The following is a 113,353-nucleotide window of genomic DNA, read 5'->3' as shown; positions in this document are numbered from 1 at the left end:
TGTCGTTTGTTCATGAGACAAATAATTTATATGCTTGCAAATATAGATAGCACGCAAATCAACTTAGCTCAAAAAATGTATTTGACAAGAAAAGATAAGTCTTTATATTGGCCCTGGATAGAGTGGTAAGATGATAATTAGAGACATGAAAGGCACCGTCACTGAAGCATTTATCTGCTTATCATGTAAATATGTATGCGTAAATGGAGCATAAACTATGTCCAGTATACTAATGTCTATGATATCTTTACATTTTCACCTTTCATGGTGTCGCTGCACTCATATCCAGTTGATATCTCATGGTATATTCAATCCATTCCCTTTGATGATTCCTGTCAAACCTCCTGATTAAATTAGTTAACAGCGATGGAATACATAACGTTAAGTACTTTACGCCTGCAAATGTCAGGCTCACGCCCTAATGCTTAATTTATAATACGCATTACCTTACTACAGGAAATAGATAGCATGTTATCCAAAAAATTTGGCTTATCGATGATAGTGTTGGGAATAATGTCGTCTTCAGCGTTTGCTGATAGCATCGTTGAAGGGAGAACGCTCAATGTCGCAGTATCACCAGCCTCTCCCCCTATGTTATTTAAAAGTGCTGATGGCAAATTGCAGGGGATAGATCTGGAGCTTTTTTCGTCTTACTGTCAGTCACGGCATTGTAAGCTAAACATCACCGAATATGCCTGGGATGGAATGCTTGGCGCAGTGGCGAGTGGTCAGGCAGATGTCGCATTTTCGGGAATTTCAATTACAGATAAACGTAAGAAAGTTATTGATTTCTCTGAACCTTATTACATCAACTCTTTTTATCTGGTCAGTATGGCCAATCATAAAATAACGCTCAATAACCTCAATGAATTAAATAAATATTCTATTGGATACCCTCGAGGAATGGCTTACTCCGACCTTATCAAAAACGATCTGGAGCCCAAAGGATACTACTCGTTAAGTAAAGTAAAATTGTATCCAACCTATAATGAGACGATGGCTGATCTAAAAAATGGCAATCTTGATCTGGCTTTTATAGAAGAGCCGGTTTATTTTACCTTCAAAAATAAGAAAAAGATGCCGATAGAAAGCCGTTATGTTTTCAAGAATGTTGATCAGCTTGGCATTGCCTTTAAGAAAGGCTCTCCCGTGCGCGATGATTTCAACTTATGGCTTAAAGAGCAAGGGCCACAAAAAATATCTGGCATTGTCGATAGCTGGATGAAATAGTAAGCTATGTCATCAGGTAATATGCTGGCTATCTTTTATTTCCTATTGGAAGGGATTGGTAATACGCTGCTTGTAACATTTACCTGTTTTCTCTCAGCGTTTTTGTTTGGGCTTACAGTCGCCGTATTACGGCGACTATCCCCCCTTCCACTACAGAAGATACTCGACGTACTGGTCTTTATTCTTCGGGGAATTCCAATACTTATTGCTGTTTTTCTTGTTTATTTTGGATTGCCATCGATTGGCATATATGTTTCACCTCTGGTGGCCATGAACCTCAGCGTCGGCTTAATCAGTGGGAGCTATCTTGCCGAGGTGTTCAGAGGGGCGCTTAAATTAGTTGAGCCATACGAAATTACGGTAGCGAAAGTAGCAGGAATGCGTCAATTACAGGTTATAATAAATATTGAACTGCCACAGATGTTGCGATTTTCTGTGCCCGGTATTATCAATGAGTTTTCTTCTGTATTAAAAGCGACGCCCTTTGCTTATACTGTAGGTATCGCTGAAATAACGAAGCAGGCAATGTCACTGACAGCCATCACGCTGAACGGGTTACAGATCTATACTCTTGCCGGGGTATTATATTTCATTATTTATAAAGTTTTTACTCTTCTGGCCGGAGTGTTTGAGAAAAAATATCGCATCAGTTGAACCATAAAAATAGAGGTGATACTCATGGCTTTACTGAAACTAAAAGAGATAAGTAAGGAATATTCAGGAAAAAAGGTTCTTGATACGGTTAGTCTGAAAATTCAATCGGGAGACATGAAAGTAGTCATGGGGCCATCAGGTTGTGGAAAAACGACGCTTTTACGCTGTCTGCTTCGATTAGAAGAACCTGATTATGGCAATATTTATTTTCACGGGAAAAATATTTACGACAAAGAATTTACTATTCTTGAGTTCAGAAAAAAAGTTGGTTGTGTCTTCCAGAATTACGCTTTGTATCGCCATCTTAACGTCATGGATAATATTACCCTTGCCCTATGTAAAGTGTTTGGCATGCCGGGACAACTAGCCCGGGAGAAAGCCTTACATGAGCTACAAAAACTTGATATGGCCTCGCATAGCGCGAAATACCCTTCGCAATTATCGGGCGGCCAGCAACAGCGCGTCGCCCTGGCCCGTACAATGGTCACCGACCCAGAACTCATTATTTTTGATGAGCCGACGTCTGCGCTTGATCCGCTCATGACTCGTGAAGTCGGAATGTTGATCAAGCAACTTCACGACAATGGCGTCACTATATTATGCGTCACTCATGATATTCGCCTCGCCAGATTACTAAGCGATAACGTAACGTTTCTTAATCATGGCAAGATTCGTGCAGAAGGCGCTTTTACCGATCTTGCCTTACGAGAAACGGATCCAGATATCCACTGTTTTTTTAGCGAGGCACAACGATGATCGCTGGCTGGTCTCTCTTCTTTAATGACCTGACTGAACAACTGCCACTTGTTGTGGACGGTATTAAAGAAACCTGTAAACTTGCGCTGATTGTTTCCATCACCGGTTTTTTGTGGGGAATTATTATTTTCTTTCTAAGCCTGAGCCATCGCCCCGTGGTAAAAGCCATAACTCGACTGTACATGGATTTCTTTATCGGTACGCCACTCATTCTTATTCTATTTGTTATCTATTATGGTTTACCTCAATCTGGCATTCACCTGTCCTCTTTTACCGTGGCGGTTACAGGTTTTACCTTGAATGTCGGCGCATATAATGCCGCGTACATGACAACGGCCTATAACGCATTGAATAAGTATGAAACGGAGGCAGCAGTCGTTCAGGGGTTGAACAAACGGCAGGTCTTTTTGTGGATTATACTGCCTCAGGTATTGCTGTCTTCCATTCCAGCCTTAACGAATCAGGTGATTAATAACCTTAAAGACAGCACCATCGTTTTTCTTATCCAATATACTGAGTTTTTCGCGCGAATTCAGGAGGTTGCTGCAACCAGCTTTAAATTCTTCCATGCTTACCTTTTTGCCGCCATAGTGTATCTTATTGGCGTTACCTTTATCGTCGGTTTGACCCGGTTTTTAGAGCATAGACTGCTTCGCCATTACGGTCAGGGTTACTGAGTTGCACTGCACTATTCTGATTAATTCACCACTGACATTATCAAAGTTATTTTTATTTAGTGTTGGTTAAGATTTTAACCTTCATTATTGCGTTAGGTGTCCATTCTGGTCTAAGTCTTACTCCATTGAGGATATTATGGCGCTACCACAACTATCAATATGGCAGCCCGGCGATGGGTTAAGAAAAATAAAGTATAAATATCATGTTTGTCTCATTGTCATATTCTCCGTCCTTATACGGTTGCTGTTTTTAACTGACCGCTACCTTTGGTGTGACGAAGCGTCCAGCGTGCTGATTAGTCGACATAGCGTAGATAATCTGCTATTCCATACCGCTTTTGACGTGCATCCCCCGCTTTATTATCTGTTACTGCATGACTGGATCATATTATTGGGTGATAGCATTGCAGCGGTACGCTCTCTCAGTCTACTCTTTGGGATCCTGACAGTTGTGCTGGTTATCGCGCTTACGCGATGGCTGGCAAATGAACGTACAGCCTTATTGGCGGGATGGTTCGCCGCCCTGATGCCGATGGCAGTTCATTACAGTCAAGAAACGCGCATGTACGCGTTAATGGGAATGCTAACGCTCGCTGCCGCGTTAGCATTGATGATGTGGATAAAAACACCCACCCATAATCGCTATCTTATCGCGTATGCTTTACTTATGACGTTCAGCTTTTACACCCATTATTTCACCCTATTTACACTTATTGCCCACTGGATCGCAGTAACAATATTATCCTGCCAAAGCCATAAAACGGCCTGCTACCTTAAACTTCCTGGCTGGTGGTTTGCTAACCTGGCGATTGCTGTCGCTTATCTCCCCTGGTTGCCCGTATTGTTTAATTTACTGACTCATCTGGCGCAGTTGAGAGCCGGTAATGATATCGGTTGGATTCCCCCCGTAACATGGCGTGACCTGCCTGCGATGTACTGGCATTTTTTTACCGGAAACAACGGACAGGGTTTTCCGTCGTTCATTCTGTGGCTGGCTGTGGGAGGTTTTATCGGTACTGTGGGGCGAATATCTTTATGCAACGGAGAAGATGAAAGATATCAGCTGATATTATTTTGTAATCTGGTCATCCCTGTAATGCTGGTCTTCATCATTTCCTGGTGGATGCCGTTATTTATCGATCGTTATTTCTTCTTCTCATCGCTGAGCATTCCTCCCCTGCTCGCGGTATTACTTACCCGCGCAAAAAAAGCGGTTTGTGGCTTCTGGTTTATCTTATTCACCTTATTATTCGGCTATGGTTCATATCATAATAACCCTGAGCACATAGACGAGTTTAAACCACTGGTAAACTATATTAATACCCGTCACCAGCCTAATGATGCCGTGGTAGTCAGTAAAATGTTCGATTATTTAAGTTATGTGTATTATAATAAGCGAGATTATCGTACGTTTCTTTATACACCGCCTAACGCTCATGGAACATCAGGCAGACCGAATGCCTATGGCTTTGGTTCACTGTTTTATGCGCAAGCCGATCAGACATATATTGATACTCTGACAACGCTTTCAAAAAGTTACCATCGTGTCTGGTTGGTAAGCGGCGGTAACTTTAGTCAGGATTATCCCTTGCCGTCAGAATGGCAAAATATCGCAAACTTCAGAAGTGGTAGATTTCAGGTACAGTTATTTGTAATACCGACTCAACAGGCGCGTCAAATGCAATGATTACCGTTTTTTATCCAGTGCAGTGATAAACAGTACTGCCACTGCCAGACCGCCTAAAAGTAAGGTCCAGCCAAACGCTTCAAAAACCTCAATCATATCGCCTCCAGGTAGGTGATATTAAATAAAGATGGCTATCTCAGCGTAACATTTAAAATATCAATTAATGTGCAATAATCGCTTTATGTGTTTGAATAAATATTGTTCTTCCTGCATTTAATTGCATTGTTATTATCAAAGGGCTTAATACTCGTACATCAACGATTATTAATTATCAGCTTATAATAATATGACTGTTCAATTCATTTATCAGCTATTATTATCCTCTATATTCTTTAAGATAGCCGCTTAATTCATAATATCTCCTTTATTCATCGCATTAAATTACTCACTCACCTGATTAATGCTTGCCTAACGATTGCTTCGTTGTTTTAATTCCAGCGCGAAATTATTTAGTGAGAGAACAATGAAGCATACACAACAATCAGGCGCAAAAGTCTATAACCCATTCACGCTTAGCTTATATGACTGGTGGGTACTCAATATCTCAAACAAATATGCATGGAAGTGTCCTACTGATACGCGACTACTTCCTTTCTTCCTGCATCACATGGGCGAGACTCACCTGGATATTGGCGTAGGTACAGGTTATTACCTGAAACATGCACCTGCGACTCATGCCATTTCGCTGATGGATTTAAATCCGGATAGCCTGAAAATAGCCGCCAGCCGAGTGGGTAATACGAAAATCCGCGCCACACTACAACACGATGTTTTCGACACGTTCCCGGCGGACTGGCACGGGCGCTTCGATTCCGTTTCGATGTACTATCTTCTGCACTGCTTACCCGGTGAGATGACAACAAAAGCGAAGGCAATTAAAAATGCCGGTATGGCGCTTAAACCCGGCGGCACACTTTTTGGCGCCACGATTCTGGGCAAAGAGGTTCCTCACAATGCTTTTGGTAAGAAATTAATGGCTGTTTATAACAAGAAAGGAATATTCAGTAATACCAATGATTCAGCCGATACGTTACGCAGCGTGTTGGACGAACATTTCGCTAAGGTGACTTTGGAGCAACATGGCGCCGTTGCGCTATTTTCCGCCACTACGCCACGCTCATCGTAAGTACAGGCACTTCCGAGCGGTCGGCAGCGCGATCATGTGGGTTTAACCCGTTGATTAAACATTGGATTACGGAATAGCAATTGCTTATTTTATTTGTCATACAAATAAGTATAATACCCGCTTCCGATGTAGACCCGTCCTCCTTCGCCTGCGTCACGGGTCCTGGTTAGACGCAGGCGTTTTCTGTATGGAATACGCCATCCCCTCTGATAGATGCCTTGTTTGCCTAAAGCAGTTAACCCCACCTGCGACAAACGTCATGCAGGACGGTCAGTCACGCTTACGCGGCATCATCCGTAACAACGTATTGTCTTTCCAGAAATAGTGATGCATCAAAGCAGCGATGGCATGAAGTCCAATAACAAAATAGCCCAGATTCGCCAGCGTGACGTGCCAGGATTTCAGCATATCTACGCGTTCAAAGTTAGCTTCGGCGGCATGCGGCATAGTAATGCCAAATGCGACCCAGGGATTGCCGCGGTTATACATCATGACCAGACCAATAACAGGCAGCGCGATAAATAACAGGTAAATCACCAGATGTCCCAAATGCGCCATTCCGGTCATCATCGGTTTTGGACGAGGAACAATGGGCGGCGTGGGATATTTCAGCCGAATAATCAAGCGCGCCACCATTAAAAGCAAAATAGTGATGCCACATGAAACATGCGTCATATTAAACCAGGGCCGATAACTACGCGGCGCAAAACCGCGTAGCTCCATCGCGGCGTAAGCCACAATAACCAGAAAAAAGACTAACCAGTGAATACCAATTTGCAGGCCGGAATACTTATTGCCCATAGCGCGTCCTGAATGAAAACCGTAAAGCGACAACATAACCAGCTTTTATAAATAATTCATCAAATTTATGAGTTGGTGGTCGCACTTGCCCGTTCACCCTCGCAAACGGGCGATTTTTAGCGTAAAGCTCTCTGTTCTAACGCACTGCGCAACGTAGTATCTGCCTGCAATACCTGCCATGCCTTTTCAATATCGCGTGGGATATCAACGTGAATGATAAAATCTTTACCACGCGGTCCATACCCTGTTTCATCGTCACGCAAACGTGGCAGCTCGCCGGCAATCAGAGACAGATAACGCTCCACCGTCCAGATGCCCTCTTCAACGTTGGCAAAATGTGTACCGCCGTTAAGGTGGCGCAGTACCGGAACAAAACCAGGAAAACTCAGCCAGCGCGGCGCATCGGTGTCGTCGTTTGTCACGCGCCGAAACGCCGCGATAGTGCGCCGCTGCATGGTGGGGTCTTGCACAACGATAGCCGTGTTAATGTTTTCTTTCGCCTGACGGATCAGTGCGCAGGAGAAACGGGCATTTTCGCCGCAATTAGTTGACCGATCTTCCAGCCAAATTTTCTCAGCCGGAATATGCCAGAACTGGTTCGCGATATCCGCGAGGATCGCGGCTTCAGCGCGTCCGGTTGTGCGAATAGTATGGTAGCGCGGATGCCGGGTAATCACGGCGTACAAAAACGGCGTTGAATGACCTATACCGCCGCTAATCAGTAAAGGAACGCCTTGCGCTTTGGCGATGCGACAGGCCGCGTCGATAGTGGGGATCACCGCATTGCCCGCCAGGACGACGCAATCCGACGAATAAGGTTGTTCGCCGGAAAAATCATTTTGCGCCAGCCACTGCCCGACGGTATTCACCGCCAGCAATGTTTCCGCAGAGAGCGCCGGAAATGGCGTTGTATTCATAATTCCTCCTTTTTGTTCCGAACTTGTACCGGATCTCTTTGAAAGGCATCGTCGCCTGGCTTTTTAGGCCGTAATCTGATCCATGGCCTGTAAAATACGCTTATCGGAAATAGGATAAGGCGTACCGAGCTGTTGGGCGAAATAACTGACACGCAGTTCTTCAATCATCCAACGGATCTCTTTAACATCATCATCTTCGCGACGCGCTGGAGGCAGTTTATTTATCCATTGTTGCCACGCCTGCTGGACGCTTTCGACTTTCAGCATTTGCGCCCGATCGCGGTGCGGATCGACAGCCAGTTTCTCCAGCCGCTTTTCAATTGCCTGCAGATAACGCAGCGTATCGCCGAGACGTTTAAAGCCGTTGCCAGTCACAAAACCACGGTATACCAGACCGCTCATCTGCGCCTTGATATCGGAAAGCCCCAACGCCATGCTCATATCCACCCGCCCTTTCAGACGCTTATTGATATTGAATACGGTCGTCAGGATCCGCTCAACCTGCTTCGCGATATCCACCACAGTATCATTCAGCTCGGCGCGTACCTTTTCGTGCAGCGCGGTGAAACCTGCTTCGTTCCACACCGGTCCGCCGTTGGCATCTATCAGCTTATCTACCCCGCAGGCGATACAGTCATCAATCAACTCCAGTACTTTGCCGTACGGGTTAAAGTACAGCCCCAGCTTGGCTTTATTCGGCAATTTCTCATGCAGATACTTAATCGGTGAAGGAATATTGAGCAACAACAGACGGCGTAAACCGCACCACATCGCCTGTTGTTGTTCCAGCGGATTATCAAACAATTTGATAGCGACGCTGTCACGCTCATCCACTAACGCCGGCCACGCCTTCACTTTATAATTACCGCGTTTCTGTTCGTAGCTTTCCGGCAGCTCGCCGAAACTCCAGATATGCAGCCCGCTCTGCTCAATGCCGTCATCCGCCACCGCCGAGAGCGTCTCCTGCACTTTGCCTTTCAGCGCATTTTTAAGCTCGGCGAGCGAACGCCCTTCCTGCAGTTTCTTGTTTTTGTCATTCACCACGCGAAACGTGATTTTCAGATGCTCGGGCACCTGATCCCAATGCCAGTCTTCCCGGTCGACCGTGACGCCGGTCATCCGGCGCAGTTCACGTTCCAGAGCGTCCAGCAGCGGCAGCTCCAGCGGCGTTACGCGACCTAAAAACGCTTCAGCATAGTTTGGCGCCGGAACAAAGTTGCGACGTACCGGTTTTGGCAACGATTTAATCAGCGCAATCACTAATTCACGGCGCAGCCCTGGGATCTGCCATTCAAAACCGCTCTCGTCAACCTGGTTAAGTAGCGGCAACGGAATATGGACGGTCACGCCGTCAGCATCCGCGCCCGGTTCAAACTGATAGCTCAAACGCAGCTTGAGATTGCCCTGGTGCCAGAAATTCGGGTAATCCAGTTTGCTGATTTTTTCCGCGCCTTCTTTAATCAGCATACTTTTTTCAAAGTTGAGCAGATCCGGCGTCTCGCGGCTGATTTTTTTCCACCAACTATCAAAGTGGCGGGCGGAAATAACGTCATGGCTAATACGCTGGTCATAAAACTCAAACAGGGTATCGTCATCCACCAGGATATCGCGGCGGCGAGATTTGTGCTCAAGTTCCTCGACTTCCGCACGCAATTTTAGATTCTCACGGAAGAAGGCGTGACGGGTTTGCCAGTCCCCCTCCACCAGCGCATGGCGGATAAACAACTCGCGACACAACGCCGGGTCAATCTGGCTGTAATTCACCTTGCGCGCGGCGACAATCGGCAGACCGTAGACAGTAACCTTTTCCGTCGCCATCACCGCGCCTTGCGCCCGCTCCCAGTGCGGTTCGCTATATGAACGTTTAATCAGGTGCTGGGCTACCGGTTCCACCCATTCTGGCTCAATGCGGGCAGCGATGCGCCCCCACAGGCGGCTGGTCTCCACCAGTTCTGCGACCATTGTCCATTTCGGCGGTTTTTTGAATAAACCGGAACCGGGGAAAATAGAGAATCGGGCGTTACGCGCGCCGGTGTACTCTTGTTTATCGGCATCTTTCATCCCGATATGCGACAACAGCCCCGTTAACAACGCAACGTGAATTTCCCGGTATTCTGCGGGTTCGCTGTTTACCGGAATCCCCAGTTCTTTTACCACCTGACGCAGTTGGGTATAGATATCCTGCCACTCACGCACGCGTAAATAGTTCAGATAGTCGGTGCGACACAGACGGCGGAATTGATTCGACGACAGGGCCTTTTGTTGCTCGCCGAGGTAATTCCACAGGTTAACAAACGCCAGAAAATCGGACTCCTTATCATGGAAACGCCGGTGTTTCTCATCGGAAGCCTGCTGCTTATCCACTGGGCGCTCGCGCGGATCCTGAATAGAGAGTGCGGAAGTAATGATCATCGCTTCGCGCACACAGCCATGTTTTTGCGCTTCCAGAACCATACGCGCCAGGCGCGGGTCGACCGGCAGCTGAGATAATTGTCGGCCCAGCGGCGTCAGCTTATATGCCGTTTGCTGTTCGTCGGCGGTAATCGCCCCCAGCTCTTCCAACAAACGCACGCCATCCTGAATATTGCGCTTATCCGGCGCTTCGACAAACGGGAAGGCGGCGATGTCACCCAGCCCCAGGGCGGTCATCTGCAAAATAACCGACGCCAGGTTGGTACGTAGAATTTCCGGGTCGGTAAATTCCGGACGTGACAAAAAGTCATCTTCCGAATACAGACGAATGCAAATCCCTTCCGATACGCGCCCGCAACGCCCTTTACGCTGGTTGGCGGAAGCCTGTGAGATCGGTTCAATCGGCAGGCGCTGCACTTTAGTGCGGTAGCTGTAGCGGCTGATGCGCGCAGTGCCAGGATCGATCACATACTTGATACCCGGCACCGTCAGCGAGGTTTCCGCCACGTTAGTCGCCAGCACGATACGGCGTCCGCTGTGCGACTGGAAAACGCGGTTCTGTTCGCTGTTCGACAAGCGTGCATACAGCGGCAACACTTCGGTATGCCGTAAGTTCAGCTTGTTCAGGGCGTCGGCGGTATCGCGGATTTCCCGCTCTCCGCTCATAAAAATCAGGATATCGCCGGGACTTTCACGCCCCAGTTCATCAACAGCGTCGAAAATTGCCTGTAGCTGATCGCGTTCAGTGTCGTCAGCCTCTTCCACGATGGGGCGATAACGAACTTCTACGGGATACGTTCGGCCAGAGACTTCAATAATCGGCGCGTTATTAAAGTGGCGCGAGAAGCGTTCCGGGTCGATGGTCGCAGAGGTAATAATCACTTTCAGATCGGGGCGACGCGGCAGAAGCTCTTTCAGATAGCCGAGCAAGAAGTCAATATTCAGGCTGCGTTCATGCGCTTCATCAATAATGATGGTGTCATACTGCATCAATAGCCTGTCCTGCTGGATTTCCGCCAGCAGGATACCGTCCGTCATCAGTTTGACCATGGTATTGCTACTGACATGATCGCTGAAACGAACTTTATAGCCGATGCAGCCGCCTGGCTCCGTTTGCAATTCTTCGGCAATGCGGTTAGCGACGGTGCGCGCCGCCAGGCGACGCGGTTGAGTATGTCCAATAAGTCCTTTAATTCCGCGTCCCAGTTCCATACAAATTTTCGGCAACTGGGTGGTTTTACCGGAACCGGTTTCCCCTGCCACGATCACTACCTGATGATCGCGGATCGCTTCCAGAATGTCCTGTTTCTTCTGGCTAACAGGCAGATTTTGCGGATAAGTGATTGAGGGGCGCGCCGCTTCGCGGAGAGCGACCTGCGCCGCAGCCTGTTCAATTTCTTTCGCCATCGTCTGGAAAATGGCCTGTTGCGCATCAGGATTTTTTACTTTCTTTACGCCATGCAGGCGGCGCGCAAAGCGCTGTTTGTCGCGCAGCATCAGTGCATCCAGCCGCTGCTGTAACACCTGAAGCGTCAACATAGATTGTTCAGTCATAAAGCTCTTGGGCAGCATTCTGCCTGTTTAAAATCGTTTTAAATGATAGGTATAGAGTACCACATTGGGGCTTTTTTTGTGTTGTTCAATAATTTCGAACAAAGGGTTCGATATATTGCGCTATCCCTGCGACATATTTGTGAATAAAGTGTCAACAAGCAACGGGGCACGCCCCTTCAAACACATAAAAGGAAACACCCATGAGCAAGGTATTAGTTCTTAAATCCAGTATTCTGGCAGGGTACTCTCAGTCTGGTCAGTTGACTGACTATTTTATTGAACAATGGCGCGAAAAACACGTCGCAGATGAAATTACTGTCCGCGATCTGGCGGCCAACCCTGTTCCGGTGCTGGATGGCGAGCTGGTGGGCGCGATGCGTCCGGGCGATGCACCTTTAACGCCACGTCAGCAGGACGCTCTGGCGCTGTCTGATGAACTCATTGCTGAACTGAAAGCCCACGACGTCATCGTTATTGCGGCGCCGATGTACAATTTCAATATCCCGACGCAGCTGAAAAACTACTTTGATCTGATTGCCCGCGCCGGTATCACTTTCCGCTATACCGAAAAAGGCCCGGAAGGTCTGGTAACCGGTAAACGCGCGGTGGTTCTCTCCAGCCGCGGCGGTATCCATAAAGACACCCCGACGGATTTGATTGCGCCTTACCTGAAAGTGTTCCTTGGTTTTATCGGTATTACCGACGTGAATTTTGTCTTTGCCGAAGGCATCGCCTACGGGCCGGAAGTGGCGGCTAAAGCCCAGGCCGATGCAAAAGCCGCGATTGACAGCGTAGTGGCCGCTTAAATATTTTTGCCTCCCGTTTCGACGGGAGGTGATTTCTTCGGTTCGTAGCGCAAATATCCTACCACGCCGCTACTGCCGCCATCGCTGGGATGCGTTACCCCATCATTGACTTCAACGCAGGCGAAATCAAAAGGCGACACATTTTCGATGCACGCCACATTGACCCCATATTGATCGGGATTGGATCGACGCTGATGAAAAGTATATATCCCGCATACCGAACAGAAAAAATGCACCGCCTTGCCCGTATTGAAGCGATATTCGGTAAGCTTATCCTGCCCTTTTAGCACTTTAATACCCGACAGCGGCGCAGACACTGCCACTGCTCCGCGCATCCGGCAAAACGAACAGTTGCAGCGCCTGGCGGTATGAAAGCCATCGCTAAGTTGAACGGTAAACACGACGCTGCCACAATGGCAGGCAGCAGATAATTTTTCAGACGTCATACCTGGTTACTCTCGCGAATAGTGATACCAGTCGACAGTATAGAAATAGCCTTCCGGTTCGCCTAATGTAAATACGACCTTCGTATTCAAAAATTACCCATATAAAAATGCATTTTGCGGTAAAAAAATTGTCGGGAAGCGGTTATTTACGCATCCATTTGCCATTAATTCCCTGGACATATTCTCCCGGCCTGGCGCGCTCAACCAGTTTTTGCCCTGCCATCTTCGCCACCTCGTCCACGGGAAGATGATTGCTATCCGCTAACTGCTGATAACTGGCGCGGCGGGCATGATTAATATCAAGCACCAGCTTCTGGGTTTCGGCATCATTCTTTAAGGCCACCAGATAGCCATTCAGCGTTTCCCCGACCCGGCCCTGCGTGCGCGCTTCGTCCAGGGTTAAGGCCCACACAGAAGGTGTGAGCAAGCTCAGCGTCAGCACCCATAGTATTAAATACTTTTTCATTATGGCCTCAAAATAGATCGCTGCGTGATTTCAGGAGTTCTTCAACATCTTTATCGACTTTGATATGTATTTCATGCTCGATCTTTACATTCATGTTGATGGTAATCGGCTGTTCCGGCGCGGCGACTTCAATACGTGGCGTGCAGCCCACCACGATAAATGACGCAAGCGCTGACAGCATGGCAATACTCATTTTCATTATTTATCCTCACAGTCCTTGTCTTTCCGGCAAGGAGGTTGCGGCAACGCTGTATTTTGTTCAAGCCATGCCTGTAAATTGTCGCCAAAACGCAAACTGCGCCACAGCGTAAACACATTTTCTTCATGGGTATAGTTCAAGTTAACGATCGCGGTTTTACCATCTACCCGGCTTTTGCCGGTAATAGCCGCCTGCATCGTTAGTACGCCCAGGTTATCAACGTTAATTTTCGTCCACGAATGCGTAATCTCCATATAACGTAGCCAGTTGATCGCCGAGCCTGCCGTGACATTATCCTTCACCACCGCATCCGCAGTATCTTTATCGATACGCAACGTCATTGGCCCAGGATTCGTAAGCCAGCCATCTTTGATTATCCATTTTTCATTGTTCAGCCACAGCGGCAGCGCGCCGCTGACCGGACCAGACATGGCGAATTGCTTTGGATTTATGGCGCTAATCAATTCGCTGGATGAAATATTTTGCACCCGCAAAAGCGCCGGGTCGTGCTGCGGCATTCGCAACTGTTTCATAATGATTTGACCGCCCAGCACGTCTACGCTGACATCGCTTAGCAGTAATGGATTCGACTCGCTCCAGGGATAACCGCCCTGTAAATCAGCGGTGATATTTTTCGCCGTGACCTGGTTAACTATCCCGGCGATACGCAGCGAGACGGGCCCGCGCGTCCCCAATTGCCACGCGCCGTTGTGGAAGCGAAATGGCAGAATGAAATCGACGCCGTTGATTTTGTTATCAGGCATCCAGGCGCTGCCGCCTTTTAACACGCCGTGTCCACCTGCTTCAAATCCCTGCCCCTGCGCAGCGGAAAAAGCCACCTGCGCATACAGTGAGCCTTTGCGCAGCGTCATTTTCCAGTCCGGTGGAAGCAACGGCTGGAAAACGATAAGCGACTGCTTCGGCCACCAGGCCTGTCCACGAAGGCGTTCGCCATCCCAGCGCCCATTCAGCCGTACCGGCCCTATCGCCCCCGCCCGAAGGTCGCCTTTAAACTGGAACAGGGTTGGCTCTCGCCCTTCAACGCTAAAATTAAGGGTAGAAGGCGGCAGCACGCTCCCACTGGTAAATACGGTTTTCCCCGCCACCAGAGACAGCGCGCCCTGTAGCGACGGCGTTGTGGCGTCGCGAACCCAGACAATAGGTTTATTCAGCGCCAGTCTTGGCGATGTGACAGTCATTGCGCCATAGTGCAACTGATCAAAACCGGTGGACAAACTGGTCAACCTGATGGTGTTATCATGCCATTCGCCCTGTCCGGCAATATCCCAGTGGGCGCGCATTGGCGTAAAGCTTCCTTGCCCCCAATAGCGCCACCGCCAGCGACCAGCATCAGGGAGAAAATCATTCGCCAGGCCATCAAGATGAAGAACGAAATCGCCCATCTCATTTTCGTGCGCCCGTAAAATAGCCTGTAATCGACCATCAACGCCGCGCGGCGTCACCTTAACGCCCGCCAGCGGCCAACGAATTTCATCAATATCTAACGCATCAATCACTCGCCCACGTGAGCGTAGCAATGCGCCAGGTGCAAAGGTGAGCTGCGGATCGGCCAGACTGCCGCGGAACATAGCGGGCAAGACGGCATAAAAGATTAAATCCTTCTGTTTAGCCTCGCCGGTAAGCTGTAGAGGCATCTCACTGCTATCCATGCTGAGTTTTCCCGGGCCGATAGTCAGTACAGCGTTCGCTTTACCGGCATCGCCCTGGGTCAGAATATTCAGGCGTCCGCTGACTTGCGCATTATCCGGCCCGGCTTGCCAGTTATCGATATTAAAAGCCAGACGTCCGCTCAAGGGGAATCCCTGATATGGCCAGTTCCAGCGGCCATCGCTGATGGTAAGCCGCTGACGCGTTACCGCCCAGGGGAGATCGAGAATCGGGTCAGGATTACCTCGCGCCATCACGATGAGCTGTCCGGCGTTATCACGCCACTCCAGTTCCGCATCCACCAGCGACGGTTCCTGCGGCAGACGCAAGGTCGCTGCCGCATGACCGCTGACCGGCAGGCCATCCGGTACCAGCGGCAACACAAATTCCCCCGCCAGGCTAACGGGAGGCTGGTTGGCCAGCGCGGCGATCTCCAGTTGGCTCACCGTCAATGCCTGACCGCGTAGCTGCCCTTGAAATTTTACTTTTTCGCCCTGATAACGTATCTGCTGAATGACCGGCGTCATGGAGATCGCCAGCTTGCCCTGCCATTCCGGCCAGGGCGCGAGAATGACATTATCGATGTTAATCCAGGTATTGGGCAGCATTGACTGCCACTGCGCCAGCGTACGCGGCGCGGCGGGGGAAGCTTCCGTAGCGGGCAGTTTCGCCAGGCACGCGGCATCCAGTTTGAGGCTTTTAATATTCAGCAACCAACGGCTGGGATGCGTCAGTTCCGCCTGGGTAATATGCGCTAACGAACAATCATTGACCAGATAGCGAAGATCGGGAATCACTAACCCATGACGTGTCAGGCGTGGACTTTGTTCCAGAGCGATACGGGTACCGACGGGTAGCCAAATTCCCGCCAGAGTGGGAACCCACAGCCCGAGGGTCATCAGTAGCGTCAGAGGGATAAGAATCAGCAGTAACAGTAGCGCAAGGGCGGCTTTATATTTACCCTTCATGGGCCATTAATTTCCTGATTTAACGAAAAATTCAGTCGGCTATCTCTTTATTTTGGCATGATTGCCCGTACATAGCCTAATAGTTCATGTTGCAGGGGCGCCCTCCGGCTATTTGAGGCGTTGTGGAGAATGATAACCTAAAATTATTCATTATATGTATGACTATCAATTATTTTTGATTTTTTGTAAGATAATTTTAAGCATATTTGTGTGATTCAAACATCACTGGAGAAGGTCATATGAAACTCGCCGTCTATAGTACCAAACAGTATGACAAGAAATATCTACAGCAAGTGAACGAAGCGTTCGGTTTTGAACTGGAATTTTTTGATTTTCTGCTAACCGAGAAAACGGCGAAAACCGCCAATGGATGTGAAGCAGTTTGTATCTTCGTGAATGACGACGGGAGCCGACCGGTACTGGAAGAGCTGAAAAAACACGGCGTGAAATACATCGCGCTGCGTTGCGCCGGATTTAATAATGTCGACCTGGATGCCGCTAAAGAGCTCGGTTTGCAGGTGGTCCGCGTGCCGGCTTATTCTCCGGAAGCCGTCGCTGAACATGCGATTGGCATGATGATGACATTGAACCGCCGTATTCACCGCGCTTATCAACGCACCCGCGACGCTAACTTTTCCCTTGAGGGACTGACCGGCTTTACCATGCACGGAAAAACCGCTGGCGTCATTGGTACCGGTAAAATCGGCGTCGCCGCGCTGCGTATCCTGAAAGGCTTTGGAATGCGTTTACTGGCGTTTGATCCCTATCCCAGCACCGCCGCGCTTGATCTCGGCGTCGAGTATGTGGATCTGCAAACGTTGTTTGCCGAATCGGATGTCATTTCCCTGCACTGCCCGCTCACGCCGGAAAACTACCATTTACTGAACCATGCAGCATTCGATCAAATGAAAAATGGCGTTATGGTCATTAATACCAGTCGTGGCGCGCTGATTGATTCCCAGGCGGCTATCGAAGCTCTGAAGAATCAGAAAATCGGCTCGCTGGGGATGGATGTGTATGAAAACGAACGCGACCTGTTCTTTGAAGATAAGTCAAACGATGTTATCCAGGATGATGTTTTCCGCCGTCTGTCGGCCTGCCATAACGTACTGTTTACGGGGCACCAGGCATTCCTGACCGCAGAAGCGCTGATCAGCATCTCTGAAACCACGTTACAAAACTTAAGCCAGCTTGAGAAGGGCGAAGGCTGCCCGAACGCGCTGTTCTAATCCTGTCGCTCCCCTGCGCTCAGGGGAGCATTTTCGGATAACCCCTGAAGATCTATCCGGTCATATCATTACTATAGTCAGTGTTAACTATCAGATTACAGAGAATATCAATGAAGAAAATCGTCACGCTGGTCGCCCTGAGCATCATAATGACAGGGTGTGTGAGCAGTGGAAAAGTGTCCGTCAAACGCGAGCAACTGGAGCACCACCGCTTTGTTCTGGAAAGCGTAAACGGTAAAACGGTCACCGGCCCGGAGCTCAGCTTTGGCGAGGACATGACGGTATCCGGCAAAATGTGCAATCAATTCACCGGCGAAGGAAAACTATCGGACGGCGAATTAAAAGTGAAAAATTTAGCGATGACCCGAATGATGTGCGCCGATCCGCAGCTTAATGCGCTGGACGGCACCCTCAGCGAACTCTTCAGCAAAGGCGCGCAGGTCGATTTAACCGCGAACCAATTAACGCTGGCGACGGCAGAAACAACGCTAATGTATAAACTGGCGGATTTAGCGCACTAAGCCATTAAGTGAAAAGTTATACGCGTCAGGCGAAACGCCGCGCTTAATAACTCCCGCAGCTTCCGGCGGCAAGCGACTGTTCGCTACAACGTTTGCCGTTGGGTAGCGCGCACATACCAATTACTGAACCATCAAGCTGCCGGGCCGCTGAAAGCGAACCGCCAATCATAGCGCAATTCGCTTCGCCGGCGCTGGACATCGCCGCTTTCATCCCTGGCGAAACATGCGCCGCGGTTGCCTGCTGAACAGGTTCGCTACTGCAAGCCGACAATAATAACGCGGCACATCCCACCCAAAACGCTGCGCGCATTTCTCTCCCCTCTGTTTATTCATCCAAACGACACCGCCCTAAATAATAGGCAGCAGAAACTGACGCGTCGAGAGGCAAAGCGCGCATTTATGCGCTTCATTAACATTTATTGGCAATTTTTTACGTCTTTTCGGCAAGAAATCGTCATTCTCCTCCCGCCAGGGACACAAAAGCGAAAATGGGGCTTGAAGGGCTTTGCTAAAATAAAAGGATAACTACAGGATGCGCTCACGATTATGCGTGTCCCTCTTTTTTGCGCAATGTAAGGGTGTCATATGCAAACAATTGACGGTAATGGCGCGGTAGCGTCGGTGGCGTTCCGTACCAGCGAGGTTATCGCCATTTACCCGATTACGCCCAGTTCAACAATGGCTGAACAAGCGGATGCCTGGGCCGGTAATGGGCTTAAAAATGTCTGGGGCGATACGCCGCGTGTGGTAGAGATGCAGTCGGAAGGCGGCGCGATCGCCGCCGTTCACGGTGCGTTACAAACCGGTTCGCTTTCCACGTCATTTACATCATCGCAGGGGCTGCTGCTGATGATTCCAACGCTGTATAAACTGGCGGGGCAGCTCACGCCGTTTGTACTGCACGTTGCCGCGCGCACCGTCGCCACACACGCGCTTTCTATTTTTGGCGACCATTCCGATGTGATGGCGGTCCGCCAGACAGGCTGCGCGATGTTATGCGCCGCCAGCGTTCAGGAAGCGCAGGATTTTGCGCTGATCGCACACAGGGCTACGCTGAAAAGCCGCGTTCCGTTTATTCATTTTTTTGATGGCTTCCGTACATCGCATGAAATCAACAAAATTATACCGCTAACGGATGAAACCATTCTGAACCTGATGCCGCAGGCGGAGATCGACGCTCACCGCGCCCGCGCGCTGAATCCGGAACATCCGGTGATTCGTGGAACTTCAGCGAATCCGGACACCTACTTCCAGTCTCGCGAAGCGACCAACCCGTGGTACAACGCCGTTTATGATCATGTTGAAGAGGCGATGAAGGCATTTGGCGACGCTACGGGCCGTCAGTACCAGCCATTTGAATATTATGGCCATCCCCAGGCTGAACGCGTCATCATTATGATGGGCTCCGCCCTCGGCACCTGCGAAGAGGTCGTGGACGAGCTACTGATACGCGGAGAAAAGGTCGGCGTTCTGAAAGTCCGTCTGTTCCGCCCCTTCTCCGCCAAACATTTGTTACAGGCATTACCGGAAACCGTTCGCGCTATCGCCGTGCTGGATCGCACCAAAGAGCCTGGCGCGCAGGCCGAGCCGCTTTATCTGGACGTGATGACCGCACTGGCGGAGGCCTTTAATAATGGCGAGCGCGAAACATTGCCGCGCACCATTGGCGGCCGTTATGGGCTATCATCCAAAGAGTTCGGCCCGGCGTGCGTACTGGCGGTCTTTAATGAACTCAGCCGCGCGAAACCCAAACCACGGTTTACGGTGGGCATTTATGATGACGTCACTAATCTCTCGCTGCCATTACCGGAAAATACCCTGCCCGGCAGCGCTAAACTGGAAGCGTTATTTTACGGTCTGGGAAGCGACGGTAGCGTATCCGCCACGAAAAATAATATTAAAATTATCGGTAATTCTACGCCGTGGTATGCGCAAGGTTATTTCGTTTATGACTCTAAAAAAGCTGGCGGGCTCACGGTATCGCACCTGCGCGTCAGCGAAAAACCCATTCGTTCCGCTTACTTAATTGCTCAGGCGGATTTTGTCGGCTGCCATCAATTACAGTTTATCGATAAATATCAGATGGCGGAGCGTCTAAAGCCCGGCGGTATCTTTCTGCTTAATACGCCGTACAGCGCCGACGAGGTCTGGTCGCGTCTGCCGCAAGAAGTTCAGGCGGTGTTGAATCAGAAAAAGGCGCGTTTTTACGTGGTTAACGCGGCGAAAATCGCCCGCGAATGTGGACTTGGCGCCCGCATCAATACCGTCATGCAAATGGCTTTCTTCCACCTGACGCATATTCTTCCGGGCGATAGCGCCCTGGTTGAGCTGCAGGGCGCGATTGCCAAAAGCTATAGCAGCAAAGGTCAGGATCTGGTTGAGCGTAACTGGCAGGCATTGGCTCTGGCGCAGGAATCGCTGGCGGAAGTGCCGTTGCAGGCGGTTAATCCGCATAGCGCGCATCGCCCGCCGGTCGTCTCCGACGCCGCGCCGGATTTCGTGAAAACCGTTACCGCCGCCATGTTGGCGGGCCTCGGCGACGCATTGCCTGTTTCCGCGCTGCCGCCGGACGGAACATGGCCAATGGGCACCACCCGCTGGGAAAAACGCAATATCGCCGAAGAGATTCCTGTCTGGAAAGAGGAACTGTGTACACAATGTAATCACTGCGTCGCCGCCTGCCCTCACTCGGCGATTCGTGCAAAAGTCGTTTCCCCGCAGGCGATGGAGAACGCGCCAGCCAGTCTGCATTCGCTGGACGTGAAGTCCCGCGATATGCGCGGCCAGAAATATGTGCTGCAGGTCGCGCCGGAAGACTGTACTGGCTGTAATTTATGCGTAGAGGTCTGCCCGGCTAAAGATCGGCAAAATCCACAGATCAAGGCGATTAACATGATGTCGCGCCTTGAGCATGTGGAAGAAGAGAAAGTGAATTATGACTTTTTCCTCGACTTACCGGAAATCGATCGCAGCAAACTGGAACGAATTGATATCCGCACATCGCAGCTTATTACGCCGCTGTTTGAATATTCCGGCGCCTGTTCCGGCTGCGGTGAAACGCCGTATATTAAACTGCTGACTCAGTTATATGGCGACAGAATGTTAATCGCTAACGCCACGGGGTGTTCCTCTATTTACGGCGGTAACTTACCCTCAACGCCTTATACCACCGATGCCAACGGACGCGGCCCGGCATGGGCGAATTCGTTATTTGAAGATAACGCGGAATTTGGTCTCGGTTTCCGTCTGAGCGTGGATCAGCACCGGGCGCGCGTCATGCGTTTACTGGCGCAATTCGCCGATCGCATTCCGGCGGAATTAAACGATGCGCTGCATGCCGAAGCAACGCCTGACGTTCGGCGTGAGCAGGTCGCCGCATTACGCCAACATCTGAAATCGGTTGCGGGCGCAGAGGAACTGTTAAAGGATGCTGATGCGCTGGTAGAAAAATCAATCTGGCTGATTGGCGGCGATGGTTGGGCATACGACATCGGCTTTGGCGGTTTAGACCATGTGTTAAGCCTGACGGAGAATGTCAATATTCTGGTTCTGGATACGCAGTGTTACTCCAATACTGGCGGCCAGGCGTCGAAGGCGACGCCGCTTGGCGCCGTCACTAAGTTTGGCGAACATGGCAAGCGTAAAGCCCGTAAAGATCTTGGCGTCAGCATGATGATGTATGGTCATGTTTATGTCGCGCAAATTTCGCTGGGCGCGCAGTTAAACCAGACGGTGAAAGCCATCCAGGAGGCCGAAGCCTGGCCAGGGCCGTCGCTGATCATTGCCTATAGCCCCTGTGAGGAACATGGTTACGATCTGGCGCTAAGCCATGACCAGATGCGCCAGTTAACGGCGACCGGTTTCTGGCCGTTATACCGCTTTGATCCCCGCCGTGCGGATGAAGGCAAGCCGCCGCTGGCGCTGGACTCTCGGCCACCGTCTGATGCCCTGGCGGAAACGTTGCTTAATGAACAGCGTTTCCGTCGCCTGAATGCGCAACAGCCTGAAGTAGCTAAACAATTATGGCGAGATGCCGCATTGGATTTGCAAAAACGCTATGACTTTCTTGCCTTGCTGGCAGGAAAAGCGGAAAAACCCGGCGCAGATTAAAAAATATTCTAAGGATTAACCTGGAAACAAAAAAAGCCCGAACATCCGTTCGGGCTTGTCAATTTATACGCTGGAAAGCAAAGGTTAACGCAATGGCCCAACGACAAAATGAATATGTGACAATAAAGGCATATAACAGGCGTAGAATATCGTAACCGAATGATATTGTATAATTTTTATTTCATATAATACCCCCAAAAGCATTCGTATAAATTATATCTATTTCACTGCGAATTATTTCATTAATTATTGAATTAAACGGTAACATCTCTTTTTAGGTCTTTCCTGACAAGGCAGAAATAACGTTTTAACGTCAACTCGCTGATTATTTACGTGGAATACGCGTAATATTACGTCGCCCTCCCCTGTAGGCAGTCCCCGCAGAGTATCGTGGAGCAGCACCTAAAATGTGACGTATGTCATTGTACATAAAGTGCCTTTAGGGAGTAGAATTTCAGTGGATACTTAAACAGGAGGTTTTATGAACAGAACGATTCTTGTACCCATCGATATTTCAGATTCAGAATTAACTCAACGCGTGATTTCGCATGTTGAAGCTGAAGCAAAGATTGACGACGCTAAAGTGCACTTTTTGACTGTAATCCCGTCTTTGCCCTATTACGCTTCACTGGGACTGGCTTATTCAGCAGAGCTTCCCGCAATGGACGATTTGAAAGCCGAAGCCAAATCTCAACTGGAAGCGATTATCAAGAAATTCAACCTTCCCGCGGACCGCGTGCAGGCGCACGTTGCAGAAGGCTCTCCTAAAGATAAGATTCTGGAAATGGCAAAAAAATTACCGGCCGATATGGTGATTATCGCCTCGCATCGCCCGGATATTACTACCTATCTGTTGGGTTCCAACGCCGCAGCCGTTGTGCGTCATGCGGAATGCTCCGTACTGGTGGTACGCTAAATACCCGAGCCCGCATAAGAGAGTGCGGGCTCAAATCAATCATCATCGCCTAGTGACTGACACTTTTTGAAAACAGATTGATTACGATTACGCCGCAGATGATAAGCAACATGCCAATAATAGCCGGCATATCCAGTTTTTGGCCGAGAAATAACCATCCTATCAATCCAATAAGAACAATCCCTACCCCAGACCAAATAGCATAAATGATACCCGCAGGGATGGTTCGCATTGGGATGGTAAGACACCAGAACGCAATACAATATCCGATGATAGTAACGAGGCTCGGTACCAGACGCGTAAAACTATCTGATAATTTTAATGAGATCGTGGCGATAACTTCTACCACGATGGCGATAAATAGAAAGATTACAGCTTCTTTAGTCATACATCTCTTCGTTCCAATATTTTTCGGGTCGTGATGATATCTTAAGTAATACGGATGACAGAATAAAGACGCTTTTGAACCATTGCGTATCTTGCCATAAAAACGTGCTGGCATTCGTCGCCGTAATCCGTACCATACGCGACATACTTTTGCCTGCTGGCTGTTGACGGCAGGAGCGAACCCGGCATTTATCGCCAGCCAAATGGGACATGAAACTGCGCAGATGGTGTATGAAATTTACGGTATGTGGATTGATGACATGAACGACGAACAGGTAGCGATACTGAATGCGCGGTTATCGTAGTTACAAAGTTTGCCCCCAATTTGCCCCATTTAGTACCAGAGAACTGAAATAATGCAAGAAATTCAAAAGAATACAAAGAAAGAGCAATACAACCTCAACAAGTTGCAAAAGCGCCTGCGCCGTAACGTTGGCGAAGCGATTGCCGATTTTAATATGATTGAAGAAGGCGATCGCATTATGGTTTGCCTTTCTGGCGGCAAAGATAGCTATACGATGCTGGAAATTTTACGTAATTTGCAGCAAAGCGCCCCGATCAATTTTTCACTGGTCGCCGTCAACCTCGATCAAAAGCAGCCAGGTTTCCCGGAACATATCCTGCCAGCCTACCTTGAGCAGCTGGGCGTAGAATATAAAATCGTCGAAGAAAACACCTACGGCATTGTGAAAGAGAAGATTCCGGAAGGAAAAACCACCTGCTCGCTGTGCTCGCGTTTGCGTCGGGGTATCCTGTATCGTACGGCGACTGAACTGGGCGCGACCAAAATCGCCCTGGGCCACCATCGCGACGATATTCTGCAAACCCTGTTTCTGAATATGTTCTATGGCGGAAAAATGAAAGGGATGCCGCCAAAGCTGATGAGCGATGACGGCAAACATATTGTGATCCGCCCGCTGGCTTACTGCCGCGAGAAAGATATTGTCCGTTTTGCTGAGGCCAAAGCCTTTCCTATCATTCCTTGTAATCTGTGCGGTTCGCAACCCAACCTGCAACGCCAGGTGATTGCCGACATGCTACGCGACTGGGATAAACGCTATCCTGGACGGATCGAGACGATGTTTAGCGCCATGCAGAATGTCGTGCCGTCTCACCTTTGTGACACTAACCTGTTCGATTTCAAAGGGATAACTCACGGTTCCGAGGTCATCGACGGCGGTGATTTAGCGTTCGATCGTGAAGAGATTCCATTGCAGCCCGCTGGCTGGCAGCCGGAAGAAGATGACACCTCCTTAGAGGCGTTGCGGCTTGATGTTATCGAAGTGAAATAATCTGCAGGCGTCTCAGCACTCCGCTGAGACGCCATGCTATCGATCATTTTAATAGCCGTACCCGGCATGACTTGCCTTTGATCTTCCCGTTTTGCAACTGCTTCCAGGCTTTTTGCGCTACTGCTTGACGTACGGCGACGTAAACGTGCATTGGATGCACATTAATTTTGCCGATATCCGCCCCGTCTAATCCAATATCGCCGGTCAGCGCGCCTAAAATATCTCCCGGACGCATTTTCGCTTTTTTGCCGCCGTCAATACATAGGGTAGCCATCTCTGCGGCCAGAGGAAGCAACGACTGCCGGGCGGGCGCATTCAGCCAGTTCAGTTTGAGTTGCAGCATTTCTGAAAGAATATTTGCCCGCTGCGCCTCTTCCGGCGCGCAGAAACTGATCGCCAGACCGCTACTTCCCGCGCGCGCCGTACGGCCAATACGATGGACATGCACCTCCGGGTCCCAGGCCAGTTCATAGTTAACCACCAGTTCGAGCGATTTAATGTCTAATCCTCGCGCGGCAACGTCGGTGGCAACCAGAATGCGCGCGCTACCATTTGCAAAACGCACCAACGTCTGGTCGCGGTCGCGTTGTTCCAGATCGCCGTGGAGCGCCAACGCGCTTTGTCCTACCGCATTAAGCGCATCACAAACGGCCTCACAATCTTTTTTGGTATTGCAAAACACCACGCAGGACGCTGGCTGATGCTGGCTAAGCAACGTTTGTAGCAGCGAAATTTTTTCATGCGCAGACGTTTCGAAGAACTGTTGTTCGATAGCCGGTAGCGCATCTACCGTATCGATTTCAATACGTATTGGCTGCTGCTGTACACGACCGCTAATCGCCGCAATGGCCTCAGGCCAGGTTGCTGAAAACAATAACGTCTGGCGCGTCGCAGGCGCAAAGCGGATCACCTCATCAATGGCGTCACTGAATCCCATGTCCAGCATTCGGTCTGCTTCATCCATTACCAGAATATGCAGCGCATCCAGCGATACGGTTTCTTTTTGTAAATGATCCAGCAGGCGCCCCGGCGTCGCGACAATGATATGCGGAGCGTGCTGAAGCGAGTCGCGCTGTGCGCCAAAGGGTTGCCCGCCACACAAGGTCAGAATTTTGGTATTTGGCAGAAAACGGGCCAGGCGACGTAACTCCCCGGCTACCTGATCCGCCAGCTCCCGCGTCGGACACAGCACTAACGCCTGTGTCTGGAACAGAGTGACGTCAATTCGATGCAAGAGCCCAAGACCAAACGCCGCCGTTTTGCCGCTACCGGTCCTGGCCTGCACACGCACATCATTTCCCGCCAGAATGACGGGTAATGCTGCGGCCTGAACAGGCGTCATCTCAAGATAGCCCAGCTCAGTAAGGTTATTGAGCTGGGCGGCGGGCAAAACATTCAGGGTTGAAAAAGCGGTCACAATTTACTCTCGCGGTAACGACTCATAGTCAGCAGGCGCGTATCCTCGCAGATCCGGGCGTTTGATGCGACATTTTAATCGGTTCTTCGTCCGGCGGCGGGTCGGGCATCGGCTGAGGACGGGGAAGCGGCTCAGGAATGGGAACAGGGTCAGTGGGAATCGGGTCCGACAAGGACGAGTGTAGATATAATAAGGTCAAAAGACAGCTCATATTACCCTCCAGAATGTCATTCAGACTCTTAAAGGGTAGACGCAGATAGTCTACAGGCAAAAAAAAGCCGACTAATCTAAGTCGGCGTCGTACGAATCAATTGTGCTATGCAGTAATTCAAAAAAGGAAGTAAGACAATATGGAGCGCAACGCCCATCGCTTGACGTTGCATTCACCTGCGAGAGAGATATTGCCCCGAATAGGTAGATGGTTTATTGACTTCGCTCAAATTTCTCGGCGTTTTTTCACCCGAAATGGTCTGAAAAGCGCTTTTGTTACAACCATTTACTGCGATGCAACCATAAAGTAACACCACCGATCAGGACAACTAACAGAATACAAAACAGAGAAAAGCCGAACCGCCATCCGCCGCCGGGAATACCGCCCAAGTTAACGCCAAATAACCCCGTTAAGAAGGTGCTGGGCAGAAAAACCATCGCCATAAGCGACATGGTATAAGTTCTGCGCGCCAGAGACTCCTGCATCACCTGGGCAATTTCATCCGCCATGATGCCAGTACGCGCGATACAAGCGTCAATTTCATCCAACCCCCTTCCCAGCCTGTCGGCGATATCCTGCATTCTGCGCCGGTGATCGTCGCTCATCCACGGCAGCCGTTCACTCGCAAGCCGGGCATAGACGTCGCGCTGCGGCGCCATATAGCGGCGCATAACAATTAGCTGTTTACGTAGCAATGCGAGGAAACCGCGCGGTGGGATTTGCTGGTCGAGAAGATTATCTTCCAGATCGATAATTTTATCGTGTAGCTCTTCAATAAATTCACTGGCGTGATCGGTTAACGCATCGCACACATCCACTAACCAGCCACCGCAATCTACGGGCCCGGTGCCCTCCTGCAAATCACTGACCACATCGTCCAGCGCCAGAACCTTTCGCTGACGGGTAGACACAATGAATCGCTCGTCCATATATAAACGCATTGCCACTAATTGATCCGGGCGTTCGTCAGTACTGCCATTAATACAGCGCAGCGTAATGAGCGTCCCTTCCCCCATACGACTTACGCGCGGGCGCGAGCTTTCACCAGCCAGCGCATCACGCACGTTATTGGGGAGTAAAGGCGTTGAAGCCAACCAGCGGGCGCTGTCCGGGTGGGTATAATTAAGATGTAGCCAACAGGGATGCTGACTATCGATCACATCATTATCTTCGAGCGGTTTTACTCCACCACGACCATCCAGTAGCCATGCGAAAACGGCATCCGGCACGTTCACATCCGATCCCTTAATGGCTTCCACAGCGCCTCCACGTTACAACTCTGATGCCGTTAGTCTAGCTTTCGGGAAAGGTTAAGCAATCTCTCATTTTCTCATTGCGCAAAAAGAATTACGGGAACCTGCGAAAAAAGCGCCTTAGCAACAGGCGCTTACCAAACATGTATTATCAGGCCTGGCCGCGCCTGGTGATGGTCGAAAGAGGTGATACATGAGAGCGCGACAGCGCATGTTCACTGTAACCCGGCGGGCTTAAACGAAATTTGTCGGTTTTAGTCTGTAACTCGATCACCTGCGCCTTTAAAACATCCGAAGAAGCAGATAGCGCTTCAACCATTAAGACATTGCTATGGGTTGCGCTTTCCAGATCGCTCAACGCCAGTGTTATCTGGTTGATGCCTTTTTCCTGCTCCCGCGTGGTGGTGGAAATTTCACTCATCAGCACGTTTAATTGCCCGGAGCCGCCAACAATCTCCTGCATATTTTTTTCAGCCTCCTGCACTATGGCGGCCCCCTGCCGCACATTGTCATGCGTAACGTCGATCAGCGCCTTGATATTTTTTGCCGCCTCGGCGCTACGATGCGCCAGGTTACGCACTTCCCCGGCCACCACGGAGAAACCTTTTCCATGATCGCCCGCCCGCGCAGCCTCTACCGCCGCGTTAAGCGCCAGAATATTAGTCTGGAATGCGATACCGTCAATCAATGAAATAATCTCCGTCATCTGCGAGGCACAGTCGGTAATAGAACGCATATTTTCTGTAACCCGCACCATTAATTCACCGCCTTTACGGGCGCATTGGGTTGCACAATCCGCCTGTATGCTCGCCATTCGGGTATTATCCGCATTGTTTTTGGTACTCGCCGCCATTTCATCCATACTGGCGGCAGTTTGAATTAACGAGGCCGACTGCTGTTCCGTCTTTACGGATAGCGACATACTGCGCGCCGCCAGTTGTTCGGAAAGGGTCATTGCCGTTTGCGAAGAGGATCTGATTTCACGTACCAGCGCGGAAATATTCTCCGACAGGCTATTAATCCCGGGGATGAGTCGCCCGGCGCAATTATTGCCAAATTCGGAGATATGAATAGACAAGTTTCCTGCTGCGACCTCTTCAATACTTTTCTTCACGGTATTAATTGGCACAACCAGATAGCAGGTCATATACCACCAAAGCAGTAATGCCGAGATCAGATAAATGATATTACACGTAATTAAAATAGGGAGATCGTGCAGAAAAGCTATTTGTAAAGTATCCACTAAAAGAAACGTACATACCATGAATAGAATAATGCATGTCCTGACGCTGATATTTCTCAACATTTTTGACGGCCTACAACCAGGATAGGAGACAGGTTTTATTTTTATAGCATTTCAGATACCTATTGCCATTCGTTTCTTTGACATTCTCCATATTCAATACCGGACCATCGCCATTTCCCTTAGTGCAACAGATAAAATCACCTATATTCGCTATGCCAGGATATTCATCCATCCATATTGACAAGTGATGTACTTATCACCATTTTCTGCTTAATAGTTAAGTCGAAAGCCAGTATATTTTAATAGACGCTTAAATAAGCGAATGACTGTTTCTCCGTGTTATTACCGCGGACAGCGTTATCGCCCGTTCTCTTGCAGAATCCTGAGCATCAGGCATAAAATCGGGTTCGCGCGAGCTTGCGCTGGCGGTCCTGTCCGCCAGCGGCAACGATTTACCGACTACGCTTCGCATGGCGCTCCCAGTTATCCTGTTTAGCCTGCACCGTTTTACGTAACGCGACATAACATGCCCCGCCGCCGCCATGATGCGGCAGCGCCGAACAATAAGCCTGTACATCCTCAAACTCTGTCAACCAGCGGGCCACATAGCTTCGGACGATATTGGCATGCGACTTCGCCTCTCGCCCTTTACCATGAATGATCAGGACATTACGCAACCCCTCTTTCTGCGCCTCCAGGATAAAACGAAACAGCATTTTTCGGCACGTTTCGACCGGCTGGCGTAACAAATTGAGGCTGGCCTGCTGAGGGTATTTCCCACTGCGTAACTTGTCGATGACACCCTGCTGCAATCCTTCCCGACGAAATTCCAGCGGTTCATTCAGCGGCAGAATATCCAGAAAGCCCGTCGTCAGGAAATTATCAAGCTGGAGCGTGTCGATACGCTGGGGCGTTTTAAGATTACGCGTTGGCTGCCAGTGTACATCAGTATGGCGTTTCAGCGGCTGGACATCCTCCATGGCGTCAAGAAACAGCGCTTTATCGTCAAGGTTCATGGTTCATCCTCCAGCGTTTTTGCGACTGCCGTTATCATAACCGTGCCCTGTTATACCGACAACGGTTTACAGTTATTTCCAATAACAGCGACAATGTCAGGCAATTAACCGCCTCGCCAGGCTCTCTTTTTCTCCGCCTACGATATTACTGTCGCTAAATGTGTTATCCCTGACTATCTTTTAAGGAGTATGGTTGCGGGTATTCCTGGCATGATATCTTGTCTCTTACGTTAGATTAAGACGATGTGAGAGAACGGATGCTGAGATTACTTGAAGAGAAGATAGCCACGCCATTAGGTCCGTTATGGGTGGTTTGCGATGAGCAGTTTCGACTGCGGGCCATTGAGTGGGAACAGTACCGCGATCGTATGGAGCAACTGCTAAATATCCACTACCGTCACGAAGGCTATGAACGCGTTTCTGCGACTAACCCCGGTGGACTCAGCGATAAGCTTGCAGATTATTTTGCAGGCAATCTCGCCGTAATTGATACCCTGGAAACCGCCACGGGGGGCACACCTTTTCAACGGGAAGTATGGCAGGCGTTGCGCGCTATCCCCTGCGGGCAGGTGATGCACTATGGTCAACTGGCGGCGCAACTGGGACGACCGGGCGCCGCACGCGCAGTCGGTGCTGCGAATGGCGCTAACCCCATCAGTATTGTTGTTCCCTGCCATCGCGTCATCGGGCGTAACGGCACTCTGACCGGATACGCCGGTGGCGTGCAGCGAAAAGAGTGGCTATTACGCCATGAAGGCTATCTTTTATTATGAAAATACAGGCAAAAAGTGCCTTATCGGTCACACTTTTATGTAAAGCAACAACAAATAAATTACGTGTTTTCAAATAGATAAAAGTATTCATCAAACTTATACTTGAATTATTCCTTCTCCGGGATAGCTCAGACTTACGCGCTCACCAAAAAGATGTTAAAATTGACAAATATCAATTACGGCTTGAGCAGACCTATGATCCCGGAAAAGCGAATTATACGGCGCATTCAGTCTGGCGGTTGTGCTATCCATTGCCAGGATTGCAGTATCAGCCAGCTTTGCATCCCGTTCACACTTAACGAGCATGAGCTTGATCAGCTTGATAATATCATCGAGCGCAAAAAGCCCATTCAGAAAGGGCAAACTCTGTTTAAAGCAGGTGATGAACTGAAATCGCTCTATGCTATCCGCTCCGGAACGATTAAGAGCTACACCATTACCGAGCAAGGCGATGAGCAGATTACTGGATTCCATTTAGCAGGCGACCTGGTGGGTTTTGACGCCATTGGCAGCGGTCATCATCCGAGCTTTGCACAGGCGCTGGAAACCTCAATGGTATGTGAAATCCCCTTTGAGACGCTGGATGACCTGTCCGGCAAAATGCCTAACCTGCGTCAGCAAATGATGCGTCTGATGAGCGGTGAAATTAAAGGCGATCAGGATATGATCCTGTTATTGTCGAAGAAAAACGCCGAAGAACGTCTGGCTGCGTTTATTTACAACCTGTCCCGCCGCTTTGCGCAGCGTGGTTTTTCACCGCGTGAATTCCGCCTGACGATGACCCGTGGCGATATCGGCAACTATCTGGGCTTAACGGTCGAAACCATTAGCCGTCTGCTGGGGCGTTTCCAGAAAAGCGGTATGCTGGCGGTGAAAGGTAAGTATATTACTATTGAAAACAGCGATGCGCTGGCGGCCCTCGCCGGTCATACCCGCAACGTCGCTTAAACGTCAGCTAAACCATTGATGTTATCTTCTGCCATATCGTTAAATTTTTCTCATTTATTGATCTGGCAGAAGCGCTTCCTCTGTTTCATTCACCATATTTGAGTTACTCTTTAGTTACAAACTGCGATGACAGTTGTAAGGAGACCCTGTATGGCTATGTATCAAAATATGCTGGTGGTCATCGATCCCAATCAGGACGACCAACCCGCATTACGGCGAGCAGTTTATTTGCATCAACGGATTGGCGGCAAAATTAAAGCTTTCCTGCCTATTTACGATTTCTCGTATGAGATGACCACCCTGCTTTCTCCTGACGAACGCACCGCAATGCGTCAGGGCGTAATAAGTCAACGCACAGCCTGGATACGTGAGCAGGCGAAATATTATCTTGAAGCCGGTGTCCCCATTGAAATTAAAGTGGTCTGGCACAATCGTCCCTTTGAGGCCATCATCCAGGAGGTTATCGCCGGCAGTCACGATCTGGTGTTGAAAATGGCGCATCAGCACGATCGACTGGAAGCGGTCATTTTTACCCCTACCGACTGGCATTTGCTGCGTAAATGCCCAAGCCCCGTGTGGATGGTCAAAGATCAGCCGTGGCCAGAAGGCGGCAAAGCCCTGGTCGCCGTGAACCTGGCAAGCGAAGAGCCCTATCATAATGCTCTCAACGAAAAGCTGGTAAAAGAGACCTTACAATTGGCGGAGCAGGTTAATCATACCGAAGTGCACCTGGTCGGCGCCTACCCCGTTACGCCAATCAATATCGCCATTGAGCTGCCGGAATTTGATCCCAGCGTGTATAACGACGCCATCAGAGGCCAGCATTTACTGGCGATGAAAGCGCTGCGCCAGAAATTCAGCATCGATGAAAAAGTTACGCATGTAGAAAAAGGCTTGCCTGAAGAAGTTATCCCGGATCTTGCTGAACATCTCCAGGCGGGGATCGTTGTGCTTGGCACCGTTGGACGTACCGGACTCTCGGCCGCGTTTCTGGGGAACACGGCCGAACAGGTCATTGACCATCTGCGCTGCGACCTGTTAGTCATTAAGCCTGATGAGTATCAAACACCGGTTGAACTGGACGACGAGGACGATTAATCCCTCTTCCGTCCTGCCGGATGGCGCTGCCATCCGGCCAATACCTCATTCCTGTTACTCATCTCCGCCGAGGAAATAGATCCCCAAAGGAATCGCCAGCAGAATAGTGAACACCAGACTGTAAACGAAAATCATTGCCGACTGAATGGCATACATAGAGCTTGTCCACTCGGACAGTGGAATATGATATTGCTCAATCACACCGCCGATAGTCGCGCGCGTTACCACCGATGCCGCAACGATAAACACTGCCAGCAGGCATAACAGAAATTTTTTCCCCTTCGCCGATTTCAGCTTTATCATGATCATAGTATTGTCCTTTACAGATGACTTTGTTACCTGATAGCAACAATACCATGACAATCACGCGATGTCTGCTCCATAAAACGTGACATTGTATTTACATAAAAAGTAAACCGCTGAGATTAAAGCTGATAGCACTATTTCTTCTTTTTACTTATCGATGATCTACGCGTTTATCCTGGGTAAAATACCTGTTAATCAGGTCATTCTGAGCTGTTATCGTAGGAAGGAGCGGAAAACAATAATGTTCACTGAATTTTTTCTCAAAAACGCATTTAATCTGGCGATACTTTTCAGTTGCGGTATGGCGTTGCTGGTCGTGAGATTTTGGCTCAGCCGTAACGTACAGTGGAAGAAAGGATTCACGTTCCATGCGGCACAGTTTTTTATTTACGCGATTATTATTGGAACCATCGGGAGCATCCTGAATAATGCTATTGAAGATTATAATTTGCGTTTTATCTCTTCCGGGGTCATTGATTTTATCTGCACCTCGCTCATTGCGCTTATTCTGACGATAAAACTTTTCCTGATTATTAACCAATTTGAAAAAGCACAGGTCAATAAAGGTAGAGATGTCACCAGTACCCGTATTCTGGCACGGGTCATAAAAATAACCATTATTGTCGCGATTGTCTTACTGTATGGCGAACATTTTGGCATGAGTCTGTCCGGTCTGCTGACCTTTGGCGGTATCGGCGGTATCGCTGTTGGTATGGCGGGCAAAGATGTCCTGAGCAATTTTTTCTCCGGTATTATGCTCTATTTCGATCGCCCCTTCAGTATCGGAGACTGGATTCGTTCTCCTGACAGAAATATCGAAGGTACGGTCGCCGAAATCGGCTGGCGAATTACGCGAATTAACACATTCGACCACCGCCCGTTGTACGTGCCTAATTCCGTCTTTTCATCCATTAGCGTTGAGAATCCGGGACGGATGACCAACCGTCGAATAAAAACGGTTATTGGATTACGTTACGAAGATGCCGACAAAATTGGCCTCATTGTTGACGCTATCAGAAACATGCTGCAGGCGCACAGAGATATCGATCAGAAACAGACGCTGTTGGTCTATTTTAATGAATTCGCCGACTCTTCGCTGAATATTATGGTGTATTGCTTTACCAAAACAACAGTATGGCAGGAATGGCTTGCCGTACAGCAGGATGTTTACCTGAAAATTATTGCGATTGTCCAGGAAAACGGCGCTGACTTCGCCTTCCCAAGCCAGACGCTCTATATCGATGACCCGGAGGCCGCGCCTGCGACAAAATAAAAGATAGCCGGTGCCCGATAACGCTTATCGGGCACCGAGGCTTCCCTGTCCGGATGACGGGTTGTTAGCGCCTTACGGTGATCAACGGCTCTTTTCATTCACCGTCATGGTAAATTCAAGCACCTCATTAGTGTCGTTAACGTAGGCATGAGGCATGTCGGTTCTGGCTACAGCGGAGCAGCCCTCCCGAATAATAAAGCGTCTACCATTGACTGTTAATGTCAGTGTTCCCTGATTAACAAACAGTAATTCACAGGTGTCTGCCGGATGCCCTGCCGATTCAAACTGTTCACCAGGATGCATTATCCATTGCCAGAGTTCCAGCATATCCGGCCCGCTGGTTCCCGCCATCAGTTTTGCGCTGCCGCCTTTCTCGCCGCGCCACAACACCGGAATAGCATCCCGGTCGATAAGATGGACCATCGGCTCGCTGGCGACGTTGACAACATCCGCCACGGACACTCCCATTGCCGCCGCGATCTTACATAACAGCGCAATGCTTGGATTGGCTTTACAGCCTTCAATTTCCACCAGCATTCCTTTACTGACGCCGGAACGCCGCGCAAGCTCATCCAGCGATATCTTTTTTTGGCTACGAAATTGTTTGATACGTTGGGAAACAGCTGCATTTATTGTGCTGACGTCGGCGCCCGCCGTGGTCGATAAGTTGACTTTTTTGGTCATTGGTCGATATCATAGAAGAAAATAGTCATTACAGGATTATGCGATGTCTTCTATGTTACCGTCAATCAGCCCGGAACTGGCCCGTATCGCTCCCGGCTTTCGTGCATTAAGTATTAATGTTATTGCCGCTCCGATTCGCGATGCGCAGGTCGGAGAAATCGCGCTAAAAGAGGCCTGTCAGGCCGTAATTAACGGCCAACCGGCGTGGGCACAGGCGCATATAGACGCCTGGAATGCAGTGTTTAAAGCATTCGGCGCAAAACCAAAGCGCACCCCCTGCTCGGCTGAAGCGCTACGAAAACGCGTGTTGAAGGATGGAACAATGGCGTCGCTGGACCCGGTCGTTGATCTTTATAACGCGGTGAGCCTGCGCTATGCCGTACCGGTAGGCGGCGAAAATAGCGCGGCTTATTGTGGATCGCCGCGGCTGGTTTTCGCAGACGGTAGTGAAACATTTGATACCCTGAAAGAAGGACAACCCGCCACCGAGTCGCCAGAACCGGGCGAAGTTATCTGGCGCGATGACAGAGGCGTCACCTGTCGGCGCTGGAACTGGCGTCAGGGAGTACGTACCCGACTAAGCGCTTCAGATAAAACGATGTGGTTTATCCTTGAAAGCTTGCCGGAAATGCCGGTTGATGAATTGTACGCGGCAGGAAACATGCTGACTGACGGCCTTGAAAAAATGATGCCAGGTTTACGTTTTGAATCCACGTTGATAGGTGTTTGATTGATATTGCGTAACAGGAGAAATACCATGTCGCTGTTTCTGACAAGTTTTATTTTCGAAAAAAAAGAGTACGACGAAGAGTTTTATCAACTGGATGGCTGGATTGAGCGCTATACGCAGTCTATTGATGGCTATATTGGGATGGAAAGCTATACCGATGCCGCCAGCGGAAGAATGGTTAATAATTATTACTGGCAGACCCGCGAATCAATGGAGCTATTGATAAATAATTTACAGCACCAGCAGGCCAAATCACAAAGTCATAAGTGGCTTTCCGGTTACCAGACGATTATTGCAGAAATTCAGGGGTGCCATAACGTTAACCTGCCCCATCCGCTGGCATCATTTTCAGTTCCTTATGCGTGATGCAATAGCATATGTATTAAATGTGGGGGCACACAAGAGAATGCCTGCGCCCCTGCATTGCCGGTTATTCGGTTCTCTGTGCAGGGACGGTGCTGATATAAGTGATTAGTAAACAGGAAGATGAGTGATATCTCGTGGTACAATAACACGCGTAACCACATTATTTTCATCGCACTCTATCAACGCTCTGGCAAAAATACTGAGCTCATTAATTTTCAGCCCGGAATTATCCAAAAACTGGCGGCAAGCGTAGTCAGAAACAAAGGTTATGCCGGGATGAATATCATGTTCCCGAATAAAACGGGCCTGAGCAAATGGCGTATCCATACTCAGCACATATACCGCCCGGTTTGAGTGGCTACCCGCTGATTTAAGGCGGTCACTATAGTCTTTTACCTGCCATTCACAAACCGGCGTATCCAGTGACGGGACGACAATAATCCGCTTTTTTATCCCCGGGATACAGTAACCCGGTAATAAATTATGGCTCACCAGCCCCTTTGTGCAGGGTAATGGTTCGCCTTCAGCCAGTACACCGGGTTTGAGGGTCAGCTGCGTTTTGCCAAAGGTGACAGCGTGTTCCTGACCCAATGAAATATAATCTTGTGTTGTTGCTGGTGTCATAAAAACTTCTCCTTTTAACGTTTGTATTCTTTTAGCCATAATAATTATTTAGCAATCCGCTAAAAAACCAGGTGAACATCCATAATAAGATGATGGTGATAAAAAGAATTATATTAGTCATAATAATTAATATAGTTTTATAGTCTTCCTCTGATGGAAATTTCTTTCGTGAAACTCATTGCATATTTAAAAGATATGTCAATACGTTCATTACTATGCCCACGATAGGTTATAACTTGTGTATATTTACCTGGAACATTTTCTTTCTTAAGAGGGCCATAATCCCATAAGCCTTTTAAATTTTCACGCGCTACAGTCTTATTAATGTGAACTTCATTTACAGGATTCCCGTCGATATCCTTAACAATAGTTGTGATGGTGGCACTTTCACCCGGCGATAATACAGACTTATCTATACTCATAACTGTTAAATCTGGGCTTGGCGTATTAGATATAGTTTCTGTTTCAATATACTGGAACTCAGATACCGATGGCACAGGCGTGTACCCTGACGCTGAAGCCATATCCGTTTCATTATAAATTTCTAGTTTAATCTTTGAACCCCGATGTTCCTTTTGGATATTAAATTTATGCTCACATGGCTTTTCACGTTTAAGTATATGCTGAGAGTTATCTTTATTGATCTGATAATACGTACATACTGTAGTAAAAGTTTCCGCAGACTGATAGTTATTATCCGGATCTCTGATGCCTACATTTCTGGCATTCCTCGCAATAGTCATTCCCGGAAAAGGTGTATACTTTTCAATAGAAAAGCCAAGTCCATTAAACTGCAATTCGTAGGTATCACGAGGTGTTCCAGGCCTGTGCCCAACGCTCGGCGCCGTAGGTGGAGAAAACATCCCGACGGTTGCCGCGGACGTTGTCGACGAATCCGCCAAGACGCTTATCGGCACAGCCGCCAGAAGCAGGCTATAGATAATAAGATTATGTTTCGACATACGCACTGTTGATCCTTTTTAAAACATTAATTCGCATCAGATGCTGCGGTAGAACTCTTGGCATTTTCTTTATCAGAAATAATTCTGACGCGGATATATTTATTCTGTAGCGATTCCCCGTTAAGGCTATAAGGGATAAGCCAGGTGGCCTTTGTCGCACCCGGTACGGATTGCCAGGATTTCATTTCATCCGAGATTTCCCACTGATAATTAAACGCATCAGTACAGTCCGTGTTATTTACACAAAGCGTTCTGGCTCGCATTTCTGTTCCGACGACTGGCGCAGTAACGCTTCCGTTGGCTTCTTCAGTACCCGGCGTAAAAATCACCTCCACAGAAGTGACCTTCTGCGCAATACTGTCTGACTGCGCTTGTAGTAGTACGGTACCCTTCACCGGATGTTTATCGTCTGGTCCGCTTGCTTCAATATGTAATTTGAGCGAGCGGGCATCATCGCCGATATGGGTCACCAGAACCCGTTCAACCCAATGGCCGTCACGCTCTGTACCACCGAGCGCTTTAAATGCCAGACCCGGCGTATCTGATTGATACTTAATATGACGTGGTTTGAGCGACGCCCACTCCTCTTCAGAACGCTCGCGCACGTAGTACCACTCAATAACCTTCCCCTCTTCTCCGGCAGGAAGCGGCGTACTGATAACAAAGTTGCCGTCCTCAACCTGAACATCGTCATTGATAACATTTATCCAGGAACGGAAACTGGTCTCATCTTGTGTCACCCTTACCGGGATACGCTCGGAGGTCACGCGAGTACCCCGGCTGTCAGTCACCGTTAAATAAAGGCTATACTCCTGACCGTCGGTCACCGTCAGCGGAAGTTGTGGAAGGATAAGGCCGCTGCCCAGACTCCCCTGAAGCTGGAGTCCGGCGAGAAGCTCCGCATCACCCGACCACTCAACCTTCTCAACCGGGTAACGGCTATCTACCGTCGCCATTAATGTCACCAGCGTCCCGGACAGGCCTGACACCGGCATTGCCGTAATGCGGATTTTGCTGGCCTGCTCCCGATACGCCATGACGATATCGTAATTACGATCGACAAAGGCACGCCGATTAGTCGTATTCGACGGCGCTCCAACATTGCGGTAATCAAGCTGTTCATGTAACGGCGTACCGAAGGAATAGTTGACTCTCAGACCGCCCTCTGCCTGCGATCCGCCATTACCGGCGTCCCGATATCCTGCTCTGACCTCAAGCAAGGGGACAGGATTCCAGACCAGAGCCGCACCTGCGGCGCGGGGATTCCGGCTTAATGTACCGTTACCCAATAGATCAACTTTATCCCCGTAATACTGTTCATATGTCAGCTCGCCACTGAACCAGGGAAAATCGGGGAGCGTGCCTTTTGTTCGCAGATCAAAGCCATATGCCGGACGCTCATCATGTAACTCATGCGCTGCTGACGTTTTCCAGCCGGTGAGAGGGAAGTAATAGTTGCCGGAAAAGGCCAGACTGTCTTTATAGACTTCCCCGCCAATGCCGCCACGTAAGTGGGAATAACGGATGTCGGCATCCAGAAACGTATTGACGCCGAGCAGCCATCCATTGACCTCCTGGCGATAACCCACACCAACGTTAACATAGGTGCGGCCATCGAAACTGCTGCTGTCGTGGTCGCGAAAGCCAAGCTGGCCAAAGAGTAAAGACGATGTTGTTTCCTCGACAGGAATAAACATATCGAACTCTGATGAGCGATATTTCGCGCCATCTTCAAGATTGACGCCACCACGGAAAATAATCTCCGGAAAAGCGCTCTTCATCCCTTCGTTCACCAGATGATTAGCGGCTTGCCCTGGTAACGCCTTTATTTTTCCTTTGGCATAATCCTCCAGCGTCCCCTCCTGCAGATGCGGAGAAATAGACGATGCCGTCCCCGCAATCCACGACTGAATTTCACTATCGCTATCAGCAATGACCGGCAGTGGAATCTGACTGGTAATAATGGCCCAGGTTATATATTTAGTAATGGGTTTTTTAGAAAAAACCACTGTATTGTCTCCTGCTATATCCCCCTGCCTGGCAGGGGGAGTATTTAAATAAGATGTTTATTTAGCGATAACCATCAGCGACGGATAGCGCGTTTATTCTCCGGTGTGGCTTTCGTCGTTTTAGGCGTGACGTGAACACGGAACAATTTATTCTGCTCAGTTCCCTTAATAATATATTTATGTTTTTCAGCGTTGGTATTATTCAGATCGGTGAACTTATCTGGTGTCCCGGCATCCGCCATCTGCCAGGTAAAGTTATAATTACTGACCTCACACTCAGCTGCCGCTGTGGCGGCACATTCCAGTACCGCTTCAAGGGTGCCGCCCACCACTGGGGTGTTGGCGTCATTGGTACCGTTGAGTTCATCAGTTGGTTTACCACTTTCATTCACCACATTGATAGTGACAGAACGTAGCTTATTAGAAATCGTACCGTCTGCGGCGGAGTCGCCGCCCACCCCAGAAGATGCAGAAGTTAATAAGACAGTGGCAGGTAAGAATGCACTATCCGGCGTCCCCGTTGCCGTCTTAATTCGGTAAACGATTTTAATTTTTTTACCACCTGCATCAGCAGGAATGGTAAAAGCCGTCCCGGTTGCCGCCGGGGTTCCAGAAGGATCGGCGGCCTCATTATCCACCAGATACCATTTAATATCGTCGGCATTATTCATTTTATCCAGCGATAAGGGATCCCCATCCTCATCCCTAATAAAAACATCCGCTATCTGGAGGGTTGAACCGGTCGTCAGTTCCCCAGACACTTCTATTTTTTTTGCATTAGTAGTTGCCACAGGACGGTGACCAACAGAAGCAGGTGTAGCAGAAGAAGCCATATCATTGGCTCTGGTATTCGCCACCGCCTCTACTGAGACCACGGATGCACAAATTGCTAACGCTAATAAAGATCTTTTGAAGTACAAAACAATTCCCTTTTATTAAATCATTAGGAATAATTACGAGATTTATAATCTCACGGGCTAAAAATTCAGGGTTATTCAATCATTTTAACCGCCTTTGAAATTATGCCCTTCGCCATGCTAATTACTTAGCTTTACTGGCAAAATCCGATCTCCAAGTGTAAAGTTTATTCAGAAACGTCAAGCAATTTAAATCTTTCTTGTTTTGCCAGAAAAGCTAACAACCACCCACCAGTTTAATAACACAGTATATCAAACACCTTAAATGTTTATATTTTCGGCTTCAATAAAGAGGAATGATGATGAAAAAAGCCATAATAATCTCAGTATTAGAGCAAATAGAAAAAAATCTTGAAGAGAGGATTGATATTGAAAAGCTGGTTGTTATAACAGGTTATTCGCGAAGGAGTTTGCAGGATTTTTTTAAAGAAAAGTGTGGCGTCTCTATCGGAAAATATATCAGACAACGCAAGTTGAGCAGAAGCGCCACTCTGCTAAAGCTGACCTCTCAGTCGGTCACAGATATCGCGTTCAGAATGGGGTTTGATTCAGTGCAGTCCTATAGTCGAGAGTTCAAAAAAACATTTGGCGTCAATCCCAATAACTATCGCAAGGCTGATTTCTGGGATCTCAGAAACCTACGGCCTCCCTACTGGCTTGACTGTGATGAGCATTATCAGTTCGAAATTTGTCAGCTTACGTCAAAAGAAATTTTCGGATTTCAAACATCTCATCAGATCGCAACAAATGACCTTCCTAAAAAAGCGTCGCCTATAAAATGGAAAATCATTCATGAGACGCTCAGAACGTGGGGCGAAAATGTGTATTGTCTCTCGTCTTTTAAGCCGGATAATACCAAAGACCAGGTCATCGCCGTAAGCAGTTTTTTTGGTATGGAACATAATTCCGTCGATGGAGGAAAAATACCCATGTCGAGAGTAATAAAATGTGGTAAATATGCAAAATTCCATTTCGTTGGTCATAAGGAACAATATCAACAATTTTCCAATACAATATATATGTGTATATTGCCAAAACTGAATCTTATCAGGAGAGAAGGAGAAGATATTGAATACTTCCATTTGGCATCCGTCCAAAAGCAACAGAGTAATGAATCCATTGTCGATCTTTATTATTACATCCCTGTACTGTAATGACTTCGTACCATCCACGCATTTCATCTGAAAAGTCTTCTCTTTTCAGAACGGTAATAAAACTCTCAGTATTGATTCTGGTAAAATAAGTGACTATTAAATATAGTTAACGTTTTGAAAGAATTTAAAAAAAATAAATTGCGTGCACGCGACACCGGGGACAGATTTCTGACAGTACTGTACGGTGTAGTGATCAGGTAATATTGGCTACAGTTTACGGTAAAAGCAAAGTCCATACTTTAACTATTAATGGGAGTATGCTGGCCGGGCGGCTTGCGGGGCCTTCATGCTCCCACATCTATAATGTTGGTATGATTACATTCTCTCTATACTTTCCCGTGCTAACCTTTTATCTCGTTGAGATAACGTTTAATTAAAATGCTCTCTTTTTGATGTACATTATAAGAGGAGACATTATTCATATTTTCGAAATCAGGGCAGACGATATGTATACAACCATCAGAAACACAGCGCTAGCAATGGTAGCTTGTTTTTCGTATATCGCACATGCCAGTACCCCCCCTCCTCTTATTATCACCAGGGGAGCCGGAGGAGACGCCTCCGGAGCCACAGTCATTCATGATAATTGGCGGCATGGCACTCCTGACCTGGTCAATCTTACCGATATCCCCATAGATAAAATCAGACCAGAAAAATACAGTTGCGTACTGATTATTGGGCAAGGAGCTATAAAAGAGATGCTTCTTGCGAACAATGTCTCAGCAATACTTTCCGGAAAAACTGTTGGTCTGTATAGTCATCTGATCGATCAGAACACGCTCAGATTACTTCGGCAATTGCAGAACAAAGTGAGATTCAATCTCTTTTTTACCCGCTCGCAGATAACTCTACTAAAACTAAGGAACATTTCAGAATATAATTTTTTGAGTTCTAAAGTAAATAATGTCTGGGGACAAGACTCACTAGCAATTGAAACAGTGGCACCTGACAGGGGTAATATACCGGAAAAAGCGCTTCCCCTCAAAACAACAGATTATGTGATCTGGCTGGGTGGAAACTATACTACCTCCTCTGGTACGCAGCGTATCTTCACAAACGATCAGATTGTTGTAGCCCTGAAACCACTACATAATGTTATTTCATCAAATGCATCGATTGCTATTATGCTTTCACCACGTTTTTTTGATAATAGCATGAGTAAAGAAGCAAAAGTTAAACGACTGAAGGCAGTGCTTAACACCTTTTCGCGAAACAGGGTCACATTTTATATGAATAAGGAGATGCTTGCTAATCTGAAAGAATTTGATTTACCTGTTCAACTATCCCCCTCTTACGCAGAGCTGATGCGAATGTCCTGGGCCAGCGCTACCCGGCATTTTGCCTCTGTGGATCAATATAACCTGTTTGCTGATCTCATACCTAAAGTCACGCCGTTTCTTCTTGAACCGAATGATGCCGATCAAGCTCTCTATGCGACGGATTATCTTAATACCCAGCGTGTAAGTCTGACCCAAAATATTCTTAACCACGGTTGTGACTAAATAAAACGCGCAGAATCCGGGATAGTTAGCAATCCAAAACAGACCGTTAGCCATGAGTACTGTTTATCTTCACTATACAGGGAACAACCAAATAACTGACAACACAAATCAAGCCGATACCCGGAATTCGGCTATACAGGCGCTCTATTCAATTCAGGCCCAGAAACAATCCGGTACCCATACTGGACACGGCCTCCCAACTGCTTTAGCGCATTACCAGTCCAGCTTCGATGCGCCTTCTGTCGTCTGCACTATTTCACTGGTTTTAATAACGCGATGATAACCATAAACATCAGCGTATTTCGTCATTCCGGTTGCGGTGTCAACCTCCGGCTTACCCTGCGTTTCAATAATCTCTCCCGTCCGGGTCGTCATGGTATAGGTCGTTGTACATCCGGCTAGCATCAACACTGATAAGCTAAGTACCGTAATAAGACTACATTTTTGCATTTCTCGTTTCCCTGGCACCTCTATTTTTGATGTACTTTACCGAATACCGCAACGGCAAGATGGATGATTAGGGCTATTGCTCCCTGTTTGCCCGTATCTGATTGGCTCAGGTTTTTTGATGCGCTGCGTTAATCCGGCAGTAATCGCTCCAGCACATCCCCAGCCAGAAGCACGCTCTCCTGAAGACGCTCCAGGCCATACCCCGCTCGCGCCTTGGCGGAAAGCCCCGCCATTAGCGTCCCCATAAAGTCCGTCGTCCGGTCAGCCTCTTGCGGATACCGCATGGCGACATAAGTGCGAATCAGGTTTTCAGCAGCGATGTAAAACTCGCAGGCGGCCTCTCGTGCCGGTTTATCGTTACAATGAGCGCCCTCCAGAACCAGACACCCAGTGGCATCAGGATCGGCAGCGTAACGTCTTGCCGCTTCCATCAGCACATCGATAAGACACTTCGCGGTCGGGCGATCGTGACGCAGAAGCGCCCCGAGCGGAATCGCGTCGGTCATCCTGTAACGCTTTAATACGCGAGTATACAGCCCCAGCTTGCTGCCAAACGCCGCATAGAAACTGGGAGGATTGATCCCGAACGCTTTTGTCAGATCCGCTACGCTCACCGCGTCGTAGCCGCGCGAATGAAATAAGTGTTGAGCGGTTTCAATGGCTTGCTCCGGATCGAACTGGCGAGGGCGACCCGGCGTTCGGCTATGTTTTGTAGTCATTACTACATAACTCCTTGACGGCATGATTTCATTACGCATATTGTAGTGGCTACTACAATATCATAAAGGACATCCTGATGACGCTATTTCGCAACAAATCTGTACTGGTTTTAGGGGGAAGTCGTGGTATCGGCGCGGCTATTGTACGACGCTTTAGCGCTGACGGCGCATCGGTCGTTTTCAGCTACGCCGGATCGCGTGAAGCTGCCGAAAAACTGGCAGCGGAAACCGGAAGCACCGCCATTCAGACGGATAGCGCCGATCGTGATGCCGTCATCAGCCTCGTGCGTGAGTACGGACCGCTGGATATTCTGGTCGTCAATGCGGGCGTGGCTCTCTTCGGCGATGCGCTGGAACAAGATAGCGATGCGATAGATCGTTTGTTCCGCATTAATATCCATGCGCCTTACCATGCGTCAGTCGAAGCAGCCCGCCACATGCCGGAAGGTGGACGCATTATTATTATCGGTTCCGTGAATGGCGATCGGATGCCCGTACCGGGAATGGCCGCGTACGCCGCCAGTAAATCAGCCCTACAAGGGCTGGCGCGCGGCTTAGCCCGTGATTTTGGCCCCCGCGGGATTACAATAAATGTAGTGCAGCCAGGCCCCATTGATACCGACATCAATCCGGAAAATGGCCCAATGAAAGAGCTGATGCACAGTTTCATGGCGATCAAACGACACGGAAGACCTGAAGAAGTGGCTGGAATGGTGGCATGGCTTGCCGGCCCGGAAGCCTCTTTCGTCACCGGTGCGATGCACACCATCGATGGTGCCTTCGGCGCCTGACGGCCAGGCGAATATCACACGGTTGCCGTCTACGCTCCGGCAACCGTGTTAGAAGCTGTTCATGTGAGAAAACATCCGCAAGCGCCGGGATCAATCGTGGATTTTAACGCCAAGACAACCGCGAACAAATTCAGGATTAAAATGCTTCACCGCTTCGCCAACGTAGCCTAAATCAAGGGCGTTGATTTGAGCCATTTCGTTATCCGTTAGTGAGAAATCCCAGATAGCAAAGTTCTCTTCAATGCGTTCCTGTCGAGTGGATTTAGGAATAACCGTGACGCCACGCTGCACGTTCCAACGCAGGACAACCTGCGCGATGGTTTTTTGATGGGCATCGGCAATCCTTTGAAGCATTTCATTTTCATACGGTTTATGTCTCCCGCCGCCTAACGGCGCCCACGCTTCAGGCTGGACGTTATAATGCTTCATGGTTTCCAGCGCGGCGGGTTGTGCAAAGTATGGATGCAATTCGACCTGGTTTACCATTGGCGTAATTCTGACGGTTTCACAGAAGTTGGCTAACACATGCGCATAGAAGTTGGACACGCCAATGGCTTTTAGTTTACCAGCTTCATAAGCGTCTTCCAGCGCGCGCCACGCGCTAAAATAATCGCCCATTGCCTGATGCAATAAATAGAGATCAAAATAATCTAACCCGGATTTTTTCAGCGATGCTTCAATACCTGCTTTGGCCAGATCGTAGTTAGCCATATCTTGCACCCACAGTTTAGAAGTAATAAATAACTCCTCACGGGTACACAGACCTGTCGCGATGGCTTCACGAACAGCGTCACCAACGGCATCTTCATTGCCGTATACCGCAGCGGTATCGATAAGGCGATAACCGCTGCGAATAGCGCTTAACACTGACTGCTGACATTCTTCTTTGTCGGTTACCTTAAAAACGCCAAAACCAACCATAGGCATTTTAAGGTTGTTACTTAATATTGAATATTCCACGCTAAAGCACCCTTTCGTCGTAAAGACGCCATGATAAGAACAAAATACAGGTACAATGAGTATTGTTAAATCCAATTATATTTATACAAAAAGTTCATTAATAACAGTTGTACAGATTTTTTATTGCATCCAAACGTTCAGTGCTTGCTATATCCTCGCCGTGTAGCACCTGTTTGATAATGACTTTTTCTTATGCGTCAAAACCAGTACCGTCATTTTGACCGTCTGTGAAAAAGTTTTCTGAACAGGCAATGCGATATCCGGAATAATATTTTTTAGCGAAGAGGCTCCGACTGGCTCAGCGCCGTTTTGCACCAGTCATAAAAAGCGCGTACCGCAGGCGGCAAAAACCTGTTTTGCGGATAGACCAGCGCAAGCGGCAAATCATAAGAATGGTTGTCCATGCAGGTCACCAGCGCCCCGCTGTGCAGATACGGCGCAACCAGATAGCTGGCGACGCGAATTAACCCCAGCCCCTGTATTCCGGCCTGAATATAAGCGTCCGTATCATCGACAACCAGCGTCTCCTGCACCCGCATCGCGTAATCCTCCCCCTCACGCGTAAAAAACCAGTCGGTGGTACGCCCGGTGCGGTGGTTCAGGTAGCCGACCGCATGGTGTTTTTGCAGATCATCTAAATTTTCAGGGCTACCGTAACGCTCAATGTAAGTGGGCGATGCTGCTATCACCCAGTTAAAACTGGCGAGCGGACGGGCAACCAGCGTGGTGGAATCATCGATCCTGCCGGCCCGAATCACGCAGTCATACCCTTGCAGGATAATATCCTCCACGCTATCGCTGGAACAAAGTATCAGCTCCAGCTCCGGATATTGGCGCCAAAAGGCCGGGAGCGTGGGAATAATGCAATGTCGGGCGAGAGATTGCGGCATCCCCACTTTAAAACGCCCTTTGGGTTGTGCCGCCCGGCCGGGAAATGACGACTCCATGGCCGCGATATCTGCCAGTACTCTTTTGCACTCTTCGTAGTAACGCCGCCCCTCTGCGGTCACACTAAGTTTGCGAGTTGTACGTTGCAAAAGTTGAATCTTAAGCCAGGATTCCAGTTCTTTAACCACCCGCGATACCGTTGAGCGCGGCACGCCCAGCACTTCGGCGGCTCTGATAAAACTATGGGTATCCACCACGCAAACATAGACCTGCATCGCTTCCAGCTTGTCCATTTTCCCCCCGCCAATTATCCCATTTATCAGAACAGTCTAACCCGTCTTCGGCGTCTTATCGAACGCAGATCCCTGACGTAATCTCTATCTACAGGTGAATCAACACAGAGAGGTGCAAATGAAACAATCCAATAATCAGGTGGGTGAAAAAGTATTGGTGCTGGGCGCGGGACAACTGGGGGCGTCAGTGCTGGCGTCGTTGGTTCCGGCGGTCACACAGCGCAATGGTTCCGTTAGCGTTATTGTGTCAGGGCGATCCAGGGATAAACAGAGCAAACGACGTTCCAGCATTCATCAACAACTGGCAGATGCCGGTGCGCGGTTTATCCCGGTCGACATCGCAGGCAGTTCGGTTGCAGCGTTAAAAGATCAATTCCACGGTTTTGATACGATCATCAATTGTATGGGGTTTGTCGCCGGTGCGGGTACCCAGATAAAAATCACCCGCGCGGTACTGGAGGCGGGCGTTAAGCGCTATTTCCCCTGGCAGTTTGGCGTGAATTACGATGTGGTCGGCAAAGGCAGTGGCCAGCCGGTGTGGGACGAACAGTATGACGTCAGGACGCTTTTGCGCGAGCAAAACGTCACAGAGTGGGTGATTGTTTCAACTGGTATATTTACCTCTTTTCTCTTCGAACCAGCCTTTGGTGTGGTCAACTTAGCCAAAAAAACCATCAATGCCCTCGGTGGATGGGAAATGCAGGTCACCGTCACGTCGCCTGCGGATATTGGTCGCCTGACCACTGAAATTTATCTGCATCAGCCGCGTATCACTAACGAAGTCGTCTTTGTCGCGGGGGAAACGACCTCTTATGCAAAACTGGCGGAAACGGTCGAACGCGTGACGCAGCAAACCTTTACCCGAGGCGTATTGACGCTACCTGACTTACAGGAGCAGCTCCGTTTACATCCGCATGATCCAATGCTGCGCTATCGCGTCGCCTTCGCGCGTGGTGACGGTATGTGGTGGCCGATGAGTGACACCTGGAATGCACAACATCATCTGCCGACACAGAATATTGCCGCCTGGCTGAAAACACAGCAATGAGAACGGCGGCATCAGGCGCTCGCTTAATCCCCATGCCTTCTGCCAGCATCAGGCGGCGGGCTTGGCTACCTTGAGTTAACAAGAAACCAGTACGCATCAGTGCTTCACGATATACATTGTACGGCTATAGGCCACATCTTCCGGGTTAGTAATGGGGTATCCCTTTACCCACGGTTTAATTAACCGGCCATTGGTATACTGATAAATAGGCGCTATAGGCGCTTGTTCCGTTAAAATTTTCTCCGCTGCATTGTAATCCGCGTTACGCGCTTCGGCGGTATTTTCCATCGTCGCTTGCGTCAGGATTTTGTCATAAGTCGGATTAGTAAAGCGTGAAATATTCCCCGTATGCGTGGACGTTAATAAGGATAAGAAAGTCGACGGTTCGTTGTAATCACCCACCCAGGAGGCGCGAATAACATCAAAATTACCGGTATTCCGGCTGTCGATATACGTTTTCCACTCCTGGTTTTGCAATTTCACATCCACCCCCAGATTTTTCTTCCACATTGACGCCACCGCAATCGCGATTTTCTGATGGTTTTCTGAGGTATTGTAAAGCAGAGTTAATTTAAGCGGCTTCTGCGATCCGTAGCCTGCTGCACGCAGCAATGTTTTCGCCTGGGCGTTAAGTTCTTCCTGGCTCATTTGTTCAAACGGTGAAGGATCGGGCTTAAATCCTGCCGTGACATCCGGTGTAAAATGCCAGGCCGGTTTTTCACCGGTACCTAAGACTTTTTCCGCCATCAAACGGCGATCAATGGTCATACTTAGCGCCAGACGAACGCGGGAATCCGCCGTCGGCCCTTTCTGCGTGTTAAACGCATAATAATAAGTCCCTAATTGCGGCGGCGTATAAACTTGCCCTGGAATATCCTTTAATAACTTCTGGTACATATTTTTAGGGAAAGATTCGGTGATATCAATATCACCGGCAAGGTAACGTTTCGTCGCAGCCGATTCCTGGTTAATGGGTAAAAATGTCACTTTTTGCAGTACCGTTTTCGCGTTATCCCAGTAATGCGTATTAGGCACGACCACCAGTTTTTCATTTACCACGCGCTCTTTAAGCACATACGCGCCATTGCCAATCAGTTTTCCCGGCTTCATCCAGTCTTTGCCGCTTTCGACATTCGCTTTTTGGACCGGATAAAAGGCAAAACTGGCGGTCAGACTGGCAAACCAGGGCAACGGCTTGTCAAGCTGAACACGCAAAGTGTGCGCGTCCACGGCACTGACGCCAAGCTGATCCGGCGTGACTTTACCGTCGATAATGGCTTGCGCATTAGTGATGCCAGCCAGAGCGGCAAACCAGGCGAAGGGGGAAAGCGTTTTGGGATCAACAAGGCGTTGCCAGCTATAGACAAAATCCTGGGCGGTCACCGGCGTTCCATCGGCCCATTGCGCATTATCCCGCAACGTAAACGTCCAGATACGATTATCATTGCTCTTCCACTGGCTGGCGACGCCAGGAATAATTTCACCCTTTTCGTTCTGGTTAACCAGCCCTTCAAACAGATCGCGGATCACCTGAATTTCAGGCAGCCCAACGGCTTTCGCTGGATCTAACGAAGCGGGCTCATCTTTGATATGACGCACCAGTTCTTGTTTTTCTGCCAGTACCGTTCCGCCGGGAACATCCGCAGCATATGCCAGGGAAAAGCTGCTAACCAACAGCGCACAACAGGTTACTGAAACAGAATGCCTCATAGAAGTTCCTCAAAGATGAGTTAAATGACAACGTAATTATTTGTTTCAGCAGAAAGAAATGCAATTATCTTCCGCCAGAAAGTTGATATCGCGCCATACAAGAGGGTAAATAGAAACCATTTGATAATCGGCGGGTTTTACACAACACTACGATGATTACCCTACTGGTCTCAGCTTCGGGAAACGCGTATGACTGTCACCCGCCCCCGTGCCGAGCGCGGCGCATTTCCGCCAGGCACTGAACATTATGGACGTTCGCTACTAGGCGCGCCGCTAATCTGGTTTCCGGCGCCTGCCGCCAATCGCGAAAGCGGTCTGATACTGGCTGGCACCCACGGGGATGAAACCTCATCCGTGGTGACGCTCTCCTGTGCGTTACGCACCTTAAATCCAACCCTTCGCCGTCATCATGTCGTACTTGCCGTTAATCCTGATGGCTGTCAACTGGGGTTAAGGGCAAATGCGAATGGCATTGATCTAAACCGTAACTTTCCCGCCGCCAACTGGAAAGCGGGTGAGACAGTTTATCGCTGGAATAGCCGCGCGCAAAAGCGTGATGTCGTGCTGCTAACCGGCGACCATCCCGGCTCAGAACCGGAAACCCAAGCGCTTTGCCAGTTAATTCATCGACTCCAACCCGCCTGGGTCGTCTCTTTTCACGATCCGCTAGCCTGCATTGAAGATCCACGTCGCAGCGAGCTAGGCGAGTGGCTGGCCGATGCGTTTGCGTTGCCGCTGGTGACCAGCGTAGGTTACGAAACGCCCGGTTCGTTTGGCAGCTGGTGCGCCGACCTCAACCTGCACTGCATTACCGCCGAGTTTCCCCCTGTTTCCGCCGATGAAGCCAGCGAAAAATACTTGCTGGCGATGTCGAATCTGCTCCGCTGGCATCCTAAAGATGGAGTTGACCCGTCGTAAAGCGTAGCGCGGGCTCAACATCAACCGCCAGCCATGTTGGGCCATCAAGATCGGCGAAGCTCACCTGCGGCATAAGCGGCAGCGCGGCGCTAATCGCTCTTGATGTACAGAGCATACAGCCCAGCATCAGGCCGAATCCTTGCTCCCGCGCCTCCGTTGCCAGCGCCAGCGCCTCGGTCAGACCGCCGGTTTTATCCAGCTTAATGTTGATCATATCGTAGCGCCCCGTCAGGGCTTTCAGACTACTGCGAGTATGGCAGCTCTCATCTGCACAGATGGGCAACGGATGAATAAAATTTTCCAGGGCGGCGTCATCCTGCGCGGGCAGCGGTTGCTCCAGCATCGCGACATTCAGATCCGCCAGTAACTGGCAACGCGCCGCCAGCCCTTCTGGGCGCCACGATTCATTGGCGTCCACAATGAGCGTCGCCTCCGGCACCGCCGAGCGGATCGCCACCATACGTTCGCTAATCAGACGAGCATCGAGTTTGATTTTCAGCAACGTCGCCCCTTTTTCCCATAGTGCCGCCGCACTGGCTGCCATCTGTTCCGGCGTACCTATCACTACCGTTTGCGCGGTAGTAAAAACCGGGGCCAGCGTCACGCCGAGCAGCCCGGCAAGGCTTTGCTGCCGCTGGCGAGCCTGCAAATCCCATAAGGCGCTATCCACCGCGTTGCGCGCCGCGCCTGCCGGCAACAGTTTCTGCAATGCTTCGCGAGTCAGCCCGTTTTCCAACTGAGGCACAATACTCATGATTTGCGCCATGACCGAGGCATCACTTTCACCATAACGTGGATATGGCGTACATTCCCCGATGCCTTTTACGCCCTCTTCTTCCAGTTCGACAACGACAACATGCGCTTCGCTTCGGCTACCACGCGCAATAACAAAAGGCGTATGTAACGGCCAGGTTTCCTCATATACCTTAACAGATCTCATCTCTTCCCCTCTGATAGCGCCGGACGCGGCTTGCTACAAATAGTATTTGCCGTGTTAATGAATAATGACTTAAACTGGATTTCGACGTTAACTATAAGTAAATAGGAACATAATTATGTCACAGACTGTACATTTCCAGGGTAACCCGGTCACCGTTGCCAACGTTATTCCGCAGGCTGGTAGCAAAGCACAGGCTTTTACTCTTGTCGCAAAAGATTTGTCTGACGTTTCCCTCAGCCAATATGCAGGCAAACGCAAAGTGCTGAATATTTTCCCAAGCATTGATACTGGCGTATGCGCCGCATCAGTTCGTAAGTTTAATCAACTGGCCACAGAAGTGGAGAATACCGTCGTATTGTGCGTTTCTGCTGACCTGCCTTTTGCACAGTCGCGTTTTTGCGGCGCGGAAGGCCTGAGCAACGTTATTACGCTTTCCACTCTGCGTAATAACGAGTTTCTGAAAAACTACGGCGTCGAAATCGTTGACGGCCCGCTGAAAGGTTTGGCGGCGCGCGCAGTCATCGTGCTTGACGAAAACGACAACGTTATTTTCAGCCAGTTGGTGGATGAAATCACCCACGAGCCGGATTACGACGCCGCGCTTAATATCCTGAAGGCATAAGCCAGCGCCTGCTGGCGCTACGTTTGTCAGTGCTACAGGCGGTGCTCTTTTGTCACAAGAAGGCCTCTATCCGGAGGCCTTCTTTTTTTCTACTCTTCACCCTTCTTCTGGCTCAGACCATATTCACGCAGCTTATTGGCAATCGCGGTATGCGATACCCCCAACCGTTTCGCCAGTTTACGCGTACTCGGATAGCTACGATAAAGCTGAGTAAGGACAGAACGTTCAAAACGACTAGTAATGTCATCCAGCGAACCTTCCATCGCATCCTCGCCGACTGCCACCGTCGCGGCATCGTAGTCAGGCAGCAGGATATCCTGCGGACGCAGCTCATACCCTTCCAGTTGCGTCAGCGCCCGGTAAATCGCATTTTTAAGCTGGCGAACGTTACCCGGCCAGCCGTAACGAGTGAGAACCGTACTCAGATCGGCAGACAGTTTCGGTCGCGGAACGCCCTGTTCGTCGGCAAAACGCGCCACGAACAGTTCGGTCAACGGCATAATATCCTGCGGGCAATCGCGCAACGGCGGCAAATTAAGCGTCAGAACGTTAAGTCGATAATAGAGATCTTCGCGGAACAGTCCTTTTTGCACCAGCTCCACCAGATTTTTCTGCGTGGCGCAGATAACGCGGACATCAACATGAATTTCGTGATCTTCGCCGACGCGACGGAACGTACCATCATTGAGAAAACGTAGCAGCTTCGCCTGCATACGCGGCGACATTTCGCCAATTTCATCCAGCAGCACCGAACCGCCATTCGCCTGTTCAAAAAAGCCTTTTTTACCTTCCGGCGCATGGCCAAATAGTTCGCTTTCTACCGCATCTTCCGGGATTGAAGCGCAGTTGAGCGCCAGATACGGTTTCGCTGAACGAGGGCTTGCCTGGTGACAGGCATAGGCGAAAAGATCTTTGCCGGTTCCCGTATCGCCGGTAATCAGCAGCGGCGCGCTGAGCATCGCCAGTTTGCGCGCCTGCTCAACGACGTGCTTCATCTTTGCGCTCACGGCAATAATCTGACTAAACGCGCTCAGATCCTGCGTGGACAAATTCTGTAGCTGCTGCCCCATACGAATCGTGGAACGCAACATCACGACCGCCCCGGTCAACACGTATTCGTCATTTTCGTTTTGTAAATGTACCGGCGTAATCTCCATCAGGAAGTTTTGCCCGTTGATCACGACATGTTCGTTATGGGAGCTTTGCGGGTTACCGTCCAGCCAGCGCTGAAAATTGAAGCCGTTGATTAATTGTGCGGCGGTATGGTGCCGCATTCGCTCCTGGCTCTGGGCAAAAAGCTGACAACTCGCCGGGTTCGCCATCTCCACTTTACTCTTCATATCCAATGAGAGCACCGGCTCCGGCAACGCCTCAAGCAGCGCGCTCAGGGCCAGATGTTCACGTTCGGACGGCATCCAGGGAACGGTACGGACATCCGTTACGCCGGAAATACGGCGGATTTCGGCCATCAGGCTGCTGAAGTCGGTGAATTCCAGCTCAGCAAAATTAAGATAAATTCGCCCAATGGGATCAATCTCGATTCCGCGTAAATCAATGCTACGTAACACCAGTAAATCAAGTAATTCGCGGGTCAGACCAAGTCGGTCTTCACAAAAGACTTCCAGACGCATGGGAACCTTCACCTGAATAATGAACCATTAAATAGATGATAAGCCACTATTCGGCTGGCAGGAAGGATTCTGTCAACAAATATTGACAGCATGACGGAAAAACGGGCGCTGCGGCGTAAAGCCAGGCAATCAGCGCCCTGTGGAAGGTCATTTCTCCGGCGACGACTTACTCTTTTGCAGGGTCTCTTTTAGCTGACCGATAAGCTGACGACGAAAATCACCGAGACGTGGTTTATCGTTGTCGATCCACGGCAATGGCCGACATAGCTCCATCGCTTTTATTCCCAGTCGAGCGGTAAGGAGGCCTGCGCCAATCCCCTGCGCCGCGCGCGTAGACAGGCGTGCGGCCAGATCCTGAGACATCCAGTCCATACCGACTTCACGCACCAGCTCACTGGCCCCCGCGAACGCGATATTCAGCAACACCAGACGGAACAGACGAAGGCGGCTGTAATAACCAAGTTCAATGCCATACAGCGTTGCGATACGGTTAATCAGGCGTAAATTACGCCAGGCAATAAACGCCATATCCACCAACGCTAACGGGCTGACGGCGATCATCAGAGTCGATTCCGCGGCGAAACGGCTAATCTCACGTCGCGCCTGCGCGTCAAGTACCGGCTGTACCAGATGCGCATACAAACCGACGATTTCCCTGTCGTTTTGCGTTTCGTGAATAGCGGCATACCAACGTTGTAATGCCGGATGTGATTGATCAATCCCCGCCTGCTGCGCCAGTTTTTCGCAAAATGCGCGACCTTTCCCGACGCTATGGCTATGTAACAGTTCACGCGCCTCATCGCGCTCATGCGCCCGCTGGCGCAAGCGCCATAATCGCCGCCACTCCGTGACCACCGATCCCACGCCAGCGCCAATGATCAGCGCGCCTGCGGCACAGCCGCCTAAAGCGACCCAGTCCTGAGTTTGCCAGGCATTCATTGTCCACTGTACGCCTTGCCCGACCACGCTCGCGCCAAACAGCGCCAGCCCTCCCATCACCATTTTACGCCACAGGCTGCGTTTGGGGCGCAGCGCGGCATCGACCGCCGCTTCTGCCACGCCTTCGTCTTCCGGGCGCTCATCGATAGCCGCAGGCGCAAATGTACGCGACTCCGCTTCGCTGAAAGTTTGCTGCGCTTTGAAGGCCGACGTAGGCTCCTCCTTTAGCGGTTCTGCAAAATCAATACGCGGTTTTAACGGTTCGCTCATCGCAGCTTATCTCCTATTAAAAACTCCAGCGCAGCGTCCAGACGAATATGCGGTAACGGTTTATCAACATCCATCACCTGCGGACGAAAGGCTTCGAACTGAAAGCCCTGCTTATCCCAAAACGCTTGTCCCGGCAAACGCGAAGGCACTTCGCCGGGGTACACGGTTAACGGCGCGCCGTCACTCAAACGGTTTCCACGTAAAGCCGGGATTTTTTCGCCGTTGACCTCAATCACGCCGCTGGTGGTCGCCTGTACCGACGCCAGCCCCAGGCAATCCATACTAATGCCTTCAAACGCGGCATTTTGCCAGGCATCCTGAATAAGCTGCTGGAGCAAGGCCACCATATTGGCATGTTGGTCGAGGGTGACATGGTCGGCTTTCGTCGCGGCGAACAGCAATTTATCAATTACCGGCGAAAACAGGCGGCGAAACAGAGTCCGCTGGCCATAGTGAAAACTTTGCATCAACTGCGTTAAGGCGAGACGCATATCATTAAACGCCTGCGGCCCGCTATTAAGCGGTTGCAGACAGTCGACCAGCACAATCTGGCGATCAAAGCGTAGAAAATGATTTTTGTAGAACCCCTTGACCACTTTTTCGCAATAGTAGTTAAAGCGTTCGCGCAGCATTCCAGCGTTGGTCTGTTTATCCGCCTGCGCCAGTTTTGACTCGCCGAAGGCGTCCACATCCGGCCACGGGAAAAACTGCAACGCTGGCGCGCCCGCCATATCGCCCGGCAAAACAAACCGTCCAGGCTGAATAAAATGCAATCCCTGCGATTTACACTGATGCAAATAATCCGTCCAGGCGGCGGCAATCTCCGCCAGCCGATTTTCATCGGCGGGCGCCAGCGGATCGAGTCCGTCGCATAGTTGCCGCCATTTTGCGGCCCACTCAGCGCGTTGCCCTTGTAACAAGCCGTTCATCTGACGGGACCAGCTTAAATAATCCTGAGCCAGCATGGGCAGATCGAGTAACCATTCCCCTGGATAGTCCACAATCTCCAGATACAATGTCGAGGTATCTTTAAAATGGCGCAGCAGCGAGTCGTTGGAGCGATAGCGCAACGCCAGCCGAATCTCACTCACGCCGCGCGTCGGTGTGGGCCATGCGGGAGGATTGCCATAAAGCTGAAGTATCCCCTCGTCGTAGGTAAAACGGGGAATACCAAAATCACGTTGAGGCACGCGCTTTACGCCAAGCAGGCGTTCTTCGCGTACCGCGCTGAGCAACGGTAAGCGCGCGCCCGCGTGGACATTAAGCAACTGGTTAACCATCGCCGTGATAAACGCTGTTTTACCGCTGCGGCTCAACCCGGTTACGGCAAGACGCAAATGCCTGTCTACCCCACGATTGACCAGCGCGTTGAGTTCAGTTTTAAGTCGCTTCATTGACATCCTGTTGAGCCTGAAGAGAAGAAAAAATAATAACGAGCCTGCGTTATAGATATGTGCAAAAACGTTATTATCAACTACCCGGAGAGATCAACAACGGCGCATTAAGCGCCGCGGTTAGTATGAGTATTGAGCAATAGATTATCTATTTTTTTACTTTCGGCATATCAAGACGACTGATACCGCCCATATTCATCGCGTGCGTATACCCCATATCAAGCAACATTTGTTTTGCCATGCCCGACTGTCGTCCGGAGTTGCAATATAACTTTACCGTATCGTTCCTGTCTGGAACTACCGTTTCGATATGAGATTTAATCTCCTTCAATGGGATATTAATCGCGCCCTGAATATGCTCTCGCTGATATTGTTCCGGAATGCGGACATCTATCCAGTATTCTGCGGCATAAAGCGGCATGGCTATGAATAACGCTAACGCAAATATTCCTTTTTTCAACATACTTCCGTCCTGACACGTAATGTATTTCGCACACACTATACGCCAGAGCTTAACGAAATATTATGACCAGACTCGCTATTTGTAACGCTGCGAAATTTTATTCGCCGCCTTACGAAGTACTGGCTCCAGCGCAAACGCCAGCAACATTTTTAGCGGACGACGGGCGACGGATTTTACCGCCCATCCCGCCACGCCGGCAGGCCCGTAGCGTAACGCGGTCAACAGAACCAGCTTACCTGCTATTTTGAAGCCGGGCTTCACCTTCTGCCCGGCGCGTTGCCAGCGAGTATTCATCTTCACCTTCCCGATATATCACTTACAGTTGACGGAAACGACTACGCAGTGTGAACGTATCTGACGTGACGTAGCGTTCCATTTCTCGCAAACGCTTTTCGCCTGCGGCAAGCTCTCTGTCTACGGTATCCAGCAGTTCGCCGCTGGTCGGCTGCGGTTTGCCTGCGGCCAGATTATCCGGCATAGGGTCCAGTACAAAAGACAGAACGATATAGGCCACTACGGTAAAAAACGCCAGCCCAAAGAAAATCGACAGCACGACCAGAATACGCACCAGTTTTACCGGTACATCAAGGTAGTCGGCGATCCCGGCGCAAACGCCACGCACCATGCCCTTTTGCGGCATACGCCATAGTTTTTTATTCAGATTGATTCCACCCATTAGCGCTCTCTCCAGTTCGGATGCTCTGCATCAAGAATGTCTTCCAGCGCCTGAATGCGCTCGCGCATACGTTGCGCATCGTCTGTGAGTTGCAGTAAGCGTTGCTGCTCGCTTTGCGACAGTTCTCCCCGACCGGCGCGGTTGCTGTAATGCAGCCACAGCCAAATCGGTAACACAAACAACACAAAAATGGTTAACGGGATGGCCAGAAATAGCGCGCTCATGCGTTCTCCTTACACCTAAAGCTGATGAGCGACGGCGCGTATCGGCGCCGCCATTGTCATTATTGATTATCTTGCTTCATTTTGGCTTTCAACTGCGCAAGCTGCTCGCTGATTTCATCATCGGCTTTCAGGTTGGCAAACTGTTGGTCCAGCGATTGCTGCTTACCAAAACGATGGCTTTCCGCTTCCGCTTCCATTTGATCGATACGACGTTCAAAGGATTCAAACCGCGCCATGGCTTCATCCAGTTTGCCGCTGTCAAGCTGACGACGGACATCGCGGGAAGAACTCGCCGCCTGATGACGCAGCATCAGCGCCTGCTGGCGAGCGCGTGTTTCGCTGAGTTTGTTTTCCAGCTCGCCAATCTCTTTCTTCATGCGCGCCAGCGTGTCATCCACCAGCGTGACTTCCTGTTCAAGCGTAGCAATTAAATCGGTCAGCTTTTGTTTTTCAATCAATGCGGCGCGCGCCAGATCGTCTTTATCTTTGCGCAGGGCCAGTTCCGCTTTTTCCTGCCACTCGATCTGCTGAGCCGTAGCCTGTTCAATACGACGGGATAACTGTTTCTTTTCCGCTAAAGCTCGCGCGGAGTTCGAGCGAACCTCCACCAGCGTATCTTCCATCTCCTGAATCATCAGGCGCACCAGCTTCTGCGGATCTTCCGCTTTTTCCAACAACGCATTGATATTGGCGTTCACGATGTCGGCAAAACGAGAAAAAATACCCATAATTCAATCCTCACATAATGTTCTGATAACGGGCGATGCCCTGCTACATGATTAATACAATTTGCGTGCCAACTTTTCATGTCACTGATAATAAAGAAATTGTTTCGTTTTACCTCGCCAGCAAAAAAGGATAAAGTGGTGAAAAACACTAACAAGTGGCGATTTTCATCATGGCTGAATTTAAAGATAACCTGCTCGGCGAGGCAAACCGTTTTCTTGAAGTACTGGAACAAGTCTCCCGGCTCGCGCCGCTGGATAAGCCAGTGCTGATTATTGGCGAACGCGGGACGGGTAAAGAACTTATCGCCAATCGCCTGCACTATCTCTCTTCACGCTGGCAGGGGCCGCTTATCTCGCTTAACTGCGCAGCGCTTAACGAAAATCTGCTGGACTCCGAACTGTTTGGTCATGAAGCGGGTGCTTTTACCGGGGCGCAAAAACGCCATCCCGGTCGCTTTGAACGCGCCGATGGCGGCACGCTGTTTTTGGATGAACTGGCGACAGCGCCGATGCTGGTACAGGAAAAGCTGCTGCGGGTGATTGAATATGGCGAGCTAGAGCGCGTCGGCGGCAGCCAGCCGTTACAGGTTAATGTGCGATTAGTATGCGCCACTAATGCCGATTTACCCGCCATGGTGAAGGAAGGGACATTTCGTGCCGATCTGCTCGACAGGCTGGCTTTTGATGTTGTACAACTGCCGCCGCTGCGCGAACGCCAGAGCGATATCATGCTGATGGCCGAGCACTTTGCTATTCAGATGTGTCGTGAGCTACGTCTGCCCTTATTTCCCGGTTTTACCGATCGGGCAAAAGAAACGTTGTTGCATTACGCCTGGCCAGGTAATGTCCGCGAGCTGAAAAACGTAGTCGAACGTTCAGTGTATCGCCACGGCAGTAGTGAACAACCTTTGGATGAAATTGTTATCGATCCTTTTCAACGCCATCCCGCTGAACCGCCCGCGCCCGCCCTGCCAGCGGCATCCGTCACGCCTGACCTGCCGCTCAAATTACGTGAGTTTCAACTGCAACAGGAAAAAGCGCTGCTGCAACGTAGCTTACAGCAGGCGAAGTTTAACCAGAAACGAGCCGCCGATTTGCTGGCGCTCACCTACCACCAGTTTCGCGCCTTGCTTAAAAAGCATCAGCTTTAGCTATTTCTCCGGCTAATTGACGACATTTACGCCAGTTATCCACCGACATTTTTACGTGGCGGGCCGAAGTGCGATACACTTTGCAAATTGAACTTCAAAAACTTAACTATTATGCGCCTGGTTTTATCGTCTCTGATCGTGATAGCGGGTCTACTGAGTAGTCAGGCTACGGCTGCGACTGCGCCCGAACAAACTGCGAGTGCAGATATTCGCGATAGCGGCTTTGTGTATTGTGTCAGCGGGCAGGTCAACACCTTTAATCCGCAAAAAGCGAGCAGCGGCCTCATCGTCGATACCCTGGCCGCCCAGTTATATGACCGCCTGTTGGATGTCGATCCCTATACTTATCGTTTAGTCCCAGAGCTGGCAGAAAGCTGGGAAGTGCTGGATAACGGGGCAACGTACCGTTTTCACCTGCGCCGCGACGTTTCCTTTCAAAAAACCGCCTGGTTTACGCCGACCCGAAAACTCAATGCTGATGATGTCGTCTTTACCTTTCAGCGGATTTTTGATCGTCGGCATCCGTGGCATAACATCAACGGCAGTAGCTTCCCCTACTTTGATAGCCTACAGTTCGCCGACAATGTAAAAAGCGTGCGTAAGCTGGACAATAACACCGTTGAGTTTCGCCTGACGCAGCCAGACGCCTCCTTTTTATGGCATCTGGCCACACACTACGCTTCCGTCATGTCCGCTGAGTACGCCGCGCAGCTTAGCCGAAAAGATCGTCAGGAACTGCTAGACCGCCAACCGGTCGGCACCGGGCCTTTCCAGCTTTCGGAGTACCGTGCCGGGCAGTTTATTCGTCTCCAGCGCCACGATGGGTTTTGGCGCGGCAAACCGCTGATGCCGCAAGTGGTGGTGGATTTAGGCTCCGGCGGTACCGGGCGTTTATCGAAATTACTGACCGGTGAATGCGATGTTCTGGCCTGGCCCGCCGCCAGCCAGCTAACTATTTTACGCGACGATCCGCGTTTACGTCTGACGTTGCGCCCGGGGATGAATATCGCCTATCTGGCCTTTAACACCGATAAGCCGCCGTTGAATAATCCCGCAGTGCGCCATGCGCTGGCCTTATCGATCAACAACCAGCGTCTGATGCAGTCGATTTATTACGGCACGGCGGAAACCGCAGCCTCCATTTTACCTAGAGCCTCATGGGCTTACGGTAACGATGCCAAAATTACGGAGTACAATCCGGAAAAATCGCGCGAACAGCTAAAAGCGCTGGGCATTGAGAATCTTACGCTGCATCTCTGGGTGCCGACCAGTTCTCAGGCCTGGAACCCAAGTCCGCTAAAAACGGCGGAGCTTATTCAGGCGGATATGGCGCAGGTTGGCGTAAAAGTGGTCATTGTGCCGGTTGAAGGTCGTTTTCAGGAGGCGCGCCTGATGGATATGAATCACGATCTGACCTTATCCGGCTGGGCCACGGACAGCAACGATCCGGATAGCTTTTTCAGACCACTGTTAAGCTGTGCGGCCATCAATTCGCAAACCAATTTCGCCCACTGGTGTAACCCTGAATTTGACAGCGTGCTGCGTAAAGCACTGTCGTCGCAGCAGTTGGCTTCGCGCATAGAAGCGTATGAGGAAGCGCAGAATATCCTGGAGAAAGAGCTGCCGATACTGCCGCTGGCATCATCACTACGCCTGCAGGCTTACCGCTACGATATTAAAGGGCTGGTGTTAAGCCCGTTCGGCAATGCGTCTTTTGCCGGCGTCTCCCGCGAAAAACACGAAGAGGTGAAAAAACCATGATTATCTTCACCCTGCGTCGGTTATTGCTGTTGCTGGTGACGCTATTCTTCCTGACCTTTATCGGCTTTAGCCTGAGCTATTTTACGCCGCACGCGCCGCTACAAGGCGCATCATTATGGAATGCCTGGGTTTTCTGGTTCAACGGTCTGCTGCACTGGGACTTTGGCGTGTCCAGCATTAACGGCCAGCTGATCTCCGAACAGCTTAAAGAGGTGTTTCCCGCCACGATGGAGCTGTGCATTCTCGCCTTTGGTTTTGCGCTGATGGTCGGCATCCCGGTCGGGATGCTGGCTGGCGTGACGCGTAGCAAATGGCCGGATCGTTTTATCAGCGCGCTGGCGCTATTAGGTTTCTCAATTCCGGTTTTCTGGCTGGCGCTTCTGCTCACACTGTTCTTTTCGCTCACGCTGGGGTGGCTGCCGGTATCCGGGCGATTTGACCTGCTTTATGAAGTTAAACCGGTTACCGGTTTCGCCATCATTGACGCCTGGATTTCAGATTCGCCGTGGCGCGATGAAATGGTAATGAGCGCCATACGGCATATGGTTTTACCGGTGCTCACGCTTTCCGTCGCGCCGACCACAGAAGTGATCCGCCTGATGCGAATCAGCACTATTGAGGTCTACGATCAGAACTACGTTAAAGCGGCGGCCACGCGCGGCTTGTCGCGCTTTACGATTTTACGTCGTCACGTGTTGCATAATGCGCTGCCGCCGGTCATTCCCCGTCTTGGTCTGCAGTTTTCAACCATGTTAACGCTGGCGATGATTACCGAAATGGTTTTCAGCTGGCCAGGGCTGGGACGATGGTTAATTCATGCCATTCGTCAGCAGGACTATGCCGCTATTTCCGCTGGCGTGATGGTCATTGGGTCGCTGGTTATTGTGGTCAATGTGATTTCCGATATTTTGGGTGCTATGGCTAACCCTCTGAAACATAAGGAATGGTATGCCTTACGATAGCGTATACAGCGAAAAGCGCCCGCCAGGCACCCTGCGCACTGCCTGGCGTAAATTTTATAGCGACGCGCCTGCGATGGTGGGTCTGTATGGATGCGCCGGTCTGGCGTTGCTGTGTATTTTTGGCGGCTGGATCGCGCCCTATGGTATCGATCAGCAATTTCTGGGCTATCAGCTACTGCCACCCTCCTGGTCACGCTATGGCGAAGTCTCCTTTTTTCTGGGGACTGACGATCTGGGGCGCGATGTGCTGAGCCGCCTGTTAAGCGGCGCGGCGCCCACGGTCGGCGGCGCGTTTATCGTAACGCTGGCGGCTACGCTATGTGGATTAGTCCTCGGCGTAGTGGCAGGCGCGACGCACGGTTTACGCTCTGCCGTGCTGAACCATATTCTGGACACGCTACTTTCCATCCCTTCGCTCTTGCTGGCGATTATCGTCGTGGCATTTGCCGGCCCACATCTGTCACACGCGATGTTTGCCGTCTGGCTGGCCCTGTTGCCGCGAATGGTACGTTCCGTCTACAGCATGGTGCATGATGAACTGGAAAAAGAGTACGTCATTGCCGCCCGTCTGGATGGCGCGACAACGCTGAATATTCTGTGGTTCGCCATTTTACCGAATATTACCGCCGGTCTGGTCACCGAAATTACCCGGGCGCTGTCGATGGCGATTCTGGACATCGCCGCGCTGGGATTTTTAGATCTCGGCGCGCAGCTTCCCTCTCCTGAATGGGGCGCCATGTTGGGGGATGCGCTGGAGCTAATCTATGTCGCGCCGTGGACCGTTATGCTACCCGGCGCGGCGATAACGCTCAGTGTTTTACTGGTAAACCTGCTCGGAGATGGGATTCGTCGTGCGATTATTGCGGGGGTGGAATAATGCCGTTACTGGATATCCGCAATCTCACCATTGAATTTAAAACCAGCGAAGGTTGGGTAAAAGCGGTCGATCGCGTCAGTATGACATTAAGCGAAGGTGAAATTCGCGGCCTGGTAGGTGAATCGGGTTCCGGAAAGAGCTTGATTGCTAAAGCTATTTGCGGCGTCGCGAAAGACAACTGGCGAGTCACTGCCGACCGTATGCGTTTTGATGATATCGATCTGCTGCGCCTCTCCTCACGTGAACGGCGTAAGCTGGTCGGACATAATGTGTCGATGATCTTCCAGGAGCCGCAGTCGTGCCTTGATCCTTCCGAACGCGTCGGCCGCCAGTTAATGCAAAATATTCCCGCCTGGACCTATAAAGGCCGCTGGTGGCAGCGTTTAGGCTGGCGTAAACGGCGTGCAATTGAATTACTGCACCGAGTGGGAATTAAAGATCATAAAGACGCGATGCGCAGTTTTCCCTATGAACTGACCGATGGCGAGTGTCAGAAAGTTATGATCGCTATCGCGCTGGCGAATCAACCGCGACTCCTGATCGCTGATGAACCCACCAACTCAATGGAACCGACGACGCAGGCGCAAATTTTTCGCCTGTTGACGCGACTGAATCAAAACAGTAATACCACCATTCTGTTGATTAGCCACGACCTGCAAATGCTGAGTCAGTGGGCTGACAAAATCAACGTTTTATACTGCGGCCAGACGGTAGAAACCGCGCCAAGTAAAGATCTGGTGACGACGCCACATCATCCTTATACGCAGGCGCTTATCCGTGCGATTCCGGATTTTGGCAGCGCGATGCCGCATAAAAGCCGTCTCAATACGCTGCCGGGCGCGATCCCGCTACTGGAGCAGTTACCGATAGGTTGTCGTCTGGGGCCGCGCTGCCCTTACGCGCAACGAGAATGCATTATCACGCCACGCTTAACCGGCGCGAAAAATCATCTCTATGCCTGTCATTTTCCGCTGAATATGGAGAGAGAGTGATATGGTGGAAACTCTGCTTGAAGTGCGCAACCTGAGTAAAACCTTTCGCTACCGGACAGGATGGTTTCGTCGCCAGACCGTCGACGCCGTGAAACCATTAAGCTTTACGCTTCGTGAGCGTCAGACCCTGGCCATTATCGGCGAAAACGGTTCCGGCAAATCCACGCTGGCGAAGATGCTGGCCGGCATGATTGAACCCACCAGCGGCGAGCTTCTTATTGACGATCATCCCCTGCATTACGGCGACTATTCGTTTCGAAGCCAACGTATTCGAATGATTTTTCAGGACCCCTCAACGTCACTGAATCCACGTCAACGTATTTCGCAGATCCTTGACTTCCCCCTGCGCCTTAATACCGATCTGGAGCCGGAACAGCGGCGCAAACAGATTGTCGAGACGATGCGTATGGTGGGGCTATTGCCCGATCACGTGAGCTACTACCCGCATATGCTGGCGCCGGGGCAGAAACAGCGTCTGGGCCTGGCCCGCGCGCTGATTTTACGCCCTAAAGTCATTATCGCGGACGAAGCGCTGGCTTCGCTTGATATGTCCATGCGCTCGCAGCTCATCAATCTGATGCTTGAATTGCAGGAAAAACAAGGCATCTCCTATATCTATGTCACGCAGCATATCGGCATGATGAAACATATTAGCGATCAGGTATTAGTGATGCATCAGGGGGAAGTGGTTGAACGCGGCAGCACCGCCGATGTGCTCGCCTCTCCGCTACATGAGCTTACCCGCCGTTTAATCGCAGGCCATTTTGGCGAGGCGCTGACCGCTGACGCATGGCGAAAGGATCGCTAAGCGAAACAAATACCCTCAGTTCGATTCTCTGAGGGTGTTCATGCGACTGCCCAACAGCAATGTTTCAACCTCTTCTAACGCAACGGAAGGAAATAACGTGCCCTGGGTTGCCCAAATGCCTGCCGTTTTTAACACCGGCAAATAGCGTGTGTTTTCCTGGCCCCCCACCACGATCTTGTCACAATAACGCCGGATATGTTTGACAAGCAGCGGAAACGTCATTTTTTCAATTTGTGAGACAAAAAAGCTGCGATCAAGTTTTACGCCGCTAAAACACCCGCAAACTAATGGCGCAGCGGTTGCATTCCCTACGCCCAGGTCGCCCAGCCATAATGGATTAGGTTGCTTATGAAGCGCGTGTATTAAAGGATCGATTAAGGCGTTATCTTGACATGAAAAATGTTCAGCGACCTGCAGCTCCACAAATAGCATGGCGTGTAGTAATGCGCGAATATCTTTATCCTGAAGGACAAGCTGCGCCATACCCCGATCAATATTTACGATACAGAATAGGCCGTGGCGTAGAAACCAGCCATGTTTGGCCGCGATTGTCCGCAACAGATCAAGCAGAAAACGGCGCTTCTGCGAATTGTCCCATGACGAGATAACAAACTCAGGGTGTAGCGGACGAGCGGGCGACGATGCAAAATGGGTAATAATTTCGACGCCCAGTAAATCCCCCTCCATTGCCCTTATCGGCTCTGCCATAAAAAAATAGCGCATGTGACCACTCCACTTGATCTTAACTCCCTGATAATGCGCTTTTAACGCAAATCAATCAATAAAAACGATCAATATATAAAAAATGATCGAAAAAAACAATATATGTTAACTTCATGATAACTTGCTAATTTTATGTTTTGAGAATGTTCTTCTATTGCTATAAGGAAATTTACATACTACGCCGACCAACGCTAATACGACGGCATGAGACCATCCGTAAAGCCATGTTTTTCTTGTCAGGCAGAGGGGAAAAATCAAGGCGAGTTAATGGTGTTGCACCATCGCGTGGCATTTCACCCACTATGGCAGCGCGGCATCGCCAACCCTAATGGCGAGTTGCATCTCCGCTACAGGCTGTCCAGATCCCCCGAACGACCTTGAAGCGAATAGCAACTCTCAATAATTGATCGGCAAATCTGTAGCGAATGAGCCCCCGGCGATTCGCAGAAAAGAACTGAACTAAATGCTATTTTTTTAATTCATTCTTTAATACCTTAGCCACAAGAGTCCCTTCCTCAGGCGCGGCTAGTTTAAAACGTCTTCCTGGCGCAGGTGTCTGTTCTTCCTCTCCGATTAACGCATCAAGATCCGCAATAAGTGACTTATAATATTCAATATCTTCAGTATCTCCTTCGGTCTCGGCCCGCTTTAATTTTATCATGTGATGGGCCTTAATTTGCTCTTCCAGTTGCCTTGTTGCAAGAGAAACGCTTCGCTGTTGCCGGGATTCTTGTGACAGCACCATTTGATCGCCATCCACAAAGAAAAGAACCCCTTCTTTAATCAGAATATTACCTAAGATATTTATATCATGCATAAAAACCCCCCGGGATTTAAGAAGCTCCTCCGCCATTCGATAGTTATCTTCATCTTCAACATCGAACTCCTGACCTTGAATATATTTTGAAACTAAAACCGTAACGTCTTTACCATTAATATTCATGATGGCCGAACGAGAAAAATTCTTGTCGCCATTGGCCATATTCAAATACTTACTGACACGCTCAGGATGACAATTACGATGTTCCTGAGAGTTAACATCCACTTTTATTCCCCGCTCATTAACTGGAATCTTAACAACAAAGTCATCATGTAACCGATAGACTGTCCCATAACTTCCGCTACCTATTTTATTTTTTTCAATATCACGCATGCGAATATTTTTCTGAAACTCCGGCGAGTTAATAAACGCCTCTATTGCCGCTGGTTGTGATGCATCCGTCTGATCAATAGCGCCGCTCTCATAACCAGACGCCGTGGCGGGCGTGGTCAGGAAGTCTATCAAACGTTGCTCAAAAGCCTCATAGATTCCATTACTACCTGCCTCGCTCGGCGGTAGATTATCATTACCCAAAGCGGCAAGCGTAATTTCCCCGTTATTATAATTAAACATCGTTTCTTTTAAAAAATCGACGCAACGTTCAGAACACTCCGTCTCGGTCACTAATACTCCATCGTAAAACATCTGTAGTAGTAACATATTTTCTTGATGTGCTAATACCTCTACAGTGTATTTATCTATTGTTTCAGGCCTGGAGGCATCAATAAGTTTAATATATCCAAGAAGGGGGCGCCATCGTGTACAGTCTTCATCTCGCTTCGAAAATGGTCCTGGAGAGAAAGGCCCTTTAATATCGGGATGCTCTTTTTTTTGGCACAGTAGATTATAGATTTCTCTATAATCAGAAATTAAACTTCGCCTGGTAAATATATTCCTGAAAAAATCTATAAATTTCTCACACGTTGAAAAAACATGCTCTCTTTTATTATCGATGATATCTCTTAAATACCTTTCTGATATCTGGCAACTATGATTTCCGATATGAAATGTAAACGGCATATGTCTCATCCTCTGAAAATTTATTATAATACACATGCAAACATATAAAAACCTGGTTTGTAACTACTGTAATCACCTGATTTCCAAAATTTTTCATATTCAGTATTACTCTGCATCAATAAATAGAGAAAACCTTCAGCGCTTAAAAAAGAAATTATTTTTGTTAAGCATTTGCTGGTTAAAATTACATGTCCATAACATCGCTAATAGGTGAGGTAAACCATTTGGATGAATATTCAGGCTTCCTACAGAACCTTTATTTGTCTGGTGGAAAGCGCATCGCTATCGTACTTGCTATCCGTCCCGGTGTCTCTGGTTGGATGAGGCGAACCTTACACCAGCTGGTATACTGCACCGTAGGGCCTGTCCCATTAGACTCTTTGATTTGCCAGTTTGGCCCTGGGGAGTGCTCAAAATCCTCAGGGACTTCGTTACCGTGTGGTTTTAGAACGTCACCTGCCGGAGATAGCGGCGGAAAAATAGCGTGACACACGGGGCCAGGAGTGGGATATAATTTCAGACTAATTTCGAATAATGTTGAAAAGTTGCTGTTAACCATTGTTCGTAAAAGCAAAAAATAAGCAATGACTATAAGGATTAAAGCTATGGGTTTTCTTTCCGGTAAGCGCATTCTGGTCACTGGCGTGGCCAGTAAACTGTCCATCGCCTACGGTATCGCACAGGCGATGCACCGCGAAGGAGCTGAACTGGCGTTCACCTACCAGAACGACAAACTGAAAGGCCGCGTAGAAGAATTTGCTGCCCAGCTGGGTTCCAGCATCGTTTTACCGTGTGATGTCGCTGAAGATGCCAGCATTGACGCTATGTTTGCGGAGCTGGGTAACGTTTGGCCGAAATTTGACGGTTTTGTACACTCGATCGGTTTCGCGCCTGGCGATCAGCTGGACGGCGATTATGTTAATGCGGTTACCCGCGAAGGCTTTAAAATCGCTCACGATATTAGCTCTTACAGCTTTGTTGCCATGGCGAAAGCCTGCCGCACCATGCTGAATCCGGGTTCTGCGCTGTTGACCTTGTCTTATCTGGGAGCGGAGCGCGCCATCCCGAACTACAATGTCATGGGTCTGGCGAAAGCCTCTCTGGAAGCCAACGTGCGTTATATGGCAAATGCAATGGGGCCGGAAGGCGTTCGCGTCAACGCCATCTCTGCGGGTCCAATCCGCACGCTGGCGGCGTCCGGTATTAAAGACTTCCGTAAAATGCTGGCGCATTGTGAAGCCGTTACGCCAATTCGTCGCACCGTGACCATTGAAGATGTGGGTAACTCAGCGGCGTTTCTGTGTTCCGATCTCTCGGCAGGCATTTCTGGCGAAGTCGTCCATGTTGACGGCGGGTTCAGCATTGCGGCAATGAATGAACTGGAACTGAAGTAAGCGCATTAAGTTTATTAGCGGGCGGCACGGCTGTGCTGCCCCATTCCCCTCACTCACCGCTCATCTCGTTATATAGCGTTCTGATATTTGTTATCACCTAACAATCTTTCATCCCTTTCCCGCATACGCCAGGATAATCCAGCATAAACGATCCGACGCCGAATCATTATCGATCGCCATTTCATCCTCGGGAAACCCTATGGAACAATGCCGAAAAGCGGGTAAAAGCCACTGGTATCATGAAACACAATCCACTATGTCGTCACAACCCCCGCTTTCGCTGATGCCGGAAGCCGCGTATGTTAACGATCGTTTTTTACTGGATTTAACGGTAGCAGAAACCGCGTTGACGCCTTTTGAGTCATGGTTAAAGCCCGCTCGCCAGTTGGCGGATGTCTTATTTCCCCGCACGGTTCTCAACGACCGGCTTCATACGTTTAGCACCTATGAACGTATGAGCACCGCGCTGACCGCCGCTCAGGTATTTGGGGTTCAGCGTTTGTGCCGCCATTATGCCGCGCGTCTGGCGCCGCTACCTGGCCCTGACGCCTCAAGAGAGAGCAATCAACGGCTGGCGCAAATTACGCAATACGCTCGTCAGCTTGCCGGCTCCCCCTCCGTTATCAATACGCGGGCCCGCGAACAGCTTGCAGAGGTGGGATTAACCGCCCGGGATACCGTACTCATCAATCAGATCATTGGGTTTATCGGTTTTCAGGCGCGGGTAGCGGCGATATTTCAGGCGTTTTGCCGTCTGCCCGTGCGCGAACTGCCCGGCCAGGAGATGCAGCGCTTTGCCAGGGCCGCGCGGTTTCAAAACCCCCAGACGATATGGCGGCCCGCCGCCAGTCTGGTAGAATATCCTCCCGCCCATACCAAAGTTCGGCGGCAATATTCGTCTTCACAATGCCAAATGATGGCGCCGGTACTCATGCGCGATCCGTCTTCATTCGCGTTACTCGAACGCATACTGACCAGTACATTACACACTGCGTCGCCCCCTTCTTTACTTCCACTTATCACGCTCCTCACATCACGTATCAACGGCAGCGCCGCCTGCTTTAACGAACAGGCAACCCAACCTGGCGCGTGGCGCCGCGCTGTTATCACGTTACGCCAGGAAGACGACGACATCGCTCGTTGGGAACTTGAGCCTGCGCTGACACAGGCGATACAATGGCTCACCAGAGCGCCCGATCGCTTTAGCGCCGCGCATTTTTTCCCGCTACTCACCAGGGGAGTTTCATCGGAGCAGGCCATTAATATGTTAGGCTGGTGCGGCGTGTGCGGATGGTTAAATCGTTTAAAAATCGCGTTGGGCGAAACCTATTAACTCATCCATTACAGAAAGAGCGCTTGCTGCGCCAGGCAGAATCGCGTAAAACTGTCAGCCGCTCTTTTGGCTACGAAAATAGACGAATATGTTTCAGGACAACCCGCTGCTAGCGCAGCTTAAACAGCAACTGCATTCCCAGACGCCGCGCGCTGAAGGGGTCGTAAAAGCCACGGAAAAAGGCTTTGGCTTCCTTGAGGTTGACGCGCAAAAAAGCTACTTCATTCCTCCGCCGCAGATGAAAAAAGTGATGCATGGCGATCGTATCGTCGCGGTCATCCACACGGAAAAAGAACGTGAGTCTGCCGAGCCGGAAGAACTGATCGAACCGTTCCTGACGCGTTTTGTGGGAAAAGTTCAGGGTAAAAATGACCGCCTGTCCATCGTGCCGGATCATCCGTTGCTGAAAGACGCGATTCCCTGCCGCGCCGCGCGCGGCGTTCAGCATGAGTTCAAAGAAGGTGACTGGGCGGTTGCCGAAATGCGCCGCCATCCGCTTAAAGGCGACCGTTCGTTTTACGCCGATTTAACGCAGTACATCACCTTTGCCGACGATCACTTTGTTCCCTGGTGGGTTACGCTTGCCCGCCACAACCTGGAAAAAGAAGCGCCGAACGGCGTAGCGACGGAGATGCTGGACGAAGGGCTGGAGCGCCAGGATCTGACCGCGCTGAATTTCGTCACTATCGATAGCGCCAGCACTGAAGATATGGATGACGCGCTTTACGCTGAGGAATTAGCGGACGGCAGACTCCAGCTTACGGTGGCTATCGCCGATCCTACCGCCTGGATTGCCGAAGGCAGTAAGCTGGATAACACAGCGAAAATTCGCGCCTTCACCAACTACCTGCCGGGCTTCAATATTCCTATGCTGCCGCGTGAGCTGTCTGACGATCTGTGTTCGCTGCGCGCCAACGAAGTGCGTCCGGCGCTCGCCTGTCGCATGATCATCGCCGCGGACGGCACCATTGACGATGATATCGCCTTTTTTGCGGCCACCATCGAATCGAAGGCCAAGCTGGCGTACGACAATGTCTCCGACTGGCTGGAAAATAACGGCACCTGGCAGCCGGAGAACGAAGACATTGCCCAGCAGATTCGTCTGTTGCACCGTATTTGTCTAAGCCGCAGTGAGTGGCGTCATCATCATGCGTTAGTCTTTAAAGACCGCCCGGATTACCGCTTTGTGCTTGGCGAAAAAGGCGAAGTACTGGATATTGTGGCGGAACCGCGCCGTATCGCTAACCGTATCGTAGAAGAGTCGATGATCGCCGCTAACCTTTGCGCCGCGCGCGTACTGCGCGATAAGCTCGGTTTCGGTATTTACAACGTACATACGGGCTTCGATCCCGCGAATGCCGACGCGCTGGCCGCGCTGCTGAAAACGCATGGTCTGCATGTCGATGCCGAAGAGGTGCTGACGCTGGAAGGCTTCTGTAAACTGCGTCGCGAACTGGATGCGCAGCCCTCCGGTTTCCTTGACAGCCGCATTCGTCGCTTCCAGTCTTTTGCGGAAATCAGCACCGAGCCGGGGCCGCATTTCGGTCTTGGCCTTGAGGCTTACGCCACCTGGACTTCTCCCATCCGTAAGTATGGCGATATGATTAACCATCGCCTGCTGAAAGCGGTCATCAAGGGGGAAGCTATTGCGCGTCCGCAGGAAGATATCACCCAACAAATGGCGGAACGCCGTCGCCTGAACCGCATGGCGGAGCGCGATGTCGGCGACTGGTTATATGCACGCTTCCTTAACGATAAGGCGGGGACAAATACCCGTTTCGCGGCAGAAATTATTGACGTCAGCCGCGGTGGTATGCGCGTGCGACTGGTCGATAACGGCGCTATCGCCTTTATCCCTGCCCCGTTCCTGCACGCCGTTCGCGATGAACTGGTATGCAGCCAGGAAAACGGTACGGTACAGATTAAAGGTGAGACGGTTTATAAAGTGACGGATGTCATTGATGTCACTATTGCGGAAGTTCGCATGGAAACCCGCAGCATTATTGCCCGACCGGCAGCGTAACCACGCTTAGCTCGCTCAACGGCCTTTGCTGAGAAGGCAAAGGCCGTTTCTTTTCTTCTTCTCCCTTCCGTCATGCTCTAAGTTTAATCTTATTCAAGCGCCTCATTTCTTGTTATTTTTAGCTGGCGACTATGCTTTTTCCAGAATCTGGATTACATATGAATACATAGATAAAACAATACGTTCAGCCATAATTACCCTTATTTATAACATGGCTAACCTTTCTTTTCGGGCACCTGGCGCTTAAATGGGATGGTACGCATGATGAAACAGATTCAGGAACAAACGGCGCTAAATCCCCTTCACTCTCACTGGCGTCTGGCTGATGACCGCAACGTGCTGTATCTCTCCCCGACAGGTGAAACGGATACAGAAAAAACGGTCGAGCTATCGCCGGAACAAGCCGGGCGTATCCGGGAAATAACGGCGATTACGTCCAGTCTGCTGATAACGTTGTTGATAGAAAAACAGGTTACCGCTGTGCACCTGGTAGGCCGTAAGATTAATAACCGTGAATGGGCTGGCAGCCTGGCAACCTGGCCTGATACGCCTGCCGTCGCGCCAACGCAGGCGCAGGAACTCTCTTTTGCCGAGCAAATCGTATCAGAAGCCAACTCAGTCATTGCGATACTGGATAGTCGGGGAAAAATCTGTCGATTTAATCGGTTATGCGAAGAGTACACGGGCTTAAAAGAGCGAGATGTAATTGGTCAAAGCGTCTTTAAATTATTTATGAGTCGCCGGGAGGCGGTTGCCTCCCGGCACTACATTGAGAATTTTTTTCGCAATGGCAATGCCTATGAAATCGAACGCTGGATAAAGACTCGTAAAGGTCAACGCCTGTTCTTATTTCGTAATAAATTTGTCCATAACGGTAGCGGAAAAAACGAAATTTTCCTGATCTGCGCAGGCACGGATATCACCGAAGAAAGGCGGACTCAGGAGCGTTTACGCATACTGGCGAATACAGACACCGTCACCGGCCTGCCCAATCGCAATGCTATTCATGAATTTATTAATCATGCTATTGCCTCGGCTGGCGAGTCGCAGGTGGGTATCGTTTATCTCGATCTGGATAATTTCAAGAAAATTAATGACGCCTATGGGCATATGTTTGGCGATCAGCTCTTACAGGCCGTTTCGCTGGCGCTGTTGAGTTGTCTGGAGGAAGATCAATTGCTGGCCAGACTGGGGGGAGATGAATTCATTGTCCTCGCTGCCCATACGTCTCAGGCCGCGCTGGAAGCAGTAGCCTCACGAATCCTTACCCGTCTGCGGCAACCGTTTCGTATTGGACTCATTGAAGTTTACACGGGATGCGCCATTGGCATTTCGTTGGCCCCCCGGCACGGACAGGACAGCGAAAGTCTCATTCGCACTGCCGACACCGCAATGTATAACGCCAAAGAAGGCGGCCGCGGTCAGTTCTGCGTTTTTTCGCCGGAAATGAATCAGCGCGTATTTGACTATCACTGGCTGGATACAAACCTGCGAAAAGCGCTGGAAAACGACCAGTTACTTATTCACTATCAGCCCAAAATTACCTGGCGCGGCGAAGTACGTAGCCTGGAAGCGCTGGTACGCTGGCAATCGCCGGAACGCGGATTAATTCCGCCGCTGGAGTTCATCTCATACGCCGAAGAGTCAGGACTCATCGTCCCGCTGGGCCGCTGGGTGATTCTGGATGTAGTTCGCCAGATTGCGAAATGGCGCGATAAGGGGATTAACTTGCGCGTAGCCGTTAACTTTTCGGCGCGACAACTGGCCGACCAGACGCTTTTTACTGCGCTTAAACAGGCTTTGTACGATCTGAATTTTGAGTATTGCCCAATCGATGTCGAGCTAACGGAAAGCTGCCTGATCGAAAACGACACGCTGGCGCTATCGGTTATCCAGCAATTTAGTCAGCTCGGCGCCCAGATTCATCTGGATGATTTTGGCACAGGGTATTCTTCGCTTTCTCAACTCGCCCGGTTCCCTATTGATGCCGTTAAACTGGATCAGGCTTTCGTCAGAGATATCCATAAGCAACCGCTGTCGCAATCTCTGGTTAGGGCGATTGTCGCGGTGGCTCAGGCGCTAAATTTACAAGTGATTGCCGAAGGTGTAGAAAATGCTAAAGAAGATGCCTTCCTGACAAAAAACGGCGTCAATGAACGACAGGGCTTTTTATTCGCCAAACCTATGCCCGCCGTTTCTTTTGAACGCTGGTACAAACGTTATCAGACGAAAAAAATGCGTTAATGGCGACGATAATAGGGAGAACAGCCTGTGCAGACAGGCATAGCCCTATTTTTCCCTTCTCTTTTCAGATTAATTTCTGCATCATGAATTGAAACCTTTTCTGACATTAAGGATGACAAACATGTCTGATATCGAAGCACAACGAATTGCCGCACGCATTGATACCGTGCTGGATATCCTTGTTGCTGGCGATTACCACTCGGCCATCAATAACCTTGAAATATTGAGAGCAGAGCTGTTAGATCAGGTTAAAGACGGTATCTCGCCATCCCAGGCTCCCGGGTCGCCCTGGGAAATCTGATAGCGATTATTTGTCCGGGATGGCCGTTAGCCCTTCCCGGCTCTCTGACTGTCTGTTGACTCCTCTTAACGAATAAAATTAATACTATGAACTCCCGACAACAATCAATTTTGCAAATGGTGGTTGATAAAGGCCAGATGAGCGTTGCTGAACTGGCGAAAATTACCGGCGTATCTGAAGTCACGATTCGTCAGGATCTGAATACCCTGGAAAAACAGAGCTATTTACGCCGTGCGCACGGTTTCGCCGTTTCGCTTGAGAGCGATGACGTAGAGACTCGCATGATGACGAACTACACGCTAAAACGCCGACTGGCGGAGTTCGCCGCCTCGCTGGTCAGTCCAGGGGAATCCGTTTTTATTGAAAATGGCAGCAGCAATGCGCTATTGGCCCGGACGCTGGCGGAACAAAAAGATGTCACGATCATCACCGTGAGCAGTTATATCGCGCATCTGCTGAAAGAAACCCCTTGCGAAGTCATTCTCCTCGGTGGAATCTATCAGAAAAAAAGTGAAAGCATGGTAGGGCCGTTGACGCGACAGTTTATCCATCAAGTGCATTTCAGCAAAGCATTTATCGGTATTGATGGCTGGCAGGCTGATACCGGCTTTACCGGACGCGATATGATGCGATCGGATGTGGTTAACGCTGTTCTGGAAAAAGGCTCAGAAGCGATTGTCCTCACCGACAGCTCCAAATTTGGCTGTGTGCATCCCTATCCCCTGGGCCCGCTCTCTCGCTTCCATCGTGTCATTACGGATTCCAAAATTTCCGCCAGCGATCAAATGCAGTTAGAACATGCGGGGCTGCTAGTCAATGTTATTGGCTCATCCGTTTAAAATATTTCCCGATGGTTTGCCCTATGGCAAATCATCCTCTCTCTAAGACTTTTCTGACACCCCAATTAAGACTATTTACCTGTTGTAACGAGCGTAACGTCGTAAAATTAATATTAGCGAAATAACAGGAAGTGACTATCACCTGCGTGATATACCCCTGCGCAATCAGGTTTTACGGAAAATCTCTTAACAGGTTTTATTTTAACTATAGTTATAGTGAGCTTAATTCCGTGAATCGTTAATTCAGGAGAGAGTATTATGTTTATGACGAGCAAAAAAATGGCCGCTGCTGTGCTGGCAATCACCGTAGCAATGTCTCTGAGCGCCTGCTCAAACTGGTCCAAGCGCGATCGCAACACGGCTATTGGCGCAGGTGCGGGGGCATTAGGCGGCGCAGTGTTAACGGACGGCAGTACATTAGGCACCCTGGGCGGCGCGGCGGTCGGCGGCGTGATTGGTCACCAGGTTGGAAAATAATCCAGACGTTTAAATATTGAACGGCTCAAAATAATACGTTTATTCTTTTCAGGTCTGGATTACAAAAATAGACAAAGTTGACTTTTACGCCACGGTAATTTACAACCGTGGCGTTTTCATTAGCCGCCAGCTAATTTTACTTTCATTCCTTTAGCTTCCAGCAATGATTTTATCAAGTCGCGTTTATCACCCTGAATTTCAATAATCCCTTCTTTTACTGCCCCGCCACAGCCGCATTTTTTCTTCAGTTCAGCCGCCAGTTTGGTTAATTCCGCATCATTCATCTCGATACCGGTAATCAAACATACGCCTTTACCCTTACGGCCACTGGTTTGACGCTGAATGCGAACGATACCATCCCCTTTGGGACGAACCGGCGCCGTTTTAGGTTCTTCAATGCGCCCCGTCTGTGTTGAATAAACCAGACGACTATTGGAATCGCTCATTATGCCTCCCGTTTCAGTGACGCGTTAATATCCTTCAGCGTTTGCGCCGGATCTACCGATTGCGTAACCGGGCGGCCAATCACCATATAGTCGACGCCAGCGGATAATGCCTGTTCGGGCGTCATAATGCGTCGCTGGTCGCCTGCCTCGCTGCCTGCGGGCCGAATGCCCGGCGTCACCAGCTTAAATGCAGCGCCAAAGACCTGTTTAAATCTGACCGCTTCCTGAGCGGAACAGACCACGCCATCCAGCCCGCATTGCTGCGTCAGGCGCGCCAACCGCTCCGCATGTTCCGCCGGTGACAACGTCACGCCCAGATCGCGCAGATCGCTGGTTTCCATACTGGTCAACACGGTCACGGCAATGAGCAACGGCGCATCTTTACCGAATGGCGCCAGCGCGTCGCGCGCTGCGGCCATCATTCTCGCCCCGCCAGACGCATGAACGTTTACCATCCAGACGCCCAGGTCTGCCGCTGCAGCGACCGCCCGGGCCGTGGTGTTGGGAATATCATGAAATTTTAGATCAAGAAAGACATCAAACCCACGCTGCTGGAGATCCCGAACGAGTTGTGGACCAAACAGCGTGAACATCTCTTTGCCCACTTTTAAGCGACAATCGCGAGGATCGATTTTATCGACAAACGCCAGGGCTTTATCGCGTTCATGGTAATCCAACGCCACAACGACAGGCGATTCAGTAATAGCGCAGGAAGAAGATGAAGCAGTAAACGTCATGACCAGACCTTCTTGATGATGGGCACCGGAAGTGGCGCAAATTGGATAAACGGCGTGCATTCTACCTGCGGCGCAGGGAAATTAACAGGTTCGATTGACAACCTGATAAGCCCTGGTCGCCGATGCCAGCGTCGTTTCTTGTTTTATGTCATTAAGTATGTTGTAACTAAAGCGAGGCTTTTTTTATACTACTGCCCATCAAGTCCGCGAATAGGTTTAATGGTCGACCATGCCCGGCAGGACGGACAGTGCCAGTACAAGGTATAGGCGGTAAAACCGCATTTCTGACAACGATACCGCGGTTTACTGCGCACCTGCTCGCCAACCATATCACGCAGTACCATCAGGCTTTCTTTCGCTCGCCCTTCTTCCGCCTCGTTGAGATGGTAATCCATCAGCTTATGGAACACCCGCATGGTAGGATGTCGCTGTAGCTGACGCGTGATATAGACTTGAGCAGCGTCACTACCTTCACGCGCTTCCAGAATATCGGCAAGCATTAACTCAGCGCCAGCACCGGTATTCTCCTCAACGGCGCGGCGTAAAAACTCCGCCCACTCGGCATTTTTACCGAGCTGTTGATAACAGGTTTGCAGCATCTCCAGCGTTTCGCTGACCAGCTCTTTATCCTGAACGATCACACGTTGCAAGCTTTCGACCGCTTTGGCGTAATCCCCTCTCGCCATATAAACGCGACCCATCATGATAGACACCCGGGCGCTATTTTTATCTGCGGCGGCACCTTTTTTCAGCAACGCCATCGCGCGATCCATGTCGTCGTTGCCCATCTGCTGTAACGCTAACTCACAGTAAAAGTGGGCGATTTCGATACGCTGTTTATCTTTACCCAGTTTCACCAGCCGTTCTGCTACTTCGATCGCCTTTTGCCAGTCGCTGGTTAGCTGATAGATTTGCAAGAGCTGCTGTAACGCGCCTACGCGAAATTCCGTTTCGTCGGTAAGTTGGTTAAACATATCTTCCGCGCGGTCATATAAACCGGCGGCCATATAGTCGCGCCCCAGTTGCTGAACAGCCAGTAAACGCTGTTCATAGGTCAATGAAGCGCTTTCCATGAGCGTTTGATGAATACGAATGGCGCGATCGACTTCGCCGCGTGAGCGAAACAGATTACCGAGAGTGAGATGAGCCTCAACGGTGCCGGTATCCTCTTTAAGCATATCGAGGAACAGATCCACCGCTTTATCTTGTTGGTTACTCAGCAGGAAGTTAACCCCTGCGACATAATCGCGCGACAGGCGGTTAGCTTCATCCTGTTTTGTTTGTTGCGCACTTCTGCGACCCATATACCACCCATAGGCAGCGGCTACAGGCAACAACAGAAATAACAACTCCAACATAAATGATTATTCCTTTACAACCGACGAATCGGCAGGGACCGCAACGTCGGTTGCTGGCGAGAGCTTGTTTTCCAGTCGTTTAATTTTACGTTCAGCGCGGGCAAGGGAAACGCGGACCCGCAGCCAGAACAGGCCGCAAATCAGCCAGCCAATCGCAAAACCGACGGCGAACAGCACAGCAAGCAACGTGGAGATACGATACTCCCCTTGCGCCAGCAGGTAGTTAAACGTCACCTGTTGATCATTCTGCGCGCCCAGCGTCACCGAAATAACAAAAATCGCCAATACCAGTAAGAAAATGAGTAAATATTTCACATTACTTCCCGTTATGTGGTTTGCGCGAATAAATCGTGTCCAACTTACCGCATCCAGCCTTCTAAATTACCATTTTCCCGCCTCGCGCGAAATGGAAATGCGCCCACCATCAGATGATTTAAGGGCAATAGTCAGAAAATCAACCGTTGTCAGCTTTCCTGCTCGCGTTCAGCAATTTCTTGCGCTTCTTCGCGAGGCGGCATAAGCGGCCCGCAAATTCGCTGCGCCAGCCAGGTCGCCAGGGTAACTAATAGCCAGGAGATGAGCGTGGCGACCACTAAATCTCGCGGCCAGTGCATTCCCAGAAGCAAACGGCTGCCCATTACGCCGGTCGCCCAGACTAACAAAAACGCGATGGTGAAAGTCCGTCTGCGCGGCCATAACAGACCCACGGCCAAAAGCGCCCAGCTCGCTGCAAACATGGTGTGTCCGGAGGGAAACGCAAAGCCCGTCTCTTTTTGCCAGTGCTGACGCAGGAAAACGGGGATGTTCTGTTGCCCGGCCAACTGCTCTTTCACTAAATGTCCGCGTTCTGTACGCTTTAAAGTGTAGAACTCATCGACGGGAATATGGTGCGTTTTTTCAAGCCAGACCACAAATGGCCGCGGCTCCTGTACGCGCTCCTTTACCCATGACTTCACACCCTGCCCGACGATAATCGCCCCGCCGAGGATCGCAAACAGCATAATGGCGGCGCGCAGGCGAAATCGCAGGCACCATAAGAACCATCCACAAAGAATCACATGCGTGATAACGCCCCAGGGTTTGGTCACGGTTTCCGTTATCCAGAATAGCGTTTTTAGCCACCAGACCTGATGTCCTGGCTGCCACTGCCAGCCTGATCCCCATACGGCAAGCGGCATGATAAGCAACAGGGCGGCGCCTGCCGCGGTGCGCCTCGCAATTGAAAGCATGGATGCTCCTTTTATAAGTAAGTATCACAATCATAACTGAAAATTCTCGCCGGACTGGAAAATTGACAAATTTGTGCCATTCCTGAGCAATTACGTGGTAGTGATTAGGTGATGACCGCTGCCTTATGGCAAAATAGCGGGATACAGGCCAACAGGCGACGACACCGCAGGCGTCAGCATAATCTGGAGAAATACATGCAGCTTAAACGTGTGGCAGAAGCCAAACTGCCAACCCCATTGGGTGACTTTCTGATGGTGGGATTTGAAGAACTGGCAACCGGACACGACCATGCCGCGCTGGTTTTTGGCGATATTTCAGGTAAAACGCCAGTACTGGCTCGCGTTCATTCCGAATGTCTTACCGGGGACGCGCTTTTTAGTCTGCGCTGTGACTGTGGTTTTCAACTGGAAGCCGCGCTGACGCATATTGCGGAAGAAGGACGCGGTATTCTGATTTACCACCGTCAGGAAGGCCGCAATATCGGCCTGCTTAATAAAATTCGCGCTTATGCGTTACAGGATCAAGGCTATGACACGGTGGAGGCCAATCATCAGCTCGGCTTTGCCGCCGATGAGCGTGATTTCACCCTGTGCGCGGATATGTTCAAATTACTCGGCGTGGATGAAGTTCGCCTGCTGACCAATAATCCGAAGAAAGTCGAAATACTGACCGAGGCGGGAATTAATATCGTGGAACGCGTTCCGCTCATTGTGGGTCGTAATCCAAATAATGAGCATTATCTCGATACTAAAGCGGCCAAAATGGGCCACCTACTAAGTAAGTAAGCCACCGGTATTAAAGCGCGGGCCTGCCTGTTTACGGCAGGCCCGATAAACGGCTTTAGTTCAGCATATTTCTAATGACATAGTGCAATATGCCGTCATTCTGGTAGTAAGTCAGCTCGGTGGCGGTATCAATGCGACAGCGGCAAGGCACCGTTTCTTTGCTGCCGTCCGATCTCGTTAACGTCACCGGAATGGTCGCGCCAGGGCGCAGGTTTTGCAGATCCGCGATATCAATCACCTCTTCCCCGGTCAGTCCCAGCGTTTTACGCGTTACGCCCTGTGGAAACTCCAGCGGCAGGATCCCCATCCCAATCAGGTTTGAGCGGTGGATACGTTCGAACGACTCGGCGATCACCACGCGGATACCTAACAGCCGCGGACCTTTTGCCGCCCAGTCACGGCTCGATCCCGACCCATACTCTTTCCCGGCAATTACCGCCAGCGGCGTTTTTTCCTGCTGGTAGAGCATCGCGGCATCATAAATCGACATCGCTTCCGTACCCGGCAAATGCCGCGTCATGCCACCTTCGACGCCGGGCAGCATTTCGTTGCGAATACGAATATTGGCGAACGTACCGCGCATCATCACTTCATGGTTGCCGCGCCGTGATCCATAGGAGTTAAAATCCTTCCGCTCAACGCCGTGGTTTTGCAGATAGCGTCCGGCGGGACTGTCCGGCTTGATACTGCCGGCCGGGGAAATATGGTCGGTCGTCACCGAATCGCCCAGCATCGCCAGGATACGCGCGCCGTGGATATCTTTGACGGGAGCAGGCTGGGCCTGCATTTCATCAAAGAAAGGCGACAGGCGGATATAGGTTGAATCCGACTGCCAGCCGTAGGTATCGGACGATTCAACCTGAATCGATTTCCATTCTTCCGTGCCCTCAAACACTTCCGCATACTCTTTACGGAACATATCTGATAATACCAGTTCAACGGCGCGAGCAATTTCCTGCGCCGAAGGCCAGATATCCTTCAGGTATACCGGATCGCCTTTACGATCGTACCCCAGAGGGTCTGTCGCGAGGTTAACATTCATGTTTCCGGCCAGCGCATACGCGACCACCAGCGGCGGCGACGCCAGCCAGTTCGTTTTCACCAGCGGATGGATACGCCCTTCAAAATTTCGGTTACCGGAAAGCACGGCCCCTACCGTCAGATCGCCTTTTTTAATCGCGGTCTCAATAGGCTCCGGCAACGGACCGGAGTTCCCGATACAGGTCGTACAGCCATAACCGACCAGGTTAAAACCGAGTTCATCCAGATAAGGCGTAAGTTTGGCCTGCGCCAGATAGTCAGATACCACTTTTGACCCCGGCGCCAGAGAAGCCTTGACCCACGGTTGACGCTTCAACCCCAGAGTTACTGCTTTTTTCGCCAGTAATCCCGCCGCCATCAGCACGCTGGGGTTCGAGGTATTCGTACAGGAGGTGATGGCGGCAATGACGACAGCGCCATCAGGAAGCTGATATGGCTGTCCGTTCATCGTATAGTCAACCGGCTGGCGATCTCTTTGCGCGGTATTCAGCTCCAGCTCGGCGCTGGCGGCAAAGGCTTTCGGCACATCGCCTAACGCCACGCGATCCTGCGGGCGTTTCGGCCCGGCCAGACTGGCTTCGACATCGCCCATATCCAGTTCCAGCGTACTGGTAAATACCGGTTCGTCTCCGGGATTGCGCCACATTCCCTGCGCCTTCGCGTAGGCTTCAACCAGCTCGACCAGATCGTCGCTACGCCCGCTTAATCGCATATATTCCAGGGTGATGGCGTCAATGGGGAAAAAACCACAGGTGGCGCCATATTCCGGCGACATATTAGCGATGGTCGCGCGATCCGCCAACGGCAGCGAATCCAGACCATCACCATAAAATTCAACAAATTTACCCACGACGCCATGCTTACGCAGCATTTGCGTGACGGTTAGCACCAGGTCAGTGGCGGTGATCCCCTCCCGAAGTTTACCGGTTAACTTAAAGCCGACGACATCCGGGATAAGCATCGACACGGGCTGACCAAGCATCGCCGCTTCCGCTTCGATACCGCCCACGCCCCACCCCAATACGCCCAGACCATTAATCATGGTCGTATGGGAGTCAGTCCCCACCAGCGAGTCCGGGTAAGCAATCCACTCCCCGTCCTGTAATTCGCTCCAGACGGCTTTACCCAGGTATTCCAGGTTAACCTGATGGCAAATGCCGGTTCCGGGCGGCACCACGCTGAAACGGCTGAATGCCTGCTTTCCCCATTTCAGGAACATATAACGCTCATGGTTACGTTCCATTTCCAGCCGCACGTTTTCTTCAAACGCATCGTCATCGCCGAAATGATCGACCGTCACAGAGTGGTCAATAACCAGATCAACCGGCGATAACGGGTTCACTTTCGACGTATCGCCGCCGAGGCGTTTAACGGCTTCACGCATCGCCGCCAGGTCGACAACGGCAGGCACGCCGGTAAAGTCCTGCATCAGGACACGGGCGGGCCGCCAGGCAATTTCACGATCGGCATGGGCATTTTTAAGCCAACCGGCCAGCGCCTGAATATCTTCATCAGTCACAGATTCGCCGTCCTGCCAGCGCAACAGGTTTTCCAGTAACACTTTAAGTGATTTGGGCAAACGGGCGATATCGCCCAGGGATTTGGCAGCCAGCGGCAGACTGTAGTAATGATACGTTTTATCTTTGGCCTGCAATGTATCCTTACTGGCTTCTCGTAGGGTTGACGACATAGCTCCTCCTTAAATGACAGGGTTGCGTTACCCTGATTCTCCACAGGGTTGTATTAAAGATAACACAAACAAAATGTAACGTTTTGATAACAACCCAAATTGCTAAAAGAGGAGAAACCTAACAGGCGAGGAACGAAGATGAAAAAGCCCGATAAATAACGCATTATCGGGCTTTGACGAGATTAGACGGCAATCCAGATTAACTCGGCCCAGAACAGTAGCGATAATATAAACGCGCCAGTCCATGACCAATACTTTATATTTGACGTTAACATAGGCGACACCAACTGTGTTTAATCAATACTGAGAAGCGCTCAGCACACGGTTGCTGCGGTGTAATAAGACAGCGTTAATAAAACAGTAACGCCAATAAAAAGACGAATATTATTTTTGTGACACCTCGTCAGCAAAAGCATCAATAAATGCCCGCTGCTGCGGTGTGAGCGTCCAGTGTTGCGGAACAGACCGAAAAACGGTCGTATCCGGGGTGTTATCATCGTCACCAGATTGAATCGGGGGCGCGACCACGCGCTCGCGTTCCGACGTAATGCTCACTTAGCCCCACCAATGCCAGATAACAAGCGCTACCACTACCCAGAACAACGCAGAACCCACAAAAACCGCCAGCCATGCTTTACGTTTGAGCTCAGGGTCGCGGCGCGGTTCCTGGTTTTCAGAAGGCATTACTAACCTCATGCTATCGGTATCACTTATCATTTCAGCACCAAACAATCGGTACAATTAATCATCAGATGAGACAAATCCTAAATAAACTTTAGTCAAAAATCCAGTCAATTTACGAATCGTTGCCAGTGAATAAATCAATCTTTTGACTCAAGATAACTATTTGGAAAAAGAAACTGGCGGGACGGGTAATTCAACACTATTTTGCTGATCATTACCCGTAATACTTCGAGGGATATTGCAAAAGGCGGCTTTGTCTGCCATGCCACTACGGCGCAAACCGACGGTGATATTACTTTTCAGGCAGCTTTATATCCTGAAACATCGCTTCAATTTCTTCATTAGAACGCAACGCCACCGCCGTATCCACCACATCACGCGTCAGATGCGGCGCAAAACGCTGGATAAAATCATACATATAGCTGCGTAAAAAAGTACTACGACGAAAACCAATTTTTGTGGTGCTGTGGCTAAAAATATCGTGCGCGTCAATCCGCACTAAATCAGGATCGGCAAGCGGATCGACCGCCATGCTGGCAATGACGCCAACGCCCAGCCCCAACCTGACATAGGTTTTAATCACATCCGCATCGGTTGCAGTAAAGACGATCCGCGGCGTTAATCCTGCGCGATTAAAAGCGGTATCCAGTTCGGAACGCCCGGTAAAGCCGAAGGTATACGTCACCAGCGGATACTGCGCCAGCGCTTCGATCGTTATGGAAGACGTTGCCGCCAATGGATGATCCGGCGTCACCACTATCGAACGGTTCCAGTGATAGCATGGCAACATCACCAGATCGTCATATAAATGCAGCGCTTCCGTGGCAATCGCGAAATCGGCGTTCCCTTTCGATACCGCTTCCGCAATCTGCGTTGGCGACCCCTGGTGCATATGCAGCGAAACGCGCGGGTAACGCTCGATGAAGCCTTTAATCACGCCTGGCAATGCGTAACGCGCCTGAGTATGGGTAGTGGCAATATAGAGCGAGCCTTTATCCGGCCAGGTGTGCTCGCCGGCGACCGACTTAATGGCATCGACTTTGGAAAGCACCTCACGCGCAATACGAATAATCTCCTGACCTGCGGGCGTCACCTGAGTCAGATGCTTACCACTGCGGGCGAAAATCTGGATGCCAAGCTCATCTTCCAGCATCCTAACCTGCTTGCTGATCCCCGGCTGGGAAGTATACAACCCCTCAGCGGTAGAGGAGACGTTAAGGTTATGATTAACCACTTCAACAATGTAACGAAGCTGCTGCAATTTCATAATACATCATCCAGATTAGCGCCATCAGGCCATCGTTTATCTGCAGACATCATTGGGCTGCTAATACGATTTAATAATAAAAAAGATGTTAACTATAACCACTATATCATTTATATCTGAACTGTATAGCCAGCGCGATAAAATAATAAGCCCGCTATACCCAAAATAATTCGAGTGATTAAAGGCAACAAGCGAGTGAGTTCCCTGGAGCATAGATAACCAGGGGACTGGGGTGAGCGACAAATCAGCCGGGAGCAGATTTGAACGTCGCGTGCGACGGCCCGTCAGGGCGAGGCCCATAGATGGGCCGAGTAATCCGTAGCCAACACATAAGCCACTTGAAATATGAAGGGGATATAAAAAAGGGCCGCTTACGCGGCCCGCTTGACTACAGTGGCGACAGGCCGGGGTTATTTCTTGCCTTCAACCCACTTACCGTCGACGAAGAACGCTGACCATCCCGTCGCCTTCCCGTCTTTTTCCGCCGCAACGTACTGCTGTTTTGTTTTGCGGCTAAAGCGAACAACGGTTTTATTGCCTTCTGGATCCTGCTGCGGCGCATCCGCCAGATAACGCAGTTTTTCCGGCAGGCGATCGCGGAACCGGTAAAGCTCCTCGACTAATGGCGCGCGCGTTTCGCGTGATTTCGGGAACGTATTGGCCGCCAGGAATATCCCTGCGGCGCCATCGCGCAGCACAAAGTACGCGTCCGATTTTTCACACGGCAGTTCCGGTAATGGAACGGGATCTTCCTTCGGCGGCGCAACTTCGCCGTTACGCAAGATCTTACGGGTATTTTTACATTCGTCGTTAGTACAGGCCATGTACTTACCAAAACGCCCCATTTTCAGGTGCATTTCGGAACCACATTTCTCACACTCAACGATCGGGCCGTCATACCCTTTGATGCGAAACTCGCCTTCTTCAATCTCGTAGCCGTCACAGGTCGGGTTATTACCACACACATGCAATTTACGCTTCGGATCGATCAGATAGCTGTCCATCGCCGTACCGCACTTCTGACAGCGCCGCTTGGCGCGCAGGGCGTTGGTTTCGGCGTCGTCGCCTTCCAGCACGTTCAGAACTTCATTTTCCGGCACCAGGTTAATGGTCGTTTTACAACGCTCTTTCGGCGAAAGCGCATAACCTGAACAACCAAGGAAAACCCCCGTACTGGCAGTACGAATTCCCATTTTACGGCCACAGGTTGGACAGTCGATGCTGGTCAGCACCATCTGGTTAGGACGCATCCCCCCTTCTTCCGGATCTTTCTCGGCTTTATCGAGCTGCTGAGTAAAATCGCTGAAGAAGTTATCCAGTACCGCTTTCCACTCGGCCTGGTGATTCGCAACTTGATCCAGACTATCTTCCATCTGCGCGGTAAAATCGTAGTTCATCAATTCGCGGAAGTTTTCTTCCAGCCGGTCGGTGACGATTTCACCCATTTTTTCCGCATAGAAGCGACGGTTTTCAACGCGAACATAGCCGCGATCCTGAATGGTCGAGATAATCGACGCATAGGTAGACGGACGACCAATACCGCGCTTCTCAAGCTCTTTAACCAGAGAAGCCTCGCTGAAACGGGCTGGCGGTTTAGTAAAGTGCTGAGCAGGCGTCAATTCAAGTAGCGTCAGCGCATCGCCCTTATTCACGGCAGGCAATGTGCGATCTTCATCGCCTTTACGTAGCGCCGGCATCACTTTTGTCCAGCCGTCAAAGCGCAAAATACGCCCACGCGCTTTCAGACGGAATTCGCCTGCGCCAACGGTAAGCGTAGTGGAGTCATATTGTGCTGGCGTCATCTGACAGGCGACAAACTGACGCCAAATTAGCTGATACAACTTCTGCGCGTCAGCCTCCATGTCTTTCAGCGACTCCGCCATGACAGCAACGTCGGAAGGACGGATCGCTTCGTGCGCTTCCTGAGAGTTTTCTTTGCTGGCGTACTGGTTCGGGTTATCCGGCAGGTATTTCTTGCCGAAATTATCGCCAATATAGCCGCGCACCATGTTGACCGCATCCTGACTCAGGTTGGTGGAGTCGGTACGCATATAGGTGATGTAGCCCGCCTCATACAGACGCTGCGCCATCATCATGGTTTTCTTCACGCCAAAGCCCAGCCGGGTGCTGGCCGCCTGTTGTAGCGTGGAGGTGATAAACGGCGCGCCAGGTTTGCTGCTGGTCGGTTTGTCTTCACGCTCCAGTACGCTATAGCGCGCTTTTTCCAACAAGCTGACGGCGGCAAGCGTCTGCTCGCGATTTACCGGCCGGAATGGCTTGTCGTTCTGATGCGTGACCTGTAGCGGTAGCGCCTCGCCAGACGGCGTCGTCGTATTAGCGTCAATTTCCCAGAACTCTTCCGGAACAAACGCTTTAATCTCGCGCTCGCGCTCAACGACCAGACGGACCGCGACAGACTGAACGCGACCTGCCGACAAACCACGGGCGATCTTTTTCCACAGCAGCGGCGAGACCATATAGCCTACCACGCGATCCATAAAGCGGCGCGCTTGCTGGGCGTTGACCCTGTTAATGTTCAGCTCGCCCGGCTGTTCAAACGCCTGGCGAATGGCATTTTTGGTTATTTCGTTAAAGACTACGCGACTGTAGCGCGCGTCATCGCCGCCGATCACTTCCCGCAGGTGCCATGCAATGGCTTCCCCTTCGCGGTCAAGGTCGGTTGCGAGATAGATGTGGTCGGCTTTTTCCGCCAACTGTTTCAGTTCAGAGACGACCTTCTCTTTACCGGGCAGCACTTCATAGTGCGCATCCCAGTTGTGCCACGGGTCAACCCCCATACGGTTGACGAGAGCGCCACGTTCATCCTTTTTGGGCTTTTTAGCCGTTTTGGTGGAGGTAGAGTCGGCGCTCTTTTTAGCTGCTGAGCCACTGGTCGGCAAATCACGGATATGACCCACGCTGGATTTCACCACGTAGTCATTACCCAGATACTTGTTGATCGTTTTGGCTTTTGCCGGGGACTCAACGATGACAAGAGCTTTACCCATATTCACCTTTACCTAAGTTGATTCTTCCAGGAATGCGTCGCACGTTGATTCACCTTCCACTGGCGACGAGACAACGATATATGGTCTCTGCGTCTGCGGATATCAACCCCTTGTACTGGCTTTGTGTACGAAATGTAACCCTCAGGTGACTGAGTTAACAGGCTTTTTTGCACACACGCGCTATAGCACGACGGAATTTTGGTCGAATGTCAAGCAATTCTGTTGCCAGATTGACGAAAGCGTCACACTGTACCTGATAAAATTCGATACGCAACTTTATTAGCATGCAAAAACAAATCTTGCCAGTGAACGCAACATGACAAATCCATCAATTTCCTGTGAGAATATTTGCCCATCAGAAGTGCTCAGCGTAGACTAATCTCCTTGTTTAAGGAGTAAAAAATGCATAAAGAGACGCAACCTATCGATCGCGAAACACTGTTGCTTGAAGCCAACAAAATTATTCGGGAACATGAAGACACGATGGCAGGTATTGTCGCCACCGGCGTAACGCAGAGAAATGGCGTGCTGGTTTTCAGCGGCGATTACTTTTTAGACGAGCAAGGGTTACCGACCCCTAAAAGCACCGCGGTGTTTAACATGTTTAAACACCTGGCGCATGTGCTGTCTGAGAAGTATCACCTGGTGGATTAATCCATGCCGGATGGCGCTGAATGCCATCCGGCAATAGCGGTTTACATCAATGGCTTTTGTCCACGCTGCCACCAGCGCAGCAGCAGCCGATCCGCGCTTTCCGCCGCGCTGCCGGTAACACGATCGATCAGTTTTTTACGCTGCATATAGCGCACATTCAGCACCTCGCGCCCTTCCATCAGGCCGAGGATAACCTCATCGCTGGTGTTAATCTCATCAACCAGTCCTTTCTCCAGCGCCTGCTGACCGTACCAGTGTTCGCCCGTGGCGACCTGTTCAATGTCCAGAGCCGGACGCATCCGCTGCACAAACTCTTTGAACAGATAGTGCGTTTCGTTGAGATCTTCACGAAACTTCTGCCGCCCTTCTTCCGTATTCTCGCCTAACAATGTCAGGGTACGTTTGTACTGCCCTGCGGTATGCAGTTCAATATCAATGTCTTTACTTTTGAGAAAGCGGTTAAAGTTCGGAATTTGCGCGACAACACCAATTGACCCCACAATAGCGAACGGCGCCGCGATAATTTTTTCCGCCACGCAGGCCATCATGTAACCTCCGCTTGCCGCGACTTTATCCACCGTCACGGTCAGCGGAATATTTTTATCGCGCAGGCGCTGCAATTGCGATGCCGCCAGGCCATAGCCATGCACAACGCCACCGGGGCTTTCCAGACGCACAACCGCCCGATCGCCGGGTTTCGCCACTGCCAGCACCGCCGTGACCTCTTCGCGTAACGCATTAACTTCGTGAGCATCCATACTGCCTTTGAAATCTATCACCCATACACGCGGTTTGTCCGATGTCGCAATGTCCCCCAGCTTCGCTTTCGCTTTGGCGGCTTTCGCCTCCTGCTTATGCTTTTTTTTCTGCGCTTTATGCCACAGTTTTTGCTGATGGCCATCCATCAACGCCGCAGCAAGGTCATCCTTCATCTCCTGATACTGCTCGCTCAAATTGGTCACGCGCAGCTCGCCGCGCTGACGTTTGCGTTGCGTAGCATTCACGATCAGCAGCACAATGACGGCAATGGCCACCACAACGGTGACGATTTTTGCCAAAAATAAGCCATATTCAGACAACAATTCCACGACTCCCACCTTGATTAAATAACGCGACTTGCGCTCAGTGTACAACAGGCATCGAAGTCAGTCTCTCTTCATCCGTATGCCTGTTGAGGAAGAAAAAGTATGACAAGACGTTCATTTTACGGCGTTATCGCCCCTGTCTGATTGAAAAAAAAGGCGCTTTCAGGCATAAACCCGAAAAGTTAACGCGAAGATAAGACAACCTGGCAGGACGGTGCACCACACCGTTGAGGAGTAGCCATGCATTACCAACCGAAACAAGATCTATTGCAAAACCGCATTATTCTGGTCACTGGTGCCAGCGATGGCATTGGGCGGGAAGCCGCGCTCACGTATGCGCGTTACGGCGCAACGGTGATTCTGCTGGGACGCAACGAAGAGAAACTGCGTCGGGTCGCGCAGCACATTGCTGACGAGCAACATGTTCAACCACAGTGGTTTACGCTCGATCTGCTGACCTGCACCGCTGAAGAGTGCCGGCAAGTGGCCGACCGCATCGCCGCGCACTATCCCCGCCTGGATGGCGTCCTGCACAATGCCGGGTTACTGGGGGAAATCGGCCCAATGAGCGAACAAGATCCGCAGATCTGGCAGGATGTCATGCAGGTAAACGTTAACGCCACCTTTATGCTCACCCAGGCGCTGTTACCGTTATTATTGAAGTCCGATGCCGGCTCGCTGGTCTTTACGTCATCAAGCGTTGGCCGTCAGGGACGCGCCAACTGGGGCGCCTATGCCACCTCGAAGTTTGCTACTGAAGGAATGATGCAGGTGCTGGCGGACGAATACCAGAACCGTCCTCTGCGTGTTAACTGCATTAACCCGGGCGGCACGCGCACCAGTATGCGCGCCAGCGCCTTTCCGACGGAAGATCCACAGAAATTAAAAACGCCTGCCGATATTATGCCGCTTTACCTGTGGCTTATGGGCGACGACAGTCGCCGTAAAACCGGTATGACCTTTGACGCCCAACCGGGCCGTAAACCAGGAATCGCCCAATGAGTGATGAACGTTATCAGCAGCGCCAGCAGAAGGTAAAAGATCGGGTTGACGCCCGTGTCGCCCAGGCACAGGAAGAGCGCGGTATTATTATCGTGTTTACTGGCAATGGTAAGGGCAAAACCACGGCGGCTTTCGGAACTGCCGCCCGCGCCGTAGGACACGGTAAAAACGTAGGCGTGGTGCAATTTATTAAGGGCACCTGGCCCAACGGCGAGCGTAATCTGCTGGAACCGCATGGCGTCGAATTTCAGGTGATGGCAACGGGATTTACCTGGGAGACGCAAAATCGCGAGGCAGACACCGCAGCATGTATGGCCGTTTGGCAGCATGGGAAACGGATGCTGGCCGATCCGCTGCTTGATATGGTGGTCCTGGATGAGCTGACCTATATGGTGGCGTATGACTATTTGCCGCTGGAAGAGGTCATAAGCGCGCTAAACGCGCGCCCTGGTCACCAGACGGTGATTATTACAGGTCGCGGCTGTCACCGGGATATTCTTGATCTTGCGGATACCGTCAGCGAACTGCGTCCGGTTAAACATGCTTTCGACGCGGGCGTAAAAGCCCAGATGGGAATTGATTATTAACCGTAGGCCGGATTAAGGCGTTTGCGCCGCCATCCGGCACAAACCCTCTTGTCTGATGATTCTCGGCCTATAGACCGTGGTAGAGATTACCCGTTGTTATTACGCCCACCGGAGCGGCGTCCGCCAGCTATCTGGCTGTGGCGTTTTACCGCCCGACGGATCTGGTTCGCTTTCATACGACGACGGTCTTTTTCGACGGCAACCTTCGACGAGGTTTCCGGCGGGAGCTCTACCAGACCACGCAGATAGTTCGTTTGCGCGAGGTCGAGCTCAGTCCAGCCACCGCGCGGCAGGCCTTTCGGCAGCGGGATATCGCCGTAACGAACGCGGATCAAACGGCTGACCTGAACGCCTACCGCTTCCCACAGTCGGCGAACTTCGCGGTTGCGCCCTTCCGTCAGCGTCACGTTATACCACTGGTTAATGCCTTCGCCGCCGCTGAATTTAATGGTCTTAAATGCCGCCGGACCATCTTCCAACTGTACGCCACGGCTTAAATCACGCAGTTTCGATTCATCCACCTGACCGAACACGCGCACGGCATATTCACGTTCAACTTCACGACTAGGGTGCATCAGGCGGTTCGCCAGTTCACCGTCGGTGGTAAACAACAATAGCCCGCAGGTGTTGACATCCAGACGTCCTACCGCAATCCACCGCGCGCCGCGCAGTTTCGGTAAGCGATCAAAAACGGTTGGCCGCCCTTCAGGGTCATTGCGGGTACACAGTTCACCTTCTGGTTTGTAATAGGCCAGAACGCGGCAAATTTGTTCCGCCGACTCTTTCACCGAAATCAGGTGACCGTCAATACGGATTTTCAAACCGGGAGTGACTTCAACACGATCGCCAAGCGTGGCGATTTTACCGTCAACGCTGACACGTCCCGCTTCAATAATGGATTCGATTTCACGGCGAGAGCCGTGGCCAGCGCGCGCCAGCACTTTTTGTAACTTTTCGCTCATAGAGCTTCCTTCAGGTGTCGCCTTCACAGGCGTCGAACAGGAGAATGAACGGCGCGTTGCCGCGCCATTTTAAGGCCGCGTAGTATACAGGCTTACGCCCTTATAAGAAAGGTGTAACGTCGCCGACGCCTTCGCGCAGCACCACCGGGGAGTCATTGGTCAAATCGATTACCGTGGTAGGCTGTTGACCGAGGTAACCACCGTGGATGATCAGATCCACCTGCTTCTCCAGCCGATCTTTAATCTCCTCCGGGTCCGACTCGGTAAAATCGCTGCCAGGCAGCATCAACGACGTCGAGAGCATCGGTTCGCCCAGCGTATCCAATAACGCCAGCGCAATCGGGTTTGACGGTACGCGCAGGCCGATAGTTTTACGCTTTTCCTGCAACAGACGGCGCGGCACCTCTTTTGTCCCCTTCAGGATAAAGGTGTAATTACCCGGCGTATTGTTTTTCATCAGACGAAATGCCACGTTGTCGACGTAGGAGTAGGTCGACAACTCGGACAAATCGCGGCACATCAGCGTGAAGTTGTGGCCGTCCGGCAGATGACGGATGCGGCAAATGCGCTCCATTGCGCCTTTGTCTTCAATTTTACAACCAAGGGCATAGCCGGAATCGGTTGGATAAACAATAACACCGCCTTTACGCACAATGTCGACGGCCTGATTAATCAGCCGTTGCTGTGGGTTATCCGGATGGATATAAAAAAACTGGCTCATACTTCCCTCACTGTGATATTTGCGGCTGTTCCCATGCCTGCCATACGCCTTCAACGCCAGCGGGCAGCCAGAGTTTACGCCCCAACTCAATCCACGGGCAGGGCTGATGGAAATCAGATCCAAGCGATGCCCATAAATGATGCTGACGCGCAAGCGTCGCCAGTTGGGTGCGTTCATTGGGTGATTGTTGGCACTGCGCCACTTCCATCGCGTCGCCGTGATGGTCGGCAAAATGCGCCACTAATCTTTTCAGCCACTTAGCGCTAAGGTCGTAGCGTCCCGGGTGGGCCAACACCGCCTTACCGCCAGAATGATGAATGACATCAATAGCTTGTTCTATTGTACACCACTGCGGCGGAACGTAACCGGTTTTCCCACGCGCGAGATATTTTTTAAAAACCTCCGCCATGGTCGTGGCTTTGCCGCACTCCACCAGAAAGCGGGCGAAGTGGCCGCGCGTCACCGCGCCGCCATTGGCCAGTCTCAATGCCCCTTCCCACGCGCCGGGAATATGGGCTTTTTCCAGACGCTCCGCAATGAGCCGACCACGCGCCTGACGCCGATGTGTCTGCTGCGCTAGAAAATCGCGCATTGCCGGGTGCGCAATATCAATATTCAGACCCACAATGTGAATCTCATGATTCTCCCAGACCGTTGAAATCTCCACGCCGGGAATCAGATTCAGGGCCAGCCCGCAACGTGAAATTTCTTCTCTTGCCGCAGGAATCGCAGCTGTGGTGTCATGATCGGTAATCGCCAGCGTGCCGACTCGCATCTCTACCGCACGGTGTACTAATGTTTCTGGCGTCAACAGTCCATCGGACGCCGTGGTATGACTGTGCAGATCGTAAATCACTGCGTAATTCGTGTCGCTCAAGGCGGCTCCCATAGAGATAAAGGTATGTCATGTACATCATAACGGTTCCGGCAAATATACTGAAATAGGTGTTGACATTATTCCATTGAACCAGTTAACTAGTACGAAAGTTCACATGAAGAGGGTATCTAAAATGGCAGCGACATTTGCATTACACGGTTGGTGGCGCACTTCCTGATAGCGGGCGGTGTATGAACAGCTGTAATCAGCCAAACGATACCCGGCCCGCCTGTTAAGCGGGCTTTTTTTTGAACAAAATAATGAGAATAACCATGCAAACACCAAAACCCACGCTCGAACTGTTGACCTGCGATGCCGCCTACCGGGAAAACCCAACGGCGCTTTTTCACCAGGTCTGCGGCGATCGCCCGGCAACGCTGCTGCTGGAATCCGCGGATATCGACAGTAAAGACGATTTAAAAAGCCTGCTGCTGGTAGATAGCGCGCTGCGCATTACCTCTTTAGGTGACACTGTCACTATTCAGGCGTTATCTGATAATGGCGCCTCGTTATTACCGCTACTGGATACCGCCCTGCCCGCTGGCGTGGAGAACGAAGTCCTGCCTGCCGGTCGCATTCTACGCTTTCCGCCCGTCAGCCCATTATTAGATGAAGACGCCCGTTTATGCTCTCTGTCGGTATTTGATGCGTTCCGCCTCTTACAGGGAGTGGTGAACATACCGACGCAAGAGCGGGAGGCTATGTTTTTCGGCGGTCTGTTTGCCTACGACCTGGTCGCTGGCTTTGAAGCGCTGCCACACCTTGAGGCTGGCAATAACTGCCCGGACTACTGCTTTTATTTAGCGGAAACGCTGATGGTGATAGATCATCAGAAAAAAAGCACCCGTATTCAGGCCAGTCTGTTCACCGCCAGCGACCTGGAAAAACAGCGCCTCAACGCCCGCCTGGCGTACCTTAGCCAACAGTTAACCCAGCCTGCGCCGCCGTTGCCGGTGACGCCGGTGCCGGACATGCGCTGTGAATGCAATCAGAGCGATGACGCGTTCGGCGCGGTGGTACGCCAGTTGCAAAAAGCCATCCGCGCGGGCGAGATATTTCAGGTGGTGCCGTCGCGCCGCTTTTCACTGCCCTGCCCGTCGCCGTTGGCTGCCTACTACGTGCTGAAAAAGAGCAACCCCAGCCCGTATATGTTCTTTATGCAGGATAATGATTTCACGCTTTTCGGCGCGTCGCCGGAAAGCTCGCTGAAATATGACGCCGCCAGCCGTCAGATTGAGATTTACCCCATCGCGGGTACCCGTCCACGCGGTCGCCGCGCCGATGGTACGCTGGACAGAGATCTCGACAGCCGTATTGAGCTGGACATGCGTACCGACCATAAAGAGCTTTCCGAACATCTGATGCTGGTCGATCTGGCGCGCAATGACCTGGCGCGCATCTGTACGCCGGGCAGTCGCTACGTTGCCGATCTGACCAAAGTTGACCGCTATTCGTACGTGATGCATCTGGTTTCCCGGGTAGTGGGCGAACTGCGTCACGATCTCGACGCGCTGCACGCCTATCGCGCCTGCATGAACATGGGCACCCTGAGCGGCGCGCCGAAAGTACGCGCCATGCAGTTGATTGCCGATGCGGAAGGACAGCGCCGCGGCAGCTATGGCGGCGCGGTCGGTTACTTCACCGCCCACGGCGATCTGGACACCTGTATTGTTATCCGCTCCGCGCTGGTGGAGAACGGTATCGCCACCGTACAGGCGGGCGCCGGAATCGTGCTGGACTCTGTTCCGCAGTCTGAAGCCGATGAAACCCGTAATAAAGCGCGCGCCGTATTGCGTGCTATCGCCACCGCGCATCATGCACAGGAGACCTTCTGATGGCTGATATTCTGCTGCTCGATAACATCGACTCGTTTACCTGGAACCTGGCAGATCAGCTACGGACCAACGGTCATAACGTGGTGATTTACCGTAACCATATTCCGGCGCAGACGCTTATCGATCGCCTGGCGACAATGAAAAATCCGGTGCTAATGCTCTCCCCCGGTCCGGGCATTCCCAGCGAGGCAGGCTGTATGCCGGAGCTGCTGACCCGACTACGCGGCAAGTTACCGATCATCGGCATTTGTCTGGGGCATCAGGCGATTGTCGAAGCTTACGGCGGTTATGTCGGTCAGGCGGGAGAAATCCTGCATGGCAAAGCCTCCAGCATTGAACATGACGGTCAGGCGATGTTCGCCGGTCTGGCGAATCCGCTACCGGTCGCGCGTTATCATTCGCTGGTCGGCAGTAATGTTCCTGCCGGGCTAACCATTAACGCCCATTTCAACGGCATGGTGATGGCGGTACGTCATGATGCGGATCGCGTTTGCGGTTTTCAATTTCATCCTGAGTCCATCCTGACGACACAGGGCGCGCGTCTACTGGAGCAAACATTAGCCTGGGCGCAGCAAAAGCTGGAACCGACCAACACCCTACAGCCAATTCTGGAGAAACTCTATCAGGCGCAAACTCTGACGCAACAAGAGAGCCATCAGTTGTTTTCGGCGGTCGTCCGCGGCGAACTTAAGCCTGAACAGCTCGCCGCCGCGCTGGTGAGCATGAAAATTCGCGGCGAGCATCCCAATGAAATTGCCGGCGCCGCCACTGCGTTGCTGGAAAATGCCGCCCCGTTCCCGCGCCCGGACTATCTGTTTGCGGATATCGTTGGTACCGGCGGCGATGGCAGTAACAGTATCAATATCTCTACCGCCAGCGCCTTTGTCGCGGCGGCCTGTGGACTGAAAGTGGCGAAACACGGCAACCGCAGCGTATCCAGCAAATCGGGGTCATCCGATCTGTTGGCGGCGTTCGGTATTAATCTGGATATGAACGCCGATAAATCACGTCAGGCGTTAGATGAACTGGGCGTCTGTTTCCTGTTCGCGCCGAAATATCACACCGGATTCCGTCACGCGATGCCGGTTCGCCAACAGTTAAAAACGCGAACCCTGTTCAACGTACTCGGCCCGCTGATCAACCCGGCGCATCCGCCGCTGGCGTTGATTGGCGTCTATAGCCCGGAATTGGTGCTGCCGATTGCGGAAACCTTACGAGTATTGGGCTATCAGCGCGCGGCGGTGGTACATAGCGGCGGCATGGATGAGGTTTCGCTCCATGCGCCGACGATTGTCGCGGAGCTGCATGACGGCGAAATTAAAAGCTATCAACTTACGGCGGAGGATTTTGGCCTGACGCCTTACCATCAGGATCAGTTGGCTGGCGGCACGCCGGAAGAAAACCGTGACATTCTGACGCGGTTATTACAAGGTAAAGGCGATGCCGCGCATGAGGCCGCCGTCGCCGCCAACGTGGCGATGCTGATGCGTCTGCATGGTCAGGAAGATCTCAAGGCCAACGCGCAAACCGTGCTTGATGTTCTGCGCAACGGCACCGCATATGACAGAGTCACCGCACTGGCGGCAAGAGGGTAAATAATGCAAACCGTTTTAGCGAAAATCGTCGCAGACAAGGCGATTTGGGTAGAAGCCCGCAAACAGCAACAGCCGCTGGCCAGCTTTCAAAATGAGATCCAGCCAAGTACACGCCATTTTTATGATGCGCTCCAGGGCGCGCGTACCGCCTTTATTCTGGAGTGTAAGAAAGCATCGCCATCAAAAGGCGTGATTCGCGATGATTTCGATCCGGCGCGTATTGCCAATATTTATCAACATTACGCCTCGGCAATCTCGGTGCTCACCGACGAAAAATATTTTCAGGGTAGCTTCGATTTTCTGCCGGTCGTTAGCCAAAGCGCACCGCAGCCGATTCTGTGTAAGGATTTTATTATCGATCCCTATCAGATCTACCTTGCCCGTTACTATCAGGCCGATGCCTGTTTACTGATGCTCTCGGTTCTGGATGACGAACAGTATCGCCAACTCTCCGCCGTCGCGCACAGTCTGAAAATGGGCGTGCTCACGGAGGTCAGTAATGACGAAGAACGGGAGCGCGCGATAGCGTTAGGCGCAAAAGTGGTAGGTATCAACAATCGCGATCTGCGCGATCTGTCGATTGATTTGAATCGCACCCGCCAGCTGGCGCCAAAACTGGGCCACGGCGTGACTGTCATCAGCGAGTCCGGGATTAACACCTATGGTCAGGTACGCGAACTGAGCCACTTCGCCAACGGTTTTTTAATTGGCTCGGCGTTAATGGCGCATGACGATCTTAACGCCGCCGTCCGTCGCGTGCTGCTTGGCGAAAATAAAGTCTGCGGCCTGACCCGCGCCCAGGACGCTAAAGCGGCCTGTGACGCTGGTGCAATATATGGCGGGTTGATTTTTGTGCCCTCATCTCCACGCGCGGTGAGCGTTGAGCAGGCGCGAGAAGTGATAAGCGGCGCGCCATTGCAGTATGTCGGCGTTTTCCAGAACGCTGATATCGCCGATGTTTGCCAGAAAGCCGCCGTCCTGTCGCTTTCTGCCGTACAGCTACATGGCAGCGAAGACCAGGCGTATGTCAACGCGCTGCGCGAGGCGTTGCCGCGCAATGTGCAAATCTGGAAGGCGCTGAGCGTTAGCAATGCCCTTCCCGCACGCGATTATCACCATGTCGATAAATACATTTTCGACAATGGGCAAGGCGGCAGCGGGCAGCGCTTCGACTGGTCACTGCTACAGGGGCAACCGCTGGATGATGTGTTACTGGCGGGCGGGCTGGCGGCCGATAACTGCGTCCAGGCGGCGCAAGTCGGCTGTGCCGGTCTCGATTTTAATTCAGGTGTGGAGTCACAGCCGGGCATCAAAGATGCTCGTCTTCTGGCCTCGGTTTTTCAGACACTGCGCGCATATTAAGGAAAAAACATGACAACACTTCTCAACCCCTACTTTGGTGAATTCGGCGGCATGTATGTGCCGCAGATCCTGATGCCTGCGCTGAACCAGCTTGAAGAGGCCTTCGTCAGCGCGCAAAAAGATCCTGAATTTCAGGCGCAATTCGCCGATCTGCTAAAAAACTACGCGGGACGCCCCACCGCGCTGACGAAATGCCAGAACATTACCGCCGGTACGCGTACCACGTTGTATTTAAAGCGCGAAGATTTACTGCACGGCGGCGCACACAAAACCAATCAGGTACTGGGTCAGGCGCTGCTGGCCAAACGGATGGGGAAAAGCGAGATTATCGCTGAAACCGGCGCCGGTCAGCACGGCGTCGCCTCTGCGCTCGCCAGCGCCCTGCTGGGTCTGAAATGCCGTATCTATATGGGTGCCAAAGACGTTGAGCGCCAGTCGCCGAACGTCTTCCGTATGCGTCTGATGGGCGCTGAGGTTATCCCGGTTCATAGCGGCTCCGCTACGCTAAAAGATGCCTGTAACGAGGCGCTGCGCGACTGGTCCGGTAGTTACGAAACGGCGCACTATATGCTCGGCACGGCGGCAGGACCGCATCCCTATCCCACCATCGTTCGCGAGTTCCAACGCATGATTGGCGAAGAGACGAAAGCGCAAATCCTCGACAAAGAGGGTCGTCTGCCAGATGCCGTTATCGCTTGCGTCGGTGGCGGATCAAACGCTATCGGGATGTTTGCGGATTTTATTAATGATACCAGCGTCGGGCTAATAGGCGTTGAACCTGGTGGTCATGGTATTGAAACCGGCGAGCATGGCGCGCCGCTTAAACATGGTCGCGTTGGCATCTATTTCGGGATGAAAGCGCCGATGATGCAAACAGCAGACGGGCAAATTGAAGAGTCCTATTCCATTTCCGCCGGGCTCGATTTCCCGTCCGTTGGGCCGCAACATGCGTACCTGAACAGCATCGGACGCGCGGATTATGTCTCCATTACCGATGATGAGGCGCTGGAAGCCTTCAAAACGTTGTGCCGCCATGAGGGAATTATCCCGGCGCTGGAGTCCTCCCACGCGTTGGCGCACGCTCTGAAAATGATGCGCGAGCAGCCGGAAAAAGAGCAACTGCTGGTGGTCAATCTCTCTGGCCGCGGAGATAAAGACATCTTTACCATACACGATATCCTGAAAGCGCGAGGGGAAATCTGATGGAACGCTACGAAAATTTATTTGCCCAACTCAACGATCGCCGGGAAGGCGCTTTTGTCCCCTTCGTGACCCTGGGCGACCCTGGCATTGAACAGTCACTGAAAATTATTGACACACTGATTGACGCTGGCGCCGACGCTCTGGAGCTGGGGGTTCCCTTCTCCGATCCTCTGGCCGATGGCCCTACCATCCAGAATGCGAACTTACGCGCCTTCGCCGCTGGCGTCACGCCGGCTCAGTGTTTTGAAATGCTGGCGCTGATTCGTGAAAAACACCCGACCATTCCGATTGGCCTGCTAATGTACGCGAATCTGGTGTTCAATAACGGCATAGATGCGTTCTATGCCCGTTGTGAACAGGTTGGCGTAGATTCCGTGCTGGTCGCAGATGTCCCGGTTGAAGAATCGGCCCCCTTCCGCCAGGCAGCGTTACGGCATAATATCGCGCCGATCTTCATCTGCCCGCCAAATGCGGATGACGATCTTCTGCGCCAGGTCGCATCTTACGGCCGCGGTTATACCTACCTGCTTTCGCGTTCGGGCGTCACCGGCGCAGAAAACCGTGGCGCATTGCCGTTGCATCATCTCATTGAGAAGCTTAAAGAGTACCACGCCGCGCCTGCGTTACAGGGCTTCGGTATCTCCTCGCCGGAACAGGTGTCTGCGGCCGTGCGTGCCGGGGCGGCTGGCGCTATCTCCGGCTCAGCCATTGTCAAGATTATCGAGAAAAACCTCGCGTCTCCCGAACAGATGTTGGCGGAGCTCAGGTCCTTTGTCTCAGCGATGAAAGCCGCCAGCCGCGCATAACGGGTTAAGCCGTCAGCATAACGCTGGCGGCTTAATGAGAGGTTGGCGCCAAACCAGAATCACGATTCAGGCGTACATCATCAATCTTTTTGGTGTTATTCCCCGTCCAGCTTTCAAAAAGTCTGAAGTCAATTTTTGCTAAGAAAACTCCTAATCACGCCGAAAAATTTAGCGTTTTCACGTCAATTTCCCCCGCCTTTATGTAAAGAAATGTCAACAAACAATGCATTAACGTTTCCAGGGCCGCAGATAGTGACTCTTGTTATTAATAACAATGCAAAGCATTTTCTGTTAAATCGCTTATTCTAAAAGAAAATATAGAATATATTATCTCTAAACCATTTTTTGTGCGTTATTTACGCGGTAAATCACAACTATTTCCGTCAATTTGACTAATCGGTTTAACCAACTAATTTTAATAGGGTGTCGACACGATTAAAACCGATTTTTTCAGCAAGCAACGAGACAGGAGAAATAATATGGCCGAACATCGTGGTGGTTCAGGAAATTTCGCCGAGAATCGTGAAAAAGCATCTGAAGCGGGCCGCAAAGGCGGTCAGCATAGCGGCGGGAATTTCAAAAACGATCCGCAACGAGCTTCTGAAGCCGGTAAAAAAGGTGGTCAGAATAGTCACGGCGGACGTAAATCCGATAATTCCTGATTTACTGTAATGTAAATATAACACATGCTTTTATCAAGCAATCTGCGAGTCTTCTGGCTCGCAGTATTTTGCCCAGGAGAATTAGATTTATGAATATCAAAACCGTTGAAGACCTTTTTATCCATCTACTTTCAGATACCTATAGTGCAGAAAAACAATTAACCAAGGCTCTTCCTAAACTTGCCAGAGCCACGTCCAATGAAAAATTAAGCCAGGCCTTTCAATCTCATCTTGAAGAAACCCAGGGTCAGATTGAACGTATTGATCAGATCGTCGAATCTGAATCTGGCATTAAACTGAAAAGAATGAAATGCGTCGCTATGGAAGGGCTGATTGAAGAAGCCAATGAAGTCATCGAAAGTACGGAGAAAAACGAAGTACGCGATGCAGCGCTTATCGCCGCGGCGCAAAAAGTCGAGCATTACGAAATCGCCAGCTACGGCACGCTAGCCACCCTGGCCGAGCAGCTCGGCTATAGCAAAGCATTAAAACTGCTCAAAGAAACCCTCGACGAGGAAAAACAAACTGATTTAAAACTTACCGATTTAGCAGTCAGCAATGTTAATAAAAGTGCTGAACGCAAATCGAAATAATATTTTTAATTATCAGCTTGCATGATTCCGATTTTATTATCGGAGCAGATTATCACGCATTGAGGAATGTAAAATGAATTATACTGAACATTATCATGACTGGCTTCGTGACGCCCATGCCATGGAAAAACAGGCAGAATCGATGCTTGAATCTATGGCCAGCCGTATTGAAAATTATCCTGATATAAAAGCCAGAATTGAACAACATATTAGTGAAACCAAACATCAAATTACCATGCTCGAAGAAGTATTGGACCGTAATGGCATTTCTCGTTCGGTGTTGAAAGACTCCATGAGTAAAATGGCAGCAATGGGGCAATCTATCGGTGGCATGTTCCCTTCCGATGAAATTGTCAAAGGCTCAATTAGCGGTTATGTTTTCGAGCAGTTCGAAATTGCTTGTTATACCTCCCTGCTGGCGGCGGCAAAAAAAGCTGGCGACACTGCCTCAATTCCGACGATTGAAGCCATTCTGAAAGAAGAAATGCAAATGGCTGACTGGCTTATCAAACATATTCCGCAGACAACGGAACAATTTTTACTGCGATCTGAAGCAGATGGCGTTGAAGCCAAAAAATAAATAATAAGCAGGAGGCAATATGTTTCGACACGTAAAACAACTTCAATATACAGTGCGAGTGAGCGAGCCTAATCCTGGATTAGCGAACCTGCTGCTGGAACAGTTTGGCGGCCCGCAGGGCGAACTGGCGGCCGCCTGCCGCTACTTCACGCAAGGTTTAAGCGATGATGATGCCGGTCGTAGAGAGATGTTAATGGACATCGCCACCGAGGAGCTGAGTCATCTGGAAATTATCGGCTCACTGGTAGGAATGCTTAATAAAGGCGCTAAAGGCGAGCTGGCGGAAGGCACCGAAAACGAAGCGGAACTTTATCGCTCGCTGACGCAGAATGGTAATGACAGCCATATCACCTCTCTGCTGTATGGCGGCGGCCCGGCGTTGACGAACTCCGGCGGCGTACCGTGGACCGCGGCTTATATTGATACTATCGGCGAAGTCACAGCCGATCTACGCTCAAACATCGCGGCAGAGGCGCGAGCGAAGATCATTTATGAACGCCTGATTAATCTGACCGACGATCCCGGCGTAAAAGACACGCTCAGTTTCTTAATGACCCGTGAAGTCGCGCACCAGCTCTCTTTTGAAAAGGCGCTGTATTCGATTCGTAACAACTTCCCGCCGGGTAAATTACCGCCGGTAGAACAGTATACCGACGTGTACTACAACATGTCGCAAGGCGACGATCCGCGAGGTAGCTGGAATAGCGATGAGAACTTCAACTATGTCGCAGAACCGATGCCTGCTGTTGATGGCGGCGATGGCCTGGCGACAGTGAAATTGCCGCGCGAGCAGATGGCGCTGCTCAAAGCGATGGCAGAAAGAACGAAATCGGACCCCACCGTTGATCCTCTCACTGGCGCAGAACTAGGCTGCGGCGAACCGAAAGAAGACAAGTGAGTTCCGACAAGTAAAATCCGTGTGTCATGTCCTTTTTTGACCCCGCCTGGCGGGGTCTTTTTTCGTCACAACATCACGCGATTAGAAACGATAGCCTGCCGAGAACATAAATACCCATGGGTCCAGACGCACGCTGTCATGATGCTGAACGCCGCCCATTTTATAATTGGCGGTAGTATCAATATCCATGTACCAGACAGAGGCGCCAATTAACCAGTCGCGGTTAATCAGGTAATCTACCCCAACTTGCCCTGCCGCGCCCCAGGAATCCTTAAAGCTCAGATCGGACAGCCCGGCATTTTTACCATTATCGTTAAAGTCGTTATCGAAGAAGGTGGTGTAGTTCACCCCCACGCCGACATAAGGACGCACTTTGCTGCTGGAATCGCCGAAGTACCACTGCGCCATTAACGTTGGCGGTAACAGGTGAACCGTGGCGATATCTCCCGTCGCGCCCGTACCCACCTTATGGCGGAACGGCGTGGCCGCCAGCAATTCAACCCCGATATTGTCCGTCGCCATGTAAGTGAATGTCAGGCCGAGTTGCGTGTTATTACTCACATCAAACCCGTTTAAATGCCCCAGCGTACCACCCGCCCCTTCTGTAGGTCTGACGGTTGCCGGACCTGCACGCATAAAGAATTCTCCGGCTTCGTGCGCGAACGCGCTGCCTGAGAGAAGAGTTGTTAACGCCAGTGCCGCCACTGTAAATTTTTTCATACCCGCTCCATCGTTATGGTTATAAAAGCGTGATGAATATACCCACAATGAAGTAATAAGTGATCTAACACAGATCACATTTGTTCTTATAATTTAACATTTATTGATCCAGATTAATTTAGAACTTGTATTGAAAATCCTGGTTATAGGAGTTCAGATCAATTTTGACATATTCACGCTATGCAAATATTTGTCTGCTCCTGTTGCCCTGGCGATAAAGGCTGGCTAAGGTAATCAATGTCCCGCAATGGCGCGTGGCGGTAAGATTCGCGAACACTGCGGGACAGATTAATTTCCGTTGTAATCTATTGATACGTGAGTTTTTTGCAGGTGAATCATGAGCGTTCTTAACCCATGCATGACATGCGGTGCCTGTTGTGCCTATTTTCGTGTCTCCTTTTATTGGGCTGAAGGCGACGATGCCAGCGGGCGCGTTCCGGCGTCATTAACCGAGCCTGTTACCCCTTTTTTACGTTGTATGGCCGGTACCAACCAAAAACAGCCGCACTGTAAAGCGCTAATTGGCACGCCGGGTGAAAACGTCAGTTGCGCTATTTATGAAAACCGCCCTTCAACCTGTCGCGAATTTTCGATATCGGGCGAAGGAGGCGAAGTGAATGAGGCGTGTAATCGCGCCCGCGCGCGATACGGATTACCGCCGCTTTACAAAGATATGCTTTTCCATACAACTGCTGATGCTGCCACTGTAGAGTTATCCAGGGTACAATTGCCCGCAAATTAACACCTGCAAAACTCAAGGAGAGTGCATGTCTATCACGGCGAAGTCCGTTTACCGTGACGCCGGAAATTTTTTCCGAAATCAATTTATTACTATCTTGCTGGTTTCGTTGCTGTGCGCATTTATCACGGTGGTCTTAGGTCATGCCTTTTCACCCAGCGATGCGCAAATCGCGCAACTCAGTGAAGGAGAACATCTGGCAGGCAGCGCTGGCCTGTTTGAGCTGGTACAAAATATGACGCCGGAGCAGCAGCAGATCCTGTTGCGCGCCTCTGCCGCCTCGACGTTTTCCGGGCTTATCGGCAACGCTATTCTGGCCGGCGGTATCATCCTGATGATTCAGTTAGTTTCAGCGGGACATCGGGTTAGCGCGCTGCGCGCTATCGGCGCCAGCGCCCCTGCATTGCCTAAACTGTTTATTCTTATTTTTCTGACTACCCTGTTAGTGCAAATCGGTATAATGCTGATTGTCGTTCCGGGGATTATTATGGCCATTGTGCTGGCGCTTGCGCCAGTGATGTTGGTTGAAGAGAAAATGGGCGTGTTTGCCGCAATGCGCAGCAGTATGCGTTTAGCCTAGGCTAACATGAGACTGGTCGCGCCTGCGGTGATAGGCTGGTTACTGGCTAAAACATTGCTATTGCTGTTCGCGCCCAGCTTCGCTGTACTGACCCCAAATGTAGGCGCTGTACTGGCGAATACGTTGAGCAATCTGATTTCCGCAGTGTTGCTTATCTACTTATTCCGCCTGTATATGTTGATTCGCCAATAATCCGCAATGCGCCGTTACGCGGCGCATTCGACGCTCGTTGATGATGGAATCGAAGAATGAAGCAGTTTCTGGATTTTTTACCGCTGGTTGTCTTTTTTGCGTTTTATAAACTTTATGACATCTATGCGGCGACCTCCGCACTGATTGTCGCGACGGCAATCGTGCTGATTTATAGCTGGGTGCGCTATCGGAAAATAGAGAAGATGGCGCTGATTACCTTTGTTCTGGTTGCCGTCTTCGGCGGTCTGACGCTCTTCTTCCATAACGATGAATTTATTAAATGGAAGGTGACGGTTATTTATGCGCTGTTCGCCGGCGCGCTGTTAATAAGCCAGTGGGTGATGAAAAAACCGTTAATCCAACGTATGTTAGGTAAAGAACTGGCGTTGCCGCAGCAGGTCTGGTCAAAGCTGAACCTGGCGTGGGCGCTGTTTTTTATTGCGTGCGGTCTGGCTAACATTTATATCGCCTTCTGGTTGCCGCAAAATATCTGGGTCAACTTTAAGGTCTTTGGACTCACGGCGCTGACGCTCATTTTTACCCTGCTGAGCGGCGTCTATATCTACCGGCATCTGCCACAGGAAGATAAATCATAACCCTCCCGTGACTTATCATCGCCAGACTGCGAACGCCTGGCGATATTTTCTCCGCCTTTACGCCCTGCGCTTTCCCGTCAGTACCTTTATTCCCACTATTCTCCACACAAAATTCATAGTAGCATCGCGGCTGTAATTTTTTCTGATAGTCGGTTTTACAATGACAACAATGGATAATACTCCTCAGGGCGAGCTGGTTTTACGTACATTGGCCATGCCTGCCGATACCAATGCGAACGGCGATATTTTTGGCGGCTGGCTGATGTCGCAAATGGATATTGGCGGCGCGATACTGGCCAAAGAGATCGCGCACGGTCGGGTTGTAACCGTACGCGTGGAAGGAATGACATTTCTGCGCCCCGTCGCGGTTGGCGATGTCGTATGCTGCTACGCGCGCTGCGTTAAACGCGGTACGACGTCTATTAGCATAAATATTGAAGTCTGGGTGAAAAAAGTCGCGTCAGAACCGATTGGGCAGCGCTACAAGGCCACCGAGGCGCTGTTTATTTATGTTGCCGTCGATCCGGACGGTAAACCTCGCCCGCTCCCGGTTCAGGGTTAAGTATACCCGCTTACGCCGCCAGCAGGTGATGGTATATTCCTGGCTGGCGGCGCCAGAGATTACTCAATCTGCGCCGTACCGTTCAGACGGAAGATAATATTGACCACCAGCCCGGAACCCGGCTTGCCTGCTTCATAGCGCCATTTTCGCATCGCATTCTTAACTTCACGCTCAAACATATTGGCTGGCTGCGCGGATAGAATCTGTACATTTTCCACTCGCCCAGCAGAGGTCACGTCAAACTTCACCTTTACGCGGCCTTCAATACGTAACGCCTGTGCTCGCGCCGGATACTGCGGCTGGTTACGGCTCAGAGCGCGAGGTCCAGTGGGCACGCTCACCGCGGGCTTGCTGGTCGCCGATGCGGTGCTGCTTGTTGGCCGCACCGGGGCGCTATTTTCAAACGGTGAGGCAGGACGCGGCGCGGCTGGTTTGACTTCGCGCTTCGGCTGCTCTTCAACCTTTTTCACCGGTTTCGGTTTTGGCTTGGGTTTTGGCTTAGGTTTGGGTTTCTCAATCACCACGGGCGCTTCTTTAGGCGGTTCAGGGATCGGCTCTGGCTCCGGTTCGGGTTCGGGTTCAACCACCGGCTCCGGCGGCGGCTGAACCGCCTGGGGCGGCTCCAGGTCAGCGGGTGAAACCATTGTCACCGTGATAGGCTGCGCTGGCGCAGGCAATTCAATAACCTGATGTACCGAGGTATAGAGCAAACCTGCCACTACAGCACCATGAATGCCTACGGAAAGGAGTGTCGGCCAGGGAAAGCGACGAGGTAAATCAAGGGTCATTGAAGTCATAATCGTTTCAGTTGAAAAACCAGAGCTGAATTTTAAATGCAAATAGCAATCATATTCAATAAGGCATTGCCGATAGCGGCATTTAAAAGATGATATCGCGCAAAAACACCACACAAAATGTGCATGTTTAACAAAGTCGGTATCTTTACATTGCAGTTAAATGCCCTTTCCAATAACGTAATCAGCAACTTTTACCGATTAAGGAGCTCTACCCGTGCTGTATGTTATTTACGCTCAGGACAATGCCAACTCGCTTGAAAAACGCCTCTCGGTACGGCCCGCGCATCTGGCGCGCCTGCAACTTCTGCATGATGAAGGGCGATTATTAACTGCCGGGCCGATGCCCGCAGTGGACAGTAACGATCCTGGGGTAGCCGGATTTACCGGGTCAACGGTCATTGCTGAATTTGAATCTTTAGAAGCAGCGCAATCCTGGGCTGATGCGGATCCCTACGTCGCAGCGGGCGTCTATGCACAGGTTTCGGTCAAACCGTATAAGAAGATCTTTTGAAAAGGATGGCCTGTTGGGCACCGCATACGGTGCCCTTTCTGGCTCACACACCGTGAATCGCAAAGAGTAATGAATTACGCTGACGATTAAAGATGCATTTCCTGATGGTATGGATACGCATATTACGGCGTGATTGCCCTTCAAGCCAACGCGCTTTACGGCGGCTCGCCTGACGTAGCATTCGCCAGCGCCCCACTTCCGTTCTACTACGCTTCATGTTTACGACTCTCACTGTAACAGAAGCGCCATTATACCCCCTCGCCGGATGCAGACCAGCGCTTTTCCCGTGTTTTTATTTGCCATGTGAATCCTGACGCGTAAACTCTTAACAACACGCTTTCTAAAGGATTTTTAAAGTTATGACAACCTTCTACACCGTGGTGAGTTGGCTGGTCATTTTGGGATACTGGATTCTCATTGCCGGCGTCACATTACGTATTCTAATGAAACGGCGCGCAGTTCCCTCCGCAATGGCCTGGTTGTTAATCATCTATATCCTTCCGCTGGTCGGGATCATCGCCTATTTGTCCGTGGGCGAATTGCATTTAGGCAAACGTCGCGCCGAGCGTGCCCGCGCCATGTGGCCGTCTACCGCCAAATGGTTGAATGATCTCAAAGCCTGCAAACACATTTTCGCGCAAGAAAACAGTAGCGTCGCATCGTCCTTGTTTAAGCTGTGCGAACGACGTCAGGGGATTGCGGGCGTCAAAGGCAACCAGTTGCAATTGCTTACCGACTCCGATGATGTCATGCAGGCGCTTATTCGCGATATCCAACTGGCGCGGCATAATATCGAAATGGTGTTTTACATCTGGCAGCCAGGCGGCATGGCGGATCAGGTCGCTGAATCGTTAATGGCCGCCGCCCGCCGCGGCATCCACTGCCGGCTTATGCTGGACTCCGCGGGTAGCGTCGCTTTCTTCCGCAGCCCCTGGGCGGCCATGATGCGTAACGCTGGCATTGAAGTCGTAGAAGCGCTGAAGGTGAATCTGATGCGCGTCTTTTTACGCCGTATGGATCTTCGCCAGCACCGTAAAATGGTGATGATTGACAATTACATCGCCTATACCGGCAGTATGAATATGGTGGACCCGCGTTTTTTCAAACAGGATGCCGGCGTTGGGCAATGGGTCGATTTGATGGCGCGGATGGAGGGCCCCGTGGCGACAGCAATGGGGATTGTTTACTCCTGCGATTGGGAAATCGAGACGGGTAAACGCATTCTGCCTCCCCCGCCGGATGTGAATATTATGCCGTTTGAGCAGGCCAGCGGGCATACCATTCATACCATTGCTTCCGGCCCTGGTTTTCCGGAAGATCTCATTCACCAGGCACTATTAACCGCCACCTATGCTGCGCGCGAATATTTAATTATGACCACGCCATATTTCGTCCCCAGCGACGATCTGCTGCACGCTATTTGTACCGCTGCGCAGCGCGGCGTGGATGTCAGTATTATCCTGCCCCGTAAAAATGATTCACTGCTCGTCGGCTGGGCCAGTCGCGCCTTTTTTAGCGAGTTACTGGCGGCGGGCGTGAAAATCTATCAGTTCGAAGGCGGGCTGTTACATACCAAAAGCGTGCTGGTCGATGGCGAACTGAGCCTGGTCGGTACCGTGAATCTCGACATGCGTAGCCTGTGGCTTAATTTCGAGATTACGCTGGTCATTGATGATACGGGTTTCGGCGCCGATCTGGCTGCGGTACAGGACGATTATATTTCGCGCTCCCGCCTGTTAGATGCGCGTTTGTGGGTAAAACGTCCGTTATGGCAGCGTATTACCGAGCGATTGTTTTACTTCTTTAGTCCATTGCTGTAAAACGTGACCAACATGAGTAAACAGGTAGTCACTATGGAAATGGATCTGAACAATCGCCTGACTGAAGACGAAACGCTTGAGCAGGCTTACGATATTTTTCTTGAGCTGGCGGCGGATAATCTTGATCCGGCTGATATCATTCTGTTCAATTTGCAATTCGAGGAGCGCGGCGGCGCGGAGTTGTTTGATCCCGCTGAAGACTGGCAAGAGCACGTCGATTTTGACCTGAATCCAGACTTTTTTGCCGAGGTGGTAATTGGCCTGGCGGATACCGAAGACGGCGAAATTAACGACATTTTCGCCCGCGTTCTGCTGTGCCGGGAAAAGGACCACAAGCTGTGCCATATTCTCTGGCGCGAATAAGCGGTTCAGGCCGGATGGCGTTTGATTGCGCCCTCCGGCAAGCCTGTTTAATCCGGTAGCTTACTGCCGCATCGATTACAATATTGCGCGCTATGTTCATGCTGGCTTTGCTGGCACTGCGGACATTTTCGCTGCCAGTGACGTTTTTGAAACGCGCTGCTCATGTGCGTGGTAATCAGTCCTGTAGGAATCGCAATCACCGAATAACCAATCAAAATAAGCACCGACGCGACAATACGTCCCAGCGGCGTATGCGGCGTAATATCACCGTACCCCACGGTTGTGACTGTCACTATCGCCCAATACACCGAGGCATTAAGCGTCGTGAAGCCATATTTCGGTCCTTCAATAAGATACATCAGGGCACCGAAAATAATCATCACGATCGCAATAAATGAATAGAACAGAATAAGCTGATGACGCGCGCTAATAATGGCGCTCCAGAATACGCGCAGGGATGGCATAAAGCGTAGCAGTTTAAGAATACGCAGCACGCGAATCGCTCGCATAGCGCGCCAGGCAAACATATAGTTCAGGCTAATTTCCGGCCACAGCCACATGACGTACAGCGGCAAAATCGTCACCAGATCAATAAATCCCCAGAAACTAAAAACGTATTTTGCCGGTTCGGGCCAGCTAAACAGTCTGAGCAAGTATTCACCGGTAAATATCAGGGTAACGCAGAGCTCCAGCCAGACAAAAATATGCCATTCATCAAATGTCAGGTGATATTCCGTTCCTACGCCTGATTCAACAAAAATGACCAGTACGCTAAGCAGCGCAAACAGCGCGCATAACCCTTCAAAACGGCGACCTGAGCGCGTAGTCAAATCGAACAGATTATGATAAAGACGACGGCGAACCGACGACAAAGAAAGTGACACGGTAACCTCACCTAAAAGAAGGGCTGACGAATTGTCAGCCCTTGCGATTATAACGGGTCTACTTTAAGGCAGGAAACGGCATGGCGAAAACTTCCTTCCAGCACCGGTCGCGTTTGCGCGCATTCTGGCCCGGCTAGCGGACAGCGTGTACGGAACACGCAGCCGGAAGGCGGGTTAATGGGCGAAGGTAATTCGCCCTCCAGCAATTGTATCTTCTTATTTCGCTCCAGATCGGGATCGGGAATCGGTACCGCCGACATCAGCGCTTTGGTATAAGGATGCAGTGGATTATGGTACACCTCATCATAGGTGCCCAATTCTACCGCATGACCGAGATACATCACCAGGACACGATCGGATATGTGCTTTACGACCGCCAGATCGTGCGCAATAAAAATCAACGACAGCCCCATCTCTCGCTGTAACTGCTGGAGCAAATTCACCACCTGCGCCTGAATAGAAACGTCCAGCGCCGACACCGGCTCATCGCAAATAATGAGCTTAGGTTCCAGGATCAATGCCCGGGCGATACCGATGCGCTGGCACTGCCCCCCGGAAAATTCATGGGGATAACGGTTGATGAGGTTCGGCAACAGCCCCACTTTCAGCATCATGGCTTTCACGCGGTCACGCACGTCCTGGCGCGAAAGTTTAGGATGATAAGTGCGCAGCGGTTCAGCGATAATTTCGCCAATCGTCATTCGCGGATTGAGTGACGCCAGCGGGTCCTGGAAAATCATCTGGATATCGCTGCGCACCTCGCGCCACTCATCCGCTTTCATGCCCAGCAGATCTTTTCCCAGCCAGGCGACTTTACCATCTGTCGCCTTCACCAGACCAATAATGGCGCGCGCAAACGTCGACTTGCCGCAGCCGGATTCGCCCACCACGCCCAGCGTTTCGCCTTCATACAGGCGTAGCGTAACGCCGTCCACCGCTTTCAGAGTTTTCGGCGGTTGCCAGAACCACTGCTTCCCTTCTTTGATATCAAAATGTACTTTCAGATCGGCGATTTCGAGGAGAACTTTACGTTGTTCAATCACAGCATTCATAGCAGTTCCTCCACCGGTTTAAAACAGGCGCGCAAGCGACCAGGACTGAACGCTTCAAGTGGTGGCGCATTATTGCAGATCTCCATCGCATGAGGACAACGCGGCTGGAATGGACAACCTTTAGGCAAACGCAATAAATTGGGAGGATTGCCCGGAATCGTCAGCATTT

116 protein-coding genes, 3 pseudogenes and 1 other annotated feature (1 of these 120 only partly in view) are annotated in these 113,353 nt (G+C 50.8%); of the genes and pseudogenes, 62 read left to right on the top strand and 57 right to left on the bottom strand.

What is annotated here, in order from left to right; genetic code table 11:
• Positions 1–468 precede the first annotated feature (468 nt).
• The 6 genes from ACH0VJ_RS01490 (at position 469) to ACH0VJ_RS01465 (ending at position 6,130) form a co-directional block, all read left to right on the top strand.
• Positions 469–1,230, top strand: coding sequence for a transporter substrate-binding domain-containing protein (locus tag ACH0VJ_RS01490; protein ID WP_000949370.1), 762 nt, complete (start codon positions 469–471; stop codon positions 1,228–1,230).
• A 6-nt stretch (positions 1,231–1,236) separates the two neighbouring features.
• Positions 1,237–1,884, top strand: coding sequence for an amino acid ABC transporter permease (locus tag ACH0VJ_RS01485; protein ID WP_000094446.1), 648 nt, complete (start codon positions 1,237–1,239; stop codon positions 1,882–1,884).
• Positions 1,885–1,908: 24 nt separating this feature from the next.
• Positions 1,909–2,640: an amino acid ABC transporter ATP-binding protein gene (locus ACH0VJ_RS01480; RefSeq protein ID WP_001196340.1), complete on the top strand. Its 732-nt coding sequence runs from the start codon at positions 1,909–1,911 to the stop codon at positions 2,638–2,640.
• Positions 2,637–3,317, top strand: coding sequence for an amino acid ABC transporter permease (locus tag ACH0VJ_RS01475; RefSeq protein WP_000560166.1), 681 nt, complete (start codon positions 2,637–2,639; stop codon positions 3,315–3,317). The genes ACH0VJ_RS01480 and ACH0VJ_RS01475 overlap by 4 nt, the downstream gene beginning before the upstream one ends.
• Positions 3,318–3,453: 136 nt before the next feature.
• Complete coding sequence (locus ACH0VJ_RS01470) at positions 3,454–5,004, top strand: glycosyltransferase family 39 protein (RefSeq protein ID WP_001537477.1); 1,551 nt, start codon at positions 3,454–3,456, stop codon at positions 5,002–5,004.
• Between the two features lie 463 nt (positions 5,005–5,467).
• The gene (locus ACH0VJ_RS01465; protein WP_001520112.1) at positions 5,468–6,130 is read left to right on the top strand and encodes a class I SAM-dependent methyltransferase; all 663 of its coding nucleotides are present in this window, start codon (positions 5,468–5,470) and stop codon (positions 6,128–6,130) included.
• A gap of 270 nt (positions 6,131–6,400) precedes the next feature.
• Here ACH0VJ_RS01465 and cybB read toward each other — a convergent pair whose 3' ends face one another.
• From cybB to hrpA, 3 genes are all read right to left on the bottom strand, one after another.
• On the bottom strand, positions 6,401–6,931 hold the full coding sequence (gene cybB, locus ACH0VJ_RS01460; RefSeq protein ID WP_000527277.1) for a cytochrome b561: 531 nt from the start codon (positions 6,929–6,931) through the stop codon (positions 6,401–6,403).
• Between the two features lie 116 nt (positions 6,932–7,047).
• Complete coding sequence (locus ACH0VJ_RS01455; protein WP_001098512.1) at positions 7,048–7,848, bottom strand: YdcF family protein; 801 nt, start codon at positions 7,846–7,848, stop codon at positions 7,048–7,050.
• A gap of 63 nt (positions 7,849–7,911) precedes the next feature.
• On the bottom strand, positions 7,912–11,814 hold the full coding sequence (gene hrpA, locus ACH0VJ_RS01450) for an ATP-dependent RNA helicase HrpA (RefSeq protein ID WP_024133394.1): 3,903 nt from the start codon (positions 11,812–11,814) through the stop codon (positions 7,912–7,914).
• Between the two features lie 200 nt (positions 11,815–12,014).
• Between hrpA and azoR the strand changes: the two genes are divergently transcribed.
• Entirely contained in the window at positions 12,015–12,620 is a 606-nt protein-coding gene (gene azoR / locus ACH0VJ_RS01445; protein ID WP_000048924.1) for an FMN-dependent NADH-azoreductase, read from the top strand.
• Here azoR and ACH0VJ_RS01440 read toward each other — a convergent pair.
• The 4 genes from ACH0VJ_RS01440 to ACH0VJ_RS01425 all read right to left on the bottom strand — a co-directional run bounded on the left by ACH0VJ_RS01440 (position 12,617) and on the right by ACH0VJ_RS01425 (position 16,367).
• A complete protein-coding gene (locus tag ACH0VJ_RS01440; RefSeq protein WP_001518898.1) occupies positions 12,617–13,066 on the bottom strand; it encodes a GFA family protein in 450 nt (149 codons plus the stop codon). The genes azoR and ACH0VJ_RS01440 overlap by 4 nt on opposite strands.
• 142 nt (positions 13,067–13,208) lie before the next feature.
• Positions 13,209–13,532, bottom strand: coding sequence for a YdbL family protein (locus tag ACH0VJ_RS01435; protein WP_000760345.1), 324 nt, complete (start codon positions 13,530–13,532; stop codon positions 13,209–13,211).
• Between the two features lie 7 nt (positions 13,533–13,539).
• Entirely contained in the window at positions 13,540–13,731 is a 192-nt protein-coding gene (locus ACH0VJ_RS01430; RefSeq protein ID WP_000784063.1) for a YnbE family lipoprotein, read from the bottom strand.
• A complete protein-coding gene (locus ACH0VJ_RS01425; RefSeq protein WP_000677015.1) occupies positions 13,731–16,367 on the bottom strand; it encodes a YdbH family protein in 2,637 nt (878 codons plus the stop codon). The genes ACH0VJ_RS01430 and ACH0VJ_RS01425 overlap by 1 nt, the downstream gene beginning before the upstream one ends.
• A 239-nt stretch (positions 16,368–16,606) precedes the next feature.
• On the opposite strand from ACH0VJ_RS01425, the gene ldhA reads away from it, so the two are divergent.
• Entirely contained in the window at positions 16,607–17,596 is a 990-nt protein-coding gene (gene ldhA, locus ACH0VJ_RS01420) for a D-lactate dehydrogenase (RefSeq protein WP_000762207.1), read from the top strand.
• 110 nt (positions 17,597–17,706) lie between these two features.
• Positions 17,707–18,117, top strand: coding sequence for a heat shock protein HslJ (gene hslJ / locus ACH0VJ_RS01415; protein WP_000725242.1), 411 nt, complete (start codon positions 17,707–17,709; stop codon positions 18,115–18,117).
• A gap of 43 nt (positions 18,118–18,160) precedes the next feature.
• Here hslJ and ACH0VJ_RS01410 read toward each other — a convergent pair whose 3' ends face one another.
• A complete protein-coding gene (locus ACH0VJ_RS01410; protein ID WP_001200680.1) occupies positions 18,161–18,427 on the bottom strand; it encodes a DUF333 domain-containing protein in 267 nt (88 codons plus the stop codon).
• On the opposite strand from ACH0VJ_RS01410, the gene ACH0VJ_RS01405 reads away from it, so the two are divergent.
• The 3 genes from ACH0VJ_RS01405 (at position 18,331) to uspF (ending at position 23,143) form a co-directional block, all read left to right on the top strand.
• Complete coding sequence (locus tag ACH0VJ_RS01405) at positions 18,331–18,642, top strand: hypothetical protein (protein WP_031602436.1); 312 nt, start codon at positions 18,331–18,333, stop codon at positions 18,640–18,642. The genes ACH0VJ_RS01410 and ACH0VJ_RS01405 overlap by 97 nt on opposite strands.
• A gap of 60 nt (positions 18,643–18,702) precedes the next feature.
• Positions 18,703–22,227, top strand: a complete 3,525-nt coding sequence (gene nifJ / locus ACH0VJ_RS01400) for a pyruvate:ferredoxin (flavodoxin) oxidoreductase (protein ID WP_001193253.1) — start codon at positions 18,703–18,705, stop codon at positions 22,225–22,227.
• Positions 22,228–22,708: 481 nt separating this feature from the next.
• Positions 22,709–23,143, top strand: a complete 435-nt coding sequence (gene uspF / locus ACH0VJ_RS01395) for a universal stress protein UspF (protein WP_001082296.1) — start codon at positions 22,709–22,711, stop codon at positions 23,141–23,143.
• Between the two features lie 49 nt (positions 23,144–23,192).
• Here uspF and ACH0VJ_RS01390 read toward each other — a convergent pair whose 3' ends face one another.
• Both ACH0VJ_RS01390 and ACH0VJ_RS01385 read right to left on the bottom strand, forming a co-directional pair.
• Positions 23,193–23,531: an SMR family transporter gene (locus ACH0VJ_RS01390; protein WP_000159240.1), complete on the bottom strand. Its 339-nt coding sequence runs from the start codon at positions 23,529–23,531 to the stop codon at positions 23,193–23,195.
• Positions 23,524–23,676, bottom strand: a complete 153-nt coding sequence (locus ACH0VJ_RS01385) for a hypothetical protein (RefSeq protein ID WP_000089155.1) — start codon at positions 23,674–23,676, stop codon at positions 23,524–23,526. Before ACH0VJ_RS01385 ends, ACH0VJ_RS01390 begins: the two co-directional genes overlap by 8 nt.
• On the opposite strand from ACH0VJ_RS01385, the pseudogene ACH0VJ_RS01380 reads away from it, so the two are divergent.
• Positions 23,632–23,835 (top strand): annotated as a pseudogene (locus ACH0VJ_RS01380) (tyrosine-type recombinase/integrase); the annotation flags it as partial. The gene ACH0VJ_RS01385 and the pseudogene ACH0VJ_RS01380 sit on opposite strands and share 45 nt — an antisense overlap.
• Positions 23,836–23,886: 51 nt before the next feature.
• A complete protein-coding gene (ttcA, locus tag ACH0VJ_RS01375; protein WP_001156216.1) occupies positions 23,887–24,822 on the top strand; it encodes a tRNA 2-thiocytidine(32) synthetase TtcA in 936 nt (311 codons plus the stop codon).
• A gap of 43 nt (positions 24,823–24,865) precedes the next feature.
• Here the strand turns inward: ttcA and dbpA are convergent, their stop codons facing one another.
• The 4 genes from dbpA to smrA all read right to left on the bottom strand — a co-directional run bounded on the left by dbpA (position 24,866) and on the right by smrA (position 29,965).
• Positions 24,866–26,239 (bottom strand): ATP-dependent RNA helicase DbpA, encoded by a 1,374-nt coding sequence (gene dbpA / locus ACH0VJ_RS01370; protein ID WP_000123684.1) that lies wholly within the window; start codon positions 26,237–26,239, stop codon positions 24,866–24,868.
• 486 nt (positions 26,240–26,725) lie between these two features.
• Entirely contained in the window at positions 26,726–27,709 is a 984-nt protein-coding gene (gene zntB, locus ACH0VJ_RS01365) for a zinc transporter ZntB (protein ID WP_000387373.1), read from the bottom strand.
• Between the two features lie 145 nt (positions 27,710–27,854).
• Positions 27,855–29,009, bottom strand: coding sequence for a methyl-accepting chemotaxis protein (locus ACH0VJ_RS01360; RefSeq protein ID WP_000945616.1), 1,155 nt, complete (start codon positions 29,007–29,009; stop codon positions 27,855–27,857).
• Between the two features lie 392 nt (positions 29,010–29,401).
• Complete coding sequence (smrA, locus tag ACH0VJ_RS01355) at positions 29,402–29,965, bottom strand: DNA endonuclease SmrA (protein ID WP_001046799.1); 564 nt, start codon at positions 29,963–29,965, stop codon at positions 29,402–29,404.
• A gap of 257 nt (positions 29,966–30,222) precedes the next feature.
• Here smrA and ogt point away from each other — a divergent pair, with 257 nt between their 5' ends.
• The 3 genes from ogt to uspE all read left to right on the top strand — a co-directional run bounded on the left by ogt (position 30,223) and on the right by uspE (position 32,784).
• Positions 30,223–30,738: a methylated-DNA--[protein]-cysteine S-methyltransferase gene (gene ogt, locus ACH0VJ_RS01350; protein WP_000945036.1), complete on the top strand. Its 516-nt coding sequence runs from the start codon at positions 30,223–30,225 to the stop codon at positions 30,736–30,738.
• 195 nt (positions 30,739–30,933) lie between these two features.
• A complete protein-coding gene (gene fnr, locus ACH0VJ_RS01345; RefSeq protein WP_000611914.1) occupies positions 30,934–31,686 on the top strand; it encodes a fumarate/nitrate reduction transcriptional regulator Fnr in 753 nt (250 codons plus the stop codon).
• A gap of 150 nt (positions 31,687–31,836) precedes the next feature.
• Complete coding sequence (uspE, locus tag ACH0VJ_RS01340) at positions 31,837–32,784, top strand: universal stress protein UspE (protein ID WP_001262138.1); 948 nt, start codon at positions 31,837–31,839, stop codon at positions 32,782–32,784.
• 54 nt (positions 32,785–32,838) lie between these two features.
• Here uspE and ACH0VJ_RS01335 read toward each other — a convergent pair whose 3' ends face one another.
• Positions 32,839–33,093, bottom strand: coding sequence for a DUF2534 family protein (locus ACH0VJ_RS01335; RefSeq protein WP_000605339.1), 255 nt, complete (start codon positions 33,091–33,093; stop codon positions 32,839–32,841).
• A 238-nt stretch (positions 33,094–33,331) separates the two neighbouring features.
• On the opposite strand from ACH0VJ_RS01335, the gene ACH0VJ_RS01330 reads away from it, so the two are divergent.
• Positions 33,332–34,363 (top strand): mechanosensitive ion channel family protein, encoded by a 1,032-nt coding sequence (locus ACH0VJ_RS01330; RefSeq protein ID WP_000493665.1) that lies wholly within the window; start codon positions 33,332–33,334, stop codon positions 34,361–34,363.
• 81 nt (positions 34,364–34,444) lie between these two features.
• Here the strand turns inward: ACH0VJ_RS01330 and ACH0VJ_RS01325 are convergent, their stop codons facing one another.
• Entirely contained in the window at positions 34,445–35,047 is a 603-nt protein-coding gene (locus ACH0VJ_RS01325) for a helix-turn-helix domain-containing protein (RefSeq protein ID WP_000163362.1), read from the bottom strand.
• Between the two features lie 43 nt (positions 35,048–35,090).
• On the opposite strand from ACH0VJ_RS01325, the gene ACH0VJ_RS01320 reads away from it, so the two are divergent.
• Together ACH0VJ_RS01320 and ACH0VJ_RS01315 are read left to right on the top strand one after the other, a co-directional pair.
• Positions 35,091–35,777 (top strand): B3/4 domain-containing protein, encoded by a 687-nt coding sequence (locus ACH0VJ_RS01320; RefSeq protein WP_000097251.1) that lies wholly within the window; start codon positions 35,091–35,093, stop codon positions 35,775–35,777.
• Positions 35,778–35,804: 27 nt separating this feature from the next.
• Positions 35,805–36,143, top strand: coding sequence for an antibiotic biosynthesis monooxygenase (locus ACH0VJ_RS01315; RefSeq protein WP_000051812.1), 339 nt, complete (start codon positions 35,805–35,807; stop codon positions 36,141–36,143).
• A 105-nt stretch (positions 36,144–36,248) separates the two neighbouring features.
• On the opposite strand, the gene ACH0VJ_RS01310 is transcribed toward ACH0VJ_RS01315, so the two are convergent.
• The 4 genes from ACH0VJ_RS01310 to zirU form a co-directional block, all read right to left on the bottom strand.
• Positions 36,249–36,806 carry a redoxin family protein gene (locus ACH0VJ_RS01310; protein ID WP_001119111.1) on the bottom strand — a complete coding sequence of 186 codons (558 nt, stop codon included), beginning with the start codon at positions 36,804–36,806 and terminating at the stop codon, positions 36,249–36,251.
• Positions 36,807–36,904: 98 nt separating this feature from the next.
• Entirely contained in the window at positions 36,905–37,735 is an 831-nt protein-coding gene (gene zirS / locus ACH0VJ_RS01305; protein WP_001242934.1) for a two-partner-like secretion system exoprotein ZirS, read from the bottom strand.
• 20 nt (positions 37,736–37,755) lie between these two features.
• Positions 37,756–39,738: a two-partner secretion translocator ZirT gene (gene zirT / locus ACH0VJ_RS01300; protein ID WP_000232023.1), complete on the bottom strand. Its 1,983-nt coding sequence runs from the start codon at positions 39,736–39,738 to the stop codon at positions 37,756–37,758.
• A 74-nt stretch (positions 39,739–39,812) separates the two neighbouring features.
• Entirely contained in the window at positions 39,813–40,658 is an 846-nt protein-coding gene (gene zirU / locus ACH0VJ_RS01295) for a two-partner-like secretion system exoprotein ZirU (protein WP_000273683.1), read from the bottom strand.
• A gap of 293 nt (positions 40,659–40,951) precedes the next feature.
• Between zirU and ACH0VJ_RS01290 the strand changes: the two genes are divergently transcribed.
• Together ACH0VJ_RS01290 and ACH0VJ_RS01285 are read left to right on the top strand one after the other, a co-directional pair.
• Positions 40,952–41,809, top strand: coding sequence for a GyrI-like domain-containing protein (locus tag ACH0VJ_RS01290; RefSeq protein ID WP_012543356.1), 858 nt, complete (start codon positions 40,952–40,954; stop codon positions 41,807–41,809).
• Positions 41,810–42,201: 392 nt separating this feature from the next.
• Complete coding sequence (locus tag ACH0VJ_RS01285) at positions 42,202–43,311, top strand: hypothetical protein (protein WP_000275499.1); 1,110 nt, start codon at positions 42,202–42,204, stop codon at positions 43,309–43,311.
• A 213-nt stretch (positions 43,312–43,524) separates the two neighbouring features.
• On the opposite strand, the gene ACH0VJ_RS01280 is transcribed toward ACH0VJ_RS01285, so the two are convergent.
• On the bottom strand, positions 43,525–43,761 hold the full coding sequence (locus tag ACH0VJ_RS01280) for a YgdI/YgdR family lipoprotein (RefSeq protein ID WP_001168017.1): 237 nt from the start codon (positions 43,759–43,761) through the stop codon (positions 43,525–43,527).
• 128 nt (positions 43,762–43,889) lie between these two features.
• Positions 43,890–44,480 carry a TetR/AcrR family transcriptional regulator gene (locus ACH0VJ_RS01275; protein WP_000208473.1) on the bottom strand — a complete coding sequence of 197 codons (591 nt, stop codon included), beginning with the start codon at positions 44,478–44,480 and terminating at the stop codon, positions 43,890–43,892.
• Positions 44,481–44,557: 77 nt separating this feature from the next.
• On the opposite strand from ACH0VJ_RS01275, the gene bdcA reads away from it, so the two are divergent.
• Entirely contained in the window at positions 44,558–45,271 is a 714-nt protein-coding gene (bdcA, locus tag ACH0VJ_RS01270) for an SDR family oxidoreductase (protein WP_000171959.1), read from the top strand.
• A gap of 90 nt (positions 45,272–45,361) precedes the next feature.
• On the opposite strand, the gene ACH0VJ_RS01265 is transcribed toward bdcA, so the two are convergent.
• Positions 45,362–46,231 carry an aldo/keto reductase gene (locus tag ACH0VJ_RS01265; protein ID WP_000456771.1) on the bottom strand — a complete coding sequence of 290 codons (870 nt, stop codon included), beginning with the start codon at positions 46,229–46,231 and terminating at the stop codon, positions 45,362–45,364.
• 275 nt (positions 46,232–46,506) lie between these two features.
• Positions 46,507–47,412 carry a LysR family transcriptional regulator gene (locus tag ACH0VJ_RS01260; RefSeq protein ID WP_000359214.1) on the bottom strand — a complete coding sequence of 302 codons (906 nt, stop codon included), beginning with the start codon at positions 47,410–47,412 and terminating at the stop codon, positions 46,507–46,509.
• Positions 47,413–47,530: 118 nt separating this feature from the next.
• Here ACH0VJ_RS01260 and ACH0VJ_RS01255 point away from each other — a divergent pair, with 118 nt between their 5' ends.
• Positions 47,531–48,460 (top strand): aromatic alcohol reductase, encoded by a 930-nt coding sequence (locus ACH0VJ_RS01255; RefSeq protein ID WP_000814363.1) that lies wholly within the window; start codon positions 47,531–47,533, stop codon positions 48,458–48,460.
• Positions 48,461–48,556: 96 nt separating this feature from the next.
• Here ACH0VJ_RS01255 and ACH0VJ_RS01250 read toward each other — a convergent pair whose 3' ends face one another.
• Positions 48,557–50,170: an ABC transporter substrate-binding protein gene (locus ACH0VJ_RS01250; RefSeq protein WP_001216563.1), complete on the bottom strand. Its 1,614-nt coding sequence runs from the start codon at positions 50,168–50,170 to the stop codon at positions 48,557–48,559.
• A 189-nt stretch (positions 50,171–50,359) separates the two neighbouring features.
• On the opposite strand from ACH0VJ_RS01250, the gene mpaA reads away from it, so the two are divergent.
• Positions 50,360–51,088, top strand: a complete 729-nt coding sequence (gene mpaA, locus ACH0VJ_RS01245) for a murein tripeptide amidase MpaA (RefSeq protein ID WP_000219110.1) — start codon at positions 50,360–50,362, stop codon at positions 51,086–51,088.
• Here the strand turns inward: mpaA and ycjG are convergent.
• A complete protein-coding gene (gene ycjG / locus ACH0VJ_RS01240) occupies positions 51,063–52,028 on the bottom strand; it encodes an L-Ala-D/L-Glu epimerase (RefSeq protein WP_001258073.1) in 966 nt (321 codons plus the stop codon). The genes mpaA and ycjG overlap by 26 nt on opposite strands.
• 115 nt (positions 52,029–52,143) lie before the next feature.
• Here ycjG and tpx point away from each other — a divergent pair, with 115 nt between their 5' ends.
• Complete coding sequence (gene tpx / locus ACH0VJ_RS01235) at positions 52,144–52,650, top strand: thiol peroxidase (protein ID WP_000084400.1); 507 nt, start codon at positions 52,144–52,146, stop codon at positions 52,648–52,650.
• Between the two features lie 89 nt (positions 52,651–52,739).
• On the opposite strand, the gene tyrR is transcribed toward tpx, so the two are convergent.
• The 8 genes from tyrR to pspA form a co-directional block, all read right to left on the bottom strand.
• Complete coding sequence (gene tyrR / locus ACH0VJ_RS01230) at positions 52,740–54,281, bottom strand: transcriptional regulator TyrR (RefSeq protein WP_001235493.1); 1,542 nt, start codon at positions 54,279–54,281, stop codon at positions 52,740–52,742.
• A 147-nt stretch (positions 54,282–54,428) separates the two neighbouring features.
• Positions 54,429–55,490 (bottom strand): YcjF family protein, encoded by a 1,062-nt coding sequence (locus ACH0VJ_RS01225; protein ID WP_001294463.1) that lies wholly within the window; start codon positions 55,488–55,490, stop codon positions 54,429–54,431.
• Complete coding sequence (locus ACH0VJ_RS01220; protein WP_000825858.1) at positions 55,487–56,884, bottom strand: YcjX family protein; 1,398 nt, start codon at positions 56,882–56,884, stop codon at positions 55,487–55,489. Before ACH0VJ_RS01220 ends, ACH0VJ_RS01225 begins: the two co-directional genes overlap by 4 nt.
• 148 nt (positions 56,885–57,032) lie before the next feature.
• Positions 57,033–57,347: a thiosulfate sulfurtransferase PspE gene (gene pspE, locus ACH0VJ_RS01215; RefSeq protein WP_000913428.1), complete on the bottom strand. Its 315-nt coding sequence runs from the start codon at positions 57,345–57,347 to the stop codon at positions 57,033–57,035.
• Between the two features lie 75 nt (positions 57,348–57,422).
• Complete coding sequence (pspD, locus tag ACH0VJ_RS01210; protein WP_001097607.1) at positions 57,423–57,641, bottom strand: phage shock protein PspD; 219 nt, start codon at positions 57,639–57,641, stop codon at positions 57,423–57,425.
• 22 nt (positions 57,642–57,663) lie between these two features.
• Entirely contained in the window at positions 57,664–58,023 is a 360-nt protein-coding gene (pspC, locus tag ACH0VJ_RS01205) for an envelope stress response membrane protein PspC (protein WP_000508938.1), read from the bottom strand.
• Complete coding sequence (pspB, locus tag ACH0VJ_RS01200; protein ID WP_001274953.1) at positions 58,023–58,247, bottom strand: envelope stress response membrane protein PspB; 225 nt, start codon at positions 58,245–58,247, stop codon at positions 58,023–58,025. The genes pspC and pspB overlap by 1 nt, the downstream gene beginning before the upstream one ends.
• A gap of 59 nt (positions 58,248–58,306) precedes the next feature.
• Positions 58,307–58,975 (bottom strand): phage shock protein PspA, encoded by a 669-nt coding sequence (gene pspA / locus ACH0VJ_RS01195; protein WP_000510996.1) that lies wholly within the window; start codon positions 58,973–58,975, stop codon positions 58,307–58,309.
• Positions 58,976–59,145: 170 nt separating this feature from the next.
• On the opposite strand from pspA, the gene pspF reads away from it, so the two are divergent.
• From pspF to sapF, 6 genes are all read left to right on the top strand, one after another.
• A complete protein-coding gene (pspF, locus tag ACH0VJ_RS01190; RefSeq protein WP_001738297.1) occupies positions 59,146–60,126 on the top strand; it encodes a phage shock protein operon transcriptional activator in 981 nt (326 codons plus the stop codon).
• A gap of 111 nt (positions 60,127–60,237) precedes the next feature.
• Positions 60,238–61,887: a peptide ABC transporter substrate-binding protein SapA gene (gene sapA, locus ACH0VJ_RS01185; RefSeq protein ID WP_001241630.1), complete on the top strand. Its 1,650-nt coding sequence runs from the start codon at positions 60,238–60,240 to the stop codon at positions 61,885–61,887.
• Entirely contained in the window at positions 61,884–62,849 is a 966-nt protein-coding gene (gene sapB, locus ACH0VJ_RS01180) for a peptide ABC transporter permease SapB (RefSeq protein WP_000583298.1), read from the top strand. The genes sapA and sapB overlap by 4 nt, the downstream gene beginning before the upstream one ends.
• On the top strand, positions 62,836–63,726 hold the full coding sequence (gene sapC / locus ACH0VJ_RS01175; RefSeq protein WP_001146150.1) for a peptide ABC transporter permease SapC: 891 nt from the start codon (positions 62,836–62,838) through the stop codon (positions 63,724–63,726). Before sapB ends, sapC begins: the two co-directional genes overlap by 14 nt.
• Complete coding sequence (gene sapD / locus ACH0VJ_RS01170) at positions 63,726–64,718, top strand: peptide ABC transporter ATP-binding protein SapD (protein WP_001128869.1); 993 nt, start codon at positions 63,726–63,728, stop codon at positions 64,716–64,718. The genes sapC and sapD overlap by 1 nt, the downstream gene beginning before the upstream one ends.
• Position 64,719: 1 nt before the next feature.
• Positions 64,720–65,526 carry a peptide ABC transporter ATP-binding protein SapF gene (gene sapF / locus ACH0VJ_RS01165; protein ID WP_000230462.1) on the top strand — a complete coding sequence of 269 codons (807 nt, stop codon included), beginning with the start codon at positions 64,720–64,722 and terminating at the stop codon, positions 65,524–65,526.
• A gap of 15 nt (positions 65,527–65,541) precedes the next feature.
• Here sapF and ACH0VJ_RS01160 read toward each other — a convergent pair whose 3' ends face one another.
• On the bottom strand, positions 65,542–66,249 hold the full coding sequence (locus ACH0VJ_RS01160; RefSeq protein WP_001268395.1) for an EAL domain-containing protein: 708 nt from the start codon (positions 66,247–66,249) through the stop codon (positions 65,542–65,544).
• Between the two features lie 466 nt (positions 66,250–66,715).
• Positions 66,716–68,089 (bottom strand): SPI-2 type III secretion system effector kinase SteC, encoded by a 1,374-nt coding sequence (gene steC, locus ACH0VJ_RS01155; RefSeq protein WP_001116912.1) that lies wholly within the window; start codon positions 68,087–68,089, stop codon positions 66,716–66,718.
• Positions 68,090–68,123: 34 nt separating this feature from the next.
• Here steC and ACH0VJ_RS01150 point away from each other — a divergent pair, with 34 nt between their 5' ends.
• The 9 genes and pseudogenes from ACH0VJ_RS01150 to osmB all read left to right on the top strand — a co-directional run bounded on the left by ACH0VJ_RS01150 (position 68,124) and on the right by osmB (position 76,700).
• Positions 68,124–68,303, top strand: a complete 180-nt coding sequence (locus ACH0VJ_RS01150) for a hypothetical protein (protein ID WP_001535215.1) — start codon at positions 68,124–68,126, stop codon at positions 68,301–68,303.
• Complete coding sequence (locus ACH0VJ_RS01145; protein ID WP_010989025.1) at positions 68,278–68,577, top strand: hypothetical protein; 300 nt, start codon at positions 68,278–68,280, stop codon at positions 68,575–68,577. Before ACH0VJ_RS01150 ends, ACH0VJ_RS01145 begins: the two co-directional genes overlap by 26 nt.
• Before the next feature lie 117 nt (positions 68,578–68,694).
• Positions 68,695–69,483, top strand: a complete 789-nt coding sequence (gene fabI / locus ACH0VJ_RS01140; protein ID WP_000506501.1) for an enoyl-ACP reductase FabI — start codon at positions 68,695–68,697, stop codon at positions 69,481–69,483.
• A 199-nt stretch (positions 69,484–69,682) separates the two neighbouring features.
• Positions 69,683–70,660, top strand: a pseudogene (locus ACH0VJ_RS01135) (CMD domain-containing protein); the annotation flags it as partial.
• Between the two features lie 244 nt (positions 70,661–70,904).
• Complete coding sequence (locus ACH0VJ_RS01130; RefSeq protein WP_000485056.1) at positions 70,905–72,839, top strand: exoribonuclease II; 1,935 nt, start codon at positions 70,905–70,907, stop codon at positions 72,837–72,839.
• A gap of 261 nt (positions 72,840–73,100) precedes the next feature.
• Complete coding sequence (gene pdeR / locus ACH0VJ_RS01125) at positions 73,101–75,083, top strand: cyclic di-GMP phosphodiesterase (RefSeq protein ID WP_023261751.1); 1,983 nt, start codon at positions 73,101–73,103, stop codon at positions 75,081–75,083.
• Positions 75,084–75,204: 121 nt separating this feature from the next.
• Entirely contained in the window at positions 75,205–75,384 is a 180-nt protein-coding gene (locus tag ACH0VJ_RS01120; protein ID WP_001279854.1) for a hypothetical protein, read from the top strand.
• 86 nt (positions 75,385–75,470) lie between these two features.
• Positions 75,471–76,223, top strand: coding sequence for a DNA-binding transcriptional regulator YciT (locus ACH0VJ_RS01115; protein WP_001088593.1), 753 nt, complete (start codon positions 75,471–75,473; stop codon positions 76,221–76,223).
• A gap of 258 nt (positions 76,224–76,481) precedes the next feature.
• Positions 76,482–76,700 (top strand): osmotically-inducible lipoprotein OsmB, encoded by a 219-nt coding sequence (osmB, locus tag ACH0VJ_RS01110; RefSeq protein ID WP_000481166.1) that lies wholly within the window; start codon positions 76,482–76,484, stop codon positions 76,698–76,700.
• 119 nt (positions 76,701–76,819) lie between these two features.
• Here osmB and yciH read toward each other — a convergent pair whose 3' ends face one another.
• The 5 genes from yciH to pgpB form a co-directional block, all read right to left on the bottom strand.
• Entirely contained in the window at positions 76,820–77,146 is a 327-nt protein-coding gene (gene yciH, locus ACH0VJ_RS01105) for a stress response translation initiation inhibitor YciH (protein ID WP_001285199.1), read from the bottom strand.
• Positions 77,146–77,883, bottom strand: coding sequence for an orotidine-5'-phosphate decarboxylase (pyrF, locus tag ACH0VJ_RS01100; RefSeq protein WP_001529407.1), 738 nt, complete (start codon positions 77,881–77,883; stop codon positions 77,146–77,148). The genes yciH and pyrF overlap by 1 nt, the downstream gene beginning before the upstream one ends.
• Before the next feature lie 188 nt (positions 77,884–78,071).
• Positions 78,072–79,241 carry a lipopolysaccharide assembly protein LapB gene (gene lapB / locus ACH0VJ_RS01095; RefSeq protein ID WP_000891378.1) on the bottom strand — a complete coding sequence of 390 codons (1,170 nt, stop codon included), beginning with the start codon at positions 79,239–79,241 and terminating at the stop codon, positions 78,072–78,074.
• Between the two features lie 6 nt (positions 79,242–79,247).
• Positions 79,248–79,556 carry a LapA family protein gene (locus ACH0VJ_RS01090; protein WP_000876301.1) on the bottom strand — a complete coding sequence of 103 codons (309 nt, stop codon included), beginning with the start codon at positions 79,554–79,556 and terminating at the stop codon, positions 79,248–79,250.
• A gap of 149 nt (positions 79,557–79,705) precedes the next feature.
• On the bottom strand, positions 79,706–80,470 hold the full coding sequence (gene pgpB / locus ACH0VJ_RS01085) for a phosphatidylglycerophosphatase B (RefSeq protein WP_000948647.1): 765 nt from the start codon (positions 80,468–80,470) through the stop codon (positions 79,706–79,708).
• A 195-nt stretch (positions 80,471–80,665) separates the two neighbouring features.
• On the opposite strand from pgpB, the gene ribA reads away from it, so the two are divergent.
• Entirely contained in the window at positions 80,666–81,256 is a 591-nt protein-coding gene (gene ribA, locus ACH0VJ_RS01080; protein ID WP_001176284.1) for a GTP cyclohydrolase II, read from the top strand.
• Between the two features lie 55 nt (positions 81,257–81,311).
• Here ribA and acnA read toward each other — a convergent pair whose 3' ends face one another.
• The 6 genes from acnA to topA all read right to left on the bottom strand — a co-directional run bounded on the left by acnA (position 81,312) and on the right by topA (position 88,946).
• Positions 81,312–83,987, bottom strand: a complete 2,676-nt coding sequence (acnA, locus tag ACH0VJ_RS01075) for an aconitate hydratase AcnA (protein ID WP_000099472.1) — start codon at positions 83,985–83,987, stop codon at positions 81,312–81,314.
• Positions 83,988–84,169: 182 nt separating this feature from the next.
• Positions 84,170–84,262: a small membrane protein YmiC gene (gene ymiC / locus ACH0VJ_RS01070; protein ID WP_223148964.1), complete on the bottom strand. Its 93-nt coding sequence runs from the start codon at positions 84,260–84,262 to the stop codon at positions 84,170–84,172.
• A 109-nt stretch (positions 84,263–84,371) separates the two neighbouring features.
• A complete protein-coding gene (locus tag ACH0VJ_RS01065) occupies positions 84,372–84,542 on the bottom strand; it encodes a hypothetical protein (protein ID WP_000029027.1) in 171 nt (56 codons plus the stop codon).
• On the bottom strand, positions 84,543–84,683 hold the full coding sequence (locus ACH0VJ_RS01060) for a YmiA family putative membrane protein (protein ID WP_213083417.1): 141 nt from the start codon (positions 84,681–84,683) through the stop codon (positions 84,543–84,545).
• 280 nt (positions 84,684–84,963) lie between these two features.
• Entirely contained in the window at positions 84,964–85,938 is a 975-nt protein-coding gene (gene cysB, locus ACH0VJ_RS01055; protein ID WP_000776230.1) for an HTH-type transcriptional regulator CysB, read from the bottom strand.
• Between the two features lie 410 nt (positions 85,939–86,348).
• On the bottom strand, positions 86,349–88,946 hold the full coding sequence (topA, locus tag ACH0VJ_RS01050) for a type I DNA topoisomerase (protein WP_000513593.1): 2,598 nt from the start codon (positions 88,944–88,946) through the stop codon (positions 86,349–86,351).
• 402 nt (positions 88,947–89,348) lie between these two features.
• Here topA and ACH0VJ_RS01045 point away from each other — a divergent pair, with 402 nt between their 5' ends.
• The gene (locus ACH0VJ_RS01045; RefSeq protein ID WP_000548616.1) at positions 89,349–89,600 is read left to right on the top strand and encodes a YciN family protein; all 252 of its coding nucleotides are present in this window, start codon (positions 89,349–89,351) and stop codon (positions 89,598–89,600) included.
• Between the two features lie 41 nt (positions 89,601–89,641).
• Here the strand turns inward: ACH0VJ_RS01045 and sohB are convergent, their stop codons facing one another.
• Positions 89,642–90,688 carry a protease SohB gene (gene sohB, locus ACH0VJ_RS01040; protein ID WP_000422083.1) on the bottom strand — a complete coding sequence of 349 codons (1,047 nt, stop codon included), beginning with the start codon at positions 90,686–90,688 and terminating at the stop codon, positions 89,642–89,644.
• A 237-nt stretch (positions 90,689–90,925) separates the two neighbouring features.
• On the opposite strand from sohB, the gene ACH0VJ_RS01035 reads away from it, so the two are divergent.
• Both ACH0VJ_RS01035 and cobO read left to right on the top strand, forming a co-directional pair.
• On the top strand, positions 90,926–91,687 hold the full coding sequence (locus tag ACH0VJ_RS01035) for a YciK family oxidoreductase (protein WP_000559308.1): 762 nt from the start codon (positions 90,926–90,928) through the stop codon (positions 91,685–91,687).
• Positions 91,684–92,274, top strand: a complete 591-nt coding sequence (gene cobO / locus ACH0VJ_RS01030) for a cob(I)yrinic acid a,c-diamide adenosyltransferase (protein WP_001278856.1) — start codon at positions 91,684–91,686, stop codon at positions 92,272–92,274. Before ACH0VJ_RS01035 ends, cobO begins: the two co-directional genes overlap by 4 nt.
• An 86-nt stretch (positions 92,275–92,360) precedes the next feature.
• On the opposite strand, the gene rluB is transcribed toward cobO, so the two are convergent.
• From rluB to rnm, 3 genes are all read right to left on the bottom strand, one after another.
• On the bottom strand, positions 92,361–93,236 hold the full coding sequence (gene rluB / locus ACH0VJ_RS01025; protein WP_001291233.1) for a 23S rRNA pseudouridine(2605) synthase RluB: 876 nt from the start codon (positions 93,234–93,236) through the stop codon (positions 92,361–92,363).
• Positions 93,237–93,336: 100 nt separating this feature from the next.
• Positions 93,337–93,957 (bottom strand): L-threonylcarbamoyladenylate synthase, encoded by a 621-nt coding sequence (locus tag ACH0VJ_RS01020; protein ID WP_000077250.1) that lies wholly within the window; start codon positions 93,955–93,957, stop codon positions 93,337–93,339.
• A 7-nt stretch (positions 93,958–93,964) separates the two neighbouring features.
• The gene (gene rnm / locus ACH0VJ_RS01015) at positions 93,965–94,846 is read right to left on the bottom strand and encodes an RNase AM (protein ID WP_000500433.1); all 882 of its coding nucleotides are present in this window, start codon (positions 94,844–94,846) and stop codon (positions 93,965–93,967) included.
• 121 nt (positions 94,847–94,967) lie between these two features.
• On the opposite strand from rnm, the gene trpL reads away from it, so the two are divergent.
• The 10 genes from trpL (at position 94,968) to ACH0VJ_RS00965 (ending at position 104,368) form a co-directional block, all read left to right on the top strand.
• Positions 94,968–95,012 carry a trp operon leader peptide gene (trpL, locus tag ACH0VJ_RS01010; RefSeq protein WP_010989026.1) on the top strand — a complete coding sequence of 15 codons (45 nt, stop codon included), beginning with the start codon at positions 94,968–94,970 and terminating at the stop codon, positions 95,010–95,012.
• Positions 94,989–95,084 (top strand) — a sequence feature (Trp leader region). Its footprint overlaps the gene before it by 24 nt.
• 22 nt (positions 95,085–95,106) lie before the next feature.
• On the top strand, positions 95,107–96,669 hold the full coding sequence (gene trpE, locus ACH0VJ_RS01005) for an anthranilate synthase component I (RefSeq protein ID WP_001194395.1): 1,563 nt from the start codon (positions 95,107–95,109) through the stop codon (positions 96,667–96,669).
• Positions 96,669–98,264 (top strand): bifunctional anthranilate synthase glutamate amidotransferase component TrpG/anthranilate phosphoribosyltransferase TrpD, encoded by a 1,596-nt coding sequence (gene trpD / locus ACH0VJ_RS01000; protein ID WP_000763483.1) that lies wholly within the window; start codon positions 96,669–96,671, stop codon positions 98,262–98,264. Before trpE ends, trpD begins: the two co-directional genes overlap by 1 nt.
• Positions 98,265–98,267: 3 nt before the next feature.
• On the top strand, positions 98,268–99,626 hold the full coding sequence (trpCF, locus tag ACH0VJ_RS00995; protein ID WP_001195280.1) for a bifunctional indole-3-glycerol-phosphate synthase TrpC/phosphoribosylanthranilate isomerase TrpF: 1,359 nt from the start codon (positions 98,268–98,270) through the stop codon (positions 99,624–99,626).
• A 9-nt stretch (positions 99,627–99,635) separates the two neighbouring features.
• Entirely contained in the window at positions 99,636–100,829 is a 1,194-nt protein-coding gene (gene trpB / locus ACH0VJ_RS00990; RefSeq protein ID WP_079833522.1) for a tryptophan synthase subunit beta, read from the top strand.
• Positions 100,829–101,635, top strand: a complete 807-nt coding sequence (trpA, locus tag ACH0VJ_RS00985; protein WP_000443029.1) for a tryptophan synthase subunit alpha — start codon at positions 100,829–100,831, stop codon at positions 101,633–101,635. The genes trpB and trpA overlap by 1 nt, the downstream gene beginning before the upstream one ends.
• Positions 101,636–102,114: 479 nt before the next feature.
• Positions 102,115–102,297, top strand: coding sequence for a general stress protein (locus ACH0VJ_RS00980; RefSeq protein ID WP_000807657.1), 183 nt, complete (start codon positions 102,115–102,117; stop codon positions 102,295–102,297).
• 89 nt (positions 102,298–102,386) lie between these two features.
• Positions 102,387–102,890, top strand: a complete 504-nt coding sequence (locus ACH0VJ_RS00975; RefSeq protein ID WP_001022822.1) for a ferritin-like domain-containing protein — start codon at positions 102,387–102,389, stop codon at positions 102,888–102,890.
• Positions 102,891–102,963: 73 nt separating this feature from the next.
• The gene (locus ACH0VJ_RS00970) at positions 102,964–103,470 is read left to right on the top strand and encodes a ferritin-like domain-containing protein (RefSeq protein ID WP_001109977.1); all 507 of its coding nucleotides are present in this window, start codon (positions 102,964–102,966) and stop codon (positions 103,468–103,470) included.
• Between the two features lie 19 nt (positions 103,471–103,489).
• The gene (locus ACH0VJ_RS00965; protein WP_000488349.1) at positions 103,490–104,368 is read left to right on the top strand and encodes a manganese catalase family protein; all 879 of its coding nucleotides are present in this window, start codon (positions 103,490–103,492) and stop codon (positions 104,366–104,368) included.
• 81 nt (positions 104,369–104,449) lie between these two features.
• On the opposite strand, the gene ompW is transcribed toward ACH0VJ_RS00965, so the two are convergent.
• The gene (gene ompW, locus ACH0VJ_RS00960; protein WP_000714799.1) at positions 104,450–105,088 is read right to left on the bottom strand and encodes an outer membrane protein OmpW; all 639 of its coding nucleotides are present in this window, start codon (positions 105,086–105,088) and stop codon (positions 104,450–104,452) included.
• Between the two features lie 337 nt (positions 105,089–105,425).
• Between ompW and ACH0VJ_RS00955 the strand changes: the two genes are divergently transcribed.
• The 4 genes and pseudogenes from ACH0VJ_RS00955 (at position 105,426) to yciA (ending at position 107,757) form a co-directional block, all read left to right on the top strand.
• On the top strand, positions 105,426–105,830 hold the full coding sequence (locus ACH0VJ_RS00955) for a YkgJ family cysteine cluster protein (protein ID WP_000114955.1): 405 nt from the start codon (positions 105,426–105,428) through the stop codon (positions 105,828–105,830).
• Positions 105,831–105,855: 25 nt separating this feature from the next.
• Positions 105,856–106,599 (top strand): annotated as a pseudogene (locus ACH0VJ_RS00950) (YciC family protein).
• A 56-nt stretch (positions 106,600–106,655) separates the two neighbouring features.
• Positions 106,656–107,195: a septation protein A gene (locus ACH0VJ_RS00945; RefSeq protein WP_000808682.1), complete on the top strand. Its 540-nt coding sequence runs from the start codon at positions 106,656–106,658 to the stop codon at positions 107,193–107,195.
• A 160-nt stretch (positions 107,196–107,355) separates the two neighbouring features.
• Positions 107,356–107,757, top strand: coding sequence for an acyl-CoA thioester hydrolase YciA (yciA, locus tag ACH0VJ_RS00940; protein WP_000210317.1), 402 nt, complete (start codon positions 107,356–107,358; stop codon positions 107,755–107,757).
• A gap of 59 nt (positions 107,758–107,816) precedes the next feature.
• Here the strand turns inward: yciA and tonB are convergent, their stop codons facing one another.
• Entirely contained in the window at positions 107,817–108,545 is a 729-nt protein-coding gene (gene tonB, locus ACH0VJ_RS00935; RefSeq protein WP_001520573.1) for a TonB system transport protein TonB, read from the bottom strand.
• A gap of 223 nt (positions 108,546–108,768) precedes the next feature.
• Here tonB and ACH0VJ_RS00930 point away from each other — a divergent pair, with 223 nt between their 5' ends.
• Positions 108,769–109,065, top strand: coding sequence for a YciI family protein (locus tag ACH0VJ_RS00930; protein WP_000967605.1), 297 nt, complete (start codon positions 108,769–108,771; stop codon positions 109,063–109,065).
• Positions 109,066–109,108: 43 nt separating this feature from the next.
• On the opposite strand, the gene ACH0VJ_RS00925 is transcribed toward ACH0VJ_RS00930, so the two are convergent.
• Positions 109,109–109,282, bottom strand: coding sequence for a YciY family protein (locus tag ACH0VJ_RS00925; RefSeq protein ID WP_001531561.1), 174 nt, complete (start codon positions 109,280–109,282; stop codon positions 109,109–109,111).
• Positions 109,283–109,424: 142 nt separating this feature from the next.
• Here ACH0VJ_RS00925 and cls point away from each other — a divergent pair, with 142 nt between their 5' ends.
• Together cls and ACH0VJ_RS00915 are read left to right on the top strand one after the other, a co-directional pair.
• Positions 109,425–110,885 (top strand): cardiolipin synthase, encoded by a 1,461-nt coding sequence (gene cls / locus ACH0VJ_RS00920; protein ID WP_000206879.1) that lies wholly within the window; start codon positions 109,425–109,427, stop codon positions 110,883–110,885.
• A 33-nt stretch (positions 110,886–110,918) separates the two neighbouring features.
• On the top strand, positions 110,919–111,248 hold the full coding sequence (locus tag ACH0VJ_RS00915; protein ID WP_000425070.1) for an HI1450 family dsDNA-mimic protein: 330 nt from the start codon (positions 110,919–110,921) through the stop codon (positions 111,246–111,248).
• A gap of 47 nt (positions 111,249–111,295) precedes the next feature.
• On the opposite strand, the gene ACH0VJ_RS00910 is transcribed toward ACH0VJ_RS00915, so the two are convergent.
• The 3 genes in view from ACH0VJ_RS00910 to ACH0VJ_RS00900 are tightly spaced (at most 47 nt apart) and all read right to left on the bottom strand, a layout consistent with a single transcriptional unit that may run on beyond the window.
• Positions 111,296–112,132 carry an ion transporter gene (locus ACH0VJ_RS00910; protein ID WP_000059074.1) on the bottom strand — a complete coding sequence of 279 codons (837 nt, stop codon included), beginning with the start codon at positions 112,130–112,132 and terminating at the stop codon, positions 111,296–111,298.
• Between the two features lie 47 nt (positions 112,133–112,179).
• Positions 112,180–113,184 carry a murein tripeptide/oligopeptide ABC transporter ATP-binding protein OppF gene (gene oppF, locus ACH0VJ_RS00905; RefSeq protein WP_000994698.1) on the bottom strand — a complete coding sequence of 335 codons (1,005 nt, stop codon included), beginning with the start codon at positions 113,182–113,184 and terminating at the stop codon, positions 112,180–112,182.
• Positions 113,181–113,353, bottom strand: partial view of an ABC transporter ATP-binding protein gene (locus tag ACH0VJ_RS00900; protein ID WP_000058857.1) — the final stretch only. Its footprint extends 835 nt past the window's final position; only the last 173 of its 1,008 coding nucleotides appear in the window; its start codon lies off the right edge, out of view; it ends in the stop codon at positions 113,181–113,183. The genes oppF and ACH0VJ_RS00900 overlap by 4 nt, the downstream gene beginning before the upstream one ends.

Origin of the sequence: Salmonella sp. 2020_1459, assembly GCF_043847915.1 — a bacterium.
Classification (GTDB): domain Bacteria; phylum Pseudomonadota; class Gammaproteobacteria; order Enterobacterales; family Enterobacteriaceae; genus Salmonella; species Salmonella enterica.
Note: the sequence above shows the minus strand (reverse complement) of the source record. Positions and strands in the feature narration are given on the sequence as shown.

What these genes read in the sequence shown, in the direction of transcription:
- pgpB (WP_000948647.1), bottom strand. Translation starts at nt 80,470, where the DNA reads ATGCTTTCAATTGCGAGGCGCACCGCGGCAGGCGCCGCCCTGTTGCTT.
- pspF (WP_001738297.1), top strand. Translation starts at nt 59,146, where the DNA reads ATGGCTGAATTTAAAGATAACCTGCTCGGCGAGGCAAACCGTTTTCTT.
- sapC (WP_001146150.1), top strand. Translation starts at nt 62,836, where the DNA reads ATGCCTTACGATAGCGTATACAGCGAAAAGCGCCCGCCAGGCACCCTG.
- trpCF (WP_001195280.1), top strand. Translation starts at nt 98,268, where the DNA reads ATGCAAACCGTTTTAGCGAAAATCGTCGCAGACAAGGCGATTTGGGTA.
- bdcA (WP_000171959.1), top strand. Translation starts at nt 44,558, where the DNA reads ATGACGCTATTTCGCAACAAATCTGTACTGGTTTTAGGGGGAAGTCGT.
- ACH0VJ_RS01045 (WP_000548616.1), top strand. Translation starts at nt 89,349, where the DNA reads ATGCATAAAGAGACGCAACCTATCGATCGCGAAACACTGTTGCTTGAA.
- steC (WP_001116912.1), bottom strand. Translation starts at nt 68,089, where the DNA reads ATGCCGTTTACATTTCATATCGGAAATCATAGTTGCCAGATATCAGAA.
- ACH0VJ_RS01475 (WP_000560166.1), top strand. Translation starts at nt 2,637, where the DNA reads ATGATCGCTGGCTGGTCTCTCTTCTTTAATGACCTGACTGAACAACTG.
- ACH0VJ_RS01435 (WP_000760345.1), bottom strand. Translation starts at nt 13,532, where the DNA reads ATGAAAAAGTATTTAATACTATGGGTGCTGACGCTGAGCTTGCTCACA.
- ACH0VJ_RS00945 (WP_000808682.1), top strand. Translation starts at nt 106,656, where the DNA reads ATGAAGCAGTTTCTGGATTTTTTACCGCTGGTTGTCTTTTTTGCGTTT.
- cls (WP_000206879.1), top strand. Translation starts at nt 109,425, where the DNA reads ATGACAACCTTCTACACCGTGGTGAGTTGGCTGGTCATTTTGGGATAC.
- ACH0VJ_RS00955 (WP_000114955.1), top strand. Translation starts at nt 105,426, where the DNA reads ATGAGCGTTCTTAACCCATGCATGACATGCGGTGCCTGTTGTGCCTAT.
- ACH0VJ_RS01130 (WP_000485056.1), top strand. Translation starts at nt 70,905, where the DNA reads ATGTTTCAGGACAACCCGCTGCTAGCGCAGCTTAAACAGCAACTGCAT.
- ACH0VJ_RS01150 (WP_001535215.1), top strand. Translation starts at nt 68,124, where the DNA reads ATGCAAACATATAAAAACCTGGTTTGTAACTACTGTAATCACCTGATT.
- acnA (WP_000099472.1), bottom strand. Translation starts at nt 83,987, where the DNA reads ATGTCGTCAACCCTACGAGAAGCCAGTAAGGATACATTGCAGGCCAAA.
- sapD (WP_001128869.1), top strand. Translation starts at nt 63,726, where the DNA reads ATGCCGTTACTGGATATCCGCAATCTCACCATTGAATTTAAAACCAGC.
- ACH0VJ_RS00925 (WP_001531561.1), bottom strand. Translation starts at nt 109,282, where the DNA reads ATGAAGCGTAGTAGAACGGAAGTGGGGCGCTGGCGAATGCTACGTCAG.
- ACH0VJ_RS01390 (WP_000159240.1), bottom strand. Translation starts at nt 23,531, where the DNA reads ATGACTAAAGAAGCTGTAATCTTTCTATTTATCGCCATCGTGGTAGAA.
- ttcA (WP_001156216.1), top strand. Translation starts at nt 23,887, where the DNA reads ATGCAAGAAATTCAAAAGAATACAAAGAAAGAGCAATACAACCTCAAC.
- ycjG (WP_001258073.1), bottom strand. Translation starts at nt 52,028, where the DNA reads ATGAGATCTGTTAAGGTATATGAGGAAACCTGGCCGTTACATACGCCT.
- ACH0VJ_RS01480 (WP_001196340.1), top strand. Translation starts at nt 1,909, where the DNA reads ATGGCTTTACTGAAACTAAAAGAGATAAGTAAGGAATATTCAGGAAAA.
- ACH0VJ_RS01225 (WP_001294463.1), bottom strand. Translation starts at nt 55,490, where the DNA reads ATGAGCGAACCGTTAAAACCGCGTATTGATTTTGCAGAACCGCTAAAG.
- ACH0VJ_RS01440 (WP_001518898.1), bottom strand. Translation starts at nt 13,066, where the DNA reads ATGACGTCTGAAAAATTATCTGCTGCCTGCCATTGTGGCAGCGTCGTG.
- pspC (WP_000508938.1), bottom strand. Translation starts at nt 58,023, where the DNA reads ATGGGTGGAATCAATCTGAATAAAAAACTATGGCGTATGCCGCAAAAG.
- ACH0VJ_RS01485 (WP_000094446.1), top strand. Translation starts at nt 1,237, where the DNA reads ATGTCATCAGGTAATATGCTGGCTATCTTTTATTTCCTATTGGAAGGG.
- ogt (WP_000945036.1), top strand. Translation starts at nt 30,223, where the DNA reads ATGCTGAGATTACTTGAAGAGAAGATAGCCACGCCATTAGGTCCGTTA.
- mpaA (WP_000219110.1), top strand. Translation starts at nt 50,360, where the DNA reads ATGACTGTCACCCGCCCCCGTGCCGAGCGCGGCGCATTTCCGCCAGGC.
- fabI (WP_000506501.1), top strand. Translation starts at nt 68,695, where the DNA reads ATGGGTTTTCTTTCCGGTAAGCGCATTCTGGTCACTGGCGTGGCCAGT.
- oppF (WP_000994698.1), bottom strand. Translation starts at nt 113,184, where the DNA reads ATGAATGCTGTGATTGAACAACGTAAAGTTCTCCTCGAAATCGCCGAT.
- ACH0VJ_RS01360 (WP_000945616.1), bottom strand. Translation starts at nt 29,009, where the DNA reads ATGTTGAGAAATATCAGCGTCAGGACATGCATTATTCTATTCATGGTA.
- fnr (WP_000611914.1), top strand. Translation starts at nt 30,934, where the DNA reads ATGATCCCGGAAAAGCGAATTATACGGCGCATTCAGTCTGGCGGTTGT.
- ACH0VJ_RS01060 (WP_213083417.1), bottom strand. Translation starts at nt 84,683, where the DNA reads ATGAGGTTAGTAATGCCTTCTGAAAACCAGGAACCGCGCCGCGACCCT.
- ACH0VJ_RS01320 (WP_000097251.1), top strand. Translation starts at nt 35,091, where the DNA reads ATGTCTTCTATGTTACCGTCAATCAGCCCGGAACTGGCCCGTATCGCT.
- ACH0VJ_RS01035 (WP_000559308.1), top strand. Translation starts at nt 90,926, where the DNA reads ATGCATTACCAACCGAAACAAGATCTATTGCAAAACCGCATTATTCTG.
- uspE (WP_001262138.1), top strand. Translation starts at nt 31,837, where the DNA reads ATGGCTATGTATCAAAATATGCTGGTGGTCATCGATCCCAATCAGGAC.
- ldhA (WP_000762207.1), top strand. Translation starts at nt 16,607, where the DNA reads ATGAAACTCGCCGTCTATAGTACCAAACAGTATGACAAGAAATATCTA.
- cobO (WP_001278856.1), top strand. Translation starts at nt 91,684, where the DNA reads ATGAGTGATGAACGTTATCAGCAGCGCCAGCAGAAGGTAAAAGATCGG.
- ACH0VJ_RS01020 (WP_000077250.1), bottom strand. Translation starts at nt 93,957, where the DNA reads ATGAGCCAGTTTTTTTATATCCATCCGGATAACCCACAGCAACGGCTG.
- ACH0VJ_RS01115 (WP_001088593.1), top strand. Translation starts at nt 75,471, where the DNA reads ATGAACTCCCGACAACAATCAATTTTGCAAATGGTGGTTGATAAAGGC.
- sapB (WP_000583298.1), top strand. Translation starts at nt 61,884, where the DNA reads ATGATTATCTTCACCCTGCGTCGGTTATTGCTGTTGCTGGTGACGCTA.
- ACH0VJ_RS01335 (WP_000605339.1), bottom strand. Translation starts at nt 33,093, where the DNA reads ATGATCATGATAAAGCTGAAATCGGCGAAGGGGAAAAAATTTCTGTTA.
- ACH0VJ_RS01315 (WP_000051812.1), top strand. Translation starts at nt 35,805, where the DNA reads ATGTCGCTGTTTCTGACAAGTTTTATTTTCGAAAAAAAAGAGTACGAC.
- ACH0VJ_RS01145 (WP_010989025.1), top strand. Translation starts at nt 68,278, where the DNA reads ATGTCCATAACATCGCTAATAGGTGAGGTAAACCATTTGGATGAATAT.
- trpB (WP_079833522.1), top strand. Translation starts at nt 99,636, where the DNA reads ATGACAACACTTCTCAACCCCTACTTTGGTGAATTCGGCGGCATGTAT.
- cybB (WP_000527277.1), bottom strand. Translation starts at nt 6,931, where the DNA reads ATGGGCAATAAGTATTCCGGCCTGCAAATTGGTATTCACTGGTTAGTC.
- pyrF (WP_001529407.1), bottom strand. Translation starts at nt 77,883, where the DNA reads ATGACGTTTACTGCTTCATCTTCTTCCTGCGCTATTACTGAATCGCCT.
- ACH0VJ_RS00915 (WP_000425070.1), top strand. Translation starts at nt 110,919, where the DNA reads ATGGAAATGGATCTGAACAATCGCCTGACTGAAGACGAAACGCTTGAG.
- yciH (WP_001285199.1), bottom strand. Translation starts at nt 77,146, where the DNA reads ATGAGCGATTCCAATAGTCGTCTGGTTTATTCAACACAGACGGGGCGC.
- ACH0VJ_RS01255 (WP_000814363.1), top strand. Translation starts at nt 47,531, where the DNA reads ATGAAACAATCCAATAATCAGGTGGGTGAAAAAGTATTGGTGCTGGGC.
- topA (WP_000513593.1), bottom strand. Translation starts at nt 88,946, where the DNA reads ATGGGTAAAGCTCTTGTCATCGTTGAGTCCCCGGCAAAAGCCAAAACG.
- ACH0VJ_RS01410 (WP_001200680.1), bottom strand. Translation starts at nt 18,427, where the DNA reads ATGCGCGCAGCGTTTTGGGTGGGATGTGCCGCGTTATTATTGTCGGCT.
- pspE (WP_000913428.1), bottom strand. Translation starts at nt 57,347, where the DNA reads ATGTTGAAAAAAGGAATATTTGCGTTAGCGTTATTCATAGCCATGCCG.
- ACH0VJ_RS01425 (WP_000677015.1), bottom strand. Translation starts at nt 16,367, where the DNA reads ATGAAGGGTAAATATAAAGCCGCCCTTGCGCTACTGTTACTGCTGATT.
- ACH0VJ_RS01470 (WP_001537477.1), top strand. Translation starts at nt 3,454, where the DNA reads ATGGCGCTACCACAACTATCAATATGGCAGCCCGGCGATGGGTTAAGA.
- ACH0VJ_RS01330 (WP_000493665.1), top strand. Translation starts at nt 33,332, where the DNA reads ATGTTCACTGAATTTTTTCTCAAAAACGCATTTAATCTGGCGATACTT.
- trpA (WP_000443029.1), top strand. Translation starts at nt 100,829, where the DNA reads ATGGAACGCTACGAAAATTTATTTGCCCAACTCAACGATCGCCGGGAA.
- ompW (WP_000714799.1), bottom strand. Translation starts at nt 105,088, where the DNA reads ATGAAAAAATTTACAGTGGCGGCACTGGCGTTAACAACTCTTCTCTCA.
- hrpA (WP_024133394.1), bottom strand. Translation starts at nt 11,814, where the DNA reads ATGACTGAACAATCTATGTTGACGCTTCAGGTGTTACAGCAGCGGCTG.
- ribA (WP_001176284.1), top strand. Translation starts at nt 80,666, where the DNA reads ATGCAGCTTAAACGTGTGGCAGAAGCCAAACTGCCAACCCCATTGGGT.
- yciA (WP_000210317.1), top strand. Translation starts at nt 107,356, where the DNA reads ATGACAACAATGGATAATACTCCTCAGGGCGAGCTGGTTTTACGTACA.
- ACH0VJ_RS01385 (WP_000089155.1), bottom strand. Translation starts at nt 23,676, where the DNA reads ATGTCGCGTATGGTACGGATTACGGCGACGAATGCCAGCACGTTTTTA.
- ACH0VJ_RS01465 (WP_001520112.1), top strand. Translation starts at nt 5,468, where the DNA reads ATGAAGCATACACAACAATCAGGCGCAAAAGTCTATAACCCATTCACG.
- ACH0VJ_RS01455 (WP_001098512.1), bottom strand. Translation starts at nt 7,848, where the DNA reads ATGAATACAACGCCATTTCCGGCGCTCTCTGCGGAAACATTGCTGGCG.
- ymiC (WP_223148964.1), bottom strand. Translation starts at nt 84,262, where the DNA reads ATGTTAACGTCAAATATAAAGTATTGGTCATGGACTGGCGCGTTTATA.
- pspB (WP_001274953.1), bottom strand. Translation starts at nt 58,247, where the DNA reads ATGAGCGCGCTATTTCTGGCCATCCCGTTAACCATTTTTGTGTTGTTT.
- sapF (WP_000230462.1), top strand. Translation starts at nt 64,720, where the DNA reads ATGGTGGAAACTCTGCTTGAAGTGCGCAACCTGAGTAAAACCTTTCGC.
- ACH0VJ_RS01260 (WP_000359214.1), bottom strand. Translation starts at nt 47,412, where the DNA reads ATGGACAAGCTGGAAGCGATGCAGGTCTATGTTTGCGTGGTGGATACC.
- smrA (WP_001046799.1), bottom strand. Translation starts at nt 29,965, where the DNA reads ATGAACCTTGACGATAAAGCGCTGTTTCTTGACGCCATGGAGGATGTC.
- ACH0VJ_RS00965 (WP_000488349.1), top strand. Translation starts at nt 103,490, where the DNA reads ATGTTTCGACACGTAAAACAACTTCAATATACAGTGCGAGTGAGCGAG.
- ACH0VJ_RS00980 (WP_000807657.1), top strand. Translation starts at nt 102,115, where the DNA reads ATGGCCGAACATCGTGGTGGTTCAGGAAATTTCGCCGAGAATCGTGAA.
- uspF (WP_001082296.1), top strand. Translation starts at nt 22,709, where the DNA reads ATGAACAGAACGATTCTTGTACCCATCGATATTTCAGATTCAGAATTA.
- ACH0VJ_RS01160 (WP_001268395.1), bottom strand. Translation starts at nt 66,249, where the DNA reads ATGCGCTATTTTTTTATGGCAGAGCCGATAAGGGCAATGGAGGGGGAT.
- ACH0VJ_RS01250 (WP_001216563.1), bottom strand. Translation starts at nt 50,170, where the DNA reads ATGAGGCATTCTGTTTCAGTAACCTGTTGTGCGCTGTTGGTTAGCAGC.
- ACH0VJ_RS01290 (WP_012543356.1), top strand. Translation starts at nt 40,952, where the DNA reads ATGATGATGAAAAAAGCCATAATAATCTCAGTATTAGAGCAAATAGAA.
- tyrR (WP_001235493.1), bottom strand. Translation starts at nt 54,281, where the DNA reads ATGCGTCTGGAAGTCTTTTGTGAAGACCGACTTGGTCTGACCCGCGAA.
- ACH0VJ_RS00975 (WP_001022822.1), top strand. Translation starts at nt 102,387, where the DNA reads ATGAATATCAAAACCGTTGAAGACCTTTTTATCCATCTACTTTCAGAT.
- pspD (WP_001097607.1), bottom strand. Translation starts at nt 57,641, where the DNA reads ATGAATACTCGCTGGCAACGCGCCGGGCAGAAGGTGAAGCCCGGCTTC.
- ACH0VJ_RS01120 (WP_001279854.1), top strand. Translation starts at nt 75,205, where the DNA reads ATGTCTGATATCGAAGCACAACGAATTGCCGCACGCATTGATACCGTG.
- ACH0VJ_RS01310 (WP_001119111.1), bottom strand. Translation starts at nt 36,806, where the DNA reads ATGGCTAAAAGAATACAAACGTTAAAAGGAGAAGTTTTTATGACACCA.
- ACH0VJ_RS01280 (WP_001168017.1), bottom strand. Translation starts at nt 43,761, where the DNA reads ATGCAAAAATGTAGTCTTATTACGGTACTTAGCTTATCAGTGTTGATG.
- pdeR (WP_023261751.1), top strand. Translation starts at nt 73,101, where the DNA reads ATGATGAAACAGATTCAGGAACAAACGGCGCTAAATCCCCTTCACTCT.
- ACH0VJ_RS01220 (WP_000825858.1), bottom strand. Translation starts at nt 56,884, where the DNA reads ATGAAGCGACTTAAAACTGAACTCAACGCGCTGGTCAATCGTGGGGTA.
- pspA (WP_000510996.1), bottom strand. Translation starts at nt 58,975, where the DNA reads ATGGGTATTTTTTCTCGTTTTGCCGACATCGTGAACGCCAATATCAAT.
- ACH0VJ_RS01325 (WP_000163362.1), bottom strand. Translation starts at nt 35,047, where the DNA reads ATGACCAAAAAAGTCAACTTATCGACCACGGCGGGCGCCGACGTCAGC.
- azoR (WP_000048924.1), top strand. Translation starts at nt 12,015, where the DNA reads ATGAGCAAGGTATTAGTTCTTAAATCCAGTATTCTGGCAGGGTACTCT.
- trpE (WP_001194395.1), top strand. Translation starts at nt 95,107, where the DNA reads ATGCAAACACCAAAACCCACGCTCGAACTGTTGACCTGCGATGCCGCC.
- hslJ (WP_000725242.1), top strand. Translation starts at nt 17,707, where the DNA reads ATGAAGAAAATCGTCACGCTGGTCGCCCTGAGCATCATAATGACAGGG.
- ACH0VJ_RS01285 (WP_000275499.1), top strand. Translation starts at nt 42,202, where the DNA reads ATGTACATTATAAGAGGAGACATTATTCATATTTTCGAAATCAGGGCA.
- rnm (WP_000500433.1), bottom strand. Translation starts at nt 94,846, where the DNA reads ATGGGAGCCGCCTTGAGCGACACGAATTACGCAGTGATTTACGATCTG.
- sapA (WP_001241630.1), top strand. Translation starts at nt 60,238, where the DNA reads ATGCGCCTGGTTTTATCGTCTCTGATCGTGATAGCGGGTCTACTGAGT.
- ACH0VJ_RS01490 (WP_000949370.1), top strand. Translation starts at nt 469, where the DNA reads ATGTTATCCAAAAAATTTGGCTTATCGATGATAGTGTTGGGAATAATG.
- rluB (WP_001291233.1), bottom strand. Translation starts at nt 93,236, where the DNA reads ATGAGCGAAAAGTTACAAAAAGTGCTGGCGCGCGCTGGCCACGGCTCT.
- tpx (WP_000084400.1), top strand. Translation starts at nt 52,144, where the DNA reads ATGTCACAGACTGTACATTTCCAGGGTAACCCGGTCACCGTTGCCAAC.
- nifJ (WP_001193253.1), top strand. Translation starts at nt 18,703, where the DNA reads ATGCAAACAATTGACGGTAATGGCGCGGTAGCGTCGGTGGCGTTCCGT.
- cysB (WP_000776230.1), bottom strand. Translation starts at nt 85,938, where the DNA reads ATGAAATTGCAGCAGCTTCGTTACATTGTTGAAGTGGTTAATCATAAC.
- osmB (WP_000481166.1), top strand. Translation starts at nt 76,482, where the DNA reads ATGTTTATGACGAGCAAAAAAATGGCCGCTGCTGTGCTGGCAATCACC.
- ACH0VJ_RS00970 (WP_001109977.1), top strand. Translation starts at nt 102,964, where the DNA reads ATGAATTATACTGAACATTATCATGACTGGCTTCGTGACGCCCATGCC.
- ACH0VJ_RS01275 (WP_000208473.1), bottom strand. Translation starts at nt 44,480, where the DNA reads ATGACTACAAAACATAGCCGAACGCCGGGTCGCCCTCGCCAGTTCGAT.
- trpD (WP_000763483.1), top strand. Translation starts at nt 96,669, where the DNA reads ATGGCTGATATTCTGCTGCTCGATAACATCGACTCGTTTACCTGGAAC.
- lapB (WP_000891378.1), bottom strand. Translation starts at nt 79,241, where the DNA reads ATGTTGGAGTTGTTATTTCTGTTGTTGCCTGTAGCCGCTGCCTATGGG.
- ACH0VJ_RS01430 (WP_000784063.1), bottom strand. Translation starts at nt 13,731, where the DNA reads ATGAAAATGAGTATTGCCATGCTGTCAGCGCTTGCGTCATTTATCGTG.
- tonB (WP_001520573.1), bottom strand. Translation starts at nt 108,545, where the DNA reads ATGACCCTTGATTTACCTCGTCGCTTTCCCTGGCCGACACTCCTTTCC.